Origin of the sequence: Proteus terrae subsp. cibarius, from assembly GCF_011045835.1 — a bacterium.
Classification (GTDB): Bacteria; Pseudomonadota; Gammaproteobacteria; order Enterobacterales; family Enterobacteriaceae; genus Proteus; species Proteus cibarius.
The window spans coordinates 3,171,938-3,287,280 of record NZ_CP047349.1 but is presented as its reverse complement, the minus strand read 5'-3'; the positions used below and the strand labels follow the sequence as shown (position 1 = coordinate 3,287,280).

Sequence of the window (115,343 nt, the reverse complement as noted above, 5' to 3'; positions counted from 1 at the left end):
AAAAACCTTTATTTGTTCGGTGGTGCGCAATTAATAAGGCCTTTGAATCGAAGGTTGTTGGCACGATGCTTGATATTTAGGATGAACAACTTATTCGATCAAAGGACGAAACATGGCGTTATTAAGATACGCAAACTTAGGAATTCACAGGCCAGACATCCTGCTTAGTAAAGCAGTGAGTGGTCTTGGTGACTTTTATAAGTATTTAGACACCACTCGAAAATACCTAGAAAGTACGAAGGCTGTTAAAGCGATAGCTTGGGAAAAGCTGGACGATGCTCAAAGTGGAGTATGGATACAATTAGTTGAGCCTGCCGATAACTGCGGTGATTTCGAAAAGAACTTAAAGCTCTTTTTAGATGAAAGTACCGACACGGTATACGAAGCAAGCCCCGCTAGATGGAAAGCCGTGGGTAGTGCCGCTAGAGAATGCCCAAATTGTAGAAGTCACGGTAAACCTAAAATGGCTTATGCAACTGAGGAGCACGCGGACGAAATTGCGAGTGAATTAGGCAATGGGCTGTCGTCGTATGAGTGTCCAGACGGTTATGGTTGGCATTTGACGGGTAAATCACAAAGCAATGTTGGATTCAATAAATCCAACGCAATTTCAGTCCTGGACAGAAATGTAGAGAATGACAGCTTGTTATTGGATCGTTTACCTGACCACGACTATTTGGTTATTCGTCCAAACACATACCAGTTAAAGTGTCAGATTAATGCATTACAAAGCTTACAAGACACCCCTTCTATTCACCATCTTCCGCTATTGAGGCTGTTTGAAGGTAAGGATCATGCTAAGTGGCCGAATGTTCCTTATGATGAGCACTTATTTAACGATGACTACTACGTTCTTACCGATGGAGCAAGAGAGGGAACATCTCAGCAGCGTGATTTTGTAAATATTGCACTCAATACACCAGACTTTGCCTTCCTTGAAGGCCCCCCTGGATCTGGCAAAACTACAGCCATTTGCGAACTGATTCTTCAATTAATAAAGCGAGGTAAGCGGATCTTACTTTGTGCATCAACACACGTTGCTGTTGACAATGTTCTTGAACGAATGATGTCTGAAGAAAATATTTATCGCGACATGGTGTTACCTGTACGGATTGGAGATAAATCAAGCGTTTCTCAAAAGGCAAAGCCATGGCAATTGGAAGAGTTTGTTAAAACTGAACGCACAAGATTGCTAAAACATCTTCAGCAACAACCGCACATTTCAGTTAGTCAGAAGTTACTTAAAAGTAAGGTCGGTGAAGGTAAACATATTGTTGAGCGTCTTGTTCTTGAAGCGGCGAATTTAGTTTGCGGGACAACTATTGGTTTGCTTCAGCATCCTGATATCAAAAATAAACAATCAACATCGCCAATCTTCGATGTGATGATTATTGATGAAGCATCAAAAACAACTTTTCAAGAGTTTTTGGTGCCAGCGGTACTTGCCAAGCGTTGGATCATGGTGGGAGACCCAAAACAGCTTTCACCTTATGTTGATGATGAAGCTACCGAAGTAAATTTGCAGCCATGTTTACAGGATAGTTATCAGCGAGAAGCATGCGCAGATATTTTCTCTGCTCGACAAATCAATATTCAGAAACGAGAAGTATCCTTGGTTTGCACTGACGATGAAAAGACAATTGAATTTTATCATCAGCAAGCAAAGTCCAAAAATGTATTGGTTGCATCATCTAAAGGTCCGAAGACAGATCTCCCTTACGCATCAGTAGTCCTTGGTTCGTCAGCGTTCATCGCTCAGAATGCTAATCACCTACCCCTGGATTTGACGACCATAAGGGGGCTGCCTGCGTTACCGGAAAAGTTAGAAATGCGACTTGCAGCGCATTCGAGATTAACTCGTACAAAAATCAAGACCGAGTCCGATAGCTGGGAATCCCAGTTAGCGTGGCGACTGGCTCGTATGTACGAACAGCGCCTAAATACAGAATCTAACGGAAGTTCTAAAACTGTTAATAAGTTAGAGGAAGATATCAAAGCGCTACTACCATTTGACTCAGAAAAAGATACGTTCACTGCAATAGACAGGGTACGTAGGATCGCACTGCCTTCTATCCTTGAATCACTACAAGTTGGATTTGAACGAACAGAGTATCAGAAACAAGGCACCGCTCTGTCTGATGGACTTCCAGCCAGTGTTTTGGAACAACGACAAATACGGCTTAGTTACCAGCACAGAATGCATCCAGACATTGCCGAGTTTTCCCGAGTACATATATACCATGAAAAAGCACTGCAAAGTCCTGATGGCCAAGCTGAAAAGCGGGACTGGGGATTCCGAAGCGGCTCACATCGTTGTATATGGCACGATGTTAAAGGTCGAAAAGGCAAAGAAGGTGAAATCACCGCTGAATTAGAAGAAATATTAAAAGAATTAAGTCGCTTTGATTCTTGGGCAAAATCATGTAGAGTAACAAAATAGATTGCGCCTAGACAAAATAGTTTGCGCCTGTGACAGTATAGATTGCATCTAGACAAAATAGTTGTAAACTGAAATCGGTCCAGTTATGCTGTGAAAAAGCATACTGGACTTTTATTATGGCTAAAGCAAAATCTTCATTCTCAGAAGTACAAATTGCCCGTCGTATTAAAGAGGGGCGTGGCCAAGGGCATGGTAAGGACTACATTCCATGGCTAACAGTACAAGAAGTCCCTTCATTAGGTCGTTCCCACCGTATTTATTCTCATAAAACGGGACGAGTTCATCATTTGCTCTCTGACTTAGAACTTGCTGTTTTTCTTAGCCTTGAATGGGAGAGCAGCGTGCTAGATATACGCGAGCAGTTCCCCCTATTACCTAGTGACACCAAGCAGATTGCAATAGATAGTGGCATTAAGCATCCTGCTATTCGCGGCGTAGATCAGGTTATGTCTACTGATTTTTTGGTGGACTGCAAAAACGGTCCTTTTGAGCAGTTTGCTATTCAAGTCAAACCTGCAGCAGCCTTACAAGACGAGCGCACCCTAGAAAAATTAGAACTAGAGCGTCGTTATTGGCAGCAAAAACAAATTCCTTGGTTCATTTTTACTGATAAAGAAATAAATCCCGTAGTAAAAGAAAATATTGAATGGCTTTATTCGGTGAAAGCAGAAGGGGCTTCTGCGGAGCTTTTAGCACAACTGCCAACATTAGCTCATATTCTGCAGGAAAAAGGAGATGAAAACATTATCAATGTCTGTAAGCAGGTTGATATTGCTTATGATTTGGAGCTAGGTAAAACGTTAAGTGATGTTAGAGCATTAGTCGCTAATGGCTTTATTAAATTTAATATTTATAAGCCGTTTAGATTGAGTACCTGTGCTGAGCTGGATATAGAGCACGATGGAGCAGCGCAAAGGGGGCTTTATGTGGCAAATTAATGAGGTGCTTCAAGTAGAAAGCCGCTTTTATCGGGTTTTAGATATTAGTCAGGGGGAGTTGATCTGGATTGATATTGAAAATCCGAAGGCGTTGCCAGAAAGGATTTTGGAGTTGAGTCTCTTGGCTGCCTTGGACTCAGGTCAGTTAGTGAGGAGTACGGATCCCTTTGATTACCTAGACCAAGAGGATCCAGAAATAGGGTCTGTACGTTTTATTCGTAGAGAAGAAAATATTAAGGTATTGCTACCACTCTTGCAGCATAAGGGTATTTTTGATGCTTCTGAAAGAGCACGTTTAATTGATGCTGTTGTGGAGTCTAAGCAGGTTTCGAAAAAAACAGTTTATCGATTATTAAGAAGGTATTGGCAGCGTGGTCAAACGCCTAATGCATTAATTCCCGACTACAAAAACAGCGGTGCACCAGGGGGAAGACGCTCAGCGACAGGAACAGCAAAAATTGGCCGAGCCAGAGAATATGGTAAGGGTGAAGGAACCAAGGTAACGCCCGAGATTGAACGGCTTTTTAGGTTGACCATAGAAAAGCATCTATTAAATCAAAAAGGTATAAAGACCACCGTTGCCTATAGACGATTTGTGGACTTGTTTGCTCAGTATTTTCCTCGCATTCCCCAAGAGGATTATCCAACGCTACGTCAGTTTCGTTATTTTTATGATCGAGAATACCCTAAAGCTCAGCGGTTAAAGTCCAGAGTTAAAGCAGGGGTATATAAAAAAGACGTACGACCCTTAAGTAGTACAGCCACTTCTCAGGCGTTAGGCCCAGGGAGTCGTTATGAGATTGATGCCACGATTGCTGATATTTATTTAGTGGATCATCATGATCGCCAAAAAATCATAGGAAGACCAACGCTTTACATTGTGATTGATGTGTTTAGTCGGATGATCACGGGCTTTTATATCGGCTTTGAAAATCCGTCTTATGTGGTGGCGATGCAGGCTTTTGTAAATGCTTGCTCTGACAAAACGGCGATTTGTGCCCAGCATGATATTGAGATTAGTAGCTCAGACTGGCCGTGTGTAGGTTTGCCAGATGTGTTGCTAGCGGACCGTGGCGAATTAATGAGTCATCAGGTCGAAGCCTTAGTTTCTAGTTTTAATGTGCGAGTGGAAAGTGCTCCACCTAGACGTGGCGATGCTAAAGGCATAGTGGAAAGTACGTTTAGAACCCTTCAAGCTGAGTTTAAATCCTTTGCTCCAGGCATTGTAGAGGGCAGTCGGATCAAAAGCCATGGTGAAACAGACTATAGGTTGGATGCATCTCTGTCGGTATTTGAGTTCACACAAATTATTTTGCGTACGATCTTATTCAGAAATAACCATCTGGTGATGGATAAATACGATCGAGATGCTGATTTTCCTACAGATTTACCGTCTATTCCTGTCCAGTTATGGCAATGGGGGATGCAGCATCGTACAGGTAGTTTAAGGGCTGTGGAGCAAGAGCAGTTGCGAGTAGCGTTACTACCTCGCCGAAAGGTCTCTATTTCTTCATTTGGCGTTAATTTGTGGGGTTTGTATTACTCGGGGTCAGAGATTCTACGTGAGGGTTGGTTGCAGCGGAGCACTGATATAGCTAGACCTCAACATTTAGAAGCGGCTTATGACCCAGTGCTGGTTGATACGATTTATTTGTTTCCGCAAGTTGGCAGCCGTGTATTTTGGCGCTGTAATCTAACGGAACGTAGTCGGCAGTTTAAAGGTCTCTCATTTTGGGAGGTTTGGGATATACAAGCACAAGAAAAACACAATAAAGCTAATGCGAAGCAGGATGAGTTAACTAAACGCAGGGAGCTTGAGGCGTTTATTCAGCAAACTATTCAGAAAGCCAACAAGCTAACGCCTAGTACCACTGAGTCCAAATCAACACGCATTAAGCAGATTAAAACCAATAAAAAAGAAGCCGTGACTTCAGAGCGTAAAAAGCGTGCAGAGCTTTTGAAGCCTAGTTCGTCTGGAGAGGAGGCGAAAGTGATTCCTTTCATCGCAGTGGAGGCGGATGATCAAGAGGATTACAGCCTACCCACATACGTGCCTGAGTTATTTCAGGATCCACCAGAAAAGGATGAGTCATGAGTGCTACCCAGATTCAAGCGGTTTATCGTGATACGGGGGTAGAGGCTTATCGTGGCAATCCTTTTATCGAGGCCTTACCACCACTGCAAGAGTCAGTGAATAGTGCTGCATCACTGAAATCCTCTTTACAGCTTACCTCCTCTGACTTGCAAAAGCCCCGTGTTATCAGAGCTCATACCATTTGTCGTATTCCAGATGACTATTTTCAGCCATTAGGTACGCATTTGCTACTGAGTGAGCGTATTTCGGTCATGATTCGAGGTGGCTACGTAGGCAGAAATCCAAAAACAGGTGATTTGCAAAAGCACTTACAAAATGGCTATGAGCGTGTTCAAAAGGGAGAGTTGGAGGCATTTCGCTTTGAGGAGGCTCGGTCCACGGCACAAAGTTTATTGTTAATTGGTTGTTCTGGTAGCGGTAAAACTACCTCGCTACATCGTATCTTAGCTACTTACCCTCAAGTGATTTATCACCCCGAGCTTAATGTAGAGCAAGTGGTGTATTTGAAAATAGACTGCTCGCATAATGGTTCGCTAAAAGAGATCTGCTTGAATTTTTTCAGAGCGTTGGATCGAGCCTTAGGCTCGAACTATGAGCGTCGTTATGGATTAAAACGTCATGGTATAGAAACCATGTTGGCTTTGATGTCACAAATAGCCAATGCACATGCTTTAGGGGTGTTGGTTATTGATGAAATTCAGCATTTAAGCCGCTCTCGCTCGGGAGGCTCTCAAGAGATGCTGAATTTTTTTGTAACGATGGTGAATATTATTGGCGTACCAGTGATGCTGATTGGTACGCCTAAAGCACGGGAGATTTTTGAGGCTGACTTGCGGTCTGCCCGTAGAGGTGCAGGGTTTGGGGCTATTTTCTGGGATCCTATACAACAAACACAACGTGGAAAGCCCAATCAAGAGTGGATTGCCTTTACGGATAATCTTTGGCAATTACAGCTGTTACAACGTAAAGATGAGTTGTTGTCTGAGGAGATTCGGGATGTCTGGTATGAGCTGAGCCAAGGAGTGATGGATATTGTAGTAAAACTTTTTGTACTCGCTCAGCTCCGTGCACTAGCTTTAGGCAATGAGCGTATTACCCCTAGTTTATTGCGGCAAGTGTATCAAGATGAGTTAAAGCCTGTGCACCCCATGCTAGAGGCATTACGTTCGGGCATACCAGAACGTATAGCCCGTTACTCTGACTTAGTGGTTCCTGAGATTGATAAACGGTTAATTCAACTTCAGCTAGACATCGCAGCGATACAAGAACAAACACCAGAAGAAAAAGCGCTTCAGGAGCTAGATACCGAAGATCAGCGCCACTTATATCTGATGCTAAGAGAGGATTATGATTCAAGCTTGTTAATTCCCACTATTAAAAAAGCGTTTAGCCAGAATCCAACGATGACAAGACAAAAGCTACTGCCTCTTGTTTTGCAGTGGTTGATGGAAGGCGAAACGGTAGTGTTAGAACTAGAAAAGCCTTCCAAGAGTAAAAAGGTTTCGGCTACAAAGGTAGTCAAACCAAGCGACTGGGATAGTTTTCCTGATACGGACTTACGTTATATCTATTCACAACGCCAACCTGAAAAAACCATGCATGAACGGTTAAAAGGGAAAGGGGTAATAGTGGATATGGCGAGCTTATTCAAACAAGCAGGCTAACGATGAGAAACTTTCCTGTCCCGTACTCGAATGAGCTGATTTATAGCACTATTGCACGGGCAGGCGTTTATCAAGGGATTGTTAGCCCTAAGCAGCTGTTGGATGAGGTGTATGGCAACCGCAAGGTGATCGCTACCTTAGATCTGCCCTCGCATTTAGGTGTCATAGCAAGACATCTACATCAAACAGGACATTACGCTGTTCAGCAGCTTATTTATGAGCATACCTTATTCCCTTTATATGCCCCATTTGTGGGTAAAGAGCGCCGAGACGAAGCGATTTGGTTAATGGAGTACCAAGCGCAAGGTGCAGTGCATTTAATGCTAGGAGTCGCTGCCTCTAGAGTTAAGAGTGATAACCGCTTTAGATACTGCCCTGATTGCGTTGCTCTTCAGCTAAATAGGTATGGGGAAGCCTTTTGGCAACGAGATTGGTATTTGCCCGCTTTGCCATATTGTCCAAAACACGGTGCTTTAGTCTTCTTTGATAGAGCAGTAGATGATCACCGACATCAATTTTGGGCTGTGAGTCATACTGAGCTGCTTTCAGACTACCCCAAAGACTCCCTATCTCAATTAACAGCACTAGCTGCTTATATAGCCCCTCTGTTAGACGCTCCACGAGCGCAAGAGCTTTCCCCAAGCCTTGACAGTGGACGCTGTTTTATCAGCGCTTAGCGCAGGATCTAGGGCTAATCAAAAGCAAGCACATTCGTCATGACTTGGTGGCGGAGAGAGTGAGGCAGACTTTTAGTGATGAGGCATTAGAGAAACTGGATTTAACGTTGGCAGAGAACAAGGACACGTGTTGGCTGAAAAGTATATTCCGTAAGCATAGAAAAGCCTTTAGTTATTTACAGCATAGTATTGTGTGGCAAGCCTTATTGCCAAAACTAACGGTTATAGAGGTGCTACAGCAGGCAAGTGCTATTACTGGGCACTCTATAGCGACAAGACCTGTCAGCCAGTCTGTGCAACCTAACTCTGAAGATTTATCTATTAAACGTAAAAAATGGCAGCAGCTGGTGCATCTATACCAAGGGATTAACGAGGCAAGACAGTCTTTAGAGGGTGGGGCGCTATACGCTTGGCTTTACCGACATGACAGGGATTGGTTAGTTCACTGGAATCAACAGCATAAACAAGAGCGTCTGGCACCCGCCCCTAGAGTTGATTGGAACCAAAGAGATCGAATTGCTGTACGACAAATATTAAGAATCATAAAGCGTCTAGATAGCAGCCTTGACCATCCAAGGGCGACAGCGAATTGGTTGCTAAAGCAAATCCCGAATGGAACTTCACTTGCTAAAAATCTACAGAAACTGCCTTTGGTAGCGCTTTGCTTAAAGCGTTACTCAGAGAGTGTGGAAGATTATCAAATTAGACGGATTAGCCAAGCCTTTATTAAGCTTAAACAGGAAGATGTTGAGCTTAGGCGCTGGCGATTATTAAGAAGTGCAACGTTATCTAAAGAGCGGATAACTGAGGAAGCACAAAGATTCTTGGAAATGGTTTATGGGGAAGAGTGAGTGGTTAGGCTAGCTAAATTTAATGACAATGTGCAGGTTGTACATATTGGTCATTTATTCCGTAACTCGGGTCATAAGGAGTGGCGTATTTTTGTTTGGTTTAATCCAATGCAAGAACGGAAATGGACTCGATTTACTCATTTGCCTTTATTAAGTCGAGCTAAGGTGGTTAACAGTACAACAAAGCAAATAAATAAGGCGGATCGTGTGATTGAGTTTGGTGCATCGGATCTTCAACGAGCCAAAATGATCGATTTTCCTAATCTCTCGTCCTTTGCTTCCGTACGCAACAAGGATGGAGCGCAGAGTTCATTTATTTATGAAGCTGAAACACAATATAGCAAGATTCGTTATCACATTCCGCAGTTAGAGTTAGCTCGGTCGTTATTTTTAATTAATTCCTATTTCTGTCGAAGTTGTTTGAGCAGTACCGCTTTACAGCAAGAGTTTGATGTTCACTATGAGGTTGAACGAGACCATTTAGAGATACGGATTTTGCCTAGTTCTTCGTTTCCTAAAGAGGCGTTAGAGCAGTCGGCCGTAGTGCAGCTTTTAGCTTGGCTATTTTCTGATCCAGATGTCATGGATTCGTACGAAAGCATTTTTAAGCACTATCAACAAAATAGAGAAATTAAAAACAACGTTGAAAGTTGGTGTTTTAGCTTTGATCCTCCGCCCATGCAAGGATGGAAACTACATGTAAAAGGACGTTTTTCTAATGAGAGTAGGGATTATTTAGTTGAGGAAATAGTAGGTTTAGAAATCAACGCTATGCTTCCTAGCACAACAACTATTAGCCATGCCTCTTTTCAGGAAAAAGAGGAAAGTGGCGGCAGTACGCAGCACGTAGCAATTCCAACTGAGTCAATCGTTGATGATGAGGACCTACAGTTAGATGATGAAGAGACGGCCAATATAGACACAGACACACGAGTCATAGAGGCTGAGCCGACATGGATAAGTTTTAGTAGACCTAGTCGAATTGAAAAATCTCGCAGGGCAAGAAAAAGTAGCCAAACAATCTTAGAAAAAGAAGAGGCTACTACAGATGAAGATAGTAATTTAGTGAGTACTGACGAACCACACTTAGGCGGTGTACTAGCAGCGGCAGATGTGGGTGGAAAACAAGATGCAACAAATTACAACAGCATTTTCGCCAGTCGTTTTGCAGCCTTTAATGAGCTACTTTCAATTCTAAAAACTAAATTTGCATGTCGGGTGCTTTTTGAAGAAACCTTGGTTTTGCCAAAAGTTGGACGTAGCCGATTACATCTGTGTAAGGATGGTTCACCAAGAGTGATTAAAGCGGTTGGGTTGCGACGTAATGGTAGTGAATTTGTTTTGCTAGAGGTGGATGCATCGGATGGGGTGAAAATGCTTTCTACCAAAGTATTGACTGGTGTTGATAGCGAAACATGGCGCAATGATTTTGAGCGAATACGACGTGGGGTAGTGAAGAACTCATTGAACTGGCCGAATGGTTTGCTGGGTCAATTATATGGACAAGGGGGGCATAGAGGGGTGAATCATCCGAAGGGGCTGGGTGAGCTGCAAGTGTCGAGAGAGGATATGGATGGGTGGGCTGAGAGAGTGGTTAGAGAGCAATTTACGCATTAAAGGAATGACTGAAACCCTAGTTACTTTAACGCCGAGCTAAGCGGCAGTTTTTAAGTTGTGGTTTTGTGGAATACTTTTGCGCAGCAAATCCACAAAAGCGCAACTTAAAAACTGTCCAGCCACGAAGTGGCGGTGCTTGAGCGATTTGTTATGCATTTTCTGCCCATCGATCTTTGTGCCATGCAAAATATTTTTTGTTACTTGACCAATTAGAAACTTTTTTGCCAACCAGCTGCGAAATAGTTTTATTAAGAAACGTGGTTGAAAATGAAGGTTTTCATATCAGTAACGAACACACCTGACATATTTGGAATAACAAGCATAGCCACTACGTGATTCACTATGTGGCTTTCTCTTTGCGTAAAAAAAATTGACAAGGAATGTGCGCGCTCTATTTCCATCTATTTCATCAGCTTGGCTTGATGTCCAAAAAGACTGACGGTCAAAATCCATAGAATGCAAAAGCGGCTCTTTAATAAAAATTCCTGAACTAGGGCCACCTTTTATGAAATAAGGTTTCTCAGTATTTAGCGTTTCTAATTCAAATACAGTCGGCACTCTCCAATCGCTATAGCCTCCATAATTTAATTGGTTTAATTGCTCAGCATACCTACCTACATCTTTCCAATCTATCTTATTATCGCTTGTTGCCGTTTGCCACATCAGCCCGGTTTCAGGATCTAACCAAACGTCCTCGCTTCGATTTTTTGACATAATATACATCCTCTTTATCAGCCGGTTTACCCTTTTGAGCTTTACACGTTCAAAAGGACGTTGTAGTACGTACCAACGTTCGCTAACTCTATTGCTGCATTAATTTTTCAGGCATGTAAAACTTCTTTAGTGGACGTGCATAACGCCCGCAGCATGCGCGGCTTTGAAATGGAGGCGAAGCCGCAATGGAAAAGCCGTCGCCGTGCCTGCGATTGTTATGTTTTCTTACGCTTCATTTTTATTCCGCCGGCTCCAATCTCGACATACTCCCAGTCGGAAAACAGGCTGATCGCGATCGTTCCACCAACAGCTACTATCAAAGCCACGATCGTTGACGTTGCTACACCAGCAGATGGTGCAAATGCTGCGACCGCTCCCGCACCGACTGGACCAGTTGTAATCACAAGAGGAATGGCGGCGATAATTCCTCCTACCGCGGCAGGCCCCCAAGATTTGGCCAGCTTTACAGCCTTTAGCTTTTTGACCAGATCATCATCATGCGTGATTATCTCGTTAGCATCAGACTTCATTGCTGCTTTCAATTCACTAATACTGGATACTTCTTTGGTCATTTTCTTAGCTCTCCGACAAGAACATAACGCCTGGCACAGCGGATCGCAAACCTGGCGCGGCTTTTGGTACAAAAGGCATGACAGGTTTGCGAATCCGTTGCTGCCACTTGTTAACCCTTTTGCCAGATTTGGTAACTATAATTTATGTTAGAGGCGAAGTCTTGGGTAAAAACTGGCCTAAAATTGCTGGGGATTTCAGGAAAGTAAACATCACCTTCCGGCTCGATGTCTATTGTAGATATATGTAGTGTATCTACTTGATCGATCAGGCTTTTGTATATCTCCCCACCACCTGAAACAATGACATGATCCGTTATTTTCTTTAGGTTGGTTAAAGCATCTTTAATTGATGGAAAGATCAATACGTTCTCATTGTCAGATGTAAAACTTGAACGTGTTACGACCGCATACTTTCGGTTGGGTAATGCTCCCATTGATTCAAAAGTCTTGCGTCCAACCAACAGCCATTGGTTATAGGTAATAGCTTTAAACAGGAGCTGTTCACCTTTGGCACTCCATGGAATATCAGGGCCATTCCCGATAACTCCATTCTTCGATATAGCTACCATTAGTGATAGTTTCACAATTCTTCCTCAGAGGTTAACATTTTATTAGTAAGCATGCTCGTTTTGTCACCCGCTGATGCTTACCGTTAATTAATATAATCACTTGTATTAAATAGACTTTCTTTAAAAATATAAGACACTCTGTTATTACAAATCGTGCATGCCGTCTATCCTATTTGCATGATGCACATTATCTCACCCAAAGAACTCATAACACTTTAATTTATTTAGCATTAAATTAAAACTCTACCGGTAAACAAGCATCTCTAGGCGTAAAAAACAGGCACTTTTTTAAATCCCAGCTAGAATAGGCTGTATAGGCAGACAGTTGCAAGACAAGGAGCGTTTTATGTCTAACAGTCCATTTTTAAATTCTATACGCACGGATATGCGGCAAAAAGGTTATGCGCTGAAAACTGAAAAAACTTACTTGCACTGGATTAAGCGTTTTATTCTGTTTCACAAAAAACGTCATCCTCAGACCATGGGCAGTGAAGAGGTCAGGCTGTTTTTATCCAGCTTAGCAAACAGCAGACATGTAGCCATAAACACGCAGAAAATCGCTTTAAATGCCCTAGCTTTTTTGTACAACAGGTTTTTACAACAGCCGTTGGGCGATATTGATTATATCCCTGCAAGCAAGCCTAGACGGCTACCCTCTGTTATCTCTGCAAATGAAGTGCAACGCATTTTGCAGGTTATGGATACTCGCAACCAAGTTATTTTTGCGCTGCTGTATGGTGCAGGTTTGCGCATTAATGAATGCTTGCGTTTGCGGGTTAAAGATTTTGATTTTGATAATGGCTGCATCACTGTGCATGACGGTAAGGGTGGGAAAAGCAGAAACAGCCTACTGCCCACGCGCCTAATCCCAGCAATAAAACAACTCATTGAGCAAGCGCGGCTTATTCAGCAAGACGACAACTTACAAGGCGTAGGGCCATCGCTGCCTTTTGCTTTAGATCGCAAATACCCTTCTGCTTATCGACAAGCGGCGTGGATGTTTGTCTTTCCCTCCAGCACGCTCTGCAACCACCCGTATAACGGCAAATTATGCCGCCATCATCTGCATGACTCCGTTGCGCGAAAGGCATTGAAGGCAGCCGTACAAAAAGCAGGCATCGTTAGCAAGCGTGTCACTTGTCATACATTTCGTCACTCGTTTGCTACGCATCTATTACAAGCGGGGCGTGATATTCGCACTGTGCAAGAACTCTTAGGGCATACCGATGTTAAGACCACGCAAATCTATACGCATGTGTTGGGTCAGCATTTTGCCGGCACCACCAGTCCTGCGGATGGACTGATGCTACTTATCAATCAGTAAAAGTAGATAAATATCTTTATGTAGCCCTGAGTAGCCCCTGATACTTTTTATGGTGAAAAAGATAAACAATCATAGAGGGGATAAATATGAGCCAGTTCTACTATTGTTCAGATAAGTTTAAGCAAGATACTGTTAATCACAGTGACCATTCATGGTCATTACACTTCCTCCAGCTGCCAGACAATGCCTAACATAAAAACGCAAAAGCCCAAAAGTTAGAGCTTAGGTGTTCTAGGCGTTTTCTAAGCGCTGAAGAAATACGTCTTACCGTAGATTGCGTGCGTTTCTGAAGCACATTGATCCCCGCCGCCAACATCGGACAGTTAACTAACATACATTTCTTGCCTCAAAGCGTTCAGGACTAATAAAGCCAATTGCGCTGTGGCGGCGGTACCGATTGTAATCTACTTCGATATATTCAAAAACAAATTCGCGCGTTTGCTTTCCATCCTGTAACGGCTCGCCGTGAATCAGCTCAACCTTAAGAGAGTGGAAAAAGCTTTCCGCACACGCATTATCCCAGCAATCGCCCTTGCGACTCATACTCTGTGTGAGCGAATATTTTTCCAATAACCCCCTAAACGCGTGCGATGCATATTGGCTGCCTCGGTCGCTGTGAACAATAACGCCTTTGGGGAATTTGCGTCGCCACAATGCCATGGTCAACGCATCACAAACCAATTGCGCATCAATATGTTTACTCATCGACCAACCAACAATTTTACGCGAATATAAATCAATCATCACGGCGAGATACAACCAACCTTCTGTCGTTTGAATATACGTAATATCCGTTACCCATTTTTCATTAGGTTGATGCGCAGAAAAATCTCTCGCCAACAGGTTTGGCGCAATAGGTAGTGAATGATTGCTGTCAGTAGTCACCTTGAATAACCTGGCAGCCTTTGCAATTAATCCCTGTCTTTTCAGGCTTTTTCGAATCGTCTTTATATCGAGCGGATTATCTTGCTCCGCCAAATCATAAAAAATTCGTTCGGCACCATACCGGCCTTTACCAGCTTCAAATGCAGCCTTTACCAACGCATCAATCGATTCTCTTTGCTGCATGCGCCAACTAACCATTTCACGATTATCAAGCCAGCTGTAATACCCACTTCGCGAAACTAACAGAACGCGCGCCATCATCGCTATTGAATAGAGCTCGCTATTTGTCAGCATAAATTCGTAGCGTTTTATTTTTGATGCTTCGCGAAGTAGGTGGCCGCCTTTTTTAGGATTTCGAGCTCCTCTGCTTGCTCGGCGAGCTGACGCTTGAGGCGTGCGTTTTCAGCGGCGAGGAGCGATTCTCTTTCGACACCAGTGCGGCTGTTGTTGAGTGCGCTGCGCCAACTGTAAATTTGGCTGGCATAGATGCCCAGTTTTTCGGCGGCTTCCGCTACGCTCAATCGTTCGGCCAGTTTAATAGCCTCACTTTTGAACTCAGCTGTATACTTCTTGTTCTCTTTTGGGGTTGGTTTCTTGCTCATGGATCACCTCTGGAGTAAGTTTACTCAGTTTCTAAGGTGTCCGATATTGGCGGAGGGGATCACATTTTCCTCATACATGGCTTTATCCCAGGCAGCTTCATCAAGCTCTTGGAGTAACAAGCCAGTAATAATGCGACACTTTCGGGTTTGTAGCGAGCCGCTGGTGAGATCGGAGTTATAGCGGAAAGGGGTCATTTGTAATTATTTGTGGGTGGAGGATAGTTAACTTATTATTGTAGTTGGAAGAGGCTGCTTTCCAAACATTAGCACATCGTAATGCTTGTTACTGTATATTAATTTATGCTCTTAGCGCATGTTAATGGGCTATTACAATGCATAATGTCTACATCAAGATAACTGTGGCTTAATACCTGTACAAGCGAAAAAAATCAATCACCTGTCCAGAAATACGGGATCACTGTAAAGTGTTGGTGAGGCAGTCTAGGAGGGGGATTTAATTTGGGATACTGATGAAAGGATTATGATCAGTTGGATATAGGATCGTACTAAGCTGAGCGGCAGGTTAGCTAGATTAGTTAACCAGATAAGTGAAATCTAGTTCCAAACTATTTTGTCATTTTTAATTTTCGCATTAGCTTGCGACGCTACACCCAGTTCCCATCTATTTTGTCACTCTCCCCTAAATAATCCTTAAAAACCCCATTTCCACCCCTCCCAGTTCCCAACTATTTTGTCCGCCCACAAATCAAACCCAAATGTTGAGAAAAACCAACAAAAGCCTTGGGAAGTTGCTGTTTTGGCATTCTATCGGGCTCAAGAGCGAGCTATACGTCGAGCTTTACGAAAGTGGACGGGAAATCATCACGGAGTAAGGCATTTCTATCGAGGTGAAAAATCCTCACCGTATATTGATATTCAGATATGTACCGTAGACCGTTTTCAGGGGCATGAGGCTGATTTTGTCATGCTTAGTTTCGCAAATAACCATCCCACGAGTTTTCTTGAAAGCCCAAATCGCTTGAATGTGGCAATTACGAGGGCCAAGCATCAGCTCATTGTGTACGGAAACCGCCCTGCAATGCAAAAGGCATCGGGTGTGTTAGGTACTTTTGCCAGCAATTCTTACTGGTCTACAACAATCGAGACTGAATCACAGGAGGCACTATGAGCCAGGACATCATACTAAAACGAGAAATTAAGACTGAAAGTTGGCTCATACAGGGTGAAATCGCGCTGGCAGATAGCCGTCCAGAAATTAACTGCGTGCTGCAATTCCTTCAAGATTATCCGAATGCGAGTTCTGCTGAGTGCTCCGAGCATTTATTTGGGGACAAAATCGGACGTCGTGTCGTTGCTGATAGGTTACTAAACATATGTCGATTATATGGGCTTGCTGAGTCTAATCGAGACCAATACAGGCTTACTGAATCAGGACTGATTGCTCTTGAGAAAGATCAAATCCTAGTGCCAGAAGATGGGTGTTGGAGCCTTTGCGTTTGTCATGAGCCTTTATTGCCTCATCCACTTCTTACTATTGATGCGCACACAGAGCCTAGTGCAGCGTCGATCGGACTTGGAAAAAACAGAAATGAGCTAAATGAAAGAGCAAAGCGACTAGTTGAGGTTCCTCAACTAGTCAAAGACGTTCGTGGCCTGAAGGTTGAACCAATAGGTGGAGGTTCGGAAGTACGCGTTGACAAAATTGAACTCAAAGGTGAGCGCATCTCACCGCAAGGAAAACCGTATTACATCGAGTGGAATGTGACTGAAGGCAATGTCGATGTGAAGCGCGGAAAGGATCTTATATTTTCACGTCGGGTTGAACCAATCAGTCGTCAGCAAGTTTTGAAGGTACTTCTGCATAGTGAGGGCTTGCTTGAACAATGGGATGAGCAAACTGAAATCTTGTCAGTGGTTTTCGAAAATACTACTGAATCTGAGCGAATCAATATGAAGCGCTCGGTAAACGTAAAAAGACCATCTGTTCACAAGTTGGGCTCGTTTGATGCGATGAAGTTACACAATATTTCTATATCAGCATTGACTGAATTGGATGCTAAAAAGTGGGCTGAATGGAGATTAGAGAAAAATATCAATATGTATGCCACTAATAGCAAGTACCAAGTTTGGAGAGAAAAAGCACTCGAACCTTTTAAAAGTTGGAATTTCACACTACCTGATAGGGCTGAGTTGGCAAATCAGTTTTGGACTGAAGAAGACCAGCAAAATCAGCATACCTGGCATGTCATTGCAGCCCATGATTGGAACCTATAAGGAATAATAGTGATGAATTTAATTGAAAAGTTTACTAAGACTGAAACTAAGATTGTTGATCAATCAAATACCAAGTTGCCCCCTGTGCTTTTGCCTGTTTTACCTAAACAGGTATCTGATCCGCAACCTATAAATAGCTCTTTGTTCTGCAATGAGCTGCAATCAAGAGTTGTCGAATTAATCGATAATGCTGAGCACTCGGTTATTCTTAGTACGTTTTTACTTGCTGATGAGAATGTCGAATCTGCTGTCCTAAAAGCTGCAAAGCGCAAAGTTCGTGTGTACATACTATTGGCATGTGAGACTCGTCTTGATGGCGATGTGCCTGACGATGACTTTGGTAAGAAGTGTCTTGTGCAGCATAAGGAAATGTTAAACAAATTGTCTGGACATGTTCACTTTGCATCTGCGCCGCATTTCCACGCAAAAGCCGTTGTTATAGACGCATTACATGAAACTGGTAAATGCTAAAGGGTTGCTTTTAACGGCAAACCTTACAGAAGAAGCACTTTTACGAAATGAAGAGCTGGGGGTCGCGCTTTCACGCCATCAAATAGCTGAGATCGTGAATGTGTTCCGTTGGGCAATCTTCGAGAGTGCGCAGCACCATATGACAAGCCGTGGTGAATTCTCAGCATATAAGTCGCCGGGCAATGTCAGATATCCAAGGGAATTAACTGAAATACTGGTCACATCGAGTGAAGACGCTCGAATTAGGGAACACGCATTAGCGTTGATCAATCAAGCGGAAAATGAACTCATCATATCGAGTTTTGGATGGCAAGAGGACCATCAGCTTGTAAAAGCAATATGTGAACGTGCGAAGTCGGGGCTAAAAGTCACCATTCTATCTCGCCAAAGACCCGCAGCCATGCCAGCGTTGATGGCTATGAAACAGGCTGGTGCATCGGTGATGTGTTTTAAATGGCTACATGCCAAAGCTATTGTAGTAGATGGAATGCATGGCATGGTGATGTCGGCCAATTTTCAAGCGCATGGTATGGATCAAGGCTTTGAGTTAGGCGTAAAACTCACCGGTACTCAGGTAAAAGAGCTGATGAACTGCTTGGATATGTTTTTAACTAATAGCCACAATGAATTGAGCATCGACATGAGTCTAGGGATGATTTCTGGTGGTTTTGAAGCTTGGGAAAATAATACATTCAAGAGGTACTCAGTCAGCGAAGTAGACATTGTTGAGTTATCACCTATAAAAGCAGATTGTTTGTCTGATATGGATAAGCACCCAAAAATACCCAATGCAAACTGGCGGGAAAAAACATCGCACAAGATTGAGTATAAATGGCGTATAGAGCCGCCAGTTATCACTAACGCCAGTCCAGAGTATTTCAAACCTTTAACGGCTAAGGATGAAACTTCTAAGAAGCAGGATTCAGGATCGCCTAGAGAGAGTTATGAGCCAAAGGTTGTTCGACTGACAAAAAAACAGTTAGCAATTACAGTTCGTCAAGAATACGAACTTGCCATGGCAAAAAGGCTGAAGCAAAGTGAATTGCCAAACGCCCGAATTGTATTGGAGGCGTAGCTTTGGATAACAAAAACACACTGCTTTGTTGGCACTCAAAAAGAGCTGGGGTTGAGGTATTAGACGAAGCGTTAAAGCGGCTTAAGAATCGTAAAGTTTATGTTGGCAAAGTAATTGTTCTTACTCAGTCAGCTGGGGATAACAGTCTGTACAAAGAGCATGAATTTGGCGATATACAGATTACCTTTCGAACTGTAGCTATCGAGAACCCAGCTGATCACAACGAAATTTATCACGCAATAGAGTCTGAGATTATTCCAGAGCTAAAGCTTGAACAGAATCTTCATATCAATGTATCGCCGGGAACTCCGGCGATGCATGCGGTTTGGTTGATTCTTCATGCTCGGGGGCATTTTCCACGCGAAACAATCCTCTGGTCATCACAATATAACCCCGATACCAAAAGAACCAGCATTGCCAAAGTTGATTTCAGTGTAAATACGTATTTGGCAGAGATCTCTGCTATTTCAAGTTCAGAGGGCGGTTACGCCCTTTACGATTTAGACCCTAAATCAAAAGCAAGGCAGGATGCATTACAAACGTTAAAGCAGTTCTCTTGTGTTCCCAAAGCTCCGTTACTTGTACTGGGTGAACGTGGTACAGGGAAAACGAGGCTAATTGAAACCGTTGTCGGTAAGGTAAAGCAAAAGCAGGTTGTTACGCTTGCATGTGGAGGACTAGATTCTCAAGTGGTTGATAGTATGTTGTTTGGCCACGTAAAAGGTGCCTTCACTGGGGCAGAAAAGGATCGCAATGGACTTTTGAAAGAAGCAAATGGAAAAGTTTTGTTTTTGGATGAGATTCAAGATTTACCAACTTCGGTTCAGCGAAAGCTGGTTCGAGTGCTTCAAGATAACTATCACAGTTTTCGCCCTGTTGGAAGTGACACTGAGGAAGCATCTGACTTCGAGCTAGTTTGTGCGAGTAATAAATCACTTGAGCAATTGGCAACGATACTCGATGCTGATTTCTTTGATCGTGTATCCATGCTCACAATAACAATACCTCCACTTCGTGCATGCAGAGAAGATATTCTGTCGGATTGGCAAAGAATCTGGCAGGAAGTTAATGTTAACCCCAATCTGCCTGCGGAAGCTCCGGTGTCAAATGAATTAATCCAGTTTTTTAACTCGGCATATTTACCAGGTAACTTACGTGACCTAAAAAAGCTGGCATACATGTCTTGTGCGTTTTTGAGCTCTCAAACTTCAGAGTCGGCAATCTCTAGCTCATTAGCTGCGTTGGGCGAGCCTGTTATCCAGGAGGATAGTCCTGACACAAGGTTTGCATTTGGTGATTTATCCAAGACAACTAAGGATGAGTTAACGAAAGCGTTTCATAAGGAATTTGCAACAGCTGCCAAAAAGCAATTCGGTACATGGGTTAAAGCCGCAGAAGCATTGAAGGTGGATCAAAAAACTTTGCAAAAGTATATGAGAGACAATTGAGTTATTTGAGTGTGTGATTGTTTTCATTAATATTTGGTGTTGGTGCTGCTTAGCAAGACGACAAATTCTTCAATCTATCTAACCGAGTCCACATAGGACAACTGCATAGACTGGAGCCTCGATTTACATTAACGAGGACTCCTCATGCGAAAACTATCTCCAATCATTCTGGCGCTTGCGCTGTCTCCTTTGGTTCAAGCTGAACCTGTGTCTGAAGTGTCGCCCGTTGGCAAAATTGACGGCATGGTTTCTTTACCTGTCACGGGTATGAAAGCGGTCGAAAGCAATGGCCGTATTGTTTTCATGTCAGACAGTGGCCGGTTCGTCATTGATGGCACGCTCTATGATGCCTGGTCGAAAAAGCCGCTTACCAGCCTTGAAGAGATTCGTGAAGCGGGAAACACGCTGGACTTAAGTCGTCTTGGCTTAAAAATGGATGATTTGAACCCACTGACGCTGGGCGAAGGCAAAAAGAAAGTGGTGGTCTTTGTTGATCCACGATGCCCGCACTGCCATGAGCTTTTGAAGCAAGCCTTACCGTTAACCAAAGAATACACCTTCCAAATTCTCCCTGTGCCAGTGCTTGGTCCTGATTCAGAGCGTCAGGTTCGCCAGCTTGGCTGTGCGCGTGACAAGAAAGCGGCCACCGATGCATTGCTCAATGGCCGGATTGGTAACCTAGAACAGGATGATGCCTGCAACTTAGAGCCAATGCAGCGTACCCTGGTGACGGCTCAAATCCTGGGCATTCAAGGTGTGCCTTTCATCGTCGCCAATGATGGTCGCATCAGCCGAGGCCGTCCTTATGATCTTTCTGCTTGGTTGGAGGGGCGTTAATGAAAGCCTCTCTTTATTCAGGGCAACGCGCTTCTGAGCTATTGCCAGTATTGGCCTATTCAGACGATGAGCAACTGTTTTTCATGGAAGACCAGAGTGTTGGCTTTGGTTTTCTATGTGACCCATTGCCGGGTGGTGATGAGTCTGTTGCAGACAGGGTTAATGTTCTACTCAACAACGACTGGCCAAAAGACACTTTGCTGCAATTTGGTCTGTACGCATCCCCTGATATTCAAACCGACCTTCAGCGCATGATGGGCTTACGGCATCGTCAATCCGATCCATTGCTTAGGGCGTCGATACGCAAACGTGCGGATTTTCTCGATGGGGGTACGGTTCAACCGATAGAAGAATCGACCCAGACTCAGGTACGCAACTTTCAACTGATCGTCACCTGCAAATTGCCTTTGGAAAATCCTATACCGACGGAGCGTGAGTTGAGTAGAGCATCCGCGCTTCGGGCTTCTTTCTCTCAAGCGCTGGCAACGGTTGGTTTTCGCGTTACTGAGATGACTGACCGAAACTGGCTCTCGGCATTAAGTGCGCAGCTTAACTGGGGAAAAGATGCTTCCTGGCGTAATCCATCACCAATCCGCAGTGAGGCAGATAAGCCACTTCGAGAGCAAGTGTTGGATTATGACCGGGGTATCAAAGTGGATAGTCAAGGTCTGATGCTGGGTGATTACCGAGTTAAAACCCTATCGTTTAAGCGCCTGCCTGAGCGGATCTGGTTTGGCCATGCCGCAAGTTTTGCGGGCGATATGATGACGGGCAGTCGCGGTTTACGCGGGAGCTTTTTGCTGAATGTCACCATTCACTTTCCTTCAGCCGAGGCGATGCGATCTCGTTTAGAGACGAAGCGTCAATGGGCGGTCAATCAGGCTTATGGCCCGATGCTCAAGTTTGTGCCGGTGCTTGCAGCCAAGAAAAAGGGATTTGATGTTCTTTTTGAAGCCTTGCAAGAAGGTGATCGCCCTATTCGGGCAAATATGACCTTAACGCTGTTTTCACCAACGGAAGATGCGTCCATCAGCTCTGTTTCAAATGCTCGAACTTACTTCAAAGAACTCGGATTTGAGCTGATGGAAGACAAGTACTTCTGTTTGCCCATTTTTCTGAATGCCCTGCCATTTGGTGCTGACCGCCAGGCGATGAACGACTTGTTTCGATTCAAGACTATGGCGACACGACATGTGATCCCTCTGTTGCCTTTGTTTGCGGATTGGAAAGGCACGGGCACGCCAGTGATTAACTTTGTTTCCCGTAATGGCCAGATCATGAGTGTGTCCCTTTATGACTCGGGCAGTAATTACAACTGTTGCATAGCAGCGCAATCGGGGTCGGGCAAGTCTTTCCTGGTGAACGAAATCATCTCCTCCTACTTATCAGAAGGCGGGCAATGCTGGGTGATTGATGTTGGCCGCTCTTATGAAAAGCTGTGTGAAGTCTATGACGGTGAGTTCTTACAGTTCGGGCGGGACAGTGGCATTTGCTTAAATCCGTTTGAAATCGTTGAGGACTATGACGAAGAAGCGGATGTACTGGTTGGATTATTGGCCGCAATGGCCGCGCCTACGCAGTCATTAACTGATTTTCAGATGGCCAACCTAAAGCGTCAGACCCGTGAACTTTGGGAGAAAAAAGGTCGTGCCATGTTGGTTGATGATGTGGCAGAGGCCTTAAAAAATCATGAAGACCGTCGTGTGCAAGACGTGGGTGAGCAGCTCTATCCGTTTACGACACAGGGCGAATATGGCCGCTTCTTTAATGGCCACAACAATATTCGCTTCAAAAACCGTTTCACCGTTCTGGAGTTAGAAGAGCTCAAGGGACGCAAGCACCTGCAACAAGTGGTGTTGCTTCAGCTTATCTACCAAATCCAACAAGAGATGTACTTAGGTGAGCGGGATCGTCGCAAGATTGTGTTCATTGACGAAGCCTGGGATCTGCTGACTCAAGGTGATGTCGGTAAGTTCATTGAGACGGGTTACCGTCGATTTCGAAAATATGGCGGCAGTGCTGTAACGGTAACGCAATCGGTCAACGATTTGTATGACAGCCCAACAGGTAAAGCCATCGCTGAAAACTCGGCCAATATGTACCTGCTTGGTCAAAAAGCTGAAACCATCAACGCGCTCAAAAAAGAAGGCCGCTTGCCACTAGGTGAAGGCGGTTATGAGTACCTAAAAACGGTTCATACCGTCACGGGTGTCTATTCCGAAATTTTCTTTATTACCGAAATGGGCACCGGGATTGGCCGCCTCATTGTCGATCCGTTTCACAAGCTGTTGTACTCGTCCCGTGCAGAAGATGTAAACGCGATTAAACAGTTAACGCGCAAAGGCCTTTCTGTTGCTGATGCCATCTCTCAGTTGTTGAAGGAGCGAGGCTATGAATAAGACCACGCTTTGGCCATTTATGGCCTCTATTACTTTGTCTATTGCTGGTAGCGGTTTAATGACCAGCTGGCTCTTAATGAAAACACTCGAACCCATCCACAGCCAGTTGGCGTTAAGTACGCCCATTGCAGTCGTCGATTTTGGGGAGGCGGTGTTGTCACTGGGCCCCAATGCCAGCGAACAAGACATCGAATCCAGGTTGCTTCAGACCAATCAGCAAATTGAAAAGTTAAAAGCAGCCGGTTTTATCGTGCTGGATGCCCAAGCGGTGGTGGGTGCAGATGATTCTGTATTCGTGCCAGTAGGATCAAAGGAGGTGTCTCATGCAGATACTCCGTAAAAGAATGCCTTGGCGGCCATATCTCATCCGTTTGACCATTCTTGCGTTAATCATGGCCTTGGTAGGCACCTACGCCATGATGCGCTACCGAATAGGTATTGATACCCAGCAAGAGCGATGCCTGCCTGATACCACGGTGTATCTGATTGACCTATGGAATAAAGAGCCCGTTAAGGATGGTTTGTATGCCTTCCACTCAAAAGGACTTGCTCCGTTATATAACGACGGTACTCGTATGCTGAAACGCCTAACAGGGATGCCTGGGGATGAGGTCAAGGTGACGCCTGAGCATGTACTGGTGAACGGTGCTGAAGTCTCAAATGGCATGGCATTAGCCCAGCGTCTTGGTGTGGCGGAATCACAATTTAGCCGCTCATTGACGCTGCAAGAAAACGAATATTGGTTTTCCGGTGAGGCAGCAACGAGTTTCGACTCCCGCTATTGGAATGCCGTTAAGCGCGAGCAGATTGTTGGTCGCGCTTGGCCGCTTTGGTAGGAGGTGGAAGATGAGAAGACTATGCCTCTTATTTTTGTTGGTTGCGCCATTGGCTTTTCGTCAAGTGTCCTGGGCACAAGAGCCTTATCCGTTGTCTGACGAGGACAAAAAGATCGTCGAAATGAGCCGCAGCATTTTACAAAGTGTTGTGGATGGTTCATCTGAATTTATCGAGCCTTTTTCACCGATTGAACAACCTGCGTCGCTCAAACACAACGATGAATGGTTGATTTTTGCGTCGTCTTCACTGGGGGATTCCTCACTGAAGCAGCTATTTAAAGAGGCCAGTGCAACCGGCGCTATTGTGTTGTTTCGGGGAATTCCTGAAGGAAAGACCTTGGGGGCGGCTATCCGTGATTGGCATACGCTGATGGTGGGACTTGATCCTGTTCCTCAGGTTCGAATCGATCCGAAAGCCTTTGTGCACTGGCGGGTGACTAGCGTGCCTGCCATTTTCCGCATAGAAGATGACAAGGTGACTGCAAGTGCACTAGGGGTTTACAGCAAGGACTGGTTGCAGCGTCAAATTGAAACAGGCAATACCGGTTCATTGGGTCAACGCGGTCCTATTCATTCCATTTTAGAACCGGATTTAATGCAAGTGGCGATGCAGCGTTTACAGTCGCTTGACCTGGGCGCGTTAAAGAAAAAAGCCATTGAGCGTTTCTGGTCTCGCCAAACTTTCACTGACTTACCCAAAGCCACGCAGTATCGGATAAGAACGGTTGATCCAACCATCGTCATGCAGCGGCCACTATTGGATGCCAATGGCCGAACATTGATCCCAGCAGGAACGCGTATTAACCCGCTCAAAGCCTTGCCGTTTACTCAGCAGCTTGTGGTGTTTAATGCGTCGAACGCTGAAGAAGTGGACGCAGTTGCGCATTGGCTTGAGACGCAAGATAGGACACTGCGCCGCATTACGCTTATCACCACGCAGCTCGACCGTACTCAAGGTTGGAATCGCCTCAATGCGCTCGAAAAGACATTGGATAGTCCGGTTTACCTTCTCAATGCCTCGCTAAAGCAGCGCTTTGATTTGCAAGTCACCCCATCGTTTGTTCAAGCAAAGGGGCTCGCGTTTGAAATAGAAGAAATTCCAGCAAAGGAGCTTGTTCATGAAAAAGCTCAATAATACGTATCGTCTGTTGCGGACTCTCGTTGTCATGTTTGTCCTGGGCGCATCTATTTCTGCTAAAGCCGAACTGACCTGCCCAGACGCGGGTTTATTGTCCGGTAAGTTGCTGACGGATGTTTGCTGGTCATGCATTTTTCCTATCCGAGTGGCGGGTCTTCCTCTTGGCTCTGGCAGTGTCCCAAGCGGCGCATCAAACAAGTCGTTTTGCTTATGTGAAGACAACTTAGGTGTGCCAAGGCCAGGTATTGTTACCAGCATGTGGGAGCCAGCGCGTCTGATTGAACTGGTCAGAACGCCGGGTTGTTCGCCTTCCCTTGGAGGGATTCGCTTACCGTTAGGTGATAGGCGATTGCAAGGTGGTCATGGTGAAGGTGAATACGATACCGGTGATCTTGCTTTCTACCATTACCATTATTACGCCTTTCCGCTTTTGGTCATGCTCGATTTGTTCATGGATGGCAATTGCAATGCCGATGGTTACATGGATTTTGACTTGATGTATTTGTCGGAATTGGACCCAACATGGCTGAACGATGAACTGGCCTTTTTTACTCAGCCTGAAGCTGCTGCTGTTGCTAATCCATTGGCTATCTCTGCTTGTACCGCTGACGCTGCTTCATCAACGCTTGGTAAACCCATCGATCAGTTGTTTTGGTGTGCTGGCAGTTGGGGCCATCTCTATCCGTTATCTGGCCACACCTTAGCCTTTGGTTCATTAGCAGAAAACACCAGCCATTTAGCGGCGCGTGCAATCGCGGCTCAACACAGGCGTGGTCTTGCAAGGCGAACAATGGGGAACAGTGCGCTATGCCGACCTGTTATCGAACCCATGCTGCCGAAATCCCAATACAAGATGAGTATGTTCTTCCCTGTACCAGAAACTGAAAGTGCGCATGTCATCGGTGAAAGCACCATGAAATGGGGAGAGTGGCGAACGATCCCCGGTGCCGGTGAAGATGCGCTCTACATTTTGTGGCGCTGGCAAGACTGCTGTAACTCGGGAGGTTAACCATGAAACCAACACTTTTCACCCGAGTGTTAGCGGGTATTTTATCTATCACTATGGCGTGCTTGCCCCTACATGGTGTCGCCGCTGATGTGCAGCGCCAATCCGGCTTAAGCGGACAACAAGAAGGTAAGCAATTGCTGCAAAACTGGACGATGCCCGCACTCAATGGCAATACATTGTCGGTGCCGAATGGCAGTGGTAATGAGACGATTAACTTGCAAGAGCTTTTCCCTGGTATGGATCAGGGCTCATTGGATATCTTAATGGGCGTTTATGGCTCTGATGCCAGTATGAATCAATTGGGGACGCAGCGCCAAGAGAGCATGGCATCCGAAAGTGGCGCTACGGGTGAAGCATTTCGCTCGCTACAGCAAATCAAAGACAGGTCTCGGCCAGATATGGTCAATGATCCACTTTGGGCATTAAGTGATGCGGTTCAAACTGACCCCAATCTATTAACGCAAAGCTTCCCAGGCTGTGAGTCTCAAGGTGAAGGTAGCCCAAATTACCAGCAATGCGACAGGCTCAATACAGCGGTTAACAGTTGCACTATTACTCACGATTACACGGCAGGCATTATTGAGCATGTTTCAGGACCGATGAACCTTCGCTCTTGTGGTGAGGGGTGTCTTGAAGTTTGGATAGGACGTATTGGCGACAACTACTGGAGTGGCCGTTGTAAAGTGTTTGAACAGGCCATCACACTCAAAGTCGTGAACCCCGATGCGATTACCTCAGCCGTACTTGAGTACGCCAAATGGGATGACTACATGCAAGTGTGGCTTGGTGATCAGAAAGTCTGGTCTGGGCCGAACAATAACTTTCCACCAGAAACGGCAGGTCGCTGCGAGCTTAGTACCAGTTGGGAACGCAATCCTAATACTGACCTCACTGCCAAGCTAAAAGCGGTAGAACCAGGTTTGGATGTGCCGGTAAAAATTCGCGTATCGGTTACGGGTAGTGGTGAGGGGTATGCACGCATCAAGGTGCGCTTTGATCCAACCAAGGTGGTGATGAATGATAGTTGGTCGCCACAATCCTGTATTGAACAAGCAGCGGATATCCCGACGAAGTTTTCAGACTACAGCATTCAATGCACGGATCAGCCGTCTTCAACCAACGGATGTACGGTGGTCAATGGTGTTTCAGTTTGTGAATCCTACTTTGCCCCAAGCCCTGTGGCTGGCATATCGCCTTTGTGTCGGCGTGTTCAAGTGAGTGTGGATGACGAAAGCTATAAGGGGATTGAAAATCAGGCCTGCCAAGTGCTTGAAGCAAATCCTTCCTGTGGATTCATGTCGTCAGAATGTGCCGAAACCAATGATAGAGGTGAATGCATTCGTTTTACCGATACCTATGACTGTGGATTGCAAACCAGCGATCCAAAGTGTGTGGTATCCAACCTTATGCCGAGTAGTTTTGAGGCCTGTGAGCCTACGCAGACGATCACGCCATTTACTGAAACCAAGCATATACCGGATTACCAAGTGTGCGAGAAGATCAGCACGCTTACTCAGTGTCAGTTAGAGCGACGTGTATCCGCTGAAACCCATCAACAAAGCTGGTCCATTGAGCGTGGTTGCTTTAGCTCTGAAACGCTCAGTTTTGTTCCACAGCACAGCAATACTATGCAAACTGGAAACGCGACACTGAGGATTTTTGATAATCAAAATACTGAGATAAAAATCACCGAGTCGCCGTCCAAGGCAAATGGTTGGAAAACGACACTCTCATTGACGGGCAATAAGGAGACGGTGACTGAGACGAAACCGTCCATTAAATACCCTGAAATGACCTGTCCAAAAGGAACCTTGGTTGGCTCATTGTGCAAGGTCGTTAATGGGTCGATTATTTCGTGGCATGAACCTCAGGAAGTCACTCGTTCCAGATGTGAAACAGGCTGGAACAAAGTCGATTTCGATACTTGCAGCCGAGAAGTTCAGAAGTGTTTGGCTCCTGCGAAACTGAGTGCTTCCTTGACCTTCTCCGGCAAGTACTTAGAGCAGGACGTTGTTCATCAATCAAGTGACCCAGGCATAGACCAATGCTTGATGCAAACGGATCAGTTTACTGCGGTGCAGTGGCAGTGTTTAGATACGGGCACAAAACGAATCGACGGATTAACGGTTGGTAGTGGAGAGTTGGCGAATCTTGAAAGTCTTTATCCGTCTGTTGTTTCGTCTCCTGCTCATTTAACCAGTCGCGGCAGTTCTGATGGGCTGGGGCTCTCATGCTGGAGGGCAAGAGCGACCTACAATGCTTCGACTGCTCATCCAGAGTTCAATATGGGCAGCTCAGATAGCTGGGTAGATGCCAATGGTAATACACAAACCATCGTCAATAACGGACAAAACACGACCACCAATACGTGTGCCGCGCTAGAGCAAAACCCTGCCTGCCAGTATGTCAGAACCGAATGCACTGAAGGCGGGGCTGGTCATGAAGGCTTCTGTTATATCCAAAGTTTGGTGTATGACTGCGGACAAAGCGTTGAAGTGCAAAATGCACGAATGGAAACTCAATACAACTGTGAGGGGCCAGTTCGCTGTATGGGCACTGATTGTTTAGAGCCAGAGTCAATCAAGCAGGCTAACTTTGCAGAGGCCGCTGCGATGCTTAATGCGGCGCAGTTTATGACCAATGATATGTCTTGTACGGGAGCTGATGGCCAAGATAACGTTGAGTGTACGATCTTTAAAGGTAATGCTGGCCAGTGCAAAAAAGCCGTTGGCGGCATAGTGGATTGCTGTGAAAAGCCAAGTGGCGTGTCGTTATCGGACTACATCACGATGATAGTGGCGGTTAACAAGCTTGATACGGCAGTCATGGCCATGAATCCGTCGTCAGCTATCTATGGTTCGTGGAATACGCTCAGGGAGCCAATCACGAGCACTTGGAGTGCGGTCAAAGAGCCTTTTGTGTCTGCATGGGACTCTCTCATGGGGGCTGGGCCATCAACGGCTGCTGGCGCGGGAGCGGAGCAAGCTGCGACTGGCTTTATGCAGGTGTTGACCAACAAAACGGCTGAGTGGGTAGGCACGACCTTTGGTTCGGGGGCGCAATCGGCACTATTTAGCAACGTTGGTGGCGCAGTTGGAGCCGATGGTGTTGTTTCGGGCGGTAACTTTGCGCTGGGTGGCGCTGCGGGCGCGGTTCTGAGTACGGTTATGACGGCCTACATGATTTATTCAGTCACTATGATCCTCATTCAGCTTATCTGGAAATGTGAGCAGAGTGAGTTTGAGATGAACGCCAAGCGGGTATTGAAGAGTTGCCACTATGTAGGCTCTTACTGCAAGTCTAAGTTCTTAGGTGCCTGTGTTGAGAAACGGCAATCATATTGCTGTTTTACTTCGCCGCTTTCACGGATCATTCAAGAGCAAGTGCGTCCGCAATTGGGCCTTGGCTGGGGCAGTGCGAAATCTCCCAACTGTGAAGGATTGACCGCGAGTCAGTTAAACCAGGTGGATTGGAGCCAAGTCAATCTGGATGAATGGATAGGTATCTTATCGATCACGGGCAACCTACCCGAAGTACCGTCACTGGATCTGGAACGACTCACAGGCTCAGGAAGTACGCTAAACGTGGATGGAAACCGTCAAAGTGCCGCAGACAGAGCTATTGAAAGGCTAAACGGAATGGATGCCCAGAAACTGCGTCAGGAGGCGACGGAAGAAATTTCGGGGAACAATTGAGCACGTCCTTCTAAAATAGCTGCGCCAATAATGTTCCATTTTGGTTACTTTAATGAGCGTAATTTGCCTTAAGGTAACCAATTTGGCACTTTGTGCCTCTTATGTTTTCTGTTCAGCTTGTGCGCAATTTGCTCTGATTTTTTTACTATTTTCAGACTTAGGAGGCTGCTGCAAAAAGGAAAAGCTGATAGTCTGGCACATATCAAATTTATGATAAAAGGAAAATTAATAATGCCTAATTTCGATCAAAACTTTGAAGCTACTCGCTTGGCTATGCTTTCAAAACAACACCCTGACATTGTGAAGGTGTCGGGTGAGGTAGTGTTTCGTGCGGAAGATGACGAAGACCGCCTAAGCGGAACATCTTGGACTCTTGAAGATGACATTTTTGATCAGGTCACCGAATCAGGCTTCAAACTACACTTGCTTGAACTTCTGGATAATTTCATAGAATACCGAGGTCAATGTAACGAGCTTCCGAAAAAGGAAGGGATTGTACGTTTCGGTGGTGGCACTTTAAATATTGAATGGCTACCTGATGGAACTACCCATCTATCCAAATGATGTTTCATAAGAACCTGCCTGAGTTTTCCTATGGATGATAAATATGTTTCAGAAATAGACTGTCTTGATAAGTTGATGGTTGCATGGGAAGAGGCATTCCCGAAGGATTGGTATTTCAACTACGATGGAGTGATTTCAGCTGAGGACTGGGATAGTTGTGGCAAAAAAGTTTTGTTTGTTTTAAAGGAAACAAATGAGGCAGAGCAAAATATTGTCAACGCTATTAATAGAGCTATTGAAGTGAAGGCAAGTGGATGGTGGCGAGGAAATGTTCTCCGTCGGGTGGGGCGTTGGGCTTACGGACTTCAAAAATATGATGGGGTTGTGCCGTCCCTGAGAGATGCCAAATTAAATGAAAAAATTGCCGTTAAGAGTATTGCATACATAAACATAAGGAAAACCTCGGGAAGTGCGCGAACCGACCAAAAATCGTTTGACGCCCATGCCAGAGAATTTGCCCCTTTTGTTAGAAGGCAAATTGAGTTGATTAACCCTGACATTGTTGTACTTTGCGGCACATATAATCAAGTTAAACGTTACGTCTTCCCTGAACTTAAAAAAGTTAGCGAACGAGTGCATGTTAATGAGGGGGTTGTCTTCATCAATGCCTTCCATCCTGCTGCAAGAAAAAAGTCGGCCATGCTTTATCATCAAGTACTTGATAACTACCACGCTTACAAAAATCATGTATAGCCAATGCTTGAATAGTTATATGCAGCGCTAGCCTTGCTTCGTATCTTGAAAAAGCCCCTTCGAGAGGGGCTGTGTGATGGGAGCCTAATTGGCTAGCTGGCGGGGTTATCTGTTTCCTCTTCAGTGATACCGTCATCGGTTGAAGGCACCGCTTGCTCAACCTCTGCTTCTTTACCCTTCGCTTGGGCTGATTTTCGTGCTCGAATTTCGATATCAATAATGCGTCGAGCCAGTTTGATGATGCGCTGTTGCCATGCGTAGTTACCATCAACACGTTGCTTGTTGCTAAGCACGCTAGATAACCAGAGTGTGTCCATTGAGATCATCAACGCATCGAGTTTGCGAACTAAGCCAACAAACTGGCCAACCTGGGGCGAGCTTATTTTGGCGTTGAAGGTAATTGGGTCGGTGTAGTCAGGTACTTCATCGATGCCGTTGGACTCCATTAGTTTGTCCAAACGAGCTTGTTCGCTGTCTACCGCCTTAGCGCAATCCTCGATCAACTGGCTAATGATCTGTTCCACTTCATCGATTTCGTTCTCATCACCAATGATGCGTAGGATGACATCGATTCCGTAAAGCGCACTGACCGTGCGCCTAAAAACACGGTCAACGACACGTTGCGCCTGTAAGCTGTTAATTGTGAATGATTGTTCAAAGATGGGTTTTGAGTAATTGGGTTTTGCTTGGGCCATAAGTTTGCTCCTGATATGACAATAATCAGTCCCTAGCCTAATCCTCTGTGAGGTATTGGCCTTTCAGCTAGGTGGAAGAATTGAGCATCTTTCTAACTACCCTGTCTGGATAAGACGGTTACACTGACTATCAAATATTGCTGATCTGTTTCAGTGATATCTGCGCCTGAGAGCATGAGCTCAAAGGAAGCCCGCCGCTGAGTATTCTCAGTGGTACTAAGAGGTAGCTAGCCTCCTTAAACAAATAGCCTGCATGTTTTTACATGCTCAACCATGCGTTCCTTACGGTTCGCCTTTTCACCACCCAACTGGGGGAGTTTTCCCCAGTTGGGGGTGACTCCTTCAAAACCAACATAAGGAGTCACCAATGGAATATATCTTCGGATTTATTATCCAAATCGCAGGCATTATGTTGCTTGCAAAACTGAGCTGGTCGCTTTTGCGATTGCTTGCTCGTCAAAGCGTGCGCCCGTTTCGATTTGTATTTACTCAAATCAAGCGGTTGTTCACACCAACACCAAAACGTCGTCCAATGGCAGTGCCTAAAGCTCCTGGTATGCCCCGTTTGACATCTGCGTTTTACAAAGAGCCACATCAGTACGACATGGCTTTACTCGAAATACCAACCTATCTGCGCCGTCAGTCTTCTTTGCCCAGCCGGGTAGAAGCAACTGTGTGCACTGAGTTCAACTAAGACGAGGAGAACATCATGAAAAACCAAGTAACACTCATAGGCTATGTTGGCTCTGAGCCAGAGACGCGAGCCTATCCATCAGGTGATTTAGTGACCAGCATTTCACTGGCCACTTCTGAGAAATGGCGCGACCGTCAATCCAATGAGCTCAAAGAGCATACGGAATGGCATCGGGTCGTTTTTCGAGATCGTGGTGGATTTAAGTTAGGGCTCAGGGCAAAAGATTTAATCCAAAAAGGAGCGAAGCTTTTTGTTCAAGGGCCTCAGCGCACGCGCTCATGGGAGAAAGATGGCATTAAGCATCGATTGACCGAAGTGGACGCGGACGAGTTTCTGCTTCTTGATAATGTGAACAAAGCATCTGAGCCATCAGCGGCGGATGATGCAGGCTCCCAAACTAATTGGGCACAAACTTATCCTGAACCAGATTTTTAACCGAGCAAAAACGCTTTAACCCAGCCGGGAGTACTTTCCCGTCAGGGGCAGACTCCCACTTTGATTGTCGGAGTCCACAATGGAAAAACCAAAGCTAATCCAACGCTTTGCTGAGCGCTTTAGTGTCGATCCAAACAAACTGTTCGATACCCTAAAAGCAACAGCATTCAAGCAACGTGACGGTAGTGCACCGACCAATGAGCAGATGATGGCGCTCTTGGTGGTTGCAGATCAGTACGGCTTGAACCCTTTCACCAAAGAGATTTTTGCGTTCCCTGATAAGCAAGCTGGAATTATTCCAGTGGTAGGTGTCGATGGATGGTCTCGCATCATCAATCAACACGACCAGTTTGATGGCATGGAGTTTAAGACTTCAGAAAACAAAGTCTCCCTGGATGGCGCGAAAGAATGCCCGGAATGGATGGAATGCATTATCTACCGGCGCGACCGTTCGCACCCAGTCAAAATCACTGAATACCTGGATGAAGTCTATCGACCGCCTTTTGAGGGTAACGGAAAAAATGGCCCTTACCGTGTAGATGGTCCATGGCAGACGCACACTAAGCGAATGCTAAGACATAAATCCATGATCCAGTGTTCCCGCATTGCGTTTGGCTTTGTGGGAATTTTCGATCAAGACGAAGCGGAGCGAATTATCGAAGGCCAAGCAACACACGTTGTTGAGCCATCGTTGATTCCACCCGAGCAAGTTGATGATCGAACCCGAGGGCTTGTTTACAAGCTTATCGAGCGGGCGGAAGCTTCAAACGCTTGGAATAGTGCATTGGAATATGCCAATGAACATTTTCAAGGTGTTGAACTGACGTTTGCGAAACAAGAAATATTTAATGCACAGCAACAAGCAGCCAAAGCGCTCACACAGCCTTTAGGTTCTTAGCGCCACGCATTCATTTTACGAACCCTGGCGGGATTATTCTCCCGTCAGGGGGAAGGTCTCGTCTTTTTTTTTGGAGATCTTCCATGACTAAATCAGCCTCACTTTTTCGCTTGGTATTGGTTGTTGCCCTTGTCGTAGGTTCGATTCAAGCCGGTAAAGCGGCAATTGATTCGGTTCAAGCAAGTGTTGTTCAGCACCAAACAGCGTTAGCACAAGCTGCAAAGTAACCACTTAACCCTGAAGGGGAGTTCTCTCCTTCGGGGGAGTCTCCCCTCAAAGGAGGCAATATGAAGGTTATCGACCTATCACAGCGTACTCCTGCATGGCACCAGTGGCGCATTGCAGGGGTTACGGCATCTGAAGCCCCAATTATTATGGGGCGTTCACCCTACAAAACACCTTGGCGATTATGGGCAGAAAAAACCGGATTCGTATTACCGGAAGACCTGTCGAATAATCCTAATGTGCTTCGCGGTATTCGGTTGGAGCCTCAAGCAAGGCGAGCATTTGAGAATGCGCATAATGACTTTCTTCTGCCGTTATGTGCAGAAGCCGATCATAACGCAATCTTTCGAGCCAGCTTTGATGGCATCAACGATGCGGGCGAACCCGTTGAACTGAAATGTCCTTGCCAGTCAGTTTTTGAGGATGTGCAAGCTCACCGAGAACAAAGCGAGGCGTACCAGTTGTATTGGGTGCAAGTACAGCATCAAATACTGGTCGCCAATAGCACGCGTGGTTGGTTGGTATTCTATTTTGAGGATCAACTGATTGAGTTTGAAATACAACGAGACGCTGCGTTCTTAACTGAATTGCAAGAAACGGCGCTTCAGTTTTGGGAGTTAGTTCAAACTAAAAAAGAACCGTCAAAATGCCCTGAGCAAGATTGTTTTGTTCCCAAGGGTGAAGCCCAATACCGCTGGACATCGCTGTCTCGGCAGTATTGCTCAGCACATGCCGAAGTGGTTCGACTGGAAAATCACATTAAATCTTTGAAAGAGGAAATGCGAGAAGCTCAGTCGAAATTGGTCGCTATGATGGGTAACTACGCTCATGCCGACTATGCTGGGGTCAAACTCAGCCGCTACATGATGGCAGGTACGGTGGACTATAAGCAATTGGCCACCGATAAATTAGGCGAGCTGGATGAACAGGTTTTAGCCGCTTACCGAAAAGCGCCACAAGAGCGGTTGCGCATTAGCACCAATAAGCCAGAGCAGCCCGTTGAAACACCAATCAAAATCAGTCTTGAGCAAGAAAACTTGGTTCTGCCAGGTGACTCGCCGAGCTCATTTTACTTTTAACGTTCACTTGGAGCCGATTTCGGCTCCTTTCTCATGCGCTTATATCGAGTGCATCAGAAAGCAGTTTCACTCGTAGCCAATGCTGGGTACGAATGATAGAGCGAGCTGAACTCTTACATACACAGCCATACCACAATCAACACTCCACCCGACGGGGACTTCAGTCCCTGTTGGGGCATGGGGCCTCGTCAAAACAGATGAGGTTTACCATGACTGAACAATCCCCATTTTTGGTTCAAGTGAATCAAGCGTTTAATGTTCCGGCTCCTGATGCTTTCGTTCTGGAAGGATTTGGTGCCGACACTACCCATCCAAACATTCCCGTTCGCAAGGACGAGTATGTTTTTAGAAAAGAAGACTTACGTGACGTATTGGCGTTCTTGTCTAACCCCGACGGTGACGGTTTGTATATTACAGGCCCCACGGGATGCGGTAAGACCTCGCTAATTTGCCAAGTTGCTTCTCGATTGAATTGGCCTGTTCAGCAAATTACTGCACATGGTCGATTGGAGTTGTCCGATCTTATCGGTCACCACACGCTGGTTAATGGCAACATGACCTTTGTGTATGGACCGTTAGCACTGGCTGTAAAGCATGGCCATTTGCTGATCATTAATGAAATGGATCTTGCTGAGCCTGCTGAACTGGCTGGACTCAATGACATTTTGGAAGGTGCCCCGTTGGTCATCGCACAAAATGGCGGAGAGATCATCATGCCACATACCAAGTTTCGTTTTATCGCAACCGGCAACAGTGCGGGCAGCGGTGACCAAACGGGCTTGTATCAAGGTGTGCTCCAACAGAATTTGGCTTTTCTTGATCGCTTTAGAATCATCGAAGCGACCTATGCAGAGCCTTCTGTAGAGGAAGCCATTCTGGAGAACGTTGCGCCTGGCTTGCCAGAAGTCTTTCGCCAAAAAATGGTGAAAGTGGCTGGTGACATCCGTCGTCTTTTTATTGGGGGTACGGATAGCGGTGCAGAGCTTAGTATCACCATGTCCACTCGGACTTTGGTGCGCTGGGCAAAGTTAACACTTGCTTTTAAAGGCGCTCCTAACGCAGTGGAGTATGCACTGGTTCGGTCTTTGACGGCTCGTGCTGAGTTGGAGCAACGTGAAGCCATTCACCGTATTGCCGCTGATGTCTTCGGTGACCACTGGGAGGATTGATGATGGAAAAGTGCTTTGCTCTTTACCGTTACAGTCATTCTGATGGGACAGCCAAAGAATGGGCCATTTACGTTGGATCAGACACCCAGGAGATTGAAGTTCGGTTTGGAAAAGCTGGTCAATTGTCGCAGCAGCGATTGATTGATTCGACTGATCCTAACGCTGAAGCAGACCGACGAATTAATGAGAAAATCAACAAGGGTTATCGATTGGTTGGACAAGTCGGCATTGATCATCAAGGGCGGCCATTTGAACTCTCAAATGCGCTAGATAGCGTCGCGTGCGCCAATAACGTCAGTTGGGAGTTTCGTACTCGCAAGGACGTCAATGGCCAAATCTCGCTGGCGCAAAAAGCGTTGTTCGATATGGCAAAGCTGCTTGAAGCCTATGGCTTGGCTGTTATTGATGATAACCAGGTCAGGATTGGAGAATGGTCATTAGGGTTTTGCAAAAGCGGATTACCTAGTACCAATCAAATCAGCATGGTGTCAGGTGAAGGCGCTGGCATTGTTAACACGGATGATGGCCCGTGGCCATTGTTGCTGTTACTGGCCTTTAAGCGTCAATTACCACCACTGTGTTCGCTCACAGTAGCGAGTCCTGAAGGGATAGAAGTATCCGACCAACTGAAGTTGGAAAAAGATGTATTGCGGTTGCTAGGCAGTGATTTAGAGCGGGTTCGCCCGATTGCTGAAGCACTGGACTTAATGCCTGCGAAAATCGATCTCAACCAATCGTCGCCTGATTCGCAAAATTACTATTTCTGATAGTGATGTTGCCATTAGCGCGTCAACTACTACCACCCAAACGGGGGCCATTGCTCCTGCTGGGAGTGGTGCGTCCCCATCTCGCATGAGGATGCACTATGAGTATTCAAACCCTCGACAAACTTTTGATTTGTCACATCGACTGTTCCATCTGGAGCGGTAGAAAAAAACTAAGGCCTGAAGATTTCAGATTAGCCAATGGTAGTCAACTTCCACCGAAGGATGTTGCCAGCTTAGGGAGTAAAAAAATTTGCGACCCAGAGGCATTGGCGAACTTTGAAAGGCTTAAGAAAGAAGCGCAGCGCTTGTGTGAGCAAGTCGGTGTGCGGTTTTTAGGTGGCTATGCCGTCCCTGAAGACCGAATTGATCAGATTGTTCCAGAGCTTGACCGGATCGGTCAGGAGTTTGCGCAGTGCAAGCAGCTGTTCTTGGACAACTATGATCAGGTGACGTTTGACTGGGTTGCAAAACACCCGGAATTTGCAGATGCAATCCGGCGTGCGCTGTCACCCATCGAAGACGTGGAACAACGGCTTCAGTTCGATTATGCCATCTATCGAATGCAACCGGCTGAACAAGCTGGTGGCTTAGATGACAAGGTCAATGGCATGGGACACACCCTCTTTAGGGAGGTGGCTCGTGATGCTAATGAACTGTTTGAGCGTTCCGTTGCAGGAAAGAATCAAATCAGTCAGCGTGCCCTTAATCCTCTGAAGCGGTTAAGAGACAAGTTGGATGGTTTGTCATTCCTGGATCATCGAGTTCAGCCGATGGTTGAAGCGATGGACAATTTATTTGTTCGTCTGCCGAAGACTGGCCCTGTGACAGACAATCTCTATCACGAACTGATGGCGACCATTTTAATTTTGTCTGATCCAGACAAGATGAGAATGCACGGTGAAGGTCAATTGGATATCAGACAACTGATGCCCAAACCTGAACCTAAACCCGCACAGCCAGTATCTGCTCAGGCAGATAACTTACGTGCAATACCACAACCAACCGTCAGACCAAACCTTGGTTCGACTGTACCAAACTCATTTTATTTCTAACGTCCTTGAGGGCATGTTGCCCTGAAGGGCGCATGTCCTCTGAACTATGTAAGAGGAAATTATGCAATCAACCATCCATACCCCCAGCCAACTGAACCAGTTTGAAGCACATTTTCGTGGTGTGACTGATGCGGTTGAAAGTGAATCGATACCAGAAGTGGCGTGTTGTCGAACGTTAGTACAACGGTCGTACTCAACACATAGTGTCGTGATCCCCAAGAACCCTGTTTTGATCGCAGATGCGGACGCACAAGGAGCTTGGGTAACGGCCATGGTATTTGTTCCAAACATGGCATTGCAGCAAACCGCTTTTGAGCGGGCCTGGCTGCAATATCAACACGAGGTGTCTACTCAGTTACAAGACCAGTACGGTCTGACATTGGATGACATCCTGAGTTTAGACCAGCTTAAAACGTCATTTGAGCAGCACGAGAGTCCAGCTCAATTGGTGGCTTGGTTAGGTCAAAAATACGACCTGGATAAGCTAGAAGCACAGGTTTAAACAATCACATTCCCAGCGGGGAAACGCTCCCGCTGAGGGAGTATTCCCCCTAATGATTAGGAGACTCCCATGAATCATCCATTAAAAAATGCACTGCCAATCGTTGCCGCCGCTTATGGCGAAAAGTTTGGTGTGAAGGTGCTTATTCAAGGACAAGATGCGTTTACAGATGGTGAGCGGATTGTGATCCCAACAGCAAACCCAGACGACCCACACTATCAACAGATAGCTTGGGGTTATCTGGCTCATGAAGCGGCGCATATTCGGCATACCAATTTTGACATGGTGCAGAAGGCGTCGTCCAAGCCGATCCGTAAGGCACTTCTCAATATTATTGAGGATGTTCGCATTGAAAACGAATTGGCAAAGGATTACCCCGGAACCCGGCGCAGTATTTCGCAAGTGATTGAGTACATGGTGGACACTCAGCAAATGAGTGTACCTGAACAGCTTGAGCCTGCATCTAACTTGCAAGCCTGGTTGTTGTTCCGCTTGAGATGCCATTTTCTGGGCCAGAAAGCGCTGACGCCTTTGTATCAAGCAGTTGATGAAAGAGTAAGACAACTCTTTCCTACCGCAGCGATGAGCCGGTTAAGCGCCATGCTGACAGCAGTGCCTAGCCTGGTGTCTACAGGTGAAGTGCTAAAACTTGTCGATGCCATCGTTGCCATGTTGGAAGAAGAATCTCGTCCCCCTCAGGATGAGTCGGATGCTGATAGCGGTAATGACATTAGACAAGATGCGAGTAATGACAGCAATAGCAGTAGTGACAGTCAAACCCCGGAAACAGGTTCGTCTGCAACAGGGGATGCTGCTGAAACGGGTGATTCTGATAACTCTGATCAAGCTGACAATTTGCGACAAGCCTTAGAGGCCAGTGCCGCTCAGTTTGAACCCGATACCTTTGCACAAGTGGCAGAAGTGTTGTCGGAACAAGCTGAAGGACATCAGGGCGTCACTCCACTCAGTTTGCCCCAAGCAGAGCAGGCTATGTTGGGTGATGAGGCCATCTTGAGCTTATCGGCGTCTGAGTCCGCTCAAATTCGAGCCCGACTTAGGGGCATGGTTCAGTCCAGTCAGGACAATCGGAATCATGCCAAACAGCACGGTCTTCGAGTTGCAACACATCGTCTTGCCGCTTCACAAGCAGGTGAGTCGAGATTGTTTATTCAAAGGCAGCCCCGCATTGCGCCTAATGCTGCTGTGCACTTGCTTGTCGATATATCGGGCTCAATGGGTAAGCCCATTGGCGAAGGTAATCGCAAGTACTTTCATGTTGCCAATGAAGCCGCTTTGGCTTTGGCCATGGCACTGGAAGGCATACCGGGTGTTGTACCTGCGGTCAGTTATTTTCCTGGTATTCATCAGGAAGTTTCTATCGCGTTATTGCCCAAGCAATCGGTTCGACATCGGGCCGCCTGTTTTGACCAAAAACCACGAGGTTGTACGCCTATGGCACAAGCGATGTGGTTTGCGGCAAACAGTTTGTTAGCGCAAAAACAGAAGCGAAAGCTAATGATAGTGCTAACGGATGGTGACCCAGATGATTGGGCTGCCACGCATGACATTGTTGACCGATGCAGACGAAGTGGCTTTGAGCTGCTGGGAATAGGGATTCAAACACGCAGTGTTGAGAAATTCTTTCCTCAAAGCATCGTGATTAACGACGTCAAAGATCTGAAGCGTGAGTTATTCGAAGTAACACAACAACTGTTAATTCAGTAACCACATCAAATTTACCACCCTGCGGGGACGATTCCGTCCCCTTCAGGGCATGGGTTCGTCTCCGCTTTTTTTTGGGGAGACTCCTATGAAAAACAAAAAGTTCTTAGCTGGCGAAGAAGCCGGTACTTATATCGTTCCTGAGCAAGTGACTGAAGCGGATATCTTAGATATGGCGCTCAAGCTTGCCCGTGGTCGATTGAGTAAAGGTCGAAAAATTGAACAGCCATCGTCGGCGTTCTCATACCTGCAAACACTGATGCACGAGTATGAGCACGAAGTCTTTGGCGTGCTGTTTCTTGATACAAAGCATCGTGTCATTCGATTTGAAGAGCTGTTCAAAGGCACTTTAGATGCGGCGAGCGTGTATCCAAGGGAAGTAACAAAACGAGCGCTAGAACTTAATGCGGCAGCAGTGATACTGGTTCATAACCATCCATCGGGTGATCCTGAACCCAGTGAAGCTGATAAACGCATCACTCATCGACTCCGTGACGCCTTGTCACTTGTTGATATTCGAACGCTTGACCATGTCGTGGTCGCATACGAGGGCTGCGTTTCGCTTGCCGAACGCGGTTATCTTTAATGAATGGGCGCATTGCCCATTCACCTTCATCACAAAAGCAGTCCCATCAACACACGTTATCACAGCTCGAATTTATATTTGAGTTTGATGATGCCCCAGTCACTTGGTCTGACACGGAAATCTGGCAGTTACGCGAAGGCATTCTTTTGGATGCGATCCGTGTATTGCTGGACGGTCGTGTCAGTACTCGGTTGCGCAAGGATGTGTTGTCGTGGATTCAAAATGACGAATTAACGCCATTTTGCTTTCGTGTTTGCGCAATGGCTGCGGTTGTCGATCCTGATGTGCTTCGTGAGTCCATCATGTGGCTATTAAGACGACATGGTATCCAGCTTGACTAACGTTCCTGCATTAACCAAACGGCTCAATGCAGGACCCAAGCTGACTTTTACCACCAGTGGTAGGAGTCGGCTTTTTACTTAAGGAGGTTATATGGCGTTACCTTTACAAATTGAAACAGTAAGGCCATATCTTAATGGCCAATGGCTTCAAGTATTAGCGGCATTGGTGCCAGAACTTGATGCCGCCATTGCTCGAAAAGGCCGTCATGTGGCGTGTCCTGTTCATGGCGGTCGTGATGGCTTTAGGCTATTCAAAGATGCTGAATATACCGGAGGTGGCGTTTGTAACTCCTGCGGTATCTTTCATGATGGCTTTGAACTGTTGTCTTGGATTAATGGATGGAACTTTGCTCAGTCTATTGAAGCAATCGGCCAAGTTCTAGGTATTCAACCCGGACAAATACAAGTGCCTACTCGGCCAATACCGAGTAACGCTGTTGATTGGAAGGCTAGAAAGCAGGACGAGGACAAAGCGATTATCCATCGCTTGAATCAAACCTGGGGAGAAACGTTTTCTCTTGCAGATACTCGTGCGCAACCAGTTTGGAACTACTTGCATCGTCGTGGCATTGTGACGCGGCTTCGTCCTGAATGGGATTCGGTGCTGAGGTTTCATCCAAACTTGCCTTACCATGATGAAGATGGCCTGTTTATCGATAGCTACCCAGCGCTGCTAGGTAAAATCGTTACTCAGCAAGGGCGTTCGGCCACGTTTCATCGGATCTACCTAAGTGAAGATGGATTCAAAGCGCCGGTTGAAAAGCCTAAAAAGATGATGCCGATACCAAGTGACAGAACAATCACTGGTGGTGCCATTCCTATAGGTGAGCCTGGTGAAGTACTAGGTGTTTCTGAAGGTATAGAAACGGCTTTAGCGGTTACCAGAGCAACGGGGCAAACATGTTGGTCGGTTGTGAATGCAACGCTACTGGCTAGGTTTGAACCACCAAGTAATGTGAAAATGCTGTACATCTGGGCAGATCACGATCTCTCTGAGACCGGCCTGAATGCAGCGAATGAACTCAAGAAAAAAGCCTGGAAAAAAGGCATTCTGACACAAGTCTTGATCCCTCCTATACCAACGTCACTCGGCGTGAAAAGTTGGGATTGGAATGATGTGCTGAATGTTTACGGTGCCATGGGCTTTCCTAAAGTTCATATCTGATCCAAGGGGCTTCGGCCCCTTTTTTTGCGCCTTGCATATTTGAAAAAACATGGAGAATGAAAAATAGATAACCAATAGGAGAAATAAACATGATGGTATTAACCCTGTTAACAAAGCAGATTGATGGTGAGTTTAAGGTTTACTGGAAGACCGGACTTCGAAGAGGTGGTGAGCTAAAGGTCGATTTAGGTGAGCAATACGACAAGCTACCTGAGCAGCAAAAGCCAATTGCAGCTGAGCTTTATGCTATTCATCACCTACTGTCAGTGAAAGAGATGATGGGGAGTAACCGAAGCGGTAATGGGCTTCAAATCCGAGTCAGTAAAGGAGCTATCAAAAAGTTACAGAAACAACGCTCAACTCAGCATTCACTTTACAGCCTGACTAGGTTTTTGCTCACTCGATACCAGGAAGCACAGATCTCGGTAGAGAAGCGGGACGATTGGCTCTCACATTCCTTCGAAGAATACAGCGTCGATAATGCTACAGTGAGAGAAATCGATGAGGTCATCAACGTTCCGAATATTGGGCCTGTCGTGGTGACTCGTCACGCGCTAGAACGATTTGTGGAACGGCTTTCAGACGGCGTACCTAAGCATCCTTGGAAGGCTTTGACTTCAAGGTTATTTAGCTCATCATTGACAAAAGCAATTTTGCCTGAAAAGGTAGCTCTTCATAAGAACCAAAAATATAGTAACAAAGCTGATATTTGGCGGCACAGTAACAGTGATTTGCATTTTGTGGTCGTTCCGTCAGGAGCGATGAAGACTTTGGTTACTGTTTACAGGCTAAATGAGTCTCTCACAAAAGCGCAAAATGAATTCAAGATGTGTGTCCGATAATCCAGTAACAAGGGAATAAATGAAAAGTAGACTGAAAAACCTATATAAATATCTTATTGAGAACAGGAAGCATGAAGTCAATGGATGGCACAAAGCCTATCGTGACTTTTACAGTCAGGTCGCTCAAATCCGTGAGCGAATCACATCTGGAGAAGGCTTGTCTCAAAATGATGAAGCCTTTCTGAAGCAGTTACTCTATGAGAAGAGCAACGGTATCGCTTCTCGCGGACAGTCAGTGTTGAGCAATGACAACTTCCAGTCATTCATTAAAAACAAGAATTTCATATCCGCATTAGAAAAATTTATATTGATTCCAAACAGTGAAAACTTCACGATTTTTTCTGATTCGTGGTCTAACCAAGGTAAATCCAACAACCCTGTTCTCGTTAATCGAGTGGCAGCAGCTTGTACGCTCGAAGTCTCCACAACGGTTGATTCCGGTAAATTTAATCAGGTTTTTAGTTGGCTTATACGCGAAGGAATAATTCCAGCATACCCAGCAGAAGAAAATCAAAGTTGGTTTGCTAAAAACATTTTTCTATTAAAGAGCATCAAAAGCGAGTTTGATAATGAGCTTCGGGAAGGTAAAACTGATGAGTTTTATCTTAGTCAGTTTGTTTGGGTGCTTTACGAGAATTTGTCAAACCCATTCAGTTTAAAGAAGCAGATTGTTAAATACGGTGCGCCGGGGACAGGGAAAACTTATCAAGCTCGCCTGCAAACTTCGCTCTTGTTTGACATCTGGAAAGAGGAATTTGCTCCCTACAGCCGTCTCACACATGCAAGTCAGATTGAGTTGGTTCAATTTCATCCTTCTTTCAGTTATGAAGACTTTATGGAAGGGCTACGTCCTGTTTTGGACAGTGATGGGAACTCTCAATTAACGTTGCAAAATGGTGTTTTTAAAGAGTTTTGCCGAAGCGCTGGTAAGTGGGAAATCGATGTGTATGGGCTTGGACTTACTCAGAAGTGGGAGTCTCTTACTATCAAGGAACTTCTCCCGTTTAGAGAAAAGTTATCAGGCGAGCATTGGCAGGATATTTTCGAAATATCAGATATATCCAAGCTTGTATCGGAAGCAGTACCACCATTTTTCTTTATAATTGATGAGGTAAACCGAGCTGAGTTGTCTCGCGTTTTTGGTGAGTTAATGTACTGTCTGGAATACCGAGGCACTAGAGGTTGCGTTAAAACCCAATATTCCAATCTGAACAATGAACATACTGGTATGCTTAAGGACGCACAAGGGTATTTGTTCTTCATCCCAACAAACATCTATCTTATTGGAACGATGAACACGATAGACAGAAGTGTCGAAAGTTTTGACTTCGCTTTGCGTCGAAGATTCCGTTGGGAAGAAGTGGTGCCTGATATGGCGCTATTGAAATACCATTTGAACCAATTTTGCAAAGCTTGGCTGCCCTTGGTGGATAACCTTGAACGCTTGAATGAATTGATAGCTAAAGAACCTTTGCTTGGTAATGATTACCAAATTGGTCATGCCTATTTGATGGACTTGAAGTATGCAACCAGCCTTACAGTTTCGGAGGTACGAGAGCGTGTATGGGATGATTGTATTCGTCCGTTATTACAGGAGTATCTTCGTGGAACAGGTAAGGAGACTGAACTGATTAGCTCCTTCGGAAAGGCATTTGGGGTTTAAACTGTGTGGCTTTTCGATATCATTAAGAACGGCACACTGGTCGATAACCAGTCCTATTTTGTCAGCGAAGGCATTTTGACAAATAGACGTTTAGGAAAGTCGATAACCCTTAGTGCCAAATCAAAAGGACAATGGACCTATCCTCATAACGACGAGTCTGCAATTTGGCACTTTTTGAATTCGGTATCTCGTGATGTCGAAAAAACGCTGAATGATAATATTTCCGATGCTTTAATACTCTTCAATGATGAAGATTACGAACACAATACAGATGGCGGTTTCATCGGTGTCTCTGGTACGGATGCAAGAAATTTTAATCTCGACACGGGCAATCTAATCGGATTTGTTAAGCGAGGAGATTACTCTCTGAAGATCAGCTCACGTTTTGGTGATGCTTTCCTTCAATACATCATTGCAGATGCCGATGGATTTCTCGAATTAGAAAACATTGGAGGAGAAAGTCACGCAGACGGTTACGAGTGGCTTTTAGCATATCTATGGAACATTAAGTTTAAGAGAGCATACCGCCTGGGCTTGCCAAAGACTTATATTACAAGAAATGATCGTATTTCCCGCGTAAGGGGAACTATAAATGCTACAGATTATTTCCAGAATAAGTCATCTGGAAAATATTTATGCTCGTACCGAGAGCACAGCTACGACAGCCCTGCAACTTCACTTTTTATAAAAGCTTATGAAGCAGTCGCACATTACTCATTTTGTCACCAAACACGAAATATCTATAGTGCATTTCTGACTGCCAATCAGGGGATTAAAAGGTCACAGCAAGAAATTTTGAGGACTTCTCATTTCACCAACCCTTTCTACAATGATTATAACGTGCTCATTGACTTATCTAAGCAAGTCATTGACCGGAAGGGCTCTGATTTTGATTCGCAGCAGGATTCGAGTGCTTTCTTTTTCGATATTTCGATGTTGTTTGAATATTTCATTCGTAAGCTCATTAAGCGAGATGGGCTACGCCTGCTAGGTAAGTTCGAGCAACGTCAGCAAATAGCATCTGGTGCTCTCAGTGGTTATATGAGAAAACTTGAACCTGATCTTGTTATAGAAATCGATGAGAGTTTATTCGTATTTGATGTGAAGTATAAAGCATTTGATTCACAATTTGGGGTGAAGCGTGAAGATCTTTTTCAGCTACATACTTACATAGGGCAGTATGGAAATGTTGCCGCAATCAAGGGATGTGGATTTATTTACCCTATATCAGAAGAACGATGGGCTTCACTTAACCTTGAAAAAACACAGGGTGTGATTTCAGATATTATTCACCAGCAAGGACAAGAGATACCGTTCCATGTGCTTTTTCTAAAAATCCCTGAAGATACGTATATTGATTTTAATAGGAAAATGAAAGAGCAGTGCAGCATTTTTATTAATGCCCTTTATTCTAAGGTTTTTAATCGGTGACGTTTTTTTGTGGAGAAAGGCCATTGTTCAACGAAATGTCATTTTTTTGAAGTCGAGATTGTTTATTGAGTTGGGTATCAGTTTTATATCATAGGCATTATCGAGATAGTGACAAGTCAGCTGAGTTGGGTTGACAGTTCCCTATAGTCAGAAACACACACAATTCCTTCATCTATCTGGCCAATGGCACTGGCGGGGATCTTTAGCATGTTAGCTCTGTGAAATTTTCTGGAGCTGACAATGAGAACCCCTTTGTTACCTTGGTTCATCCTATGGGTGACCATCCCAATCATTATTTTCTTTCTATTCATCTTGCCCGCCCATGCTAGTGATGGGCAATTCTATCAGCGTGGCCAGGAAGGCTGGTTTTGGTATCAGGTCATTCCTGAGCCAGCGGAGGCTGAAGAGCTTATTAAGCCGGAATCTGGTGCGGCAGAGTCGATTCAGAGCGAGCTGAAGCCCTTCAGTGCTGCCTGGTTTCGTGAGCACATGCAGTCGTTCATGGACAAGGCAATTGATGAGCCTACGAATGAGAACGTCAGAGCCTATCTGTACCTCCAGCGCGTCATGATGGATAAGGGCTCACAGTTTGCTGATGTTAGTCAGCAGGTGGTCATGGGTGATCCAGTTTTGGATGAAATCAGTCGCAGACCCTTGGCGACCTATGCTGCCAATCGGATGGATCGAGAAGCTGGCGCTCAACGGGATGTTGCTTTAGGTGAGGTAGCAAAACGGGCTGGCTTGTTCTTCTTCTATCGTTCGGATTGCCCTTATTGCCACGCTCAAGCGCCTATCATCGAATCAATGGCTTTAAACTACGGTTTCGAGGTATTTGCTATTGCTGTCGATGGCTTGCCTTTACCGGGTGGAGAGTTTCCCAATTTCAAAGTCGATTCAGGACAAGCTCAATCATTGTCCGTTACGACTGTCCCTGCCGTGTTCTTAGTTGATCCACCTAATGTCATCACTCCCATTGGTCAGGGTGCAATGAGCCTTGATGAGCTCAATAATCGAATTATTCTCGCAGCCCATCAAGCCGGTTGGATTGACGATCAAACTTACTATGCCACCAGACCTGTTCAACCCGGCGTGTCACTCGCGATGTCAGCCCAAGAGCTTAACGAAAAGATATTACAGGACCCTGAGTTCCTTGTTCGCTATCTGCGTGCACAAGGAGGGTTATAACGATGAAAAAAGTAATCCGAGTATCGCTAATCGCCTGTGCGATTGGTTTTTCATCTATGAGCCAAGCAAGCTTGCAACAGGAGATGAACCAGTTGTTTGGTTCAATGACCAACACCACTGCGCCAGGTGTATTCGAGAGTCAGCGGCGTGGCGTTATATCTGGTGGAAGCGTTGTTGTCCGTAACAGAATCATGAACGAGAACCTCGTCTCTATGGTGTCTCCGTCATTCCAAGCCGGTTGTGGTGGCATTGATATGTTCGCGGGAAGTTTGTCATTTGTTAACGCGGATCAGTTTGTTCAATTACTTCGCTCTGTTGCTGCAAACGCCAAGGGGTACGCATTCCAATTGGCGCTCAGTGCTATGTGTGAGAAATGCTCCCAGCACATGGAGACACTGCAAAAGAAAATCCAGCAGTTGAACGAGTATTTTGGCAATTCCTGTCAAATGGCTCAGGGAGTCGTGAACGATACCCTGGCCGCTTTTGGTAAAAAGGGGCAAACAGAAGCCAGCATGTTGAGCTCACTTAAAGGGGCTGGAGACGTTTTTACCAGTTGGAGTGAGTCCAATGGTAAGAACCCATATGAGAATGCTTCGAGTGTCGCGGCATCTGATGTGAACAAAACGATTAAAGGCAACTTGGTTTGGCGAGCACTGAAACGTCACTCGGCATCAAGCTGGTTTGCATCTGGGGATGACCGTTTTCTTGAAGCGGTTATGTCCGTGACGGGCTCGATCATCGTTGGTGATCTAGCTAATGCGGCTGATGGTCAAGGTAAAGCCCCAAAACTGACCAGACTGAATGGCAATAAAGTGACTATTGAGCATCTAATTCATGGCGGTAACGTCGCTATGTACCGATGTGACACAGTGACACAAGACGGCTGTCTAAATCCGACAATCACTAACGTGACCCTAGCCGGGTTATCAACTCAGGTCGAAAATTTACTTCTTGGTACAGGTTCTAGTAACGGCATTATTTTTAAGTTTGCTCGAAATACTGGGGCAGCTAGCACCACCGAAAAGGCTTTTATGACCTCGGCTCCTGCAAGCATTGGCGGCATGATTCGAACACTTTCTGCATTAAATGAAGGGGCTGCTAGGTCGTTTGCTTCAAGAGCTGCGCCATTTATTGCTGTTGAGATGGCCCGAGCATTGGTTGAAGACATGCTCAATGCAGCTAGAAGTACCTCCGGTGTGGAAGATCATGCCTATGCGAAGTTATTAACGGAAGACCTTGAACGTGCACGTCGCCAAATCAATGAGGAGTACGCTGCGTTGCAGCGAAGATACGGCTCAGAGCAAGAGTTGCTGGCACATTTTAACCAGGTGATTCAGACCATTCGCAAACAGCGTTATTACACCGTTAAATCTACGGCACTGGGGGAATAGGTCATGTGGGAGATCTATTCCATCGGGGATTCGGCATTTTTAGAGCAGGTCCTGAACGCTGTCGCGATGATAACTGGTACAGGCGACTTTACTTCAATGGTTCGCATTGGCTTGCTCATTGGGGTATTGATGGTCTCTGTTCAGGCCTTAATGCAAGGCGGTCGTGGGATTAACTTTCAACACGTTTTAGTCTCATGGCTAGTCTTTGCAACCATGTTTGGACCCAGTACCCGAGTGAGCATTGAGGATGCGTACACGGGACAAGTTCGAGTGGTTGATAATGTGCCCATCGGTGTTGCTGCCGCAGGTAGTACGATTTCGACTGTTGGCTTTCAAATCACGCGATTGTTTGAAACGGCGTTCTCAACTCCCGCCATGACGGAATACGGCTTTGCATCCAGTTTACAGTCACTGATTAAAGTGAGAAAACAGGTGATGGATCGCTCTGGTTTGGGTGATGCAAATCGTGTCGCCGGTTCGGACATCGAGCAATCGTGGTTTAACTACATCAAAGAATGCACCTTGATTGGTATCGACATTGGCCAAAAGAATCTAGATCAGGTGCTGAGTGATCCTAACCCGATGACTGCGATTAGGTTTGATTCGCGCATTTATGGCACTCGAATCATGCTCAGTGGTAGCAGTAGCGATCTGGACTGCACCGACGCTTACAGCCAACTGAAACTCATGACAGAATCAACCTTCATTCCAAGGCTTAAACAGGTTCTGTCGGCCTCATTGGGGACTTCGTCAGCAACGGACACTGATGACGTGATCCGAAATGCACTGAATAATCTTGGTTTGGCTTCGGTTAACACCCAAGAGTACATGAGCGCGTCAGTGCTTTTGCCTATTTATGAGCAAAGCGTGACGGGCAAGTATATGGATGATCAAGCTTTCACCGCAGCCGTTATGGTTAACCAAGCGATTGAGCAGCGCAATACGCAATGGGCGGCGGAGCAGACCTTGTTCCAAAGTATCGTTCGTCCGATGATGACGTTTTTTGAGGGTTTCATTTACGCCATCACCCCATTGATGGCCTTTGTGATAGCCCTTGGCCAAATCGGGATGCGAATGGCCGGGAAGTACTTGTTAATCCTGCTTTGGATTCAACTTTGGATGCCTGTCATGGCCATCATTAACCTGTATATTCATTTAACCGTTGCAGGGAAAATGTCGGCTCTTGATGCCTTTGCAGGTACAGAAGTGCCATCTTTTGCTGGGATGATGCAGATGGATTCAGTGCTGCAAACCTGGATAGCTACTGGTGGCATGTTGGCGTCGAGTGTTCCGGCTATTTCGCTCATGCTCGTTTATGGCTCAGCAATAACCGCTACCCACTTGGCTGGGCGTCTTCAAAACGGTGATGCCATTGATGAAAAGCTGGCTAGTCCAGATGTCGCGAAAAATGCCCCGGTAATGCAATCACAGTCAATGTTCCAAAATTCAGCCCTTACGGGTTCTGCTATGACCGGCGCGTCAAACCTACTAAGCAGTTTCTCTGTCGGAAACGCAGTGGGGTCAATGGTCGGCTCTGCAAAAGAATCCATGACTCAGGCAACTCAAGCCTTTAGCCGTCAGGTTGGCAATACCATGAGTCGAACTTTTGGTGAAAAGCTAAGTTACGACAATCTATCTTCAGTTGGACGTCAAATCGGTTCTTCTAATTCCGCATCTAGCGCCGTTGTTAATCAGGTCACTGATGACCTTCAAACACGGTATGGTTTCGGAGACGATAAAAAAGACGCTGTACGTGGCTTGGTATCGGGCGTGCTATCGGGAGGCCTAAGGATCGGTGGCGATGGAACTATTACTAATCCCGGTGAGAAAGAAGTTGCTGATAAGGGCTTTCTTGGAAGGCTTCTTGGTACTGGCGGCAATGATTCTCCACAGGGCAACTTGCCAGGAGTCGATAAGCCAGACTCATCTCGTGTACCAAAACTATCAAGGGTACGAGCAGGCTTGGATTTAGGTGGTAACTTTAGTGGCCAAGTTGAGTCATCAGAGGGCAGTTCTCGATCTACGACCGCAAATACGCTCACTGGGGAGATGCAAAGCTTGGCATCAAGTGATTCACGACGTGCTGAGTTTCGCGATGCGATGGTTAAGGACCTTTCAGATTCAAGACGCTCTGGCGTTGAGATGTCGTTGTCTAATCAAGACTATCAGTCACTTCAGAGTTCAGCACAAGACGTTATCACGGCATCAAACCGCTTTAGTGAGCTTGATCAGGCCAGCTACAGTCTATCAGGACAAAGGAACACGGATGGTGCGACGTTAACTCGATTAGCAGCGGATAATCCTGAAGTCATGGATTATTTAGGTCGCTATATGAACCAGCATGTTGAAGCAGGTAACCGATTACGTGAAAACCTTCCAATGTATCAGCGCTTGCTACCTGATGATAATCAGGCGTATGTGGCCGCAGCTATGGAGTCTTTAACCTATAGCAACTCCTCGACGCCCGCTGAACGAGACAATGACTATCAAGCAGCAATGACTGTTATGGCCATGGCTACCGGAGCCGATTTACGATCTATTCAGCCACGCTCTAATGAAAGGTTGTCATCAACTGCACCTACTTTTGGTGGCACTCAAAGCCAAGTTGAATCCGGTGTTCTGGGAGGCTATGGGGATGCTGCAACAGTTCAAACGCAGTTCAATTCGGCTCAATCCGCTTACCAAACCAATCTTTCTGGTGTAGATGGACAGCTGAATGCGCATCAGCAACAAGCCCAGCAGGCCGTAGCTTCTGACACAAGTACCTATCAATCTGGACTAAACAGTGAAGCTGGCTCTCAGTGGCGATCTCGCATTATGGCTGATGATAGCGGAGTCTCTGGTGCTGAAATGTTCTTCAACAGCGCCAGTGCTATTGGTGATTTCAGTGGTAAGCATACTGATGCAGCACTGCATACCTTGAATCATTTTGGCGAAGACTATGAGAGTTACAAGGAGAAAGCCCTTGCAGAACCTGGCTCACGAGGTTTCTTGCACAATGCAACGGTGGCCAGCAAATCAACCTGGGATGGGTTAAAAGCAGCCGTTGATGCCGGAACCTCTTTGGAAAATCCTTTGACGGCGTTTAATGATGCATACAGTGGATCGAGTTCGCAGTATGCCTCCGAAGTTAACTGGGGCACTAAGTCTGAAGCCATGTTGGCTGGGGCATTCGGTGCGGCAGTTAACAATCGATACGGTGAGTTTTTAGAACAGTACGCCGATGATTTTAAACAGGAAGCATACAGCGAAGGGCAGAGAATGGGATTGACCCCGATTCAAAGTCAAGTGTTCGCTCAAGCTTTCAATGAAGGTTTGGCGGGGCGCGTATTCAACTCTGAAGACTCATCGAGTTGGTCGCCTGAAATGCTAGGTCTAAGGGAGCAAATGCTAAATGAGTATCGTCAAAAGGATGAGAGTGGCGCTTACATTTCTGACAGTGTGTCCGAAGAAGATAAAGCATTTGTGGATAAGCAGATAGCGGTGATCTCAAATGCATCGCTTGCGGGAGATTATGCTCAGAACAACTTGATCGATATTAGGGCTTATAACCAGGCATCAGGAAGGAACTGAAAATAGAAGGTAGCCAGCTTGTGGTTGGCTGGCTATTTTTTTGGCTTTTTGGGATACCTTGGATAAAAGCCATCAAAAAACGAATGGAGCTTATACCAATACCATTTTTCTTCAATGCTCAAAGTTCTACCCGAATCTTTAACTTGGCTAATCAAGAATCTAATTCCAGTGCAAATAGCTAAGAAAAAGAGTCCCAAGCCAACAATTGTCCAACTCGCTTGCCAATATGCGATTGCTAAAAGCATAGTGGTGATGGTTATAAGTCCGATAGGACTAGCAGTTGCTTTAAATCCCAGGTAGCTGAAAAAAAACATGGTGCAGAACAGAAATGGCAAAGCCGCGAACTTGGCAGATGCCGTTAATATTTCTGATGGAAAAAAATGAGCCGCAGCCAAAGTCGCCAGAAAAAGCCCCAGTGATATAACCCAGCAGCGTGCTGGTAAAGATTTAAGTAAGTTTGTCATCTTAGTACTCTCAAAGTACACGGGCGGTGCACAATCAAATCATGCATCAGCATGTTAGTTCTCAAAAAGTGCTCTAGTGGTTTGCTCGGCCATAATCTCGCACACAGGACATTTAAGCTGAATGCGCTGTTGAGATACCGTCAAATACAGACTGCCGCATCGACACCGGTGTAAGGATGCTAGCTGTGATCTTAAATCACGAGCTAGAACCCAACCTTCATTAATGGTTAGTTTTTTCCAGGGGATCTCAGATGGAAGATCTGCTTCTTCCCTTGCAACCAAGTACGCATCGTAAGCCTTCATCAAAGCATCAATATTTAATTGCTTGTAGACATTATCACCACCAATATTGACATAAAGCGCCATCAGCAGGGAGCCTTCAACTAGGGCTCTTCTGCTTTTAACAATGGCATCAGATTCTGGTAATTGACCAGGACAAGGTGACTTGCCAGTCACTTCTTTGTGCAGCCTTCTGATAATGTGGATTGGCAAACCAGTATCGAGCGCGATGATCGTTGTTCGAAATCCGTATTTAATAAGCAGTGAGGCTCGGGTAAACAGCTCACTTTTGGACAGGTTATCAATCATGCATCCCCCTTGTTGTTTAGGGTTGATAATAAATAAGCGATTCTTGGGATACCTGTGCCTTTGCTCTTCACCATCTCAATCAGTTGGCTTTGGTTACCCCTTGGTTGAAACAGCATGAATGATGAGGTCGCCACTCGTTGCAGGTCGTCAACACCGGCATTAATCAGTGCATCCACCACATCGCGTGTAAGTCCAAAGCGCAAGACAGCCTCTTGCGGATCAATGCGCGCTAATTCGCGTGCTGCGTGCAGGTACGCCAAATTTAATTGATAGAAGTCTTGTTGATTGGTTGTCATTGACGGACCTCCAGTTCATGTAAAATATTGCGATAGATAGAAAGCACTCTTTGCCCATACCAGCGTGCACGCTCTTCGTTCCAACTGTGATAGCGGCCTATGCCAAGCTCTAAATCATTTGGTGAAGACTTGATTGCTTCGGCCAAAATACTGGAGCCGACCGTAAGGTTTGTGATGGGGTCTAGCAGTTCCGCTGCTGAGCTCACCCGATGCCCATGCCAATGCAAATTGATTTGCATAAGGCCAATATCGAGCTGATATTTTTCAGTCTCTTGCAGTGCTTGGTTTAACAGTTTCTCTGCTTCTGTCTTAGATTTGGCGTAGGTTGCGTTTGAACCATTGCGAATTGCGTATGGCCATGGACTGGTCATGTTGAGACCACGATGTGAGGCCGACTCAGCCAAGGCAACGGCGTAGAGCATGACTGGATCAATACCAACGCTTTGTGCTGCTTTTTCCCACTGATAGCCCGGAAACGCATAGACTGAAGTGCTTGCGGACATGGCTATCACTAGGGCAATGGTTTTTGATTTAATCGTTTTCATTTTTGTCCTCTAATTGATTTCCGAGAAGCGCCTGAATGGCTTTCGGGCTTATTCTTTTCAAAGGCACTGCGATAAAGTCGGTGATGCCTCTTGTATAAACTTGTGCTGCTTTTGACCAGTCGCCCACGGCAACCGGCGCTTGCATATCAAACCCTTTTTGCTGGTTCTGATGGTCTGCAATACCTTGTAATAGCCTTGGGTATTCACCCACTTCGTCCCGCAACAAGTAAGCCTGGTAGCGTGTTAAAAACTCTTTTTGTTTAAAGGGGTATTCCCTGTCATCTACCTTGCAGAGTTCAACCCATCCCCCCATGTCTGAAATAACGCGGTGAATAAGCGCATCGTCAAACATCACGGATGTCCAAGCGCCAACCTGACGAACAGCCTTGTCAACTTTGTTCCAAGCAACCATGGCTCTTGAACCCGAGTTACCATCGATATGCTTGATGACGTCAGCGGGCTTTGGAAAAAATTGCCCAGTATCCGGTGATTGAATATGCCGAGTCAGACCGATTCGCACTTCTTCAATGCTATAAGCACGAAGGGCTTCAAATGCGATGGATAGCAATTGTGGTGATACGCTTTTGCCATACATGGCCCAAGCAGCTCCCCAAACTTCAGCAAACTCGCGTTTATCAACCTCCTGCACTTGAACGAACCTCCCGAATACCTGGTCCGGCCCAGCTTTCAGCAATGCGGCGATTGCTTTCTTCAATGTTCAACTGGTGATTGCTGCCCTTTAGGCTCGTCGATGATTGCTGTACTTCATCAATGCGAACGTACTCGTCTTCCCATTGGCGGTTTAAAAGCCAGTTATGTGGCATAGGGGTCTTAGTCCGATCTTGATACTGCAATCGGTTGTCTCGTTGCTCTTTCCAGCGTGTTAGCACTTCCAAGGCGAGTTCATGGTCTTCATTGAGGCCCATGCGTAGCCATTCTTCTTTGGCTTTCGCTTTTTTTTCTTTGCGTATTTGTACATCCCAGAAGTCTTCAAACTGTATGTAGTCAACAGTTTTAACTGTTGGTTTATTGCTTCTCTCAGAGTCATCCGACCGTTGAGAGTCCCTTACCGGGTTGCCATCAGGCATAAACAATGATGAAAATTCTTCTGGTAGCCGAGCTTGAAAAGCGGCAAGAGATTTCAAAAGCGATGCCATACCAATGAAGTCGGCAGGTACATCTTTAAGCAACCGAAAGGCTGCTTTACCTTGGTTCGGGTTTTCGATTGGGTTGTGCTTCAGAAAGCTCCGAATCAAAGTCCAACCGGATTCCTCGCAACGAATGAGGAACTGATCTTGTTCTAACTCCTTTAGAGCCTTGGCAACCTGTTGCTCATCCCAGTTCAAGTCAGAAGCAACGTAACCAATCGGCAGTCGAAAGCAGCCAAGCAAATTACAATGTGGGCATGTAAGCAAATACAGTCCTAGCAACTTCGCTGAGTCACTCCAGGACAAAACGTTTTGCTTTAGCCAAAAGCGGGTATAGACCTTGCCATAGTCACGCATGGAGGAACTCGCTTTTGTGTTTACGTAAAATGCTGACCATTATTTGCCCTTAATCCTACTGGTTACTGGCTTTCAGCTCGCTTGGGCATGCGGGATAGATGTCCGGTCTTAACTGAGATCGGGTTACCTGTCCTTGCGTAGCTTGTTCGATGGGTAAAACGAATTCAGCGGGAACACGCCCTGATTTATTCAACCAAAACCAGACGTTTTGCTGTTTTGAGTTGATGGCTCGTGCTAATGCTGATTGCCCGCCGACCAAGTCAATGGCACGGCGGAGATGTTTTTGTGTCGTGTTGAACACTTCCATACCGTCTCCTGTTACAATAATAACTGTTACAAGATTGAATGTTACAGTTTAAACTGTAGATTAGTCAACAGTTAAAATTGTTGAAAGGCTACAGTTTTATTTGTAGAATACGGGCTTATGAAAACTTTATCCGAACGACTAAACCATGCCTTGCAGCTTACTGGGGTGACTCAGTCTGAGTTGGCTCGTCGCATTGGTATCAAACAGCAGTCGATCAGCCAGATTTGCTCTGGTAAATCGGCTAGGTCTCGTTACACCATGCAGATCGCGGAGGCGCTTCGCGTGAATGCTCATTGGCTCGCCACAGGTGATGGCGAGATTGGCTTGGGAGTCGGTAATGTAGAAGTCGGGCCTGACATTAAGGGAAGAATTCCTCTCATTAACTGGGTTCAGGCCGGTGATTGGACTGAAATAGCGGAGGGATTTGCCCATGAAGATGCTGAGGAGTGGCGTGAAGTCACTGGGAAAGCACATGAGGGTTGTTTCGCACTTCGCGTAAAAGGCGACAGTATGGAAAATCCAAGCGGAAAAAAATCCATACCTGAGGGGGCAGTGATCGTTGTTGATCCTGAGTTACCTTATTCTTCAGGTTCATTGGTTGTTGCGCGTTTGGATGATTCGAAAGAAGCAACCTTTAAGCAGTTAGTTATTGATGGTGAACAGAAGTACCTAAAACCTTTGAACCCGCAATACCCTGCAATACCGATCAACGGCAACTGCACCATCATCGGTGTAGTACGACAAGCTATCATCGATTTCTGGTAGCGAAGGAATTTGTGGTTTAGCCACAGCTGTTCATGAGCTGAAGAAGCAACGATTGCAAACAGCTACAACTGAGCATTGGCGCACGCTGAGAGTAAATGATAGCCGATTAGATAACCATTGATTGTTTATAAAGTCAAGATCAGCGAAAATAGCGGCCAATTACGATTAACACGACGGATTTGACAAGCGAAGAACTGAAAAGAGAGTACTTCCAAAAGTGTGTACAAATCCGTGTACAAACTAAAAGAATTTATACATGGCAAACCAAGATTTTCTCAATGAAATCAATAAGCGAAGGACCTTTGCTATCATCTCCCACCCCGATGCGGGTAAAACAACCATCACTGAAAAAGTGTTGTTATTCGGACAAGCAATTCAACGTGCAGGAACCGTAAAAGGTCGTGGTTCAAATCAGCATGCAAAATCTGACTGGATGGAAATGGAAAAACAACGTGGTATTTCTATTACAACCTCAGTCATGCAGTTCCCTTATGCAGATTGCTTAGTTAACTTATTAGATACTCCAGGACACGAAGACTTCTCTGAAGATACTTATCGTACTTTAACTGCTGTTGACTGCTGTTTAATGGTAATTGACTCCTCTAAAGGGGTTGAAGATCGTACTCGTAAGTTAATGGAAGTAACGCGTCTACGTGATACACCAATTCTGACTTTTATGAATAAACTCGACCGTGATATTCGTGATCCAATGGAGCTCATGGACGAAGTTGAAACAGAGTTGAAAATTGCGTGTAGCCCTGTGACTTGGCCTATTGGTTGCGGGAAACTCTTTAAAGGGGTTTATCACATCCTTAAAGATGAAACTTATCTTTATCAAACAGGCCAAGGTCATACTATTCAGGATTCTCGCGTCATTAAGGGATTAGATAACCCAGAGCTTGATGAAGCTATTGGTGATGATTTAGCAAGCCAATTACGTGATGAATTAGAGTTAGTATTAGGTGCATCTCATGAATTTGATCATGAAGCATTCTTAGCTGGCGAATTAACTCCAGTGTTCTTTGGTACAGCATTAGGTAACTTTGGTGTTAACCATATGCTTGATGGCCTTGTAAAATGGGCACCAGCACCAATGCCTCGTCAAACCGATATGCGTGAAGTTACCGCTTCTGAAGAAACGTTCACGGGTTTCGTCTTTAAGATCCAAGCCAATATGGATCCTAAACATCGCGACCGTGTTGCATTCCTGCGCGTTGTATCTGGTATGTATGATAAAGGCATGAAATTACACCAAGTTCGAATCAAAAAAGATGTGGTGATTTCTGATGCATTAACCTTTATGGCTGGCGACCGTTCTCACGTTGAACATGCTTATCCAGGGGATATTATCGGTCTTCATAACCACGGTACAATCCAAATTGGTGATACTTTCACTCAAGGTGAAATTCTGAAATTTACCGGTATTCCAAACTTTGCACCGGAGCTATTCCGTCGCATTCGTTTACGTGATCCGTTGAAACAGAAACAGTTACTTAAAGGATTGGTGCAGTTATCAGAAGAAGGTGCTGTACAGGTCTTTAGACCACTGGCAAATAACGATTTAATCGTAGGGGCTGTGGGTGTACTTCAGTTTGATGTGGTTGTTGCAAGACTTAAGAGTGAATATAACGTTGAAGCGATTTATGAATCCGTTAACGTTTCAACAGCTCGCTGGGTTGAGTGTGATAACGAGAAAAAACTCGAAGAGTTTAAACGTAAAAATGAACAAAACTTGGCACTTGATGGCGGCGATAACTTAACTTATATCGCACCAACAATGGTCAACTTGAATTTAACGCGTGAGCGTTATCCTGATGTTGAGTTTCATCAGACACGTGAACACTGATACTCGTCATACTTCAAGGTGTAGCGTTGTTGACTGCGTTCATTCGTACTAGTCACATACTTATGTATGCTCCTAGTGACTCATTTACTTGTCGCCTAGCTACATCTTGAATTATTTAGAGTATCTACTCTTCTGCTTCAAGGTGTAGCGTTGTTGACTGTGTTCATTCGTACTAGCCACATACTTATGATACTCGTCATACTTCAAGGTGTAGCGTTGTTGACTGCGTTCATTCGTACTAGTCACATACTTATGTATGCTCCTAGCGACTCATTTACTTGTCGCCTAGCTACATCTTGAATTATTTAGAGTATTTAACTTAATGAAAAGGCTATGTTTTTTTAATATAGCCTTTTTTGTTTCTTAGCTTTTCTTTATTAAATCTACTCAACATATCTCTAATATCCAGCCCAAAAGCCCTTCTTCATTTGGAATTAATCTCTTTTTTTTCTGTTAACATTATGCTCGTTTTTATACTTATTTATAAATATATGTAAAATTTATTATAGTTTTATTCGTTATTATTAGAATAAAATTACTAGGATTAGTCTTTATTTGTTATTTTTTACTTTATTTAACTCAAATAGCTTATTAGTGTAATAGCTTAGATTGTTAAAGTTTTGTAGTAATTCATAAAAATACAGATATTAAAACACACATATTTCCTGTCGCAGTTATTGTGATTAGGGGGAGAGCAATGGAACAATATAAAACGCTGAAATTAGCGTTAGTAATGTCAATGGGCTTGGCTTTTGTCAGTATGGGCGCATCAGCTGAAACATCGTGGTATAGCGAAATCAATAACAGTGGGAATAACACGGGGCATTATTTAAGTGATACTTCCATCTCGAATAAGATTAAAGATACGCTATTACCAATGCAAGATATTGATAGTGAAAATATTTCTATTCGCACTGAGTTTGGACATGTTTTTCTTTCAGGTTTTGTTGATAGTAAAGCGCAAGAAGAAAAAATCTTACAAATTATTGAAAAAATTGAAGGTGTTAAAAGCGTAGATTCAGATGTAAATATCAAATCATAAAAATGATTTTCTTTTATATTCGTCATATTCTAAGAAGATATTGTCTGATTTATTTGTATGAATACGTAAAAAGAATGACGACAAAAAAATGTGCGGGTATCCTTTGATAAGTTGTATAAAGGAGACATTATGGGGAAGTATATACCTGTCACATTAAATAATATTACTGCACTCGAATTTCAATCCTCACTACCACAAGGCAAAGTCGCTTTAGTTTGTGAAGGCGGAGGTCAACGCGGGATCTTTACTGCGGGTGTCCTTGATGAATTTATGCGATCACAATTTGATCCCTTTGATATTTTACTTGGGGTGTCTGCGGGAGCGCAAAATTTATCTGCTTTTGCCTGTGGTCAGCGTGGATATGCACGTAAAATTATTAATCGCTATACAACTAATAATCAATTTTTTAATCCCCTTCGCTTTGTCCGTGGTGGTAATTTACTGGATCTTGATTGGTATATAGAAACGACTGCCAAAGAAATGCCTCTTGATATGCCAACAGCGCTACGTCGTTTTGATACAGGGCGTGAATTTTATATGGTGGCAAGTCGTTCCGATAATTTTCAGGCAAATTATTTTCAACCCGATGAACCGACTTGGCTTGAGATAATCAAAGCATCTAGTGCTATTCCTGCTTTTTATCGTAATGGTGTTTTATTTCATGATGTTGTTTATCATGATGGTGGCATTAGTGATGCTATCCCTGTGAGAGAAGCTTATAGGCGTGGTTGTCGTACTATTGTTGTTGTTCGCACTGTTCCTTCTGAATATCAATACACAACTGAATGGGTTGAGCGTATGGGAAAATGGTTTGAAAATAGCCGTTTACAGCGCTTTATGGAGATGGCACAAGTGCATATCGAAACCTATACCGAGACAATTAAATTTATCCAATCGCCCCCAGAAGATGTTGTGGTTATTGAAATATATCCACCAACCACATTGCAATCTAGCGCGCTAGGAAGTCGTTTAAGTGCACTAAATCATGATTATCATGTGGGCAGACGTTGTGGGCGCTATTTTCTGGCAACAATTGGTCAGCACTTTTCTAAGAAAAAATTCAAACAACACGATAAAAAAGTCTTTAGTTTGTTTGAACAAGAAGCGAAGGCTGATAAAGCAGAGAATGCCTCTATAATTCAACAAGGAACTCGCAGCGTACACCCTGATGTGAGGCAGATTCAGAATGAATAAATTTATTGATACCCACTGCCATTTTGATTTTCCGGTTTTTTATGATGATATTGCTAACAGTTTGTCACTAGCGCGTCAGGCTCATGTTGAAAAAATCATTATTCCCGCCGTTGCACGTTGGAATTTAGATGTTGTTGCAGAGCTCGCTAACCATCACCATCAATTATATTGTGCATTGGGATTACACCCTTTATATATCAATGAGCATACTGAACAGCATCTTTTGGAATTGGAACAAAAATTAAAAACGACTTCTCGTTGTGTTGCTATCGGCGAAATTGGGCTTGATGATTATATGGAAAATCCCCAGTCAGAGAAGCAAGAGGCATTTTTAATTGCACAGCTTAAATTAGCGATTAAATTCGATTTACCTGTGATCCTACATTCACGTAAAACCCACGATAAGCTAAGTGCACTTTTACGCCGTTATGATGTGCCTCGCAAAGGGGTTATTCATGGTTTTGCAGGAAGTCTGCAACAGGCAGAAAAGTTTATTCAGCAAGGCTATTTTATTGGTGTTGGTGGAACCATTACTTATGAGCGAGCACAAAAAACTCGCCGTGCAATTGCCTCGTTACCACTAGAATATCTGTTATTAGAAACAGATGCTCCTGATATGCCTGTAAGTGGTTTTCAAGGTAAACCTAATCGCCCAGAACGTATTCAGAACGTTTTTTCCCAACTCTGTGAGCTGCGTCAAGGATCACCAGAGGCGATCGCAGAGCAACTCTATCTCAATAGCCTACAATTATTTGGGCTCAACAATATTACCTAGCGCTTGAATGAAAATGCGGTTTATCTAAAGGTTAAAAACTCCCTAGCCTGTTCAACAATGCAATTTTCTTTTTTGTGTGATCTACTTCTCATTTATGACTTTTGTGTTACTTTTTTCAGACTCTATTTGTGATGGGTATTGAGGGTTCTTTTCTTAGACTAGGTATAATTATCCGGCAAAAAGAGTCAATAAGCTCTGGTTAGAGCGTTATTGATAATCCATTAAATTTTTATGTGAACAGGGATCCTTCAATGCAACTCATTATGAGCTTGGTCGGAATGGCAACATTAATATTGATAGCCATTCTGTTTTCCAGCAATCGACGTGCAATTAGATTACGTACAGTTGGTGGCGCATTCCTTATTCAGATTGGCTTAGGCGCATTTGTACTTTATTCAGATGGTGGTCGTAAAGTATTAATGGCTATTTCTGATGGTGTTAAAAATGTCATTGATTACGGTGAAAATGGAATGAGTTTTCTGTTTGCCGGCCTAGTATCAGACAAAATGTTTGAGTTGTTTGGTGGTGGTGGTTTCGTTTTTGCCCTACGCGTGCTGCCTGTTATCGTATTCTTCTCTTCACTAATTGCTGTGCTGTATTACCTCGGTATCATGCAAATTGTGATTAAAATTCTTGGTGGTGGCTTACAGAAAGTATTAGGCACATCACGAACAGAATCGATGTCTGCAACAGCTAATATCTTTGTTGGGCAAACAGAAGCCCCGCTGGTTGTTCGCCCTTATATTGCAAGAATGACAACCTCAGAGCTCTTTGCTGTTATGTGTGGTGGTTTAGCCTCTGTTGCAGGTTCTGTGCTTGCTGGATACGCCAGCATGGGCGTACCGTTAGAGTATTTGATCACTGCATCCTTTATGGCCGCTCCTGGTGGTTTACTCTTTGCTAAATTATTGATCCCTGAAACAGAAACACCTGATGATCAAAAAGATGCACTTGATAAAATGGCAGATGATGAGAAACCTGCCAATATTATTGATGCTGCCGCAGCGGGTGCCTCTTCAGGCTTACAGCTTGCTCTGAACGTCGGTGCCATGTTACTTGCTTTCGTTGCATTGATTGCATTAGTTAATGGTATTCTTGGCGGTATTGGTGGCTGGTTTGGTTATGAGAATTTCTCATTAGAATTAGTGTTAGGTTGGATCTTCGCACCAATTGCTTTCCTTATCGGGGTACCTTGGAGTGAAGCAACTATTGCAGGCTCATTTATTGGACAAAAAATTGTTATTAATGAGTTCTATGCTTACTCTGAGTTTAGTAAATATCTACAAGAAGATGCATTAGTTGCAGGTTCTGGACTTATGGTGCTATCAGAGCAAACGAAGATAATCATCTCCTTTGCATTGTGTGGTTTTGCTAACCTCTCTTCTGTTGCCGTACTGTTAGGTGGTTTAGGTGGAATGGCGCCTAACCGTCGCAAAGATGTGGCGCGTTTAGGAATGAAGGCCGTACTTGCTGGTACACTCTCTAACTTAATGAGTGCAACAATTGCAGGTTTCTTCTTTGCATTAACAGCAATGGCAGTGGTTGCTGCTTAATTGATTTTTATTGTGAAGAGCAGATGGGTTTTACCTATCTGCTCTTTTATGTTTGTTTTCTGTTGTAATGTTAACTATTTTTATTGTGTGAGATATTTCGCAATTTGTATTGAGTAGGGCCAATAGCAATATCATTTTATATTGATCACGCTTTTTTTTGCGTTATAAAGACGACTTAAAGGCGCTATTCGAGTAACATTAAACCAGAAAATGACCTAAACGTGATATTTGTCACATTTTTATGTCATTGTTTGCAAGTTGCATTTGATTAGTGTGACGTAAAGCACATCTAATTGTTCCTTAGCGTGTTCAAATAAGATGTGCTGAAACTTCATGGAATGGCGAAGGCTCAATGACGGGTCGCCGAAGTGAGCATAGCGCGGTGAGAGGGAGCTCAGCTGTCGTTGTAGCGCAAGTTACAGCAACATCTTCAAGGAACCAAGTCCGCTCGCCAACAAATTAATCGCTAACCTTAAGCGTACGCCCAAAAGGGCTTGAGAAACATCGTTGGAGAGTTTTATGACAGATTTAACCGCTGCAGCGCGCCTTGCGCTGTCTTTGATGGATTTAACTACATTAAATGATGACGACACTGATGCAAAAGTGACTGCATTATGTCATCAGGCTAAAAGCCCAGAAGGCAATACAGCCGCTATTTGTATCTACCCACGTTTTATTCCATTAGCACGTAAAGTGTTACGCGAACAGGGTACTCCAGACGTTCGAATTGCAACCGTAACTAACTTCCCTCATGGTAATGATGATTTAGATATCGCATTAGCAGAAACCAACGCGGCATTAGCTTATGGCGCAGATGAGGTTGACGTAGTTTTCCCTTACCGTGCATTTATGGCAGGTAACGAGCAAATCGGTTTTGATATCGTTAAAGCATGTAAAGAAGCTTGTGCAGAGGCAGGTTCTTTACTGAAAGTAATTATTGAAACGGGTGAGCTGAAAGATCCTGCACTTATCCGTAAAGCATCTGAAATTTCAATCAAAGCAGGTGCTGACTTTATTAAAACTTCCACAGGTAAAGTACCTGTAAATGCAACACTGGAAAGCGCTGAGTTAATGATCCAAGTGATCCACGATATGGGTGTTGGCAAAGAAGTTGGTTTCAAACCAGCGGGTGGTGTACGTACCGCTGAAGAAGCTGCTCAATACCTTGCATTAGCTAACCGCATTATGGGTGACAACTGGGTTGATGCCCGTCACTTCCGTTTTGGCGCGTCAAGCCTGTTAGGTAATTTATTAGCCACTTTAGGTCATGGCGAACAAAAATCGTCTAGTGGTTACTAATCCATTCGTGAAATACGCCCACTCTTCATTATTGTGGGCGTTACCAATGCTATAAAACCAGGAGGTTGCAGTGTTTCTTGCCCAAGAGATTATTCGTAAAAAGCGTGATGGTCATCCTTTAACTGAGGAAGAAATTCGTTTTTTCATTAATGGCGTCAGAGATAATACTGTTTCTGAAGGTCAAATTGCTGCATTAGCAATGACTATTTATTTCCACGATATGACAATGCCAGAGCGTGTTGCTTTGACATTAGCTATGCGTGATTCCGGTACAGTTCTGAACTGGAAAAGCCTAAATTTAAACGGCCCAATCGTTGATAAACACTCAACTGGTGGTGTGGGTGATGTAACTTCACTGATGTTAGGGCCAATGGTTGCGGCTTGTGGTGGTTATGTTCCTATGATCTCTGGTCGTGGATTAGGCCACACAGGTGGAACATTAGATAAGCTTGAAGCAATTCCGGGCTTTGATATTTTCCCTGATGATGAGAAATTCCGCGACATTATTCGCAATGTCGGTGTTGCCATTATCGGACAGACTAATTCATTAGCACCTGCTGACAAACGCTTTTATGCTACCCGTGATATTACTGCTACAGTTGATTCAATCCCGCTTATCACTGCATCTATTTTAGGTAAAAAATTAGCTGAAGGCTTAGATGCATTAGTGATGGACGTTAAAGTGGGCTCGGGTGCCTTTATGCCGACTTATCAGAAATCTGAAGAGCTGGCTGAGTCAATTGTTCAAGTAGCAAATGGCGCAGGCTGTCAAACTACGGCACTGTTAACGGATATGAATGAAGTATTAGCTTCTAGCGCAGGTAATGCGGTTGAAGTACGTGAAGCTGTTCAATTCTTAACAGGTGAATATCGTAATCCACGTCTATTTGAAGTCACTATGGCGCTGTGTGTTGAAATGTTAGTATCAGGCCGTTTAGCGGATGATCGTCAACAAGCTCGTCAAAAACTGCAAGATGTGTTGGACAACGGTAAAGCGGCAGAAGTCTTTGGCCGTATGGTTGCAGCACAGAAAGGCCCATCTGATTTTGTTGAAAACTACAATAAATACCTGCCAACTGCGGTATTAAGTAAACCTGTATTCGCTGAGAAAGCAGGATTTATCACTGAAATGGATACGCGTGCATTAGGTATGTCAGTTGTGACATTAGGCGGTGGTCGTCGTAAAGCAACTGATACTATTGATTATAGTGTTGGCTTAAGCGATATCGTAGCGCTTGGTGCTGAAATCAATACAGATACACCTTTAGCGATGATCCATGCTAACAGTGAAAAATCATGGCAAGAAGCTGCGGCTGAAGTCCGTAAAGCGATGGTAATTGGTGACAGCAAACGCGAAGCTTCACCAATGGTGTACCGCCAAATCAGCGAATAAGAACTCAATTACGATTTATAAGTGACATATCCGTGGTCTACGGAGAATGACACAGGAGAGAGAATTATGAAACGTGTACATATCATGGTATTAGATTCCTTCGGTATCGGTGCTGCCGGTGATGCGGAGAAATTCGGTGACCAAGGTTCAGACACTTTAGGGCATATCGCACAAGCGTTTGCTGATGGTAAAGCAGATAGAGAAGGTCGTAAAGGTCCTCTTCATTTACCTAATCTTTGCCGTTTAGGTTTAGGTAAAGCTGCGGAAGAATCAACAGGTAAATTTCCTATTGGTTTAGATAAAGACGCAGATATTATCGGAGCTTATGGCTACGCGAGTGAAATCTCTTCTGGTAAAGATACTCCGTCAGGCCACTGGGAAATCGCAGGTGTTCCTGTTCTGTTTGATTGGGGATACTTCAAAGATCTGAAAAATTCATTCCCGCAAGAACTGTTAGAAAATATCGTTAAACGTGCAAAATTACCGGGTTATTTAGGTAACTGCCACGCATCTGGTACAGTGATTTTGGATGAACTGGGTGAAGAGCATATGAAAACTGGTAAGCCGATTTTCTATACCTCTGCTGACTCCGTATTCCAAATTGCATGTCATGAAGAAACTTACGGTTTAGATGAATTATATGAGCTGTGTGAAATTGCTCGTGATGAACTAAACAAAGGCGATTACAACATTGGTCGTGTTATTGCGCGTCCATTTATCGGTGATAAACCGGGTAACTTCGCTCGTACAGGTAACCGTCATGATTTAGCGGTTGAGCCACCAGCACCAACTATGTTGAAAAAACTGGTTGATGAAAAACAAGGCCACGTTGTTTCTATCGGTAAAATTGCTGACATCTACGCAAATGTAGGTATCACTAAAAAAGTGAAAGCAACGGGTATTAATGCTCTGTTTGATGCGACACTCGAAGAAATGAAACTTGCGGGCGACAACACAATTGTATTCACCAACTTTGTTGACTTTGACTCTTCTTACGGCCACCGTCGTGATGCTGTGGGTTACGGTGAAGCTCTTGAGTTATTCGACCGTCGTTTACCAGAATTAATGGAACTGGTAAAAGAAGATGACATTCTTATCTTAACAGCAGACCACGGTTGTGACCCAACTTGGCCTGGTTCTGATCATACTCGCGAGCACATCCCTGTTCTTGTTTATGGTCCAAAAGTTAAACCAGGTTCATTAGGTCACCGTGAAACCTTTGCTGATATCGGCCAAACTGTTGTTAAATACTTCGGTTTGTCTCCAGTCGATTACGGTAAAGCAATGTTTTAATTTTACTTCGGTAGGTATAGCAATATGCCTACCGAATTATATTTAAATAGTAAAAAGATCAATTAAAAGGAAGAATTATGGCTACCCCTCATATTAACGCAGAAATGGGCGATTTTGCTGATGTCGTTTTAATGCCGGGCGACCCGCTTCGTGCTAAATACATCGCTGAAACTTTTTTACAAGACGTGCGTCAGGTAAATAATGTTCGTGGTATGTTAGGTTTTACAGGTACGTATAAAGGCCGTAAAGTTTCTGTAATGGGCCACGGTATGGGTATTCCTTCCTGCTCAATTTACGCAAAAGAATTAATTACAGATTTCGGCGTGAAAGTTATCATCCGTGTTGGTTCATGTGGTGCAGTATTACCAGATGTTGAACTGCGTGATGTTGTTATCGGTATGGGCGCATGTACTGACTCTAAAGTTAACCGTCTGCGTTTCAAAGACCAAGACTTTGCTGCCATCGCTGATTACCAATTAGTTCAAAATGCTGTTGATGCTGCAAAAGCGAAAGATATTAAAGTTCGCGTTGGTAATATCTTCTCTGCTGATCTGTTCTACTCACCAGATCCAGAAATGTTTGATGTAATGGAAAAATACGGCATCCTAGGTGTTGAAATGGAAGCAGCAGGTATCTACGGTGTTGCAGCTGAATACGGCGCAAAAGCACTGACTATCTGTACTGTATCTGACCACATCAAAAAAGGTACACAGACCACAGCAGAAGAGCGTCAAACTACCTTTAATGAAATGATTGAAATTGCATTAGAATCTGTTCTGCTACTAGAAGACTAATCAATACATTTTGTTGCTTAAAAATAGTAAAAAACCCAATTTTTAAATTGGGTTTTTTTATGTCTAATTAATAAAGTTAGAAACTAAGGAGCATAAATATACGTTTCTAAGTAAGGATCCATTTTGATGGCATAATTTTTGATATTATCCAAACTTGGTGATAACGGCTCTTTACACTCTTTCTTACTGATAATGTTATTGTCTTTATAAACAATAATACCATTAAAATTCCAACCTCTCCCTTCGCCGTCATAAACGACGTAGCTATAGTTTCCATTCTTAAAACGAACATAGGTCGATGCCCCTGCAACAAACATCTGATGCCCATAAAAGACATTATTATTAGGTTGTTGAGGTACTGGTAGTGTTATCTCTGTTTTAGCAAGTGTGCCATAACGATAAACAGGAGGTTTTCCATGTTCAACGAACACGCTGACATACTTACCATTTTCAAGTTGGCAGGTAAATTTTTCAGCATGGACACTTGCGGATAATAATACGAATACAGCAGCAACAGCGATATGTGCTTTCATATTGTGTTCTCCGTTAATTACCTACTCTATTACTTTAAGTATCGGCAAAGAACACAAAATATGTAGAGTAAATATTCTGATTATTTAGTTAGGTTACTAATTTTCATTTTAACCAATATTTGTGTTATTACCAGAATAATCAACTGTGATAATTTCTTTGTTTATATTTTCATTGAACGCTATCTATGAACTTAGTCTTAACCCATATTTTGTACCTAATTTTGGTTAAAATTGGAATTAATTTGCTAGCTATGAAAAATATAGTAGTGTTTTCGTTTGATTTTGTTCGTTGTAATTAAATTAAATGTAATTTTTGCTGTACCAATTGTGGAAATAACAGATTAATTCAATTAATTAAATTGAGAATTCAGCAATATCAGTTGGTTAGCATGTGATTGTTATGTTTTGATTATATTTCAAATAGTTAATAGTATTGCAGGTGATTATTTTTGTTTATAGCTTTATTTTCACTGTGATGTCAGTCACATAAGCATATAAATGAAATAATAACATCTGTAAATTTAACTTTCCGAAGATTTCTATTGTATTGATATTAAATAAAATATTTTGTTTTATGTGGTTGCAAGCAGAGCTAATGTGATCACATGAAGCACTAACTAATTTAATTAGAAAATGTATAGTATTGCTATGCAATCAATTTAAATTTTTGTCGGTTTCTATTTGGAGAATATAGTGAAAAATCAAGATTTATTAGGTCTATCTTCTGCTAACATTCTGAATGTGGAATTTGAGAAGAAATACCACGACGTTATTGCTCACTTTTTCAGCCGAGATCCGAAGTATTGGCCGATATTTCAGGATAAAACAATCCAATCGATTACACAGTTTAGAAAAACAACAACTAACGATAATGACCAATTACAGCGTTACTCAAATGGGCAACAGCTATTCGATCGTTTAATGGCGGATACGCAAATCCAACAAAATATTAATTACCCAGAAAACGATCCTAATGAACTACTGATGCTAGTTTCGACACTGTGTAAAAACTGGGAAAATCCATTAGCGGTTGAAAACGTTATTGCAATGCCGAGTGATCCGGGTGTTTATGGTTCAATCTTAGGGTTAATGGGCAACCCTAACATGGTGTATTGTGAATATTCAGGTGTCGCTGATGCGTTAGAAAAAGTGACGATTAAAAAAGTCGCTAAATTGGTTGGTTACGATCCTGAAGTTGCATCTGGTGTGTTCACTCAAGGTGGCACCATGTGTAACTTATATGGTTATCTATTTGGTTTACGCAAATCTATGCCTAATTCTAAACATTTAGGTATGGCAGCAGATCAAGATTATCGCATCATTAACTCTCAAGGTGGTCACTACTCAAATATGACTAACCTTGCACTGTTAGGTGTTGATGTTGATAACAAAACCATCCGTATTAAGGTCTCTGAAGATAACACCATTAATTTAGAACACTTAGAACGTGAACTAAGAGCGTGCTTTACTGTTAAGTGCAAAGTGCCAACGATCATGTTAACCACCGGAACAACAGATACTTTTGGTGTAGATGATGTGAAAGGTGTTTGTGAGTTACGTGACCGTTTATGTGAAGAATTCGAGATCCCTGTTAAGCCACATGTACACGTAGATGCCGCAGTGGGTTGGCCGATTATCTTCTTCTTAGAATATGACTTTAGCAGTAATCCACTGGCAATTAACGATGTCACTTTAGAAGGTTTACGCCAGAATGTTGAGAAATTTAAACATCTAAAATATGCCGACTCTATCACTATCGACTTCCACAAATGGGGTTATGTGCCTTACACCTCAAGTTTAGTGCTGGTGAAAAACGGTAATGACTTCGTGGCATTGGAAAATGATCCTGAAAACTTCACCTATTTTGAGCATGAGTTAGAAGGGCAGACTCACTTACAATCTACTGTTGAATGTACACGTAGTGGTGTGGGTATTTTTGGCGCTTATTCGGCAATGCACTATATGGGGATTGAAGGTTACCAAACCATTATTGCTCACTGCCTGCAAAACGCGAACTACATGCGCCACCAACTATTAGAGATGGGTAACGCAAAAGTTATCGTTCCGCAAAACCAAGGGCCAAGTGTTGGTTTTAAATTGTATGATCCTAATTTAGTCAAAGATCCTAATGTTGCTTTTGATTTAGAACTGACATGTTCTACTGATAAAGAAGCGTATGACTTTATGGTTCATAACACACAATGGCATAGAAAACTTTTCTTACAGCGTGGTAGAGAAGGATTGTTTACTAACTGGGTGGATTCTATTGCTTGCTCGAAATATGCGAAAAATAACCGTTATGTTTATCTTCCGGGTGAAAAAGCAGTATTTATGAATCCAAATACTGAACGTACACATATTGATAATTTTATGAAGATTTTAACTGAAATGAGTCAAAATCTGAGCTCAAAAAAGGCTGCGAAAATCTAATTAAATTATTGTCTGATTAAATAAAACAAACTGTACTTTAATAGAGGAAACTCATATTAAGGTACAGTTTTTGTTTTATAGGATAATAATTGCAGATTATCTGAGTTGGCTATCTTTACTACCGCGACGATTATACCCACTAAACGCATTATTCTTTTTATCAAACGCCTCTTGGCAACGTAAACAATAACGTACACCAGGAACGGCTTTTTGCCGAGCTGGAGAGATTGGCTCACCACATTCATCACAAAACTCTGCACTTTCTCCTTGTGCCATTTGATTACGAGCTCTTGCAATTGCATCATCAATGGTGGCATCTATTTGTTCTTGAACAGCGCTATCATTAGCCCATCCACTTGCCATCATATTCTCCTATTTTAACAGTGAATATAAATACTATTATTAGGGCAGTGGTGAAAAAATCAACAGATTAAAAGAGAAAATAGGTTGCTAAGATATCGTGATAAAAATAAAAACCCCCTCATAAAGAGGGGGAAATTTCAGAGGCATAATATGTCGTTGTTATTGTTTTTGTTCTCTAATAAACAGAGAAATGATAAAGAAGAGGGCGACGAATACGATAATTAGGTTAAAGCCAACAGAAACATTATAGCTTTCTGAAACCTGACCGATTAATGAACCTGCTAACGCACCGCCCAATCCTGAAGCTACATAAATAAGTCCCATTACAGAGCCACTTTTACTGGTTAATTTTGTGGCAACTGCTGCTGCTGTTGGAAATAGCACAGATAATGCGAAACCAAATACCATAAATAGATAAACAACATCTTGCACAAAGATACGGCTAACAATAATGGCGATAAGCGAGAACAGTGAAAATAAAATCAATGTTTTGCGATCACCCAGTGCAAGGTTAATAAAGCCACCAATAAAACGGCCGATAGTAAATAAGAATGCAAAACTAGAAATAACGTAAGCGGCAGTTTCTGCTTTTTGTGCATTACTCATATTCCCAATATCCATAGAGGTATAGAAAATAGGGAAGAAGTTTAAGAATGCGGCTTCGGCTGCCACATATAAAGTGATAAATAAAATAACCAGCAACAGTGATTTTTGTGTCAGCAACTCTAAAAAGTCACTGAATTTCATATCGACTTGTGCGCTACTTTCTATTTTTAACGTACTTAATACTAAAATAATCACAGCAACAATAACGGCAACACCAACATAAAAGGTACGCCATGAAATAGAGTGTGAGAATAAATATTGTAAAATAAGAGGTGTAACAATCATCCCTACACCAAACATGGCGTTAGAGACGTTAAACATCATTCCTGCTTTCTCTTTATAGAAAGTTGGAATAACAGTCACGATAGAGACAAGCATTGAGCCAATCCCTAAACCAATGACCAGATAAAAGCCAAAAAATAGCATCACGTTGAAAGCAAGGCTGGTTCCTGTTAAACCAACCGCCATCATTAATGAGCCAATAAACATCATGACTTTTAACCCTTTCTTATCAGTAAAATAGCCCGTTAATAAACTGGCGACTAAAAAACCGATTTGGAAAAAGGTAATTAGTGAGCCGACTTGGCTCATATTTAATGAAATATCATGTTGAACTTGTTCGAGAATAAGCCCTTTTGTATTTTGAATGCCACCGAGTAAAAACATCGTGACAAACAGAAGGAAAAAGACTTTCCATTTTTGTTGTTTAGCCATAATTTGATCCTGATTTTCCGCGGTGTATTATTCTTTAATTGTGTTGTTGTTATAAGCGTTATTATTAGGTGTATTGTGTTCACCAATCGCATCAAATAATTCTTGAGTCGCCCATCCATAGCAATAATAAAGTAAGTCATCACAAGCACTCTCTTCTGCGGCAATAACGGCTTCAATTAATTGAGAGGCAGGCAAATTCCACATTTGAATACCGCTATAAATAAAGGTATTTGGCTGTGAAAGCTGGCGAACTTTATTATTTTGTTCTGCAACAAAGTGAATAGGGAAACCCTGCTGTTTAAAGGTTTCATATGAAATATCATAAGGTAATTCAAATAAACGTTTAAACGCAGTGAATGCCCTCTCTTGGCTTTCACTATCATGAGCAAAATGATTAATTAGTCCTTGAACATCCGCACCACCCCCTAATTTGTGATAAGGGAAATGTTTAAGTGTGGATGAGTAACGCGTTAATTCATGATAGTTCTGACCTAAGATCCAGCTGTAAGCAGGTGGCCACAAGTCGAGCCATAACGTAATTCCACCCGCCGTTTGTTTGGCATCAGATAGTAATTTCTCAACCAATTGAGTCACACTTTGTTGGCGAAATAGTTGCCATGCTTTTAACAGAGGTTCTTCTTTTAATGCTGTAACAGGTGTTTCAAAATCCCCTTGTTTTAATGAATCTGCTAAAGCGGCGAGGCGATGTTTGATTTCATTAACAGGTAAGCCTTGTTGCACCATTTTCTTTTCACAGTGGGGGCAAAAACAGGTAAATAATCCCGCTGGATTGACTTCTTTACCTGCCCAATCAGGGAAACGAATGCGGTCAATTAAAAAGGTGTCATAACCGTAGTTTTGTTTTAATGCTGTGAATGTCTTTTGCCATAATTGAGCAACATCAGGAGCATTAGGGCAGAGCCAATGTGCTTGTGGACGGCCTTTAAAATCGACAACCTGATTGTTTTCTACATCACCAATAAAATCACCATTCAGAATATTTGCCCATGGAATGACTTTATATTTTCCACCGTTGGTGGCTTTTTTTATCGTCATTAGTGGATCTGCACCCGCTAAAATAGTGGGATCGACTCGTTGGCTCAGACGAGGAAAATCAGTATGAGTATTGATATGTAGTGTACCTGTTCCCATAACCATATTATGAATAGGGTTATGAGGCAGATCACCAATAGGGTAAGGGTTACGTTCAAAAATCGTATTAATTTCGACAAATAAATGCTCAACATGCTTCATACCGTCAAGGCGTTGAAGAATAGCGGGCATGCCTTCGTCTAAAATATCGTGTGGGTGAAGATGTATTCCTGCCATGAGTTGCTCCCATCTCGTTTAAAGACTTTTTTATTAGGGTTATCTCAATTGGATCTCGGGCATAAATTGAATTGATGGATAAACCGTGGCTAAGGCGAGAATAGCAATGCCATAAAGCGGGCCTTTTTCCCATAATTCAGAAAGCTCGATATTCACTTTGGTGTTAGCAAATAAATGTCTATCTAAATTTGCCTGAACACGCGGTAAAAAGGTGTCAGCAGAGCGGGTGAGCCCACCTGTTAATACCACTTTTTCCAAATTTGCAATGGCGACTAAATTCATAATGCCGATAGCAAGATAATCAGCCATTTCTTCAACTAAGGATTGAGCAAGCGGATCGCCTTGTTGTGAGGCTTGAATAATCTCAATTGCACTAAGATTTTCTCCTCGTAAGTTTGCCATTCGCTCACTTAAACCTGAGCCAGAGCAGAAACTCTCAAAGCATCCTTTATTACGCCAATTGCGAAAGAGATGATCACGAGCAAACATCATATAGCCGATTTCACCAGCTGCATTGTTTGCGCCACGGATAACTTTTCCATCCATCAGCAAAGCGGAGCCTAACCCTGTGCCGATGCCAATCAGCGCACAACTGTGTGTATGGCGACAACGGCCTTTCCACATTTCACCGACAAGTGCTGCACGAATATCATTTTCGAGTACAACGGGTACATTGAGTTTTTCTGTAAGTTGTTGTGCTAGAGGCAAATTATCCCATTGAGGTAAGTTAGGGGAGCCTTCTAGCACAACACCATTTTTGATATCGATGATCCCTGGTGTGGCGACACCGATAACATTGATCTTTTGACGGTCTACGCCGCTTTTTTCGATCACATTTTCAATACTTTGTGCAAATTGCGTAATAAAGTAATCACGATCGTCAGTGTCAAAGGTAGGTTCTTGATATTCATACAATAATTCGGCATCTAAGTTAAAAACCGCATAAGCGATTTTGGTTCCACCTAAGTCAATGCTGACGCCTAAACTGTGTTGAGGATCGAAGTTAACTAAAATACCTTTTCTGCCTTGTCCAGCAGGCGAACTGACACCGCTTTCATAAACGATTTTTTCTTCAAGTAGATCGTTAATAATTTCAGACACCGTCGCTTTTGTAATTCCGCTAATTTTGGCTATCTGAGCCCGTGACAAAGGACCTTGATGACGAATGACATTTAATACAAGCGAGGCATTCATTTGCCGTAATGTATTGGGTACGTTCGGTGTCACGTTACTACTCCATTTGTTTAGAAACAAAACTAAAAGATGTTTTTTTTATATAAAATCGTCTGTGATTGATAGTTATGCACCGTTTTACTTACTTTGTAAAGTATAAAACAACTAATTAGTTTAGAAACCATCCTAAATGCGTTTGTGATCACAATTTGATGAGCCTGATTTGCACAATGAGATCATCCAAAAGATCTTCAATGTATATATTTGTTGCACATATTCTTAGGGCAATAAAACGACTAGAATGAAATCAGTATCTATTGAACTAAAGAGAAAATTAGCATGAAAAAAGGAATATTATTAAAAGGGTTAATAGGAATGTTATTGCTATTCCCACTGTATTCACAGGCAGTAACATTAAGCGGTTATCTTGAGGTAAAACGATTATTAGCTTTAGATCATCCTTCTAATAAACAACTAGAATCAGTGACACAAGCGTATTTAAACGGTATTGCGAATGGATTTAATTTTTATGCTGTTGCCGTAAAAATTGAGAATCAAAATAACGATGATTTTCGACCTCTTTATTGTCCGCCTTCGAAAGTAGAACAAAATGGCGATTTTATGGTTAAGCATATCGATGCTTATTTAGATAAAAATCCTGAAGTGAAGAAAAAACAAAAAGAAACGCCGTTGGAGTTAATTTATATTTTGGCATTACAAGATGCCTATCCTTGCCATGCTGATGGAAGTCTCTAAACGAAAAATAGCCACAGTCCCTGTGGCTAAAATGATTTTGGTGTGCTCTTTTTCTTGTTATTTACTTCAGGTTGCCTCTCTCATAAGCTCCTTGATGGAAGACACTCAAGCCGTTGCTGCTTCAACTTGTTTTACAGGAACAAGATGACAACAATCGCTTTCACCAGTTTTTTCAAAGGTTGATAGACGGGTGATTAAGAGTGAATTCATGTCTGTTAATAATCCCTCTGCTTGCAGTTTTTGCATGATGCTTTCATCACAGTCATTGTTGTTTTGACGTTGATAAGCAACAGGCGTTACACCACGTAATACAGTCAATTGACCAGCAAGCGCGGGATTATCCGTTAATGCGTATACGTTGTTGTTTGGCATAAAGCGTGACAATAAGGTCACTGATTTGCCGTTTTCTGTTAATGCGGCAACGCTTAAATACTTGTCGTCATGAAAAGCCGTTGTGGCAGCAGCTAGTGCAATCCAACGACCAGTTTGTGAATAGTAAGACGGTGATTGCCAAGGATTTTCAGCATTAGCCGCAAAAGAGCGCTCTGCGCCTTCAGCTACGCGTGCCATTGCACTAACAGCTTCCACTGGATATTTCCCTGCCGCCGTTTCAGCTGACAACATGACGGCATCTGTTCCATCACCAACCGCATTCGCAATATCCATAACTTCTGCACGGGTTGGCATTGGGCTTTCAATCATTGATTCCATCATTTGGGTTGCCGTGATCACAGGGCAGCCTAATGCGCGACAGCGTGCAATCAATTGTTTTTGTGCGCCCGGTAAGCTGGCATCACCAATTTCTACAGCTAAATCGCCTCGTGCCACCATAATGACATCAGATGCTTTAATGATGTCATCCATATTTTCTTCACAAGAAACCACTTCTGCACGTTCAACTTTAGCAACGATTTTGGCGTGACTTCCTGCTGCAATCACTAAACCACGGGCATATTCAATATCTGCACCATTACGCGGGAATGAAACAGCGATATAGTCTGCTTGAATAGCGGCTGCTGTGTGTATGTCTTGCTTATCTTTGTCTGTTAATGCAGGTGCAGATAAACCACCACCGAGTAAGTTAATACCTTTACGGTTAGATAATTTTCCACCAACAGTAACGACAGTCTCTATTTTATTATTATTGACGGCGCTGACTTGTAATTGAATATTGCCATCATCAAGTAACAGAATATTCCCTGGTGTGACTTCTTGAACAAGTTGTGGGTAGTCCAAACCAACTTGTTGCTCGTCGCCTAATGTGCTGTCTAAATCTGCATTTAGAATAAAGCTATCGCCTTGTTTTAATTGAATTGAATCATTTTTAAAGTTAGCGATACGAATTTTTGGGCCTTGCAGGTCTGCTAAGATCCCGATAAATACACGATGTTTTTCTGCGACCTGACGGATAGTTGCGGCAGTGGCTTGATGCTGTTCGCGAGTGCCATGTGAAAAGTTTAAACGAAATACGTTAGCACCTGCCATAATCAGCTTTTCAATCATCTGTTCTGAACAGCTAGCTGGGCCAAGAGTCGCAACAATTTTTGTCTTACGCATAATGACATTCTCTTTTTAAAGAGGGATACCCAACGGTATCCCTTGATGACAACTTAATTAATTCATTAATCCATGGTAACTTTTTTCGCATTCCAGACTAGCGTCGCTAAAATCATGGAAACGATGGCAGAACCTATCCAGAAATACTGTACTGTGGTGAAGTCGTAATTAGTGATATCACCCACTTGAGTTACTTTAATCAATGATGCTGAAATCAGTTCTTGAGCGGATGCTGCAATGTAAGCGAACAGTCCGATAAAGCCTTTTACTGCACCTACTGCGTTTTTCGGCATCAGGTCACAAGCGGTTAAGCCTGCTAAGAACACAACCAGACCACCCATTGCAAAACCAACCATACTTAATGCAACAGCATCCATAACACGGCTTTGTGGGCCCCAGAACATCAGTGCAAAACCAGCGATGTTGGCGATACCGTAAATCAGTGTTGGAATATGACGGTTAGCGTTGAACAGTTTGTCAGAAGCCATACCCGCTAAGATTGCACCGAAGAAACCCGCGATTGGATAAGTTGACATTGCGAAACCCGCATCAATCAGTGAGTAACCTTTTGAACCTTGTAGGTAAAGAACGGCCCATGAACTGATTGCGTAGCGAGAGATATACATAGCCGCACATGCTGCTGCGATGATCCACACTGTTGGTTGTTTTAATACGAATAACTGAGCGCGACGAGTTTCTTTAGGATCACTTGATTTAACCGCTTCTGACTCTTCGCCATACGCAGTTGCTGGATCAGGCAAGCCATAAGTACGAGGACGGTCTTTTAAGATCATCAGTAAGATGATACCCGCAGCAATACCTGCGATACCTGCACCGATAAAACCTGCACGCCAGCCGAAGAAGCTCACTATGGTTGCAGTCAAGACCCATGTAATTGCTTCACCAATATTACGCGAGCCACCCCAGATGGAATAAACCGTACCGCGCTGTTTTGGTGAGAACCACTGGAAGATAGAGACACAAGAAGGTGCTGAACCAACAGATTGGAACCAACCGTTAATACCCCATAACAGGATAAAGAATAGGCTCGCCGTTGACATTCCCATGAAGATACAAACAAAGGATGAGGCAATTAACGAGATGGACATAAAGCGTCCAATATTGGCATAATCTGACAAGAAGCCGTTAGAGAACTTACCAAATGCATAGGTAAAGAAGAACGCAGAACCCATTAAACCAAGTTCAGCGGTGGTTACGATACCTGCATCCAGCATAGGTTTTTTCACCACACCGAGTGCCATACGAACCACATAGAACATGGCATAACCAAGAACAAGACCAAAGAAGACCTGCCATTGGTGCTTTTTATATATTGCGCGGATCTTTTCACTTGACGCTTCTATTAGCGGCAGATCCTTTCTGGTTTTAAAGAAACTTAGCATAGAGATGACTCCGAATATTATTCATGTCTGAAGCTGATTTTGGTTTTCAGAGCTGATGCTATTCATTTGGGTCATCTTGGTGCAAAAGAAGGAATTTGAGTCATCGATGACACATTCTGCTGAATCGGTGAGTCAAATTTGTAACATCGCTATTAGGTGTTGGTTTGAAAATGAGTGAAGATATCGTCGTATCATTATTGTAAATGGGTCATTAAGGACTCATTAGCTCAAAATAATAAATATTGCTAAATATCAGAAGTTTGAAGTTCGACACATTTTTATGTTTATTCAAAACAAAATCAGGGGTATGTCATGAGAATAAAAATAACACTAAGCCTCGTCTGTTTATTGTTTAGTTGGCTGTTTATCACACCAGTACGTAGTGATGAGCAGCCACTTGTTATACTGACGACACTTTCAGATACACCAATGCGACCACTCACTGAGGCCTTTAGTGCGCGTTATCCAGATACTAAGGTGCAAGTGGTTTATCGCCGTGTCGCGATTGCGACACGGATGATGAAACAATATCCCACACAGCCTGTTGATATTGTGATGTCGTCATCGGCTAATTTTTTCCATCATCTAGATAGAGAAGGGCTACTAACACGATTACCTGTCAAGTATGAAACGCCAAAATGGTTAATGCGCCATAGTGATATCTTAAACGATAAGATAACCACGGTTGGCTATTCCGGTATTGGCATTATGAGTAATACGCAATATCTACAAAAACTCGGTATTCCGGCACCTAAAAGTTGGGTTGATTTAAGTGATCCTATTTATCAAGGACATTTAACCATGACGACGCCGGCAAACTCCGGCACGATGCAATTGATGGTGGAAAATGTGCTACAAGAGTATGGCTGGGAGCGTGGATGGCAGATCTTACTTGAAACCAGTGGCAATCTTTCTTCCATTTCGGCACGTAGTTCACGTGTTAGTGATGCTATTGCCAGAGGCATTGTCGGTGCTGGGCCAATTATTGATAACTACGCTTTTAACCATCAAAAACGTTTTGATTTTGTCGAGTTTAGCTATTTTGATAAGTCGATTATTTTACCGGCTTATGTCGCGATTGTGGCAGAAAGCAGTAAAAGAGACACAGCCGCCAAATTTATCGCCTTTCTTTTATCGGATGAAGGACAAGAGATCATCTATAAAAGTGATATGGCAAAGATCCCATTAAGTAAAGAGATCTTACGTAATAACGATGAACTTGCTAATAACACGGAATTTATTTTAAACAGCAATGAGGCTTATCGTCGTAGTGAAGTGGTTAGTGTGTTATTTGATCAAATGATCACCCATAACTTCCCATTAATGCGCCAAGTTTGGAATGATATCCACGAAGCAGAAAAACAAGAAAATAAAACCCCAGAACGGATTTCTGCGATCAGTAAAGCTCGAAAAATAGCAAGTTCGGTGCTTATTAGCGAAAAAGAGGCTAATTCACCAACATTACAAGCATTATTTATGAAAGAAGCTGATCAGCGAGAGTATTCTGATCAAGCGTTGGCTGTGTTGTATCAATGGCGTACATTAGAAGCTGAAAAGCTTGAACAAGCATTGGTTCTATTGAAAGAGACTAAATCACCCTAACCGCCTTGTGGTTCAAATATACAGCAGGAAGCGCTGTTTTTATGAAAGGTATTACGGATGAAATTATTAGTGCCTAAACAATTTGGCAAACTAGGTAGACGCCTGTATATGGCGTTTATCTTTAGTTCTTTACTCACCTTATTGATTGGTGTGGTTATCTTTTTTATGTGGGGAAAACTGGCGACACAAATTAATGCGTCAGTGGGCGAATCTCTACCGATGTTAACCACCAGCTATAATATGGAGCGTTATAGCACCAATTTACAAATGCTATTAAAAGAGCGAGAGCAGACACAGAGAAAATCAGTTTCAGAGCAACAACAGCAGGAAATTTATCGGTTATTAGATAATCTGCGCGAGTTTCCTATAGAGCAAAAACCACAACGTGATTTTTATACTCAACTTGTTGATGAGTTATCAGAGCTTATTAATCAGCAAGATGTGTTATTAGATAAACGACGCGAATTAGAAAATCGTCTTGCACAATTATTGGGGCAATTGGCGTGGATGCATGACGCTGTTGGCGAAGATATTAAGCCACTGCTTAATGAAATTGAGTGGCATGTCAGCCAAATGATTAATGAGAAAAATGTACAGGAAAACAGCTTACAACTTTTACTTGAATCTACATTATTACAAGAATTATTCACCACAGAAAATGAGCTGATTAGTTTGGTAGAAGAAATTGCACATCAGCGTTATAGCCGTGATATTGATGTCGCTTTCCACTATATCAGCGTTAAAATTGACGAAATTATCGCGTTAAATCAGAAATTAAAAAGTTATCCATCAACTATTGCTCATCGCCAAGTATTACAAGAAATTATTGCCATTACTCGCTATGACGGTGATATTTATCAAACATTAATTGATGATGTTGAAAATGAGAAAAAACTAAAAGCGTTAACCCCCGACTTAAATCAAAAATTATCTCAGTTTGATAATGCAGTCAGTGGGAATGTTTTGGCCACGAGTGAAGCACTAAACAAGCTTAATGATAATACCCGCAAGCTAATGGCGACGGGGAAAATTGTGATTGTGGTGATTATTATTGCATCACTATTGCTGAGTATTATTGTGATGAAAATATTGATTGATAGAAGACTTATCGCAAGATTGAATAAACTCAGTGATGACTTAGCGCATGTTGCCAAAGGTAATTTAACGGAGCCTGTACTGATTGAAGGGCAAGATGAAATTGGTTTATTAAGTCGACGGCTTCGCCGATTTTGGCGTCAAATGAAAGAAGTTGAAACCAGTAATGCGTTAAATCTTATCAATAATACTGATGCGAGTTTAATTACCTGTCACCACGATGGCAGAATGGAAACTGTCAATCCAAGTGCAGCAACGTTATTAGGAACAGGAAAAGAGCAAAGTAATAAACCACTTTGGTTATTGTTTAGTGGTGAGGCGAGCACAATGCTTAAAGCACAATTTAGCTCAAGCAGTCAGCTTTATCGCTTAGGGCAAAGTGAATGTACTATTCGTATGGTAAAAGCAGGTGAGCCTCATTTCTTGCAATTTAATATTCGTGAATATCCTCATAAAGATGAGCATAAATATATTGTAACTATCACAGATATTACGCGCCAAGAGTTAAGTCGCTTAGAGCTTCAACGGCTTGTAGCATTAAAAACACAAGATTTGCAGGACAAAAATCAGCAATTAAATGAAGAGATGTTGCGCCGTGAACAGGCACAAAAACACTTAATTCAAACACAAGAAGAGTTAGTACAAGCGGCTAAAATGGCGGTTGTTGGGCAAGCGATGACCAGTCTTGCGCATGAACTTAATCAGCCACTTTCTGCAATCAACACTTATCTGTACAGTGCAAAGCTGACTATACAGATGCAAAAGTATGATCAATTACCTGATTCTATAGAACGTATTGAAAAACTGTGCGCACGAATGAATCGAATTATTACGGCATTACGTAATTTCTCACGTAAATCTTCGTCTGAAATTAGCTTTGTTTCGGCGCCATTAAAAGAGTTAGTAGATAGTGCGATGGTGCTGGTGGAGTCTCGTTCTAAACGAGAGCAATGTATCATTACGAATAATATTCCTGATGAGTTAACCATTTGTGCAGACCCGACACAAATTGAGCAAGTCTTGGTTAATTTGTTTGTTAATGCGATGGATGCGATTGCAGGTGTTGGTGAAAGTCAGATCACGATTGATCTTTTATCTGTTGATCCTAAACGAAAATTAGTGGGGATCGCCGACAGTGGAAAAGGGTTTAATTCAGCCGTTTTACCAAAACTATTTACCCCATTTACAACCACAAAAGATGTGGGGCTTGGGTTAGGGTTATCCATTTGCCGTTCAATTATGCAACGGTTTGGTTATGAAATTTACTTGGCCTCTACATTAAATGGTGGCGCCATGGTTGTTTTGGAGTTTACAGATGACACAATCACACATGCCTGATATCGACGTTTTATTAATTGATGACGATGAAGATATTCTTGAATCTTATCGTCATTTACTCAATCTTGCGGGGATGGTTGCCAGAGTAACCAACTCGCCAGAAAAAGCATTAAGTCTTTTAACACCAGCATGGCAGGGTGCCGTTGTTCTTGATATCTATATGCCAGCAATGAATGGCATGGAGGTTTTAGAGCGCATTAAACAAATTGACGCTCGCATTCCAGTTATCATGATCACAGGACATGGAGATATACCGTTAGCAGTAGAAGCGGTAAAAAAAGGCGCTTATGATTTTATTGAAAAACCGATTAATCCGCCTGTTTTCTTAGAGTTAGTGGCAAAAGCGCATAAAGAGCGTCAATCTATTCTTTCTCTTAGAAATGCTGTGATAAGCACGACACAAGAGCGATTAGTCGGAGACAGCGCACAAATCACCGCGATCAGAGAGCAAGTGCAACAAATTGCCGATATCGATAAAGATTTAATGATAGAAGGCGAGATGGGAACAGGGCGTCATCTTCTTGCTCAACTATTACATGAATTAAGCCCGCATAGCGATAAAGCGATCCAAACTGTGGATTGTCAGAATTTATCTGATATTAAACAGGTTATTGCTCAAATTGAAGCCGATGAAGTAGGAACGCTGATTTTGCGTTCTCCTTATGATTTATCCTCAGAAGCACAACGCTGGTTGAGTTCTTACTTGTTAGATATGGAACGCCAAGGAAAGCGTCATTTTAGAACGATTGCAATTTTAGAAAATAATACACAGCAATTGGTAACAGAAGGGCGATTAATTCCTGAATTCTATTACTATTTTTCACAAATCACTTTTTCATTGCCTCCGTTAAGTGCAAGACGCCCTGATATTATTCCGTTATTTAGAGCTTTTTTACGGCAAAGCGCACAGCGACTTGGTATTGCAGTACCAAAAATTGATCGTAATTATCTTGATATTTTAAAGCGTTACGATTGGCCGGGTAATATTCGTGAGCTACGAAATGTTGCTGAATTATATGCGGTAGGCATTGTGAAAATGGTTGATAGTGAACAACATAGAGCCATTATTCCACCAGAAGGTCCTTTGGATAACTTAGTTGATGAATATGAGCGTCGGTTAATTGAAGACGCATTATATTTATTTGCAGGCAGGGTTAGTGATGTGGCGGATTACTTGGGTATTCCACGTAAGAAGCTGTATTTACGAATGAAAAAACATGATCTCGATAAAGATAGCTATAAACCGAAGGTTTGATTTACACGCTATTAAATAACAAAGAAGCGCCATACTGGCGCTTTTTTGTTACCCATTTTTCCTTTATTAGAGGGGTTGTTAACCATCTCTTTAGAGATAATGCCATAATTATAATTAAGGCATTAGAAGGAGTAAAACGAATAAACATTTTATTAACTATAGAATTTGGTTATACAAAATGCGATTAAAGACAATCTAAGTATGATTATATTCAAAAGATTAATCATAAAAAGAATTTTATTTTAAAGTTTGTTTTATAAATATGTTTATATTTATTTTAAATTTATATTTAAAATATCATCAAAATTAGATTGTCTAATTTTTAAATAAATTAGACAATATAATATAATTCCCTAATTGAGATGAATCCTAAGTGTTTTTGTATATATATTAGGTTTATCGTTTCAGTCAGAATTAACATTCTGTATATTGTAAGTCATTCAAAATAAAAAACTAAATAATATTATTTTTATGGTTTTTATGTTTAATTTACTCAATGAAAGCGTTAATTGTGGTATTCATCTCCTTTATTAAGTAATAATATCTAATCAATATTATATTTTAGATTTAAATTCTAAAATTATTCTTTTAAAGATTTATTTCGCTTGGTAATTATCTTTAGGTTTTACTAATAGCATCATTTTTCGATTTTTGACTTAATTTACGCCTTTTGCGAGTATTTAATTGCAAAACAAGTAAAAGAACATAATTTAAATTTGTTTTTTTGCTTTAAATTTTTACTCTTACTTTCTTATTAAAGTTTATTACTTATTTATATGTCTAATTAAGATGTTTTTATTAATTAAGGAATTTAATTTCTAAAGTATTTAAAACTGACGTTTAAAAAAGTGAATAAGATTAATTTATTCCATAAATTAATTTGAATATGAATGCAAAAAGGATGCATTTGTAGGATATCCCCTATCTTGGTTTTATAAATAGATATCAATGGAGCTGTAAAATTTAAATTATAGAAAGGCGGTTAGGTTTTATTACCTATCGCTTGTTTAGTTCGAAGCCAAGAAATATCAATATCTTTATTTTGTATAAAGGAAATTTTATGAAATTTACTAAATTAGCTTTAGGTGTTGCGTTGTCTTTAGTTGTTGCTGCTCCTACTTTAGCTGCAGATCCAGCGGAAAGCCGTGAAGGTAAAGTGCGTTTTACTGGCTTTATCAATGATGTTCCATGTTCAATCGATGATAAAAGTTTAGATCAAACTGTTAAGTTTGGTGAAATCGCATTGCATGAACTGACCAGCAATAAATTCCGTTCAGATAGCGAAAACTTCGATATTATCCTGAAAAATTGCTCAACTGAAACTTACAAAACTGCAAAAGTATCATTTACTGGTGCAACTGTAAGTGGTTTTGATGGTTATACCGGCGAATTACTGGGCTTAGGTGGCAAAGTACAAAACGCAGGTATCGTTATCACTGACCGCGGTAATAACCCAATTACTTTTGGTCAAGGCTTTCCAGTGGCAGGCCACGCTTTAAATAATGGCGACGGCTCTACCACGACATTGCAATTCTCGGCTTACGTGAAAGGTAATGAAGCAGACGATAAGAAAGCAACAACAGGTTCTTTTGACACAGTAGCTAACTTCAAGGTTATCTACGAATAATTGTTGTTTTTTTAATAGGATGTGTGGCGCTTAAGCGCCATGCATCTCATCAATATTGTCTTCTGTTAATAATGCTGAGGATGGCATAGCAAAATGAAAAGCATGAAAATAAATAAGATCACAAAAGTAATGCTTTTATTCTTTGTTCCTTTTTCGTTGCCTATTTTTGCAGAAGAAGCAGTCGATTTTAATACCGACTTTTTAACAGATAAAGGTATTGAAAATACCGATTTTACTAAATTTTCTTACGCAAACTATATTCAGCCGGGTACTCATTTACTGGCGACCGACGTTAATAAACAAAGAGTAAGAAACGAAGAGCCTACTTTATTTTTTGCCCCAGATTACAACGCAGAATTATCCATTCCTTGTATCACTCCAGAGGTTTATCCCATTTTAGGTTTAAAGTCTGAATGGGAAAAAAAAGTCACTTGGCTAACCACTAATAATATCCAGTGCCTTGATTTTCGTTCTGTTCCTAATATGAATGCAGTGGGTGATCTCTATACCAGTATTTTAAATATCAGTATTCCTCAAGCCTTTATGGAATATCAAGATCCTAGTTGGGATCCGCCTTCACGTTGGGATGATGGTATTGCAGGATTCTTTCTTGATTACAATATGAGTAATCGCCTTATTCGATATGAAAATAATGGAAAAGGCACTGAAACAGGTACCAATATTAGTGGTGTGATGGGTATTAATATGGGGGCTTGGCGTTTGCGCTCCGATTGGCAAGCTTCTGGCGGTAATTTAAATAATGACGATAAATCATGGCGTTGGAATCAGCTTTATATCTTCCGTGCTATTCGTTCTTTGGGTGCTAAATTAACTTTAGGTGAGCAATATCTCTCGTCAGAGCTTTTTGATAGCTTCCGTTATTTAGGGGCTTCATTAGAGAGCGATAATGCGATGATCCCACCTCGCTTACAAGGTTATGCGCCTGAAATTGCGGGGGTTGCAAGAACTAACGCCACAGTTATTGTGCGTCAAGATGGTCGTATTGTTTATCAAAATGAAGTAAGTCCAGGGCCATTTAGAATTCAAGACGTCAATACATTCGGTGGCGGTACCTTAGATGTTTCTATTGAAGAACAAGATGGTTCTGTTCAAACATTTAAAGTGGAAACATCGCGTTTAGGCACACTAACAAGACCTGGGCAGTTTTTATATAAGTTGGTAATGGGCAAACCCACTAAAAATGAACATGATACTGAAGGTCCTGCATTTTCTTTAGGCTCTTTCTCGTGGGGGCTGCGAATAACACCACAATTTATGGTGGGTTATTAGCCTCAACAGAATATCAAAATATTGCTTTAGGTTTAGGGCAAGATTTAGCGCCATTCGGGGTTCTCTCCTTTAATATTTCAGCTTCACGGGCTGAGATGGGAAGTAACTTTGATGATAAAACCCTATCAGGAACTTCTTATAACGTTACTTATTCAAAGCAATTCGATGAAATAAATAGTCAGATTACGTTTGCGGGTTATCGCTTCTCTCAACGTGACTATTTAAGTATGACCCAGTTTTTAGATGGTCGTTATCGTGGACTTCATATTGACAGTGGTAAAGAGCTTTATACCGCAATATTTGGTACGGCTTTTCCTGAATATAATATCAATACTTACTTAAACTATTCTCGCCAAACATATTGGAATCGACCTTCAACGGATAATTATAGCTTTACTATTTCTAGTTATTTTGATTGGGCCAACTTTAAAAATTTATCTGTTAATTTATCAGCTTATAAAGTGGAATCGAGCCATAATAATGACGAAGGAGTTTATGTGTCATTAGGTGTACCACTTGAGCGTAATGACGCTAATATTAGTTATTCTGGATCGTTTAATCGCCATAATACCAGTAACAGTGTTAGCTATTATGAACGACTTAATGATCGTAGCACGTATAATTTATCGGCAGGAACGTGGGATAGCGATAAAGTTAATCTTTCAGGTTTCTATAATTATGACGGTAATTTAGCAAAACTGACTACAAGTGGTACTTATACCCAAAATAATCAAAGTGCATTATCAATGCAATTAATGGGTGGAATAACCGTCACTCCAGAAGGGGGAGCATTCCACCGAGTCACTTCAATGGGAAATTCACGTATATTGGTTGATACCAATAATGTTCAAGATATTCCGATTAAAACAGGTTTAACGCCAATTGAAACTAACCGACATGGTAAAGCGGTTTTAATGGGTGTGCAAAACTACTCTCGTAGCAATATCACCATCGATATTAATAACCTTCCTGAAAAAGCCGATGCCGTTCAATCGTCACAATATGCGACCTTAACCGAAGGGGCGATTGGTTATCGTAAATTTAATGTGATCGAAGGTGAGAAAGTCTTAGCCGTGATCACCATGGCTGATAAGAAACATCCTCCTTTTGGAGCTAGTGTTTATAACAAAGATAAATTAGAAGTAGGCATTATTTCAGACGAAGGTTTTGTTTATTTATCAGGTGTAAAAGCAGGTGAAACTTTAGATCTTGCTTGGAGTGGTGAAACTTGCCAATTCCAATTGCCTCAAGTACTAGAAAATAATTTAAGCAACATGTTGTTGCTTCCTTGTAAGTAATTAAATTTAAGTCAACGGTGAATGAAATGAAATATATCAACACACAAACATTAAGCGCTATCGTTACACTTTGCCTTTTTTCTCAATCCGCTTATTCCGCTATCGCATTAGATAGAACACGTGTTTTATATAATGAAGGTGAGCGCTCAGTTAGTATGGTTTTAGAAAATGAAAATGAATCTAAACCTTATTTAGCACAGTCTTGGCTTGAGAATAGTAAAGATGAAAAAATTAATTCTCCTTTTGTGGTAACACCACCAGTTCAACGTATTGAAGCCGGTAACAAAAGCCAAATTAAGATACAGGCATTACCTGCAACCAATATGTTACCCACAGACAGAGAAAGTATTTATTACCTTAATGTTCGTGAAATTCCTCCTCGTAGTGATTCTCCCAATGTTTTGCAAATTGCATTACAGACAAAAATTAAAGTGTTTTATCGACCAAAAAGCATTGTTGCACCTAGTCGCTTAGAAGCTAACCCAATGGAAAAAGACATTTTGATTGAAAAACAAGGTGCTAATTACAATGTAAAAAACCCTTCACCTTATTATTTAACTATTACCAAAGTGAGAAAGAACAATGTCGAAGTAAAAGACTTTGAAGCGGTGATGATTGAGCCTTTTGGCCAACGTCCATTAGGGGCAAAAGTGGTTGATTTAGGTGTAACGCCAGCCATTGAATATCTTAATGATTTCGGTGGATTAGTTGAATTAACATTCCAATGTCGTGGAGATATTTGTTCAGCAAATATCAAAGATAAGAAGGCGTAATATTATGCTTATATTCCGAGGTGTAATACTTTTTCTTTGTATGAGTTTTCTCACTCCTTCTGTATGGGCTGCTTCTGGCTTTTTAAGAGTCACAGTGAGCGGGAGTGTGGAATCGCGTCCTTGCAAAATTAACGATGGTAAACCTATCGAAGTGAATTTTAATGATGTGATGACCACAAGAATAGAAAACGAAAATTATAAACAAAAAATGGATTACACCTTGGATTGTAAAACAACAGGTGATCCGAGTATGTCTCTGAAATTTACCGGTGATGGTGCAGGATTTGATACACGTTATTTAAAAACAAGTGTGACAGATTTAGGGGTATTATTTAAAACCGCTGATACCAATATTTATATGACAACACCGTTTAAGTTTAGCTATGAAACGAAACCTGAGCTTTATGCTGTACTCGTGAAAAAAAGTGGTGCCACATTACCAACGGGCGCTTTTACTGCAACTGCAACTATGCAGGTTTATTACAACTAACAGAGGAATAAACAATATGCATTATTATCCATTCCTCATTATGTTATTTTTATTTTCTGCATTTTCTTTACCCAGTTTGGCAAAAGATAATGAAACACAGGTACTGATTAAAGGTAATTTATTAACTCCACCTCCTTGTAAAGTGAATGATGGCAATATGATTGAGGTGAATTTTGGCCCCGTGGCAATAAAAACGATTAAAGGCTATGACCAAAAACGCGAGATTAATTACCAAATTACTTGTGAAGAAAATTTAAATAACTGGAATATGTATTTATCGATAGATGGGAAAAAAAGCAGTTTCGATACCAATGGATTGAGAACCAATATTAATGAATTAGCCGTAAAATTTATGATGGGTGATTCTATTATTGATTTAAATAAAAAGTATTCAGTTAATTTAAATAACCCCGAAAAGATTTGGGCTGTCTTGGTTAAAAAAGAAAATAGTGAACTGACGCCCGGTAATTTTACCTCAGGTGGCACTTTATTTGTGGAGTACCAATAATGAATAGATTAAGTGTGTTTCGCTCTATTATTGGTAGTTGTTTATTATTTTCCTCTTCTGTTTTTGCAGCTGAAAATCTTAATATTTTTGGTTCATTAATTATCGCACCTTGCAAAGTCTTGCCTGAACACTCTCAGGTTGATGTGACATTTGATGAAATTCGCTTGGATGATATTTATAAAAGTTATTTTGAATTTGAGAAAAAGGATTTCAAAATTACTTTATCAGAGTGTGATATCTCTATTGCCAAGCAAGTGAAGATTAAGTTTGAAGGGGCTACACATAATGAACTTGCTGGATTATTGGCATTAGACGACAGCGCAAACAACCCTGATTTAGGAATAAAAATTACCACTAAAGAAGGTGTACCCGTGATATTAGGGGATTATACCAGTTTATATAATATTCCTAATAATGGTGTTTTTGAGCTTAATTTTGTTGCTTATCTGCAAGCAACAGCGGTTGCCATTGCAAATAAATCAATTAAACCGGGGCATTTTTCTGCTACCGCCGTGTTTTCTTTGAAATATGAGTAACAAATAATGAAAAGAATACAGCAAATTTTAAAGTTACTGATTGTCGTATGTGGTTTTTCGCTATTTAGCGCACAGGCAGGTTATTTTACTTATATTACTAAATCTGGCGTTTCTCCTGATAAGTCAAGTGATATTCGTTATGATTTTGTTATGGAATATTGGACTGAGATAGGATTTACGCCAAATCCTTGCAAAAGCTTGGGTTTTAATGGTCGATGTTATATTCAAATAAATCACTTCCATAGCCTACCTGATAAAGGTGGAACGGGGACAGAACGTCGAGTTCCATGGCGTTGTAATGTTGATTTACAAAAATTGGCTAGTATGTCCGAGATACGTGATGTCGCAATGAATCAATGTGGTTTATCACTTCCTTTTGTTGGTTTTAGTGATCACCTTGGTAAACCTAAGGTTGATGAATGTATTGCTTTTTTTATGACGAGTAGTCCAACGGGAGGAAGTGGAAGAATGGTGCCTGGCGGTGTATGTGGTATTGCCCCACCGCCTGAAGGTAAATGTGCATTTATTTCTAGTAATTTAAATATTTCACATGGCGTACTTGATGTGACACAAGTTAATGGTGATGAAGCCGAAGAGCAATTTGCACTTACTTGTAATGAAACTATGCCTGTAAAAATTACCAGCTCAATGGAAGATCATTTTTTAAACTTAAAACCAGATGGTAGCATTCGTTCTTTTTTAACCTTAAATGGTTCACCTGCATCGATTGGAACACAGGTTAACGCAATAAAGAATGAATATACTTATGTGAGAGTGATGTCAAAGCTTCAAACCTATGGAACGCCTTCATTAGGTAACTTTAGTGGTACTACGACATTGGTATTATCAATACCTTAATAAAATTAGAAGAGTCAATAATGACCTAGATTGATAGCGTTTTTCGTTGACTTACCCGCACATACTTGTGCGGGTTTTTTTATGTGCTTAATGTGAAAAAGGTTTATAGCGTTATAGGTTCAATAACTAATTCACCTTTATTTGTATCTAATTTTAGCTTTTGAGATTCTGTGACTTTTAATAACGTAGGCCCTAAATTGACTAACATCGGTAAGCGCATTTCCGCCGCGATAATGGCGCTGTGAGAGTGACTATCACCTTTTGCTAAAGCAATACCGACTAATTGACTATCAGCTAACTGAATTAATGTAGAAGGGAAAAGCTCTTTTGCGACCAAAATAGCAGGTTGTGAAGGGGTGAAACTTGGGCGTGTTTTATCTTGTAAATGATAAAGCACCTGATTACGTAGATCACGAAGATCGAGTTCACGCGCGCGTAAATAAGGATCGTTGAGGGCGCAATACAGTTGTGTTCTTTCTTGCATTTCATCCGACCAACTTTGTTGGGCGCTGATCTTCTCTTCTTTAATGCGATCAATCACACTCGTTATTAACTCATCATCATCTAACATCATGATATGGCCGTTAAAAATAGCACCAATATGCTCACCTAATGTCTGGCTTGCTTTATTGGCTGTCTGTTTTAGAGCTTTTATCGTCTCTTTTATTGCAAAATTAAGTTTGCCAATTTGGGCATGGATATCAATCGGTTCAGATAAGTTTTCTATCGGTGATAGCTCTATTTCATGCCAAATAAAAGCAGGGGCTTTAATTTGAGACACCGGGGCCAAAATACCTTTTAATGTTATGGTATTAGAATCAGAAGGTAGCTCTTCACCAAAGCCATTTTTGGCAAGTTCAAGAAAAGCGGCTATCGCTTCATCTTCTTGCTCACCAGAGGCGATTAACGTTATCTCATCACCTTGGCGAATTTGTATTAATGACAGCTGATTTAAGCTGAGAGGATTAATACGTCTATCCCCTTTAACTAGTTGATAATCTGCCTGAAAAGCAGAAAGCACCTCAACTAAAGTCGCAGCCGGTCTTACGTGTAATCCATGAGGATTGCGAACAACCCAACTTGCCTCTTTGCCATGAATTTTGACAGGGGCATTAATATCATTTCTAGGCTGAACGAAATTTTCACCCAGCTGAATTTTCTTTGGATATAAAGAATTTGAAGCTTCTTCAATTACTTTCTCTAATGACGCTCCTGAAGATGCCGCGACAACCGCAGCAAGCGTACCTTCAACTAAGGGAGCTGAGCAGAGAGTAACTTTTTCAGCGAGATCAGGATCAAGTAACTCAATCGCAGTTTCTGCACTTAATATTGCACTGCCTAAATCCATCATCACAACAATAGATTGTGCTTGAGAAAGTGATTCTATCGCCGTCATAATTTTAACGGCATCAGTACCAATTGCATGTTCTTCATCGTTGATACCTGCGGCAACGGCAAGTTGGCAATGAGCCGGATTAAGCATCTGACTGGCAAGCTCTGCCACACCATCAGCGAGATGTTTACTATGAGAAACAATAACAATATTTATCATGGTAGACCTTTATTGGTTGCTTGTGTTGGTTGTTTGGTCAGTTATGCATTAATACTATTTGCAAGGGCTTGTATCATCAGTACCACAGAAGCACTGCCGGGATCTTTATGTCCAATACTGCGCTCACCTAAGTAGCTTGCTCGTCCTTTTCGAGCTTGCATCGGGATAGTATTTTCAGCGGCTTTTTCAGCGACAATTTGTGCTTGGTTGAGGGCTTCTTTAATAGAAAGATTTTGTTCATTAGATTGTTTTAATGACTCAACCACTGGCCACCAAACATCACACATGGTTTTATCATTTGGCTCTGCTTTTCCTCGGCTTACAATGCCTGCCACACCTTCTGTTACCATTTCAACGAGTTGGTTAAGTTCTAGATTTTGCAATGAAGCCGTGGGTTTGGCGGCACGAATAAAGAAGGTACCAAATAGAGGGCCACTTGCACCGCCAATATTTGAGAGCAATGTCATGCCTGTGGTTTTGAGGATGGTGCCAATATCTTGCCCGTCAAATTCAGGTAATTTTTCCTGCACTTTTCTAAAGCCACGGTTCATATTTAAACCGTGGTCAGCATCACCAATTTCACGATCTAAATCCGTTAAATAATCGCTGTTTTGTTCAAACAGCTGTGCACATTGTTGTAACCAAAGAATAATTTGCGCTTGAGTTAATGCCATAATTTGTTCCTTTTTATTTTTATTAATAACTTATTTCACCATTGCGGGTGTATTCACTGGGGCATCCCATAAAGAGAGCAATTCATCATCCACTTTGAGTAGTGTAATGGAGATCCCTGACATATCGAGTGAAGTACAATAAGCGCCAATTAAAGAACGTTCGATGGTTAAGCCAAATTTTTCACAGCATTGAGTTAAACGGTTATAAACACCATAAAGCTCAGATTGTGGTGTGGCACCTAAGTTATTAACTAAAACAATGACGCGATCGCCAGATTTTAAAGGCTGTTTTTCCTGATTTTCATCGATCCAAGTGCCGTTTTCACGATCCCAATTGCGGATCACTCGTTGATAGTGGCCATTTTCAATTAAAGTATTAAACATGGCATCGACAGTATCGTTCAGGGAAGTAAATTTACGACGATCAATACCTGGTTCACCGTGAATACCGACACCAAACTCCATTTCATTTTCAGGTAAAGTAAAAGAGGGTTTTCCTGCTGCTGGAACTGTACAGGCTTCCAAGGCAACACCGATAGAGAAACCATTGTTATTAATGTGATGACCTAATTTAACCAGTTCATCAAGAGAGTCGCCTCTTTCAGCTGCCGCACCCAGTAGTTTTTCAATTAATACGGTATTGGCAACACCACGACGTCCTGCGGTATATAAGCTATCTTTTACTGCCACATCATCATCGACTAATATTGTGGCAATTTTTACACCATCGTCATGAAGCAGTTCTGTTGCCGTTTCAAAATTCAGCACATCTCCGGTGTAGTTTTTTACGATCATTAAAACACCTTCACCGCTATCGATCTCTTTGGCACAGTCATACATTTTATCCGGTGTTGGTGACGTAAATATTTCACCCGGGCATGCACCATCAAGCATCCCTTTACCTACAAAACCTGCATGCATCGGTTCATGTCCGCTGCCACCGCCGGACAATAGAGCAACTTTACCTTTTATTGGAGCATCTTTTCGCGTGACATAAAAAGAGGAGGGATGAAATTTGATTTCAGGATGGGCTTTTGCAAAGCCTTGTAGTTGTTCAGATAACACATCATCAACTCGATTAATCAGCTTTTTCATCTTAAATGCTCCATTTGAAATTTGTGTTTAGTTTTCAAACCAAAAATTGATCTCTGGTTTGGTGGCTGACAAATTATTTTTTAAAGGATTGGCAAACACGGCATCAATAAGCGGTATTTGTTTTATTTAAAACATAAGAATTATTTTTATTTAGCTTAAAAATGAATCTACATCATTTATCTTTCTATAAGTATAGGTTAGTCAAATAACCTATCAGAATGGGAGCAAGATCATAAAAATAAATGAAAAAAGAGTGTCTGTTAGTGATGGTTACATACCTTGCAAAAGAGTGAGTGCTTTCTCTCTTTGTTCTGGAGAGAGGTTTTTAATCACATTTAATAACAACATATCTTTGTTTTTTGCACTTGGCATAAGGGTATGACTAAATGTGAGGTTTAAAACAAAGGTATGCCCGCATTCAGGATCACGACAAGCACAATAGAGATCGGATAACTCTTTGTGTTTACGATTACTTTTCTTTATAAGCGCTTTTTCACCGCATTCAGGACAAAAAATAGTTAAGACACGCATATCGTTTTTCTCTTTTTTATGGACTATCAGATAGCTTCTATATTAGCTGAAAATTGTATTATAACCAGTCTATTTATTGTTTTTCTATATAAAACTTTGTTTTAAGGTTGTTTAAGAAGTTGGCAACAAGTTTATTTGTTTTATTTTGTGTGAATAGTTCGGTTATTGTCGGGTAAACAGTGATAACCGACGTTAACCGAACAAACTTACTAGCCTGAAATACAAACTTTGTAGATAATAGCTTCACATTAAATGATATGGAGATAAGCAAGATATTGAATTTATTGTTTATTTTTTTATTGATTTTCAGTGTAAGTAGAAGCAATAGACAAGGATGTCTATTACAAGTTAACAAGGAAGTTAGCAGTAATATAACTGAATCGTCTGTTGTTTATCGCAAATGGATGTTGCGCGTAGTTGAAATAAAAGGAACTTACGTTATCTCAATCGGGAATTTATTCAGTTACACAGGGTCGTGGCTTACTGCTAATTCTTTACAGATTATCTGATGAATGTTGGGAGGGGAGGGTTCTTTTTACGGTTAAAAAAGTGTAATCAGAGATGAGGTGTATTCATGGATGAATATGACAATACATTGATATCATTAGTCATAGTGGGCGCTTTTATTGCATTAGGGAAGATGCTCGTTGCGAATGAAACTATTACATTAAGATTGTTTATCGGCAAAATTATTTTAGGTTCTGCGGTTTCTGTTGTTGCTGGCGCACTGCTTATTTTATGGCCTGGAATTGATTCTGTCGCAGTAATGGGAATAGGTTCAGCGCTCGGTATTGTGGGTTATCAGTTAGTCGAAATCTGGTTACGTAAACGAGGTAATCAATTTTTTTCAGGGAAAGAAAAAGATGATACCAAGTAAAAAATGCAACACGTTTTCATCATAATAAAAGTCGATAAATTCAGTTTTGTCTCGAATGACTAAGGAGTTAGGTCATGTTCAACACACAAGCGTTATATGCATGGATTGCACTACTGGCGTTTAGTTTGGGTTGGATTGCTCAAGGATGGCATCGAGATAATATAGCGTTAGAACAACGGATGTTAATAACGGCAATCGAAGATCAAGCAAACATGGATGCTTGTCTTGATCTTCAACTTTTTGTTTACGTATTAGAGGAAAATTATCCCTAATATAAAGAGAGGATGCTCTTATTTTACTTAGTGAATGTCAGTTCCTGACCATTCTGCAAATACATTAACATAACCCCGAGCTTCTACTACACCAATCCAGTCTTCACCTTCCATTGAGAAAAGAGAAGCACTTTCATTCATAGGGAAGGTTAATTGTAAATCGGTACGATAGAAATTACCTTCTAACTGATAAGGGCAATCTCTATATGTTCGCCAGCAACGGTTACCAATAAATGGCGTAATAATAGAAGTATTTCTCTAATAAATTGATTCTATTTAAAGTGATATTAAAGGTTAAAATAAATAATCTATTTTAAAACTAGTTTATATTTTATTTTTTCCTATGAGCTGTTCGTATAACTTCAATAGAAATATTCAGTAATTAGAATAAGATAATCCTAGAGAAAAGTGACTTATTAATTGCGATAAAAATAAAGCCCTATCAATGATATAAACACGAGATAAGGCTTTTATGATTTTTAGTATTAAGGTACTGAGGTAATCGTTTGGGGAGTTGTTTTTCTTTGGTGAAAATAAGCAGTAATAAGCAACATGGCATAAAATATGGCCCCCATCAGCCATAACAGGCCATCCCAATAAGCGGTGCTATAACGATAAATAAAGGCAAATAAGAGAGGACCAATGATCCCGGTAATATTGGTGAGACTCACCAGCGTACCTTGTAATTTTCCTTGCACATTATCATCGACAGATTTTGATAAATAGCCTTGTAATGCGGGTTGCCCCATACCTCCAGCGGCTAAGCAAATTAATGCTGGCAAGATAACCCAAACTTGGCCTATCCACGCTAATAATAAACAGCCCATCATATCAATAGACATACTGATCATAATGGTGGTTTTTTCGCCCCATTTCTGTGCCAATTTCCCGGCGACAACCGCCTGAAAGAAAATATGTAATACACCCAAAACCGCCAAAGACATACCGACAGAGGTTGTGTTCCAATCAAAACGGTATTGTGTAAACAACACCCAGATGGTAGCTGGAATTTGCCCGATAAGTTGGATAATAAAATAGGCTGCTAACCAAAAGTAGAGGCTTTTCTTAATAAAACCAGTGACTGTATTTGATGCTGTTTGGTTTTCAGGTGTGCTATCGGCAACAGGTGCTTCTCTTTTTTGTGTTTCACGGAAAAAGAGCAAAGAGAGTATTAATAATATTGAGTGTGAAATAGCGGCAAAGATAAATGGCGTATGAGCACTGATGTCACCTAATAATCCCCCTAGCATTGGACCAATAATAAGACCAACACCAAAAGCACCACCTAAGAAACCAAAATAGCGAGTTCGATTTTTAGCGGGAGTCACATCACTCATCGCCGATGCACATACGGCACCTGTTGCGCCAGTGATCCCCGCAATGATGCGCCCAATATAGAGCATCCAAAGTGTGGTTGATAATGCCATTAAAAGATAGTCGAGTGCCGCGCCTAAAAGGGAAAACAGCAAGATGGGTTTTCTGCCGTATTTATCAGACAGTCGTCCTAGAATAGGAGCAAAAATAACCTGCATGGTAGCATAGAGCGCTAATAGCACTCCGTAATGGGTTGCCAGTGAATTTTCACTGACAAATTCATTTAATAGCGTAGGGAGTACTGGCATGATAAGCCCAATGCCAATGGCATCTAATACGGTGATCAGCAGTATAATAATAATTGATTTATTCATTGAGATCCTAAAAAATCTATCAGTGATAGAGTGGGTGTAAAATATCTCTATCACTGATAGATTGTCAAGACTATTTTATTCTGAGGTAGGTAATGGCAAAGCTAGATAAAGAACAAGTTATTGATAATGCGTTAATTTTACTTAATGAAGTTGGTATTGAAGGGTTAACAACACGTAAATTGGCGCAAAAAATAGGTGTTGAGCAACCTACATTGTATTGGCATGTAAAAAATAAACGCGCTTTGTTAGATGCATTAGCAGAAACTATTTTGCAAAAGCATCATCATCATGTTTTGCCATTACCGAATGAAACATGGCAGGATTTTTTGAGAAATAACGCGAAAAGCTTTCGCCAAGCCTTATTAATGTATCGTGATGGTGGCAAAATTCATGCAGGAACACGTCCCTCTGAAAGCCAATTTGAGACATCAGAACAGCAACTACAGTTTTTGTGTGATGCCGGGTTTAGTCTATCCCAAGCTGTGTATGCATTGAGCTCTATTGCGCATTTTACATTAGGCTCGGTACTGGAAACCCAAGAGCATCAAGAAAGCCAAAAAGAGCGTGAAAAAATAGAGACGGATATTGTTGCCTATCCGCCATTATTAACCCAAGCCGTTGCAATTATGGATAGTGATAATGGTGATGCTGCATTTTTGTTTGTCCTTGATGTGATGATCTCTGGACTTGAAACAGTATTAAAGAGCGCTAAATAAATCTAAATTCGCTGACGTCCTTTTTGGCTAATTAATTGCCCTTGTATGTCAGCGATACCAATGTGGGCAATGCAACCTGCATTAAATTGTAAATAGTCATCTTCGATGCCATCAGAGAAAATTACGCCATTTTCTGGCATCAAAGATCCTAATTGCAGTGGTGAATCAGGTTCAATAGTGCCAAAAGTTAGTGCAACACCTGTCGTTCTACTTGGAAACGGCTCTCTTACACTAAATTGTAGCTTTCGTTCACTCCAACTAAAACCTTGTAACAGAGGGTGTGAAGCTTCCCCTGTAATTGCCATCGCACCAGCAAGAATAGATTGAAACCAGCCCGTCGATCCCAATCCTGTTGACACAATAATGCCTGATGAAGATTGCACTTCTTCAGTGCCATTCCATTGCAAAATATACCGTGCGGAAGTGTGGCTTTTAGGGCCAATAAATAAGTCATTAACCGCTAATAAGGATTGACCATCATTGGTTGTCGCTTGTGCAAAAGTGACCGTTTTAAAGGGCATTTTTTTATTTATGGTATTAATAACTGTCTCTTTTAATTGCCCTATTTCAAAGGGTAATAATTTACCATCCCATCTTGAAGGATCAGGATTTATGGCAATGATAGGCTGTCCATTGAGGTATTTCAGCGTATTGGCAACAAGCCCATCTTGACCAATCACCACCACAATATCGCGAGGTGAGAATTGATAGCTAGGTAATAAGCCTCTTTCTAAAAGTTGAAATCGTCCTAATGATTTTAAAATCAGCTCAGCTTCTGTGAGTTGCTTTTGATATAAATTGTGTTCATTGAGGTAATCCTTTACCTCAACATTGTTGTGTTCTAAATAGAATTTGGCTTGTGACCAAGTATTAAAGCGCTCAATTAATTCCTGTAAGCGGCTTTTTCTCATCACCAGCACAAAGCGAAAATCTTCGTTACGTTGCATTATTTACTGCCTTTTTTCATAAATTGGCTAAATAAATCAGGTGTGATATTTAACTCGCCGATTTTTCCTGAATTCAGTGCTAAGGTTTCAAATGCCATTGCCATTAATTGTTGTGAGTCCATTTTTGCTAATGCCATTGCTTTTAGGTTCTCAACGGGCAATTCACGATAAGCACGCATAGTAGCTTCAATAGCATAAGCATCCGCTTCTGATTGTGTTCGCTGATTTTCAGCACTTAACGCGACCAGTTCTTTGCGTTTTGCTTCCGCATTAACTTTGGCTTCAAGGCGTTCTTTTTCAATCTCAGCTTGTTCGCGTAGTAATGTACGTTCGTTTTCTAAACGTGCTTCTTCAATCTCTTGGCGTTTACGTTGAACAGATAAATCGGTTTCTAATTCAGCCTCTTTAATGGTGCGCTCTTGTTCTACTGAGAATTTACGACGAGCATAAATGGCATCATCGGCTTCTTTCAGTAAGGATTCTCTCGCTTCAGCTTCGAGTGCTTTTAAGGTTTCTGGCGATGGTGTGATTGCCGCAATAGAAACATCTAAAATCGCAATACCTAATGCCTCTAATGAGGGATGTTCAATTAATTGTTCCATCACTAAAGTCACTAATGATTGGCTAAGTAATAACGCTTCTCTAAGCGGTGTACTTTGGATCTTTGCTTGAATTAAGGTTTGTGCAATACGTACAACACGATCACTGAGTTTGAGTGGATCTTCAGAGGCATACGATTTGCCATTTTTGCTTAAGTTAAAGTTGAGTACTTCTGCGGCTTTTTCAGGTACTTTAACCTGAAATGAGATTTGTCCTTGAATGCGTAACCCCTGAAAATCCGAGGTTTGGAAGTTAAAAATAAAAGGTGCTTCTTGAGCGTTTAATGGTAATGCCGCAATGGAGGTTGTGGCGGAGTTATACCAAAAACTCAAGCCTTTACCTTGTTGGCGAACGTTACCATTGACGGATTTGATAATGAATGTTGATGAATCAGCTTTAAAGTAATTTAAGTTAAACATAGTGTCTCTCCAGTTAGTGTCCTTATGACAATAACTGGATTGTGTCCTATCGACACTATGCTTGTCAACTGACTTAGTGTCTTTATGACAAAATTTGATTTTTTGCTGTTTAGGCTTAAAATAGTTTCATCGTCTTCTAATAAAACTTACGCCATGAATGAACAAGATTTTTTAGCCAGTTATAACCGTCGTGATTTCCTATCACCCCTGATCACTGTTGATTCCGTACTATTTACTTACCATGAAGAGCAGTTAAAAGTGTTGTTGGTGAAAAGAGGAGAGCATCCTGAAAAAGGAAAATGGGGTTTACCCGGTGGATTTGTCGACGAAGTGCAAGATAAATGCCTTGAAGATACGGTGCTAAGAAAATTAAAAGAGAAAACGGGCGTGATTCCCCCTTATATTGAGCAACTCTGTTCAGTGGGAAATAGCCAGCGTGATGTAAGAGGTTGGTCGGTGACGGTTTGTTATACCGCGTTGATTGCACATCAAGCCTGTGAAGCGCATATAGATACCGTGGATTCGGTGATGTGGTGTCCTATTGATGAGATTGCACAACAGAGCTTAGCGTTTGATCACCATGAATTAATTGTTCAAGCAAGAGAGCGATTAAAGCAAAAATCACTCTATTCGATTGTTCCCGGATTTGCATTACCTGAAGAGTTTACCTTGCCAGAGTTACAGCATGTTCATGAAATTTTGATTGGGAAAGAGATCCAGAAAAAATCATTTAGACGACGCATCGAACAAGCCGATTTATTAATTGATACTGGAGAAAAACGCGCAGAAAGAGGACGCCCTGCAAGTCTGTATCGACTCAAAGAAGCGTCTGCGGATTATCGTTTTATTCGAAATCTTGAGTTTTAATAGGCTGACGTTTTACAAAGCGAGTTGTTTGACAAAGTAGTGAGCGCCATCTCGAATGGCGTCATCAGCCACTTTCATCATACGTGAGTAGTGTAAAAAGGCATGTAATGTGCCTGGATACATTTTATATTCACAGGCTAATTGATGGGTTTCTAAGGTTTTAAATAGTGTCACACTATCATCAATAAGTGGGTCATATTGTGCACTGGCGATAAAGCAAGGCGGAATATCTTGCGTTAAATCGTTATTAAATAAGCAATAATAAGGTGCATCGCGACTGCCAAGTGCGGTTAGATATGCATTATCATATTCTTCTAGATCTTGCTGGCGCAATCCATCCCATTCTCCCCCATAAAGGCGACGGCTGGTGGAATCGCGTAATCCATATAATCCATACCAAAGCAAAACAGCACTGATATTTCCACAGTGAATTTGTTTATCGCGTAGCCACAATACAGTAGCAAGAGATAACATTGCACCCGCAGAATCACCCGCAAAACCAATATATTGTGTATTGATATCATAGTGTTTTGCATTTTGATGATAATACTGACAAACCTGTGCCGATTCATCGATAGCTTGGGGATAGCGAGCTTCGGGTGACAATGAATAGTCAATACCAATAACGGCACAACCGGTATAGCAGGCAAGCAGTCGCATAATGCGATCGTGAGTATCTAAATTTCCTAAAATAAACCCACCGCCATGCAGATAATAGAGTGTCGCGGGTGTTTTTTGTTTGGGTTTATAAAGACGCGTTAATACACTTCCATAAGAAGTACTCACCGAAATATCTTGTATGCTAAACATCTCTGGTGCATCCGCATTCCAATAACGCCTATCTTGATTATAAGCAAGACGCATTGATGGATAATCATCATTTTCTGGCGCAGGTTGCGGATTATCTGCATAAAATTGCATAACTTGCTTCATCTCTGGCGAAATAAGTTCTAGCACATTGATTTTATTTTTAGTTTTCATTTATGCCTCCAATTATCACTGTGGGGTATTGTAAATAATGAGGCTTAATAAACTGGGATCTTGATATCCAATATTGAACGTTAGCGCGAAATGGAAGGAGTGAGAGGTAAATATGTGATCTGACTTGGATTTAAATAAAATGGCAAAAATAGGATTAATTGCACAGTTTTTCTTAACTAAACATAGATCTGAGAATAGAAATGATTATGATATGTGTTATTGTGTTTTAATACTTAATCTTATTTTAGAAACGAAAAATGAAAATAAAATTAGCTATTTTAAGTTTATTTTGTAGCACCATTTTACTAAATGGATGTGCTACTCAATCAATACAGCCGGATGCTCAATCTAATTTGTTATTGAAAACAAAATTAGCCGATGAACCAGAGAAAATGACTGAAAGTGAAATAAAAGAGTCAAATCTTACGGTTAAAAATTATCCTAAGAATTTATCACATCCATTACCTACTTATCCTGTAAAAGCGGCTACTCAAGGCATTGAAGGTGGATTAAAGGCGAAATTTGATGTTGATGAAAATGGGCATGTACAAAATATTAGGCTGTTAGATTCCCCTTTAGTGGATGTTTTTGGTTTGTCACTTATTCATGCTATGGAACAATGGCGCTATGAAACAGGAAAACCAGCAAAAGATTTAAATTTAGTTATAGAATTTAAGCTTGGAGCTAAAAATTAAATTTAATACCATAAAAAAAGAGAATAACCCGCCAATAAATTAAACGGATTATTCTCTTACTTTATTAATTTGACACTAGTTGCACCACAACCAGTCGCCCGCCTTCTTCTGTCGATAACACAAATTGCAATCCATCGGTTAACGCAATTTTATCGCCAATTGCTATCTGCTTTTTCTCTGGCAATACCATTAATCCATCAATACGCTCATTAACAAGCCACCATGTTGAATTGTGATAAACAAAATAACCTACACGCTTTTTCTGTTCATCAGTGGTGCGTTCATTAGGTGCAATAAGGCGATTAACATGCCAAGGAAACAGTGATTGATTACTCCAAACCATTAAGCGGTGATCGTCGGGTCTAAAACTACCAGCTTTACGTGAAGAGTAGAGATTTAAAATCGGCAATTGCCCTTTATATGGTGTATGACAATAAGGACAAACAGGCTGAGTCTTTCCTGAAAAAACATACCATTGCTGTTCACAATCTTTGTTCTGACAAGGTTGAACTAAGTCTACCGTTTTGACTAAAGCGGTTTCCCATTCATCTGCGGTAGGGCGTTGTGAAGGATCGTGTAACCCTGTAATAAAGGCTCTTTCAAAAAGAGGCGTTAGGTACGGCCCCATAATCGTGTATGGGATTTTTTCAGGATCTGCCCAAGGGAGAGATGACGGTTTTACCTGATTCAATTTGACCGCATTACTACGATCGGTTGGATGCTCAATAAACAGCGCTTTTTCACCCATAGACAGTGTTTCATCACGCATTTCATCATCAAGATCGTGAATTTTGCCACCACGTAATGGATGACGATAAAACAGATACATATAGATTAATACGGCGAGCGCGTGTCTATCGCTCGTAATGCTTGGCAAGATACGGTTAGGATCTTCTTTCGGTAAATGACTGGTTTTTACCACTTCTGGTGCAATAAAATCAGGTGTTCCCACAACATCAGGTGGGTATTTACCAGGAACCACTAAACCATCAATATCAATGACACAAGCATGACCTTGCTCAGGATCAATAAGGACGTTTTTATAGCTTAAATCACTATGGCATAAGCCTGCTGCATGCATTCGGCGAACGGCTCGAGAGAGCAATAAACAAACTTTCAGATAATTTAATAGATTGCCTCTTTCGCGAGGATCGAGAAATTTATTTTGGTTGTTGGCACTTGCAAACCATTTACCTTCTTTTTCTCGACCTTTTATCGCCAAAAAGTCATTATTTTTAGAACCATATTTAAAGAAAAAGTGGGATTGATAAGTCGGAACAACAATACCAATTTTGCCTTGATGTTCGACAACATCTGTTGGCCAACAAAATAGGTTTTTCCAATATTCTCCGCCACTTTGCTCAAAGATATTATGTCGATAAGAGCCTGTGATCATATCGATTCTCTCTTTGGCTTGTGCATTCTGTTTTGTTTTATAGAAGGCAACAACATAGCTTCGGTCAGGGGAAAAATAGACATCTTTCATTGAGCCAGAGCCAATAATTTCATTGACGTACTGAACTGTTTTTCCACTTTGCGTTGTACAGGTAATGATCTCTGACATGAAATTCACCCATTCTCTCTTTTATGATTACCAGGCCACAACCAGAGTGCGGTCATCGTGATTGCCTGCTGAAAAGAAATTCAGCCATTCAGCCAATGCTTTATCTGCATTTTCAGGAGAGGCTAAACAAGGCGATATTTCATCAATGAGTGCAGCCCATTTATTGGGATCTTGTAAGCCATTATCTGTTTCAAATACAGGATCAGACACCCCATCCGTCATTAAAATAAGATGTGAAATTTCTTTCCACTTACCAATAATAATGCGTCGATTAAACTCAGCATCGTTGAGCGCACTATCATCAAGAAAACGGGTTTGTCCTGCATATTCACCACTATCAGGAATACCTAAAATGCGCACTTTTCCGGCGGGTCCATAAGCCGCAATTGCACCATCTCCCATCCAAAATGAGGCAGCAAATAACTCATCATTGATACGCAAAGAAACCGTGGCTAATAACGTAGTCGAAAAAGATTTTACCGGTTCATTAATATGAATGGCTTCGTTTTTGAGGTTATTAACTGCCAATTGTGCTGCATTACGAAAGAGTTGAGCAAAGAAGTTTCCTACTTTATTAATGGCATTATTGTCATTCCATTGATGGATGGCTTCAAGATGAGGTTTAAACGCTTCATTCCCCTCACTTAGCTGTGATTTTAAATAGTGGCTTACGGTATTGATAGCAATGCGTGAACCTTCACGAGAATAGCGTGCACTACCCGCACCATCTGCGACAATTAAAATATTCCACTGGCTTTGCTCATCGTGGTGAATATAAAAATCATCATCACGGAATGTGCCTGCATGTTCATGAGAGCGACCGCGACGGCTAGCACCTGCAATACGAATATCTTCTTCAAGAATAAGTTTGCTATCTATATGTGCTTTGGGATAAGGGCTGTCTGCGGGAGGCTCGTTGATTTGCCATAAGCTACGAGGATCAGGATTGATGATTAATAAGACGTCATTGTGATAGCGAGTGCTATTAACAGACCAATGGACAACCAATGTGAAATTGCCACTTTTTGTTGGCATACCTACTAAGCAACGACTTTCAGGATCAAAACTTATTCCAAGTGCTTCAGGGAAATTAACCGCTTCAATTTCGGCAATTTCGAGGGTATCTAGCTCGATATTGAGCGTGGAGTTAAATGCGGTACCTACTTTGGCATTAGAGAGGGTAATTTTTGCCGTAGGACGTTGAATAATCGGTTTTTCTGTTGGCATTGGCGATGAGTGTGTTGGAATTTGTCCCGGTTTTAATAGGCTCTCTTCTGGCAACGATGTTTCTTCAGAGGCTAAATCGCGGGCTGGTGGTAATAACAGAAGAATAGGTTGTGCTTTGTCTTGCGTTGTTATTTTTTCTGCTGTTTTTGTTTTGATTCTATCAATAATAAAATCAATATGTTGAGCGATTTCCATATCTTCATACAGCGCAATAACCAACTCTTCATGTACAGGAATACGCTGTTGTGTCAGTGTGTCATCAATAATCAGTTTTGTGAGTAGGGCTTTTTTATCCATTAGCCTTTACCTCGTGTGACATCAAAGTCAGATTGATTGCTGTTATCCCCAAAGGTGATGTTGTTATCACACCAAGGGCAAATAACGGTTTCAGGGCCATTTACACAGAGCAATTTGCCACATTGGCAAACGGCAAAAGCAGTGGCATTGCCACAATAAGGACAACCTGGAGTGCCATGAAGTTCACTAGTATTAACTTGATATGCGGTGGCGCTGAGATCACTCCATGCAAAGTAATCTTCATTTAAGGTGTAGCAACCCGTTAAGTTAAAGCCATTAAGATTAAGATTAAAATCCAGCCCTGAAGCTTTCATGGGAGGCCGTTCATATTTCATTAAATAAGGTGAGCGTGTGTGGCTACAACGACCGACAAAAGTGACACAAGATTCATCATAAGCACGCGCGACATCATCTTTTGCAAGACGAACAATATGCTCTGTTTGACTTAAAAGTGGTGGTGGCTCTTCGCCAACACTTCGGCTATGAGAAACCACTGACATCGTTATCCATTTAATAAAACGAGTAAAATCGCCTTCTTGTGCTTCGGTAAATAACAGTACATTTTCAGTTAATTGCGACAGTACATGTAAGTCTGCACTTAAGCCTAATCCAATCGCAATTAAGTTAACTTTGTTGGCGTAGTGATCTTTCCAGCGCTTGATCTCTTGTGCGTAATCATCGGTAGGCCTGCCATCTGTTAAAAGGTAAACGACAGGCTTCCAATCGCCTTTTTGCTCAAGCGTGGTTTTTCTTACTTGAGTGTCGATTTGGTGAGAAAGTTCTCGTAATGCACTGCCTAATGAAGTGCCTCCTCCTAATGGTAGTTGTGGTGGGTAAAAAGAGACGACTTCAGTGAGTGGAACAATCGTTTTTGCAACACCAGCAAAGGCGATAATAGAAACATAAGCAGTTTCAAGGGCGTGCGGATCACGCCGTAGATCGCTAATAATAGTGGTTAGACCGTCATTCATCTTTTTTAGGTTTTCACCAATCATCGATTCTGAACAATCTAAAACAAAGAAAATGGGTAGCCTTCTCATTGTTGTACCTTATCACTTTATTGTGGCTGTTATGTATTGTGATGAATAAACCAAAGCCTGAATAAAATAAAAGCAAAGCCTTTTGAAGCGCTTTGCTTTTGCGGATCACAGTACCAGTTGGATTTCAGGAGGTGGTGGCGGTAGGGTATCTTTATCCGTATTCACGCCTGCACTTGAACTGCCGGATGCAACACTGGCAGAAACCCATTTAAAGAAGCCAGAGAAGGCATTGGAGTCTAGCGTTTCTAAAGCCACTACTTGAGATGTGAGTTCTTTAAGGTGATCGTGTTTGGCTTTCGGGCCAACAGCACAAGCGATGATCGAACCAAATGAACGTTTTTTCACTTCTTTAATCGCTTCACCATAGGCGTAAGCATCTGAAGGTGTGCCATCGGTCATTAAAAAGACGAGGGGACGCCAGTCACCTTTTTGGTCACCATCAGAGCGTTTAATATCACGATCGACACACTTGATTAAACACTCCAGCGCTGCACCCGTAAAAGTACCGCCAGAACTCGGCACAGTGATATCAGAGAATTGGAAATCTTCTAATGCGGTTAATGGGATAAATTCGCGTGCCTCATTATCATAGGTAATGATGGAGATATGCACACTTTCTAATGCGTAAGGATCTTGTCTCAATGCATTAAGCATTGTTTGTATCCCTACGTTAACTGCATGAATAGATTCACCTCTCATTGATCCTGAAGTATCAATTAATAGGTAAACGGGAAGTCTTCTCATTAGGTGAAGTCCTTTAAGTAAGAAATGAAGCTATCTGAACTTGAAGGCTCGCCAATGGCGTTAAGTTTCCAGCCATTTTCTTCTCTGACTAATTCAGCAAACAGCATTGAACGTTGGTTGTTGAAGGCTTCACCTCCAGATAAATCAAAACGAGCCATTTCGATATTTTGGGCATCAACAGCGCGGATAAAGGCGTTTTGTACTTTACCGAAGTGTTGTTGTAGCTCTCGACCATTGTAAATCTGAACAATAAAGACAATTTTGGTAAATTTAGGATCAAGAGTGTTTAATTTCACGATGATCTGCTCATCGTCTCCATCGCCTGCGCCGGTTCGGTTATCACCCGTTAACCAAATCTGTCCAGATTTGTGTTGTAAGCTATTAAAGAAAATAATATCGCCATTGACGAGGGAAGGTTGTCCGCCTTCAATTTGTCCCAAATCGTTAACTTTACCGTTTTCGCCACATAAAAAGGCGATAACATCTAAATCGTATTCTTCACTTTTTTTACCAAAAAGCCCACCAAGAAATCCACGTTTTTCTTCGTTGATATCCCAGCCTAAACCGATAGTGACAGAGGAAAGGTCATATTCATTTTTCTTTAAACTAACACCTTGTCCTTTTTTTAAACTAACAGACATATTCATTCCTTTTTTATTTAAAGTACAACGTTAACCTCAGGAGGTGGCGGTGGTAAGTCATCAAGATCACTAATATCTTTCTTTGTTAAATCGACCTTTTGACTACCGACAGAAATACTGGCTGAAACCCACTTAAAGAATGACTTAATGGTGTTAGAGTCCGCAGTATCTAGCTGTAATACAATTTCGGTGATATTTTTGAGCACATCAGTTTGTGCTGCTCGTCCTGCCGCACACGCAATAACAACACCCGTGCGTGCCGCTTTAAATTTCTCAACGCCTTTTTTCCAATCGTCTGTGGGGGCGCCATCTGTCATCACAAAAACTAATGGGCGCCAATCGCCTTTTGTTTCAGCTGTGGTTTTTTGTACTTCTTTTTCAATACGACTAGAAACTAAAGTTAGCGCTGAACCTAATGCAGTTGTTCCACTTGCGACTAAATCAGGTACTTTAAAATTAATTAAATCAGTGAGTGGCACAATCTGTTGTGCGGTTGAATCAAAGGTGATGATAGAAATATAAGCAGTTTCTAATGCGTAAGGATCTTGGCGTAGTGTTGATAAGAGCATTTCAACGCCATTTTTTACTGCTGCAATAGGTTCTCCATACATAGAACCTGATGTATCAAGTAAAAGGTAAACTGGCAATCTTCTCATGCATTTATCCTGTGAGTGAGATAGAAATAAGCGATTAATATACTAACCGACTCATGAAGGTGTTTAATTGAGATAATGCTTAGTTTAATTAAATTAGGGAAAAAACGCAGTGATGATTGTCCAATATTATTAATCTGAATAAAGATAATTTGAAAAGTAAAATAAAAGAGTAATTAAGCTGTCTTTCACTCTTAAATTGAGTGGTTAAGTGATTTAATTTTATTAAAGAAAATATTTTTTATTATGCCATCACAATAAGAATGATGCTAAATGATTGACTTATAATGACTAGGTATAAATACTATTTAATTAAAAACAATAAAAATTATGAAAAAATAATTAATTCAAAATGTTAGCGTATTGGTGAATTCTATTTTTAACGTAATTTAAAATAGAATAAGATTAAGATTTAATATATAAATTAAATTTATTAAATAGGTTTTTATATATATTTTTCATTTTTATTGGCTTATGAAAAATAACTTGATACCGAAGTATCAAGTCACTTTTTATTATCTATTTTTAATTCTTTTTTTCTTTTTCTTTCTCGGCTATTTCAGCAAGTGTTGATTGAATTAAATTTTCAATATAGTGATCAACTAATAATTCAACAGCTTCACTACGTGTGGAATTCTTTAAATAAGATAATCTATCAATCTTACGTAATGCCGACATTTTTAATGAAAGTGAAACTGATTTTTTCTTATCTTTATCGAGATAAACTCGGCTTGTCATTCCATTGTGGCGAAGATCTTCACTGGCAGATAATGCCTCACGCATACGGCGTAATGCTTTACTATCGAGTTGACCTCGTTCAGTCATTTGATATGCGCGAGAAGCTTTGCTGTACTTTATTTCAGCGCCATAAGAATCTCTTATCTCTTTTAAAACGCGCGTTAACGTAGGCTCTGAGCATTCAAGAGCGGAAATAATCTTAATGGTTGGAACCTTTTTTCCTGAGCTTAAAAGGGTTGCCAGTGTAAAGACTCTGACCTGTCGAGTGCTTAATTGCATGCTTAGTTACCACTTATTATGTCATTCGTGTGTTAAAATATTCAGCAATCATTTCTATTATTCTTGTTCTTTGTTGACAAGGATAAATAAAATAAGCTTCCTATTAAATGTAGTATAAATTAATAATTGAAATAAAAAATATATACTTTTTTTTAAATAAAAAGTTTGCGTTACTCTTATAAGTTCTAGTTAAAGATAACATGCTTTAACTAGACACTTATAAATCGATATCAATATAAGATAATTATTTTATCTCATAGAGATTACTGCCCGTTATAAAGTATTTTATGTTGCGTTAAAACGTTGAGCATTATTTTGTTGGTTAGGAATAATGCCATAAATTTTAGCTCTAGTTAAAATACTTAATGCCCAACGACGATGTGTTGCCGGTTCACACATTGCACCTTGTGATTTAAAGACGGCTTGTGTTGAATTTAAAATACGCAATGCATCTGAATGATCAGATTGAGGCACCATGAGTGCTTGTTCAATTTTATGAATTTGCTTTGGATGAATTGCCGTTTTACCAACAAGGCCATTGGCAATATCAAGTGCCAGCTCTTTATCCATAATATGATGATCATCAATATGCTCACAAACAGGCGCAGTAAGGGCGAACTGGCGAGCACCAAAGACAGCAACCAACATTTTTATCACGTAACCCATTGGGCCATCATAAAGTGTTAATTGGCGATTACGTCTAAGAGAAATAACATTCATTAAATCATTGCCACCAATACGTAATGCGATAATTCTATTATGGCAAGGGTGAGTTAATAGATGGTTTGCAAGCTCTGTCATTTGAATAACATCAAACACTTCTTCTGTTTCAAGTGTTGGCATCATACATAAATGCGTATTTTCAATAATATTCCACCAAATTGGCAGAGAAGCTTGCGTGAATTTAGGCAAAACAAGACCATCTATAGCACTGACATCAAGGTTTTCAGTGATCCATTGACCCATTTCAGTGTGACGAGGGCGAATAAACAGTAGTGGCCAATGGCTACAATCACTGTTTTTTTTGTGTTCTACTAAGGTATTTAATAACGTGGCCAAATTTTCTAACGCAACAGGAATATCGGCATCACTCACGGCATCTTCTAAACAGATAATTAAAGAGCGTAACCCTTCAATTTTCTGGTTGATGATTGTTGTTGCGATATCTGTTCGTGTTGCAGGCATATAAAGCGTTGCCCCTAAATTCCACGGGGATAATCGTTCAATCATTATTTCACCTTTTTAATGATAGTCACTGCACGATATTGACCAAGCGCTTGCCCTGCCTCAATAACAGCAATATTTTTTTCCTGCGCAAGATAAACCAGTAACGCAACATCAGGATCGGTTATTTCTCTTACAAGAACATGGTCAGGTACACGGCGTAAAACAGCGCGTGTGGCTTCAGCAATACCGGGTTTTATACGATTGATATTTGAAATATCATATTTGTTTGCAAGTGAACTAACGACGTTTTCGCTCAGCTTTTTTAAGTCTGATTGTTGTTCTTTAAATGTGGCGAGTGGAATATCGTTATCAATTAATGCATCAACGACTTTTCCAACAGTATCAACAAGGTAACGACTGCATTCATACTGTTTTAAATGTTGGCAATCCACAAAACCGTGAAAGCCTTTTTCAGTCCAAATTGAACGTGAAATTAATCCTGAAACAGGTGCACCCATGATCCCAAAAGGGATAAGCCAATCTTCATCGCTGGCACTTAACCATGCACAGCCACAAGGATCAGCAAGGACGACAAGACGAGGTTGAGGTGGATAACCTTTTCGTCCTGATAATGAACGAATAAGTTCACCTGTAATAGCGCCTTTTCCTGTCCATCCATCAACAAAAACAATACCTTCTGTACCATGGCGTTGTTCTATCCATGAAAGAGCTTCACTATCAATACCTCTATCTCGAATAATACTAATACCGTAGTGATAAGAGTTTTTTCCCATTTTACGCAATGTTTGTTGCAACATGACGCCTAAAGGAACACCTGCACGAACCAGGCTTGTTAGGATTATTGGGGTATCACCAAAGCGTTCAATCAGTGATTTAGCCAACATGATGACTTCAGTTGCTAAACGTGTTGCACCTGTTTCCAGTGCTTTTTCAAAGAGATCTAAATGCCACGTTGTTGGCTCTGGCTCTTGGCTTAGCATGTCAGAATAGTGGAGTTTACCCGACTGTATCAGCTCTTCTTTTAACTCAACGGGTGTCATTTCTATATTCACCGGTTGAAGTAGGAAATCGACATCACCTGATACATAAGAGCCAGAAAATGGCTTATGATCCATCATGTTTATTCTCCAAAAATTTTTGTGTTAATCGCATCTGCAAATTGGCTTTGGCGAGGAAGCCCATACCAACTGCATAATTTCATAAAGCGATGATCACTAAGGCTGTCACCAAGTCCAATCACAGGGAAAACACCTCGCTCAGCTTTTAATTTATTGAGCAAATAGGTGACAGCTTTGCCTTTTTCGATAGGCTCGGGTAACCAAGCAATATTGTTGCTGTTGCGATGAATATAAAAACCGTCGGTTGAAAATGTTTTTTCTATTTCATCACCTATGGCGTATAGCTCGTCTAAGCGAGTGCTATCGTTATGCTTCATGACTAAATAAATAGGCAAATCACCATATTCATAATTAATACGTGCCCAACCATCAATATTTCTCTGTGCCATCAATTGTGTAATTGATTGTTGTAGCGTCAGCAAACGCTGTGTATAAGGCGATAAGCTTTGAATGATATGGTTTTGCCATTGTGTATCTGCATTACCTTCAGGCGTTAAGATCACCGCACCATGTGTGGTGATCGCCCAAGAATGAAACGCAATGGTGACTCTGCTTATTTCTTCCGTTCCGCGCGCAGTAACTGGAATTAAATCTGCGTGCTCTAACATCCAATCGACAAGCATGGCTTGCTCTTGAGTCATAAAGCTACGGGGTTCTAAGCTTCTGTCGAGCGCACCGGTTTTATAGGGTTCTAGCGCTAACTCATCGACCATTTTACGGCGCGTTTGAAATAAGGTGTCGTCGAGATCAGTTAAAATAACAGGCTTAGTCATAACTGATTACCTCAACAATAGGGGCAACTTTATTGAGGGCTTCAATCAGTTGTTGGTCAATACTTTCGGCTGGTGTTTCACAACAAAGCAAAATGCGATCAAATTGTTGATGAGCCACGTTATAGACGAAGTTAGGAATACCTAAACCATAATTATCAGTAAATGTAATCGCTGATTGAATAGCAAAATTAGTTGAAATAGGTGAACGGGTTGTCGAGCTATATTTTACGATAGCACCTTGTTTTTCAAGACGTTCAGCGAGTAAGAACGGTTCCCAGACAAATTCTCCTGATCCTAAAACAAGGATCTTTTCACCCAAAGAAGCATTGATGGATAAGCCTAGATCGCTTGCCGGTGTTGTCATTCCTAATCGACCCCAGCTCTGTTTACCGGTGATCGCAACTTGCCCGGATGCAGTAATATTAACATTAGGCATAACAGGTAAAGGCGCATTCGGATCGGCATCCCATTGCCATTTCCCTTGAACTAAAGAGAGAGTCTTAATCGGTAATGGAGAGCGCTCAGCAATAGAATCACCACTCCAATCAGTCAAGGTTACAGCGATAACCTGCTCAATATGGGTTAATCCGCCTTCTTCACGTAGTGCTGAAAGCAGGTTAATAAAGGTATTACCCGTAGTGGCTTCATCATCAATTAATACAACCGTTTTTGCTTGTTGTACCCACTGGCGTTGCTCTGCTGTTTTAGGCAAATAGAGTAAGTGATCGGTCGCGTGGCTGTGATTTTCTTTAAATTCACACAGCAATTCACCCTGATCAACAGGATGACGTGTTGATGTTAAATAAATGGCTTTTTGATAGCGATTTCTCACTTCATCAAAAACGCCAGCACCTAAACCGACTGCGGTTTCTGCCATACCAATAAACAGAATAGGGCCTTCAAGTGAGTCAGGAAATTGACCGGCAAGCTTTTGATAGGTTTCACGCATTTTTTTCGGTGAAACAGGAATATGACGCCCCAATACTTTACTGACAAATAAAAATGCACGCTTAGGATTGCGTCTTTCTGCAATATCAAATAATTCATCAAGTAACTCAATAGGGCAATTTGGCGTCACACTTAATGTGCCACAAGAAAGAGGGCGACGATAAACGGATGAGTCACTCATACTATTTTTCATTATTAATTATTATCCGTACTGATTAAGTTTGTTAACGTTGAATTGAAAACAATAGAATCGGTGATTGAGC

At 42.1% G+C, this 115,343-nt stretch carries 108 protein-coding genes and 2 pseudogenes (1 of these 110 cut by a window edge); 70 read left to right on the top strand and 40 right to left on the bottom strand.

The genetic code is table 11. The features are described 5' to 3' along the window. Nucleotides 1-112: 112 nt before the first annotated feature. The 8 genes and pseudogenes from GTH25_RS15105 (at nt 113) to GTH25_RS15080 (ending at nt 10,282) form a co-directional block, all read left to right on the top strand. Entirely contained in the window at nt 113-2,440 is a 2,328-nt protein-coding gene (locus tag GTH25_RS15105) for an AAA domain-containing protein (protein WP_238795291.1), read from the top strand. A gap of 116 nt (nt 2,441-2,556) precedes the next feature. After that, nucleotides 2,557-3,378: a TnsA endonuclease N-terminal domain-containing protein gene (locus tag GTH25_RS15100; RefSeq protein ID WP_087529689.1), complete on the top strand. Its 822-nt coding sequence runs from the start codon at nt 2,557-2,559 to the stop codon at nt 3,376-3,378. Continuing rightward, nucleotides 3,365-5,473, top strand: a complete 2,109-nt coding sequence (locus GTH25_RS15095; protein ID WP_087529690.1) for an integrase catalytic domain-containing protein — start codon at nt 3,365-3,367, stop codon at nt 5,471-5,473. The genes GTH25_RS15100 and GTH25_RS15095 overlap by 14 nt, the downstream gene beginning before the upstream one ends. Further along, nucleotides 5,470-7,137 (top strand): AAA family ATPase, encoded by a 1,668-nt coding sequence (locus GTH25_RS15090; protein ID WP_087529691.1) that lies wholly within the window; start codon nt 5,470-5,472, stop codon nt 7,135-7,137. Before GTH25_RS15095 ends, GTH25_RS15090 begins: the two co-directional genes overlap by 4 nt. 2 nt (nt 7,138-7,139) lie before the next feature. Continuing rightward, complete coding sequence (locus GTH25_RS19425) at nt 7,140-7,814, top strand: TniQ family protein (protein ID WP_425319765.1); 675 nt, start codon at nt 7,140-7,142, stop codon at nt 7,812-7,814. Beyond that, a pseudogene (locus GTH25_RS19420) lies at nt 7,796-7,960 on the top strand (hypothetical protein); the annotation flags it as partial. The gene GTH25_RS19425 and the pseudogene GTH25_RS19420, both read left to right, overlap by 19 nt. An 84-nt stretch (nt 7,961-8,044) precedes the next feature. After that, complete coding sequence (locus GTH25_RS19415) at nt 8,045-8,665, top strand: TnsD family Tn7-like transposition protein (protein WP_456291238.1); 621 nt, start codon at nt 8,045-8,047, stop codon at nt 8,663-8,665. Beyond that, nucleotides 8,666-10,282: a Tn7-like element transposition protein TnsE gene (locus tag GTH25_RS15080; RefSeq protein WP_164530708.1), complete on the top strand. Its 1,617-nt coding sequence runs from the start codon at nt 8,666-8,668 to the stop codon at nt 10,280-10,282. A 282-nt stretch (nt 10,283-10,564) separates the two neighbouring features. Here the strand turns inward: GTH25_RS15080 and GTH25_RS15075 are convergent, their stop codons facing one another. From GTH25_RS15075 to dfrA1, 3 genes are all read right to left on the bottom strand, one after another. Then, the gene (locus GTH25_RS15075) at nt 10,565-10,996 is read right to left on the bottom strand and encodes an Lcl C-terminal domain-containing protein (protein ID WP_164530707.1); all 432 of its coding nucleotides are present in this window, start codon (nt 10,994-10,996) and stop codon (nt 10,565-10,567) included. A 215-nt stretch (nt 10,997-11,211) separates the two neighbouring features. Beyond that, nucleotides 11,212-11,568 (bottom strand): hypothetical protein, encoded by a 357-nt coding sequence (locus GTH25_RS15070; protein WP_164530706.1) that lies wholly within the window; start codon nt 11,566-11,568, stop codon nt 11,212-11,214. A gap of 110 nt (nt 11,569-11,678) precedes the next feature. Further along, nucleotides 11,679-12,152 carry a trimethoprim-resistant dihydrofolate reductase DfrA1 gene (gene dfrA1 / locus GTH25_RS15065; protein ID WP_000777554.1) on the bottom strand — a complete coding sequence of 158 codons (474 nt, stop codon included), beginning with the start codon at nt 12,150-12,152 and terminating at the stop codon, nt 11,679-11,681. A gap of 331 nt (nt 12,153-12,483) precedes the next feature. Here dfrA1 and intI2 point away from each other — a divergent pair, with 331 nt between their 5' ends. Then, the gene (gene intI2, locus GTH25_RS15060) at nt 12,484-13,461 is read left to right on the top strand and encodes a class 2 integron integrase IntI2 (RefSeq protein WP_063962748.1); all 978 of its coding nucleotides are present in this window, start codon (nt 12,484-12,486) and stop codon (nt 13,459-13,461) included. A 187-nt stretch (nt 13,462-13,648) separates the two neighbouring features. Here the strand turns inward: intI2 and GTH25_RS15055 are convergent, their stop codons facing one another. Both GTH25_RS15055 and GTH25_RS15050 read right to left on the bottom strand, forming a co-directional pair. Then, nucleotides 13,649-13,777, bottom strand: coding sequence for a BrxA family protein (locus tag GTH25_RS15055; RefSeq protein ID WP_238795320.1), 129 nt, complete (start codon nt 13,775-13,777; stop codon nt 13,649-13,651). Between the two features lie 11 nt (nt 13,778-13,788). After that, nucleotides 13,789-14,948 (bottom strand): IS3 family transposase gene (locus tag GTH25_RS15050; protein ID WP_456291237.1). Its coding sequence is split into 2 segments (ribosomal slippage): nt 13,789-14,696 and nt 14,696-14,948, totalling 1,161 coding nucleotides; the frame shifts between segments, so codons are not numbered across the junction. A 691-nt stretch (nt 14,949-15,639) separates the two neighbouring features. Here GTH25_RS15050 and GTH25_RS15040 point away from each other — a divergent pair. The 14 genes from GTH25_RS15040 (at nt 15,640) to GTH25_RS14980 (ending at nt 31,348) form a co-directional block, all read left to right on the top strand. Then, nucleotides 15,640-16,077, top strand: a complete 438-nt coding sequence (locus GTH25_RS15040; protein WP_331253715.1) for a C-terminal helicase domain-containing protein — start codon at nt 15,640-15,642, stop codon at nt 16,075-16,077. Then, nucleotides 16,074-17,183 carry a hypothetical protein gene (locus GTH25_RS15035; protein ID WP_164530705.1) on the top strand — a complete coding sequence of 370 codons (1,110 nt, stop codon included), beginning with the start codon at nt 16,074-16,076 and terminating at the stop codon, nt 17,181-17,183. The genes GTH25_RS15040 and GTH25_RS15035 overlap by 4 nt, the downstream gene beginning before the upstream one ends. 12 nt (nt 17,184-17,195) lie before the next feature. Then, complete coding sequence (locus GTH25_RS19250; protein ID WP_238795288.1) at nt 17,196-17,654, top strand: phospholipase D-like domain-containing protein; 459 nt, start codon at nt 17,196-17,198, stop codon at nt 17,652-17,654. Further along, nucleotides 17,635-18,729 (top strand): phospholipase D-like domain-containing protein, encoded by a 1,095-nt coding sequence (locus GTH25_RS15030; protein ID WP_238795287.1) that lies wholly within the window; start codon nt 17,635-17,637, stop codon nt 18,727-18,729. Before GTH25_RS19250 ends, GTH25_RS15030 begins: the two co-directional genes overlap by 20 nt. A 2-nt stretch (nt 18,730-18,731) precedes the next feature. Then, nucleotides 18,732-20,177, top strand: a complete 1,446-nt coding sequence (locus tag GTH25_RS15025; RefSeq protein WP_164530704.1) for a sigma-54-dependent transcriptional regulator — start codon at nt 18,732-18,734, stop codon at nt 20,175-20,177. A 144-nt stretch (nt 20,178-20,321) separates the two neighbouring features. Beyond that, on the top strand, nt 20,322-21,014 hold the full coding sequence (locus GTH25_RS15020) for a DsbC family protein (protein WP_001228924.1): 693 nt from the start codon (nt 20,322-20,324) through the stop codon (nt 21,012-21,014). After that, a complete protein-coding gene (gene traC / locus GTH25_RS15015; RefSeq protein ID WP_164530703.1) occupies nt 21,014-23,413 on the top strand; it encodes a type IV secretion system protein TraC in 2,400 nt (799 codons plus the stop codon). Before GTH25_RS15020 ends, traC begins: the two co-directional genes overlap by 1 nt. Then, nucleotides 23,406-23,753, top strand: a complete 348-nt coding sequence (locus GTH25_RS15010; protein ID WP_001044650.1) for a hypothetical protein — start codon at nt 23,406-23,408, stop codon at nt 23,751-23,753. Before traC ends, GTH25_RS15010 begins: the two co-directional genes overlap by 8 nt. Then, nucleotides 23,737-24,249, top strand: coding sequence for a S26 family signal peptidase (locus GTH25_RS15005; RefSeq protein ID WP_202983523.1), 513 nt, complete (start codon nt 23,737-23,739; stop codon nt 24,247-24,249). Before GTH25_RS15010 ends, GTH25_RS15005 begins: the two co-directional genes overlap by 17 nt. 10 nt (nt 24,250-24,259) lie before the next feature. Next, nucleotides 24,260-25,384, top strand: coding sequence for a TrbC family F-type conjugative pilus assembly protein (locus tag GTH25_RS15000; protein ID WP_164530702.1), 1,125 nt, complete (start codon nt 24,260-24,262; stop codon nt 25,382-25,384). After that, complete coding sequence (locus tag GTH25_RS14995; RefSeq protein WP_024008827.1) at nt 25,368-26,396, top strand: TraU family protein; 1,029 nt, start codon at nt 25,368-25,370, stop codon at nt 26,394-26,396. Before GTH25_RS15000 ends, GTH25_RS14995 begins: the two co-directional genes overlap by 17 nt. A 2-nt stretch (nt 26,397-26,398) precedes the next feature. Continuing rightward, complete coding sequence (gene traN, locus GTH25_RS14990; protein WP_164530701.1) at nt 26,399-30,091, top strand: conjugal transfer protein TraN; 3,693 nt, start codon at nt 26,399-26,401, stop codon at nt 30,089-30,091. 231 nt (nt 30,092-30,322) lie between these two features. Further along, nucleotides 30,323-30,655 carry a hypothetical protein gene (locus tag GTH25_RS14985; protein WP_164530700.1) on the top strand — a complete coding sequence of 111 codons (333 nt, stop codon included), beginning with the start codon at nt 30,323-30,325 and terminating at the stop codon, nt 30,653-30,655. Nucleotides 30,656-30,685: 30 nt separating this feature from the next. Then, nucleotides 30,686-31,348 carry a uracil-DNA glycosylase family protein gene (locus tag GTH25_RS14980; protein WP_164530699.1) on the top strand — a complete coding sequence of 221 codons (663 nt, stop codon included), beginning with the start codon at nt 30,686-30,688 and terminating at the stop codon, nt 31,346-31,348. Nucleotides 31,349-31,440: 92 nt separating this feature from the next. On the opposite strand, the gene GTH25_RS14975 is transcribed toward GTH25_RS14980, so the two are convergent. Further along, the gene (locus GTH25_RS14975; protein WP_164530698.1) at nt 31,441-32,043 is read right to left on the bottom strand and encodes a hypothetical protein; all 603 of its coding nucleotides are present in this window, start codon (nt 32,041-32,043) and stop codon (nt 31,441-31,443) included. 367 nt (nt 32,044-32,410) lie between these two features. On the opposite strand from GTH25_RS14975, the gene GTH25_RS14970 reads away from it, so the two are divergent. From GTH25_RS14970 to GTH25_RS14880, 19 genes are all read left to right on the top strand, one after another. Then, complete coding sequence (locus GTH25_RS14970) at nt 32,411-32,737, top strand: hypothetical protein (protein ID WP_000455721.1); 327 nt, start codon at nt 32,411-32,413, stop codon at nt 32,735-32,737. 15 nt (nt 32,738-32,752) lie between these two features. Next, nucleotides 32,753-33,172, top strand: coding sequence for a single-stranded DNA-binding protein (locus tag GTH25_RS14965; RefSeq protein ID WP_032469935.1), 420 nt, complete (start codon nt 32,753-32,755; stop codon nt 33,170-33,172). Nucleotides 33,173-33,251: 79 nt separating this feature from the next. Next, entirely contained in the window at nt 33,252-34,070 is an 819-nt protein-coding gene (gene bet / locus GTH25_RS14960; RefSeq protein ID WP_164530697.1) for a phage recombination protein Bet, read from the top strand. A gap of 83 nt (nt 34,071-34,153) precedes the next feature. Next, entirely contained in the window at nt 34,154-34,297 is a 144-nt protein-coding gene (locus tag GTH25_RS14955) for a hypothetical protein (RefSeq protein ID WP_000167275.1), read from the top strand. 60 nt (nt 34,298-34,357) lie between these two features. Continuing rightward, nucleotides 34,358-35,374, top strand: a complete 1,017-nt coding sequence (locus GTH25_RS14950; RefSeq protein ID WP_004249381.1) for a YqaJ viral recombinase family nuclease — start codon at nt 34,358-34,360, stop codon at nt 35,372-35,374. A gap of 209 nt (nt 35,375-35,583) precedes the next feature. Then, a complete protein-coding gene (locus GTH25_RS14945) occupies nt 35,584-36,543 on the top strand; it encodes an AAA family ATPase (protein ID WP_164530696.1) in 960 nt (319 codons plus the stop codon). Then, nucleotides 36,543-37,310 carry a hypothetical protein gene (locus GTH25_RS14940; RefSeq protein WP_164530695.1) on the top strand — a complete coding sequence of 256 codons (768 nt, stop codon included), beginning with the start codon at nt 36,543-36,545 and terminating at the stop codon, nt 37,308-37,310. The genes GTH25_RS14945 and GTH25_RS14940 overlap by 1 nt, the downstream gene beginning before the upstream one ends. A gap of 98 nt (nt 37,311-37,408) precedes the next feature. Beyond that, nucleotides 37,409-38,362: a DUF3150 domain-containing protein gene (locus GTH25_RS14935; RefSeq protein WP_000027441.1), complete on the top strand. Its 954-nt coding sequence runs from the start codon at nt 37,409-37,411 to the stop codon at nt 38,360-38,362. A 61-nt stretch (nt 38,363-38,423) separates the two neighbouring features. Next, a complete protein-coding gene (locus GTH25_RS14930) occupies nt 38,424-38,864 on the top strand; it encodes a hypothetical protein (RefSeq protein WP_164530694.1) in 441 nt (146 codons plus the stop codon). A 69-nt stretch (nt 38,865-38,933) separates the two neighbouring features. Next, nucleotides 38,934-40,589 carry a VWA domain-containing protein gene (locus GTH25_RS14925; RefSeq protein ID WP_049195483.1) on the top strand — a complete coding sequence of 552 codons (1,656 nt, stop codon included), beginning with the start codon at nt 38,934-38,936 and terminating at the stop codon, nt 40,587-40,589. A gap of 85 nt (nt 40,590-40,674) precedes the next feature. Then, a complete protein-coding gene (gene radC, locus GTH25_RS14920; RefSeq protein ID WP_049195485.1) occupies nt 40,675-41,172 on the top strand; it encodes a RadC family protein in 498 nt (165 codons plus the stop codon). Further along, nucleotides 41,172-41,513: a hypothetical protein gene (locus GTH25_RS14915; protein ID WP_049195487.1), complete on the top strand. Its 342-nt coding sequence runs from the start codon at nt 41,172-41,174 to the stop codon at nt 41,511-41,513. The genes radC and GTH25_RS14915 overlap by 1 nt, the downstream gene beginning before the upstream one ends. Nucleotides 41,514-41,604: 91 nt before the next feature. Then, the gene (locus GTH25_RS14910) at nt 41,605-42,678 is read left to right on the top strand and encodes a DUF7146 domain-containing protein (RefSeq protein ID WP_049195488.1); all 1,074 of its coding nucleotides are present in this window, start codon (nt 41,605-41,607) and stop codon (nt 42,676-42,678) included. A gap of 89 nt (nt 42,679-42,767) precedes the next feature. After that, complete coding sequence (locus GTH25_RS14905; RefSeq protein WP_024008817.1) at nt 42,768-43,520, top strand: hypothetical protein; 753 nt, start codon at nt 42,768-42,770, stop codon at nt 43,518-43,520. Between the two features lie 19 nt (nt 43,521-43,539). Further along, entirely contained in the window at nt 43,540-45,183 is a 1,644-nt protein-coding gene (locus GTH25_RS14900) for an McrB family protein (RefSeq protein WP_004249392.1), read from the top strand. A gap of 3 nt (nt 45,184-45,186) precedes the next feature. Beyond that, on the top strand, nt 45,187-46,614 hold the full coding sequence (locus GTH25_RS14895; protein WP_004249393.1) for a 5-methylcytosine restriction system specificity protein McrC: 1,428 nt from the start codon (nt 45,187-45,189) through the stop codon (nt 46,612-46,614). A 240-nt stretch (nt 46,615-46,854) separates the two neighbouring features. Continuing rightward, nucleotides 46,855-47,799, top strand: coding sequence for a thioredoxin family protein (locus GTH25_RS14890; RefSeq protein WP_004249394.1), 945 nt, complete (start codon nt 46,855-46,857; stop codon nt 47,797-47,799). Between the two features lie 2 nt (nt 47,800-47,801). Continuing rightward, nucleotides 47,802-49,190 carry a conjugal transfer protein TraH gene (locus tag GTH25_RS14885; protein ID WP_164530693.1) on the top strand — a complete coding sequence of 463 codons (1,389 nt, stop codon included), beginning with the start codon at nt 47,802-47,804 and terminating at the stop codon, nt 49,188-49,190. A 3-nt stretch (nt 49,191-49,193) separates the two neighbouring features. Continuing rightward, on the top strand, nt 49,194-52,763 hold the full coding sequence (locus GTH25_RS14880; protein ID WP_049195491.1) for a conjugal transfer protein TraG N-terminal domain-containing protein: 3,570 nt from the start codon (nt 49,194-49,196) through the stop codon (nt 52,761-52,763). A gap of 32 nt (nt 52,764-52,795) precedes the next feature. On the opposite strand, the gene eexS is transcribed toward GTH25_RS14880, so the two are convergent. Genes eexS through GTH25_RS14845 form a run of 7 tightly spaced genes read right to left on the bottom strand, consistent with a single transcriptional unit; the run spans nt 52,796 to nt 56,468 of the window. After that, nucleotides 52,796-53,227: an entry exclusion protein EexS gene (gene eexS / locus GTH25_RS14875; RefSeq protein WP_032194320.1), complete on the bottom strand. Its 432-nt coding sequence runs from the start codon at nt 53,225-53,227 to the stop codon at nt 52,796-52,798. A 54-nt stretch (nt 53,228-53,281) separates the two neighbouring features. Next, complete coding sequence (locus tag GTH25_RS14870) at nt 53,282-53,815, bottom strand: FlhC family transcriptional regulator (RefSeq protein ID WP_024008816.1); 534 nt, start codon at nt 53,813-53,815, stop codon at nt 53,282-53,284. Continuing rightward, nucleotides 53,812-54,111 carry a flagellar transcriptional regulator FlhD gene (locus GTH25_RS14865; protein ID WP_000210563.1) on the bottom strand — a complete coding sequence of 100 codons (300 nt, stop codon included), beginning with the start codon at nt 54,109-54,111 and terminating at the stop codon, nt 53,812-53,814. Before GTH25_RS14865 ends, GTH25_RS14870 begins: the two co-directional genes overlap by 4 nt. Further along, nucleotides 54,108-54,656 (bottom strand): lytic transglycosylase domain-containing protein, encoded by a 549-nt coding sequence (locus tag GTH25_RS14860; protein WP_004249402.1) that lies wholly within the window; start codon nt 54,654-54,656, stop codon nt 54,108-54,110. The genes GTH25_RS14865 and GTH25_RS14860 overlap by 4 nt, the downstream gene beginning before the upstream one ends. Continuing rightward, nucleotides 54,643-55,305 carry a DUF6475 domain-containing protein gene (locus GTH25_RS14855; RefSeq protein WP_004249403.1) on the bottom strand — a complete coding sequence of 221 codons (663 nt, stop codon included), beginning with the start codon at nt 55,303-55,305 and terminating at the stop codon, nt 54,643-54,645. Before GTH25_RS14855 ends, GTH25_RS14860 begins: the two co-directional genes overlap by 14 nt. Continuing rightward, entirely contained in the window at nt 55,292-56,161 is an 870-nt protein-coding gene (locus GTH25_RS14850) for a hypothetical protein (RefSeq protein WP_004249404.1), read from the bottom strand. Before GTH25_RS14850 ends, GTH25_RS14855 begins: the two co-directional genes overlap by 14 nt. A 55-nt stretch (nt 56,162-56,216) precedes the next feature. Next, a complete protein-coding gene (locus tag GTH25_RS14845) occupies nt 56,217-56,468 on the bottom strand; it encodes a helix-turn-helix domain-containing protein (RefSeq protein WP_024008815.1) in 252 nt (83 codons plus the stop codon). A 117-nt stretch (nt 56,469-56,585) separates the two neighbouring features. Here GTH25_RS14845 and GTH25_RS14840 point away from each other — a divergent pair, with 117 nt between their 5' ends. From GTH25_RS14840 to deoD, 10 genes are all read left to right on the top strand, one after another. Next, nucleotides 56,586-57,233 carry a LexA family protein gene (locus tag GTH25_RS14840; RefSeq protein WP_000854920.1) on the top strand — a complete coding sequence of 216 codons (648 nt, stop codon included), beginning with the start codon at nt 56,586-56,588 and terminating at the stop codon, nt 57,231-57,233. 256 nt (nt 57,234-57,489) lie between these two features. After that, nucleotides 57,490-59,079 carry a peptide chain release factor 3 gene (gene prfC / locus GTH25_RS14835; protein WP_156734040.1) on the top strand — a complete coding sequence of 530 codons (1,590 nt, stop codon included), beginning with the start codon at nt 57,490-57,492 and terminating at the stop codon, nt 59,077-59,079. Between the two features lie 697 nt (nt 59,080-59,776). Then, a complete protein-coding gene (locus GTH25_RS14830; protein ID WP_109419720.1) occupies nt 59,777-60,121 on the top strand; it encodes a BON domain-containing protein in 345 nt (114 codons plus the stop codon). A gap of 129 nt (nt 60,122-60,250) precedes the next feature. Next, entirely contained in the window at nt 60,251-61,315 is a 1,065-nt protein-coding gene (locus GTH25_RS14825) for a patatin-like phospholipase family protein (RefSeq protein WP_075672700.1), read from the top strand. After that, a complete protein-coding gene (locus tag GTH25_RS14820; protein ID WP_164530692.1) occupies nt 61,308-62,090 on the top strand; it encodes a TatD family hydrolase in 783 nt (260 codons plus the stop codon). The genes GTH25_RS14825 and GTH25_RS14820 overlap by 8 nt, the downstream gene beginning before the upstream one ends. A 251-nt stretch (nt 62,091-62,341) precedes the next feature. Further along, nucleotides 62,342-63,643 carry a NupC/NupG family nucleoside CNT transporter gene (locus GTH25_RS14815; RefSeq protein ID WP_075672698.1) on the top strand — a complete coding sequence of 434 codons (1,302 nt, stop codon included), beginning with the start codon at nt 62,342-62,344 and terminating at the stop codon, nt 63,641-63,643. 519 nt (nt 63,644-64,162) lie between these two features. Continuing rightward, nucleotides 64,163-64,942, top strand: coding sequence for a deoxyribose-phosphate aldolase (deoC, locus tag GTH25_RS14810; protein ID WP_064721106.1), 780 nt, complete (start codon nt 64,163-64,165; stop codon nt 64,940-64,942). Between the two features lie 70 nt (nt 64,943-65,012). Further along, a complete protein-coding gene (gene deoA / locus GTH25_RS14805) occupies nt 65,013-66,335 on the top strand; it encodes a thymidine phosphorylase (protein ID WP_075672697.1) in 1,323 nt (440 codons plus the stop codon). 66 nt (nt 66,336-66,401) lie between these two features. Then, nucleotides 66,402-67,628 (top strand): phosphopentomutase, encoded by a 1,227-nt coding sequence (gene deoB, locus GTH25_RS14800; RefSeq protein WP_075672696.1) that lies wholly within the window; start codon nt 66,402-66,404, stop codon nt 67,626-67,628. A gap of 77 nt (nt 67,629-67,705) precedes the next feature. Beyond that, the gene (deoD, locus tag GTH25_RS14795; RefSeq protein WP_036934279.1) at nt 67,706-68,422 is read left to right on the top strand and encodes a purine-nucleoside phosphorylase; all 717 of its coding nucleotides are present in this window, start codon (nt 67,706-67,708) and stop codon (nt 68,420-68,422) included. Between the two features lie 83 nt (nt 68,423-68,505). On the opposite strand, the gene GTH25_RS14790 is transcribed toward deoD, so the two are convergent. Further along, nucleotides 68,506-68,955: a hypothetical protein gene (locus tag GTH25_RS14790; RefSeq protein ID WP_164530691.1), complete on the bottom strand. Its 450-nt coding sequence runs from the start codon at nt 68,953-68,955 to the stop codon at nt 68,506-68,508. Nucleotides 68,956-69,648: 693 nt separating this feature from the next. Between GTH25_RS14790 and GTH25_RS14785 the strand changes: the two genes are divergently transcribed. After that, entirely contained in the window at nt 69,649-71,385 is a 1,737-nt protein-coding gene (locus GTH25_RS14785) for a pyridoxal phosphate-dependent decarboxylase family protein (RefSeq protein WP_164530690.1), read from the top strand. Between the two features lie 96 nt (nt 71,386-71,481). Here the strand turns inward: GTH25_RS14785 and GTH25_RS14780 are convergent, their stop codons facing one another. The 4 genes from GTH25_RS14780 to GTH25_RS14765 form a co-directional block, all read right to left on the bottom strand. Then, nucleotides 71,482-71,748 carry a DksA/TraR family C4-type zinc finger protein gene (locus GTH25_RS14780; RefSeq protein ID WP_075672693.1) on the bottom strand — a complete coding sequence of 89 codons (267 nt, stop codon included), beginning with the start codon at nt 71,746-71,748 and terminating at the stop codon, nt 71,482-71,484. A 159-nt stretch (nt 71,749-71,907) separates the two neighbouring features. Beyond that, on the bottom strand, nt 71,908-73,068 hold the full coding sequence (locus GTH25_RS14775) for an MFS transporter (protein WP_099660231.1): 1,161 nt from the start codon (nt 73,066-73,068) through the stop codon (nt 71,908-71,910). Between the two features lie 27 nt (nt 73,069-73,095). Beyond that, complete coding sequence (locus tag GTH25_RS14770; protein ID WP_075672691.1) at nt 73,096-74,397, bottom strand: hypothetical protein; 1,302 nt, start codon at nt 74,395-74,397, stop codon at nt 73,096-73,098. Nucleotides 74,398-74,436: 39 nt separating this feature from the next. After that, nucleotides 74,437-75,624: an ROK family transcriptional regulator gene (locus GTH25_RS14765; protein WP_223672676.1), complete on the bottom strand. Its 1,188-nt coding sequence runs from the start codon at nt 75,622-75,624 to the stop codon at nt 74,437-74,439. A 285-nt stretch (nt 75,625-75,909) separates the two neighbouring features. On the opposite strand from GTH25_RS14765, the gene GTH25_RS14760 reads away from it, so the two are divergent. Next, on the top strand, nt 75,910-76,326 hold the full coding sequence (locus GTH25_RS14760) for a Rap1a family protein (RefSeq protein WP_075672690.1): 417 nt from the start codon (nt 75,910-75,912) through the stop codon (nt 76,324-76,326). Between the two features lie 105 nt (nt 76,327-76,431). On the opposite strand, the gene pyk is transcribed toward GTH25_RS14760, so the two are convergent. Both pyk and GTH25_RS14750 read right to left on the bottom strand, forming a co-directional pair. Continuing rightward, complete coding sequence (pyk, locus tag GTH25_RS14755; protein ID WP_075672689.1) at nt 76,432-77,883, bottom strand: pyruvate kinase; 1,452 nt, start codon at nt 77,881-77,883, stop codon at nt 76,432-76,434. 65 nt (nt 77,884-77,948) lie between these two features. Beyond that, nucleotides 77,949-79,286 (bottom strand): MFS transporter, encoded by a 1,338-nt coding sequence (locus tag GTH25_RS14750; protein WP_075672688.1) that lies wholly within the window; start codon nt 79,284-79,286, stop codon nt 77,949-77,951. A gap of 312 nt (nt 79,287-79,598) precedes the next feature. Here GTH25_RS14750 and GTH25_RS14745 point away from each other — a divergent pair, with 312 nt between their 5' ends. The 11 genes and pseudogenes from GTH25_RS14745 (at nt 79,599) to GTH25_RS14700 (ending at nt 91,956) form a co-directional block, all read left to right on the top strand. Further along, nucleotides 79,599-80,888 (top strand): ABC transporter substrate-binding protein, encoded by a 1,290-nt coding sequence (locus GTH25_RS14745; RefSeq protein WP_075672687.1) that lies wholly within the window; start codon nt 79,599-79,601, stop codon nt 80,886-80,888. A 57-nt stretch (nt 80,889-80,945) separates the two neighbouring features. Beyond that, nucleotides 80,946-83,321 carry an ATP-binding protein gene (locus tag GTH25_RS14740; RefSeq protein ID WP_075672686.1) on the top strand — a complete coding sequence of 792 codons (2,376 nt, stop codon included), beginning with the start codon at nt 80,946-80,948 and terminating at the stop codon, nt 83,319-83,321. Then, a complete protein-coding gene (locus tag GTH25_RS14735; RefSeq protein ID WP_099660228.1) occupies nt 83,299-84,576 on the top strand; it encodes a sigma-54-dependent transcriptional regulator in 1,278 nt (425 codons plus the stop codon). Before GTH25_RS14740 ends, GTH25_RS14735 begins: the two co-directional genes overlap by 23 nt. 1,060 nt (nt 84,577-85,636) lie before the next feature. Then, on the top strand, nt 85,637-86,203 hold the full coding sequence (locus GTH25_RS14730; RefSeq protein WP_075672684.1) for a fimbrial protein: 567 nt from the start codon (nt 85,637-85,639) through the stop codon (nt 86,201-86,203). Nucleotides 86,204-86,296: 93 nt separating this feature from the next. Next, a pseudogene (locus tag GTH25_RS19395) lies at nt 86,297-88,476 on the top strand (fimbria/pilus outer membrane usher protein); the annotation flags it as partial. 99 nt (nt 88,477-88,575) lie between these two features. Next, the gene (locus GTH25_RS19390; RefSeq protein ID WP_238788864.1) at nt 88,576-88,791 is read left to right on the top strand and encodes a FimD/PapC C-terminal domain-containing protein; all 216 of its coding nucleotides are present in this window, start codon (nt 88,576-88,578) and stop codon (nt 88,789-88,791) included. 26 nt (nt 88,792-88,817) lie between these two features. Next, nucleotides 88,818-89,564: a fimbrial biogenesis chaperone gene (locus tag GTH25_RS14720; RefSeq protein ID WP_075672682.1), complete on the top strand. Its 747-nt coding sequence runs from the start codon at nt 88,818-88,820 to the stop codon at nt 89,562-89,564. A 4-nt stretch (nt 89,565-89,568) separates the two neighbouring features. Next, nucleotides 89,569-90,054, top strand: coding sequence for a fimbrial protein (locus GTH25_RS14715; protein ID WP_075672681.1), 486 nt, complete (start codon nt 89,569-89,571; stop codon nt 90,052-90,054). Nucleotides 90,055-90,070: 16 nt separating this feature from the next. Beyond that, complete coding sequence (locus GTH25_RS14710) at nt 90,071-90,562, top strand: fimbrial protein (RefSeq protein WP_075672680.1); 492 nt, start codon at nt 90,071-90,073, stop codon at nt 90,560-90,562. Next, nucleotides 90,562-91,098, top strand: a complete 537-nt coding sequence (locus GTH25_RS14705; protein WP_075672679.1) for a fimbrial protein — start codon at nt 90,562-90,564, stop codon at nt 91,096-91,098. Before GTH25_RS14710 ends, GTH25_RS14705 begins: the two co-directional genes overlap by 1 nt. A gap of 6 nt (nt 91,099-91,104) precedes the next feature. Further along, nucleotides 91,105-91,956, top strand: coding sequence for an MrpH family fimbial adhesin (locus tag GTH25_RS14700; RefSeq protein WP_083629086.1), 852 nt, complete (start codon nt 91,105-91,107; stop codon nt 91,954-91,956). Between the two features lie 103 nt (nt 91,957-92,059). On the opposite strand, the gene dhaM is transcribed toward GTH25_RS14700, so the two are convergent. From dhaM to GTH25_RS14680, 4 genes are all read right to left on the bottom strand, one after another. Beyond that, complete coding sequence (dhaM, locus tag GTH25_RS14695; protein ID WP_075672677.1) at nt 92,060-93,508, bottom strand: dihydroxyacetone kinase phosphoryl donor subunit DhaM; 1,449 nt, start codon at nt 93,506-93,508, stop codon at nt 92,060-92,062. Between the two features lie 41 nt (nt 93,509-93,549). After that, the gene (dhaL, locus tag GTH25_RS14690; RefSeq protein WP_075672676.1) at nt 93,550-94,182 is read right to left on the bottom strand and encodes a dihydroxyacetone kinase subunit DhaL; all 633 of its coding nucleotides are present in this window, start codon (nt 94,180-94,182) and stop codon (nt 93,550-93,552) included. Nucleotides 94,183-94,212: 30 nt separating this feature from the next. Beyond that, entirely contained in the window at nt 94,213-95,277 is a 1,065-nt protein-coding gene (gene dhaK, locus GTH25_RS14685; protein ID WP_075672675.1) for a dihydroxyacetone kinase subunit DhaK, read from the bottom strand. 270 nt (nt 95,278-95,547) lie between these two features. Continuing rightward, on the bottom strand, nt 95,548-95,808 hold the full coding sequence (locus tag GTH25_RS14680) for an Ogr/Delta-like zinc finger protein (RefSeq protein ID WP_075672674.1): 261 nt from the start codon (nt 95,806-95,808) through the stop codon (nt 95,548-95,550). A 574-nt stretch (nt 95,809-96,382) separates the two neighbouring features. Here GTH25_RS14680 and GTH25_RS14675 point away from each other — a divergent pair. After that, complete coding sequence (locus GTH25_RS14675; RefSeq protein ID WP_075672673.1) at nt 96,383-96,685, top strand: phage holin family protein; 303 nt, start codon at nt 96,383-96,385, stop codon at nt 96,683-96,685. A 74-nt stretch (nt 96,686-96,759) separates the two neighbouring features. Next, nucleotides 96,760-96,957, top strand: coding sequence for a hypothetical protein (locus GTH25_RS14670; protein ID WP_098941920.1), 198 nt, complete (start codon nt 96,760-96,762; stop codon nt 96,955-96,957). 485 nt (nt 96,958-97,442) lie between these two features. Here GTH25_RS14670 and tet(H) read toward each other — a convergent pair whose 3' ends face one another. Then, nucleotides 97,443-98,645 (bottom strand): tetracycline efflux MFS transporter Tet(H), encoded by a 1,203-nt coding sequence (gene tet(H), locus GTH25_RS14665; RefSeq protein WP_164530689.1) that lies wholly within the window; start codon nt 98,643-98,645, stop codon nt 97,443-97,445. Nucleotides 98,646-98,737: 92 nt separating this feature from the next. On the opposite strand from tet(H), the gene tetR(H) reads away from it, so the two are divergent. Continuing rightward, nucleotides 98,738-99,361 carry a tetracycline resistance transcriptional repressor TetR(H) gene (gene tetR(H), locus GTH25_RS14660; protein ID WP_109419706.1) on the top strand — a complete coding sequence of 208 codons (624 nt, stop codon included), beginning with the start codon at nt 98,738-98,740 and terminating at the stop codon, nt 99,359-99,361. 2 nt (nt 99,362-99,363) lie between these two features. On the opposite strand, the gene GTH25_RS14655 is transcribed toward tetR(H), so the two are convergent. Continuing rightward, nucleotides 99,364-100,308, bottom strand: coding sequence for a diacylglycerol kinase catalytic domain-containing protein (locus tag GTH25_RS14655; protein ID WP_075672669.1), 945 nt, complete (start codon nt 100,306-100,308; stop codon nt 99,364-99,366). Continuing rightward, nucleotides 100,308-101,327 carry an SPFH domain-containing protein gene (locus tag GTH25_RS14650; RefSeq protein ID WP_075672668.1) on the bottom strand — a complete coding sequence of 340 codons (1,020 nt, stop codon included), beginning with the start codon at nt 101,325-101,327 and terminating at the stop codon, nt 100,308-100,310. Before GTH25_RS14650 ends, GTH25_RS14655 begins: the two co-directional genes overlap by 1 nt. Before the next feature lie 153 nt (nt 101,328-101,480). On the opposite strand from GTH25_RS14650, the gene GTH25_RS14645 reads away from it, so the two are divergent. Continuing rightward, on the top strand, nt 101,481-102,194 hold the full coding sequence (locus GTH25_RS14645; protein WP_075672716.1) for an NUDIX hydrolase: 714 nt from the start codon (nt 101,481-101,483) through the stop codon (nt 102,192-102,194). Nucleotides 102,195-102,206: 12 nt separating this feature from the next. Here the strand turns inward: GTH25_RS14645 and aes are convergent, their stop codons facing one another. Then, the gene (gene aes / locus GTH25_RS14640) at nt 102,207-103,175 is read right to left on the bottom strand and encodes an acetyl esterase (protein WP_075672667.1); all 969 of its coding nucleotides are present in this window, start codon (nt 103,173-103,175) and stop codon (nt 102,207-102,209) included. A 257-nt stretch (nt 103,176-103,432) separates the two neighbouring features. On the opposite strand from aes, the gene GTH25_RS14635 reads away from it, so the two are divergent. After that, on the top strand, nt 103,433-103,870 hold the full coding sequence (locus GTH25_RS14635) for a TonB family protein (RefSeq protein WP_075672666.1): 438 nt from the start codon (nt 103,433-103,435) through the stop codon (nt 103,868-103,870). Nucleotides 103,871-103,934: 64 nt separating this feature from the next. On the opposite strand, the gene GTH25_RS14630 is transcribed toward GTH25_RS14635, so the two are convergent. The 12 genes from GTH25_RS14630 to GTH25_RS14575 all read right to left on the bottom strand — a co-directional run. Then, the gene (locus tag GTH25_RS14630) at nt 103,935-105,434 is read right to left on the bottom strand and encodes a helix-hairpin-helix domain-containing protein (protein ID WP_156734033.1); all 1,500 of its coding nucleotides are present in this window, start codon (nt 105,432-105,434) and stop codon (nt 103,935-103,937) included. Between the two features lie 27 nt (nt 105,435-105,461). Beyond that, on the bottom strand, nt 105,462-106,958 hold the full coding sequence (locus GTH25_RS14625; protein ID WP_075672664.1) for a PP2C family serine/threonine-protein phosphatase: 1,497 nt from the start codon (nt 106,956-106,958) through the stop codon (nt 105,462-105,464). Then, complete coding sequence (locus GTH25_RS14620; protein ID WP_075672663.1) at nt 106,958-107,998, bottom strand: TerY-C metal binding domain-containing protein; 1,041 nt, start codon at nt 107,996-107,998, stop codon at nt 106,958-106,960. The genes GTH25_RS14625 and GTH25_RS14620 overlap by 1 nt, the downstream gene beginning before the upstream one ends. A 105-nt stretch (nt 107,999-108,103) precedes the next feature. Next, nucleotides 108,104-108,742, bottom strand: coding sequence for a vWA domain-containing protein (locus tag GTH25_RS14615; RefSeq protein WP_075672662.1), 639 nt, complete (start codon nt 108,740-108,742; stop codon nt 108,104-108,106). Continuing rightward, nucleotides 108,742-109,383 (bottom strand): TerD family protein, encoded by a 642-nt coding sequence (locus GTH25_RS14610; RefSeq protein WP_075672661.1) that lies wholly within the window; start codon nt 109,381-109,383, stop codon nt 108,742-108,744. The genes GTH25_RS14615 and GTH25_RS14610 overlap by 1 nt, the downstream gene beginning before the upstream one ends. A 17-nt stretch (nt 109,384-109,400) precedes the next feature. Beyond that, nucleotides 109,401-110,039 carry a vWA domain-containing protein gene (locus GTH25_RS14605; RefSeq protein ID WP_075672660.1) on the bottom strand — a complete coding sequence of 213 codons (639 nt, stop codon included), beginning with the start codon at nt 110,037-110,039 and terminating at the stop codon, nt 109,401-109,403. Nucleotides 110,040-110,561: 522 nt separating this feature from the next. Beyond that, the gene (locus GTH25_RS14600) at nt 110,562-111,053 is read right to left on the bottom strand and encodes a tellurium resistance protein TerW (RefSeq protein ID WP_075672873.1); all 492 of its coding nucleotides are present in this window, start codon (nt 111,051-111,053) and stop codon (nt 110,562-110,564) included. A gap of 285 nt (nt 111,054-111,338) precedes the next feature. Further along, a complete protein-coding gene (locus GTH25_RS14595; RefSeq protein WP_075672874.1) occupies nt 111,339-112,283 on the bottom strand; it encodes an HpcH/HpaI aldolase/citrate lyase family protein in 945 nt (314 codons plus the stop codon). After that, nucleotides 112,283-113,359, bottom strand: a complete 1,077-nt coding sequence (locus GTH25_RS14590) for a cysteine protease StiP family protein (protein ID WP_099660225.1) — start codon at nt 113,357-113,359, stop codon at nt 112,283-112,285. The genes GTH25_RS14595 and GTH25_RS14590 overlap by 1 nt, the downstream gene beginning before the upstream one ends. 2 nt (nt 113,360-113,361) lie before the next feature. After that, complete coding sequence (locus GTH25_RS14585) at nt 113,362-114,132, bottom strand: HAD family hydrolase (RefSeq protein WP_075672876.1); 771 nt, start codon at nt 114,130-114,132, stop codon at nt 113,362-113,364. Continuing rightward, nucleotides 114,125-115,261 carry a phosphoribosyltransferase domain-containing protein gene (locus GTH25_RS14580; RefSeq protein WP_171455342.1) on the bottom strand — a complete coding sequence of 379 codons (1,137 nt, stop codon included), beginning with the start codon at nt 115,259-115,261 and terminating at the stop codon, nt 114,125-114,127. The genes GTH25_RS14585 and GTH25_RS14580 overlap by 8 nt, the downstream gene beginning before the upstream one ends. 14 nt (nt 115,262-115,275) lie before the next feature. Next, nucleotides 115,276-115,343, bottom strand: partial view of an ATP-grasp domain-containing protein gene (locus GTH25_RS14575; protein WP_164530688.1) — the 3' portion only. 1,000 nt of this gene lie beyond the right edge of the window; the window shows 68 of its 1,068 coding nt (coding positions 1,001-1,068); its start codon lies off the right edge, out of view — the gene reads right to left on this strand; it ends in the stop codon at nt 115,276-115,278.

What these genes read in the sequence shown, in the direction of transcription:
- GTH25_RS14760 (WP_075672690.1), top strand. Translation starts at nt 75,910, where the DNA reads ATGAAAAAAGGAATATTATTAAAAGGGTTAATAGGAATGTTATTGCTA.
- GTH25_RS14860 (WP_004249402.1), bottom strand. Translation starts at nt 54,656, where the DNA reads ATGAAAACGATTAAATCAAAAACCATTGCCCTAGTGATAGCCATGTCC.
- GTH25_RS15070 (WP_164530706.1), bottom strand. Translation starts at nt 11,568, where the DNA reads ATGACCAAAGAAGTATCCAGTATTAGTGAATTGAAAGCAGCAATGAAG.
- GTH25_RS14880 (WP_049195491.1), top strand. Translation starts at nt 49,194, where the DNA reads ATGTGGGAGATCTATTCCATCGGGGATTCGGCATTTTTAGAGCAGGTC.
- GTH25_RS14945 (WP_164530696.1), top strand. Translation starts at nt 35,584, where the DNA reads ATGACTGAACAATCCCCATTTTTGGTTCAAGTGAATCAAGCGTTTAAT.
- GTH25_RS19425 (WP_425319765.1), top strand. Translation starts at nt 7,140, where the DNA reads ATGAGAAACTTTCCTGTCCCGTACTCGAATGAGCTGATTTATAGCACT.
- GTH25_RS15035 (WP_164530705.1), top strand. Translation starts at nt 16,074, where the DNA reads ATGAGCCAGGACATCATACTAAAACGAGAAATTAAGACTGAAAGTTGG.
- GTH25_RS15020 (WP_001228924.1), top strand. Translation starts at nt 20,322, where the DNA reads ATGCGAAAACTATCTCCAATCATTCTGGCGCTTGCGCTGTCTCCTTTG.
- GTH25_RS14670 (WP_098941920.1), top strand. Translation starts at nt 96,760, where the DNA reads ATGTTCAACACACAAGCGTTATATGCATGGATTGCACTACTGGCGTTT.
- deoB (WP_075672696.1), top strand. Translation starts at nt 66,402, where the DNA reads ATGAAACGTGTACATATCATGGTATTAGATTCCTTCGGTATCGGTGCT.
- intI2 (WP_063962748.1), top strand. Translation starts at nt 12,484, where the DNA reads ATGTCTAACAGTCCATTTTTAAATTCTATACGCACGGATATGCGGCAA.
- GTH25_RS14620 (WP_075672663.1), bottom strand. Translation starts at nt 107,998, where the DNA reads ATGAGAAGGCTACCCATTTTCTTTGTTTTAGATTGTTCAGAATCGATG.
- GTH25_RS14605 (WP_075672660.1), bottom strand. Translation starts at nt 110,039, where the DNA reads ATGAGAAGATTGCCAGTTTACCTTTTACTTGATACATCAGGTTCTATG.
- GTH25_RS14610 (WP_075672661.1), bottom strand. Translation starts at nt 109,383, where the DNA reads ATGTCTGTTAGTTTAAAAAAAGGACAAGGTGTTAGTTTAAAGAAAAAT.
- GTH25_RS15090 (WP_087529691.1), top strand. Translation starts at nt 5,470, where the DNA reads ATGAGTGCTACCCAGATTCAAGCGGTTTATCGTGATACGGGGGTAGAG.
- GTH25_RS14615 (WP_075672662.1), bottom strand. Translation starts at nt 108,742, where the DNA reads ATGAGAAGACTTCCCGTTTACCTATTAATTGATACTTCAGGATCAATG.
- GTH25_RS14940 (WP_164530695.1), top strand. Translation starts at nt 36,543, where the DNA reads ATGATGGAAAAGTGCTTTGCTCTTTACCGTTACAGTCATTCTGATGGG.
- GTH25_RS14735 (WP_099660228.1), top strand. Translation starts at nt 83,299, where the DNA reads ATGACACAATCACACATGCCTGATATCGACGTTTTATTAATTGATGAC.
- GTH25_RS14825 (WP_075672700.1), top strand. Translation starts at nt 60,251, where the DNA reads ATGGGGAAGTATATACCTGTCACATTAAATAATATTACTGCACTCGAA.
- GTH25_RS14650 (WP_075672668.1), bottom strand. Translation starts at nt 101,327, where the DNA reads ATGTTTAACTTAAATTACTTTAAAGCTGATTCATCAACATTCATTATC.
- eexS (WP_032194320.1), bottom strand. Translation starts at nt 53,227, where the DNA reads ATGACAAACTTACTTAAATCTTTACCAGCACGCTGCTGGGTTATATCA.
- GTH25_RS14955 (WP_000167275.1), top strand. Translation starts at nt 34,154, where the DNA reads ATGACTAAATCAGCCTCACTTTTTCGCTTGGTATTGGTTGTTGCCCTT.
- GTH25_RS14790 (WP_164530691.1), bottom strand. Translation starts at nt 68,955, where the DNA reads ATGAAAGCACATATCGCTGTTGCTGCTGTATTCGTATTATTATCCGCA.
- GTH25_RS14645 (WP_075672716.1), top strand. Translation starts at nt 101,481, where the DNA reads ATGAATGAACAAGATTTTTTAGCCAGTTATAACCGTCGTGATTTCCTA.
- GTH25_RS14590 (WP_099660225.1), bottom strand. Translation starts at nt 113,359, where the DNA reads ATGATGGATCATAAGCCATTTTCTGGCTCTTATGTATCAGGTGATGTC.
- GTH25_RS14865 (WP_000210563.1), bottom strand. Translation starts at nt 54,111, where the DNA reads ATGACAACCAATCAACAAGACTTCTATCAATTAAATTTGGCGTACCTG.
- GTH25_RS14595 (WP_075672874.1), bottom strand. Translation starts at nt 112,283, where the DNA reads ATGATTGAACGATTATCCCCGTGGAATTTAGGGGCAACGCTTTATATG.
- GTH25_RS19390 (WP_238788864.1), top strand. Translation starts at nt 88,576, where the DNA reads ATGGCTGATAAGAAACATCCTCCTTTTGGAGCTAGTGTTTATAACAAA.
- traN (WP_164530701.1), top strand. Translation starts at nt 26,399, where the DNA reads ATGAAACCAACACTTTTCACCCGAGTGTTAGCGGGTATTTTATCTATC.
- GTH25_RS15075 (WP_164530707.1), bottom strand. Translation starts at nt 10,996, where the DNA reads ATGTCAAAAAATCGAAGCGAGGACGTTTGGTTAGATCCTGAAACCGGG.
- GTH25_RS14885 (WP_164530693.1), top strand. Translation starts at nt 47,802, where the DNA reads ATGAAAAAAGTAATCCGAGTATCGCTAATCGCCTGTGCGATTGGTTTT.
- GTH25_RS14675 (WP_075672673.1), top strand. Translation starts at nt 96,383, where the DNA reads ATGGATGAATATGACAATACATTGATATCATTAGTCATAGTGGGCGCT.
- GTH25_RS15030 (WP_238795287.1), top strand. Translation starts at nt 17,635, where the DNA reads ATGAAACTGGTAAATGCTAAAGGGTTGCTTTTAACGGCAAACCTTACA.
- prfC (WP_156734040.1), top strand. Translation starts at nt 57,490, where the DNA reads ATGGCAAACCAAGATTTTCTCAATGAAATCAATAAGCGAAGGACCTTT.
- GTH25_RS14995 (WP_024008827.1), top strand. Translation starts at nt 25,368, where the DNA reads ATGAAAAAGCTCAATAATACGTATCGTCTGTTGCGGACTCTCGTTGTC.
- GTH25_RS14925 (WP_049195483.1), top strand. Translation starts at nt 38,934, where the DNA reads ATGAATCATCCATTAAAAAATGCACTGCCAATCGTTGCCGCCGCTTAT.
- radC (WP_049195485.1), top strand. Translation starts at nt 40,675, where the DNA reads ATGAAAAACAAAAAGTTCTTAGCTGGCGAAGAAGCCGGTACTTATATC.
- GTH25_RS14740 (WP_075672686.1), top strand. Translation starts at nt 80,946, where the DNA reads ATGAAATTATTAGTGCCTAAACAATTTGGCAAACTAGGTAGACGCCTG.
- GTH25_RS14915 (WP_049195487.1), top strand. Translation starts at nt 41,172, where the DNA reads ATGAATGGGCGCATTGCCCATTCACCTTCATCACAAAAGCAGTCCCAT.
- GTH25_RS14625 (WP_075672664.1), bottom strand. Translation starts at nt 106,958, where the DNA reads ATGGATAAAAAAGCCCTACTCACAAAACTGATTATTGATGACACACTG.
- GTH25_RS14780 (WP_075672693.1), bottom strand. Translation starts at nt 71,748, where the DNA reads ATGGCAAGTGGATGGGCTAATGATAGCGCTGTTCAAGAACAAATAGAT.
- GTH25_RS14770 (WP_075672691.1), bottom strand. Translation starts at nt 74,397, where the DNA reads ATGGCAGGAATACATCTTCACCCACACGATATTTTAGACGAAGGCATG.
- GTH25_RS14580 (WP_171455342.1), bottom strand. Translation starts at nt 115,261, where the DNA reads ATGAGTGACTCATCCGTTTATCGTCGCCCTCTTTCTTGTGGCACATTA.
- GTH25_RS14630 (WP_156734033.1), bottom strand. Translation starts at nt 105,434, where the DNA reads ATGTCAGAGATCATTACCTGTACAACGCAAAGTGGAAAAACAGTTCAG.
- GTH25_RS14775 (WP_099660231.1), bottom strand. Translation starts at nt 73,068, where the DNA reads ATGGCTAAACAACAAAAATGGAAAGTCTTTTTCCTTCTGTTTGTCACG.
- deoD (WP_036934279.1), top strand. Translation starts at nt 67,706, where the DNA reads ATGGCTACCCCTCATATTAACGCAGAAATGGGCGATTTTGCTGATGTC.
- GTH25_RS14845 (WP_024008815.1), bottom strand. Translation starts at nt 56,468, where the DNA reads ATGGAAGTGTTCAACACGACACAAAAACATCTCCGCCGTGCCATTGAC.
- bet (WP_164530697.1), top strand. Translation starts at nt 33,252, where the DNA reads ATGGAAAAACCAAAGCTAATCCAACGCTTTGCTGAGCGCTTTAGTGTC.
- GTH25_RS14745 (WP_075672687.1), top strand. Translation starts at nt 79,599, where the DNA reads ATGAGAATAAAAATAACACTAAGCCTCGTCTGTTTATTGTTTAGTTGG.
- GTH25_RS14635 (WP_075672666.1), top strand. Translation starts at nt 103,433, where the DNA reads ATGAAAATAAAATTAGCTATTTTAAGTTTATTTTGTAGCACCATTTTA.
- GTH25_RS15055 (WP_238795320.1), bottom strand. Translation starts at nt 13,777, where the DNA reads ATGTTGGCGGCGGGGATCAATGTGCTTCAGAAACGCACGCAATCTACG.
- GTH25_RS14900 (WP_004249392.1), top strand. Translation starts at nt 43,540, where the DNA reads ATGAAAAGTAGACTGAAAAACCTATATAAATATCTTATTGAGAACAGG.
- GTH25_RS14705 (WP_075672679.1), top strand. Translation starts at nt 90,562, where the DNA reads ATGAATAGATTAAGTGTGTTTCGCTCTATTATTGGTAGTTGTTTATTA.
- dhaM (WP_075672677.1), bottom strand. Translation starts at nt 93,508, where the DNA reads ATGATAAATATTGTTATTGTTTCTCATAGTAAACATCTCGCTGATGGT.
- GTH25_RS14970 (WP_000455721.1), top strand. Translation starts at nt 32,411, where the DNA reads ATGGAATATATCTTCGGATTTATTATCCAAATCGCAGGCATTATGTTG.
- GTH25_RS15100 (WP_087529689.1), top strand. Translation starts at nt 2,557, where the DNA reads ATGGCTAAAGCAAAATCTTCATTCTCAGAAGTACAAATTGCCCGTCGT.
- dhaL (WP_075672676.1), bottom strand. Translation starts at nt 94,182, where the DNA reads ATGGCATTAACTCAAGCGCAAATTATTCTTTGGTTACAACAATGTGCA.
- GTH25_RS19250 (WP_238795288.1), top strand. Translation starts at nt 17,196, where the DNA reads ATGAATTTAATTGAAAAGTTTACTAAGACTGAAACTAAGATTGTTGAT.
- GTH25_RS14890 (WP_004249394.1), top strand. Translation starts at nt 46,855, where the DNA reads ATGAGAACCCCTTTGTTACCTTGGTTCATCCTATGGGTGACCATCCCA.
- GTH25_RS14720 (WP_075672682.1), top strand. Translation starts at nt 88,818, where the DNA reads ATGAAATATATCAACACACAAACATTAAGCGCTATCGTTACACTTTGC.
- traC (WP_164530703.1), top strand. Translation starts at nt 21,014, where the DNA reads ATGAAAGCCTCTCTTTATTCAGGGCAACGCGCTTCTGAGCTATTGCCA.
- deoC (WP_064721106.1), top strand. Translation starts at nt 64,163, where the DNA reads ATGACAGATTTAACCGCTGCAGCGCGCCTTGCGCTGTCTTTGATGGAT.
- GTH25_RS14750 (WP_075672688.1), bottom strand. Translation starts at nt 79,286, where the DNA reads ATGCTAAGTTTCTTTAAAACCAGAAAGGATCTGCCGCTAATAGAAGCG.
- GTH25_RS14830 (WP_109419720.1), top strand. Translation starts at nt 59,777, where the DNA reads ATGGAACAATATAAAACGCTGAAATTAGCGTTAGTAATGTCAATGGGC.
- GTH25_RS15005 (WP_202983523.1), top strand. Translation starts at nt 23,737, where the DNA reads ATGCAGATACTCCGTAAAAGAATGCCTTGGCGGCCATATCTCATCCGT.
- GTH25_RS14680 (WP_075672674.1), bottom strand. Translation starts at nt 95,808, where the DNA reads ATGCGTGTCTTAACTATTTTTTGTCCTGAATGCGGTGAAAAAGCGCTT.
- GTH25_RS14870 (WP_024008816.1), bottom strand. Translation starts at nt 53,815, where the DNA reads ATGATTGATAACCTGTCCAAAAGTGAGCTGTTTACCCGAGCCTCACTG.
- GTH25_RS14655 (WP_075672669.1), bottom strand. Translation starts at nt 100,308, where the DNA reads ATGCAACGTAACGAAGATTTTCGCTTTGTGCTGGTGATGAGAAAAAGC.
- GTH25_RS15010 (WP_001044650.1), top strand. Translation starts at nt 23,406, where the DNA reads ATGAATAAGACCACGCTTTGGCCATTTATGGCCTCTATTACTTTGTCT.
- GTH25_RS14600 (WP_075672873.1), bottom strand. Translation starts at nt 111,053, where the DNA reads ATGCAATTAAGCACTCGACAGGTCAGAGTCTTTACACTGGCAACCCTT.
- dhaK (WP_075672675.1), bottom strand. Translation starts at nt 95,277, where the DNA reads ATGAAAAAGCTGATTAATCGAGTTGATGATGTGTTATCTGAACAACTA.
- GTH25_RS14815 (WP_075672698.1), top strand. Translation starts at nt 62,342, where the DNA reads ATGCAACTCATTATGAGCTTGGTCGGAATGGCAACATTAATATTGATA.
- GTH25_RS15095 (WP_087529690.1), top strand. Translation starts at nt 3,365, where the DNA reads ATGTGGCAAATTAATGAGGTGCTTCAAGTAGAAAGCCGCTTTTATCGG.
- GTH25_RS15105 (WP_238795291.1), top strand. Translation starts at nt 113, where the DNA reads ATGGCGTTATTAAGATACGCAAACTTAGGAATTCACAGGCCAGACATC.
- GTH25_RS14585 (WP_075672876.1), bottom strand. Translation starts at nt 114,132, where the DNA reads ATGACTAAGCCTGTTATTTTAACTGATCTCGACGACACCTTATTTCAA.
- GTH25_RS14820 (WP_164530692.1), top strand. Translation starts at nt 61,308, where the DNA reads ATGAATAAATTTATTGATACCCACTGCCATTTTGATTTTCCGGTTTTT.
- GTH25_RS14730 (WP_075672684.1), top strand. Translation starts at nt 85,637, where the DNA reads ATGAAATTTACTAAATTAGCTTTAGGTGTTGCGTTGTCTTTAGTTGTT.
- GTH25_RS14985 (WP_164530700.1), top strand. Translation starts at nt 30,323, where the DNA reads ATGCCTAATTTCGATCAAAACTTTGAAGCTACTCGCTTGGCTATGCTT.
- GTH25_RS14975 (WP_164530698.1), bottom strand. Translation starts at nt 32,043, where the DNA reads ATGGCCCAAGCAAAACCCAATTACTCAAAACCCATCTTTGAACAATCA.
- GTH25_RS14840 (WP_000854920.1), top strand. Translation starts at nt 56,586, where the DNA reads ATGAAAACTTTATCCGAACGACTAAACCATGCCTTGCAGCTTACTGGG.
- GTH25_RS14700 (WP_083629086.1), top strand. Translation starts at nt 91,105, where the DNA reads ATGAAAAGAATACAGCAAATTTTAAAGTTACTGATTGTCGTATGTGGT.
- GTH25_RS14910 (WP_049195488.1), top strand. Translation starts at nt 41,605, where the DNA reads ATGGCGTTACCTTTACAAATTGAAACAGTAAGGCCATATCTTAATGGC.
- GTH25_RS14930 (WP_164530694.1), top strand. Translation starts at nt 38,424, where the DNA reads ATGCAATCAACCATCCATACCCCCAGCCAACTGAACCAGTTTGAAGCA.
- GTH25_RS14850 (WP_004249404.1), bottom strand. Translation starts at nt 56,161, where the DNA reads ATGCGTGACTATGGCAAGGTCTATACCCGCTTTTGGCTAAAGCAAAAC.
- GTH25_RS14715 (WP_075672681.1), top strand. Translation starts at nt 89,569, where the DNA reads ATGCTTATATTCCGAGGTGTAATACTTTTTCTTTGTATGAGTTTTCTC.
- GTH25_RS14935 (WP_000027441.1), top strand. Translation starts at nt 37,409, where the DNA reads ATGAGTATTCAAACCCTCGACAAACTTTTGATTTGTCACATCGACTGT.
- pyk (WP_075672689.1), bottom strand. Translation starts at nt 77,883, where the DNA reads ATGCGTAAGACAAAAATTGTTGCGACTCTTGGCCCAGCTAGCTGTTCA.
- GTH25_RS15000 (WP_164530702.1), top strand. Translation starts at nt 24,260, where the DNA reads ATGAGAAGACTATGCCTCTTATTTTTGTTGGTTGCGCCATTGGCTTTT.
- GTH25_RS14965 (WP_032469935.1), top strand. Translation starts at nt 32,753, where the DNA reads ATGAAAAACCAAGTAACACTCATAGGCTATGTTGGCTCTGAGCCAGAG.
- GTH25_RS14710 (WP_075672680.1), top strand. Translation starts at nt 90,071, where the DNA reads ATGCATTATTATCCATTCCTCATTATGTTATTTTTATTTTCTGCATTT.
- GTH25_RS14950 (WP_004249381.1), top strand. Translation starts at nt 34,358, where the DNA reads ATGAAGGTTATCGACCTATCACAGCGTACTCCTGCATGGCACCAGTGG.
- aes (WP_075672667.1), bottom strand. Translation starts at nt 103,175, where the DNA reads ATGAAAACTAAAAATAAAATCAATGTGCTAGAACTTATTTCGCCAGAG.
- GTH25_RS14980 (WP_164530699.1), top strand. Translation starts at nt 30,686, where the DNA reads ATGGATGATAAATATGTTTCAGAAATAGACTGTCTTGATAAGTTGATG.
- GTH25_RS14905 (WP_024008817.1), top strand. Translation starts at nt 42,768, where the DNA reads ATGATGGTATTAACCCTGTTAACAAAGCAGATTGATGGTGAGTTTAAG.